The organism is Pseudomonas thermotolerans DSM 14292 (assembly GCF_000364625.1).
Classification (GTDB): domain Bacteria; phylum Pseudomonadota; class Gammaproteobacteria; order Pseudomonadales; family Pseudomonadaceae; genus Aquipseudomonas; species Aquipseudomonas thermotolerans.
On the sequence record NZ_KB822601.1, the window covers coordinates 1 to 110,502 of the forward strand.

A 110,502-nucleotide genomic window follows, 5' to 3' on the forward strand; every position below is an offset into this window, starting at 1 on the left:
GCGATCAGCTCCCAAGCTGCATCCGGGAGTTCGTAACGCTTTGCCATGCGGGCCTCCAGCCTGTCATGGCGCCGATTCTACCCGTTTGGACTTTTCGTACAGAACCTAACACACATGAGCGCGGTCTTTCGAGCCAAGCCAAGGACCGTCCGACTGTGCCAGCGAAAATCGCCACAAGTGTCGCTTACCCCCGGGCCGCGCTCCCGTCTAGGATGGAACATCCCCGCCCGGAGCGCCGCCATGTACATTCCCTCCGCCTTTCGCCAGGACGACCTTGCCGAACTGCACCGGCAGATCCGCGCCAGCCGGCTGGCCACGCTGGTCAGCCAGAGCGCGGAGGGGCTGCAGGCCAGCCACCTGCCCCTGCTGCTGGAGCCCGAGGAGGGCGAGTTCGGCACCCTCTACGGGCATATCGCCCGCGGCAACCCGCACTGGCGGGCGCTGGCCGCGGACGGCGAGGCGCTGGTGATCTTCAACGGCCCGGACGCCTACATCACCCCGGCCTGGTATCCGGCCAAGGCCGAGCATGGCAAGGTGGTGCCGACCTGGAACTACATCGCCGTGCATGCCTACGGCCGCGCCGAGATCTTCGAGGATGCCGAGCGCCTGCTACAGGTGGTCAGCCGCCTCAGCGACCGGCACGAGGCCGGTCGCCCCACGCCCTGGTCGGTGGCCGATGCACCGCGCGAGTACATCGACACCATGCTGCGCGCCATCGTCGGCTTCGCCCTGCCGATCCGTCATCTGGAAGGCAAGTGGAAGCTCGGCCAGAACCGCAGTGCCGCTGACTTCCAGTGCGTGCGCGAGGGGCTGGCCGCCAGCCCGGATGCCCGCGACCGCGAGCTGGCCGCCCGTATGAACGACCTGTAAGGAAGGAACCCCATGAGCATCGAGATCCGCCCGGTCGAAGCCAACCACCATGCCGCCTGGCTGCCCCTCTGGCAGGGCTACCAGCGCTTCTACGCCACCGAGATCCCCGCGGCCACCAGCGCGCTCACCTGGCAGCGCTTCCTCGACCCGAACGAGCCCATGCACGCCGCTCTGGCCTGGCAGGACGGCCGCGCCGTGGCCCTGGTGCACTGGATCTTCCACCGCTCCTGCTGGACCAGCGGCGACTACTGCTACCTGCAGGATCTGTACGTCGCCGAGGACTGCCGCGGGAACGGCATCGGCCGTCAACTGATCGAACATGTCTATGCCGAGGCCCGCGCCGCCGGGGCCAGCCGCGTGCACTGGCTGACCCAGGAGAGCAACTACCGCGGCCGCCAGCTGTACGACCAGGTCGCCGAACGCCCCGGCTTCATCCAGTACCGCAAGCTGCTGTGAGAGAGGCACCACGCAGCCAGGCGCGGCGTCCCCGGAGGTCGCTTAGAGGGGTTCTTCGGAGGCGCGCGCCTTGCCGCGCCGGCGGAATTCCACCGGGGTCTCGCCAACCCAGCGCTTGAAGGCCCGGTAGAAGGTACTCGGCTCGGAGAAGCCGGTGCGCTCGACGATCACCTCGATGCGCTCGTCGGTATTCAGCAGCAGCTCCTTGGCCAGCCGGCAGCGGTAGTCGGTAATCAGATCGTTGAAACGCACCCCGGCCATGGCCAGGCGCTCGCGCAGGCGGCGCGGCGGCATGCCGAGGCGTCCGGCGACCTGCTCGAGAGTCACCCCGCCGTTGACCAGCAGCTCGGCGATCAGCTCGCGGACCTGGCGCACCAGGTCCAGGCGTTCCACCTCGGCCAGCTGGCGGCGGGCCAGGGACTCATGGATGCGCAGCAGCTCCGGCGCGGCATGCCGCGACGGCTTGGCCAGCACCGCGGCGTCGAAGCTCAGCGCGTAGCGCTCGGCGCCCAGCTCGGCCGGACAACCGTAGACCTCCAGGTAGCGCTCCGGCGGCGCCCCCTCCTCGTGCATCAGCTGCACCCGCAGCGGCCGGAACTCCTGGTCGGTGAGCGCGCCGAACAGGCGGATCACCGCGCCGGCGAGCATCTCCGGGAAATGCCGGCTGCTGCCCTGCTCCATGCCGAGGGACAGCACCGCCACCGCGCCATTGACCTCCAGGCGCGCGCTCAGGGTGTCGGAGAGCAGGCGTGCATAGCGCAGCGCGTGGCGCAGACCGTCGCCGAAGGTTTCGCTGGAGAGGAACAGGTATTCGAGCAGCAGGCCGTGGAATGCCGGCAGGTGGGCGGCCAGGTAGAGACCGACATGTTCTTCGCCGCATTCCTCGGCGGCCGCCTTCCAGAACTGCGCCTGGGCAGTATGGGGAAAACGCCCGGATGGCAGCTCTCCCGGCGCCAGGCCGAGGCGCGCCAGAACACGGTCCGGGTCGGCGCCGCTGGCACGCAAGGCGTCGATCACCGGGCGCATCAGCGCTACATCGTCGGTCAGATCACGCATCATGGTCGCAGAGGTTCTTATTGTCCGTTTGGCGCGGCCATCTTAGGCAGTTTTACCCCCCGGACTCAACCGGGATTGACCGCCTCGCCGGCGTCTACCGCCGGGCTGCCAATGCATGCGCGGCGCAGCTGGCTAAGCTGCCGCGATCTGCATCGAGGAGACTTGTCCATGGCCATCGACTGGCACGAGCTGCCCACTCCCCCCGCCCTGCCCGGTCTGTTCCTCAAGGCCGCGCTGCGTCGCAAGGTGACCGGCCGGACGCTGCCGGACTTCGGCCTGCGCAGCCAGGTCAGCGTCGATCCCCGCCACCTGGCCCGCTACCGGCAACTCTGCGCGGTTGCCGACGACGGCTGCCTGCCGCCGGCCTACCCGCATCTGCTGGCCTTCCCCCTGCAGATGCAGCTGCTCACCGATCCGCGCTTCCCCTTCCCGCTACTCGGTCTGGTCCACCTGGAGAACCGCGTGCGCGTACTGCGTCCGCTCGGTGGGCTGGGGCCCTTCCGGGTCGGCGTGCGTCTGGCGGACCTGCAGCCCCATGCCAAGGGCGCAGTGTTCAGCCTGATCACCAGCCTGGAGGACCAGCTCGGCCTGCTCTGGGAAGGCGACAGCCGCCTGCTGTGCCGCGCCGTGCGCCTGGACGGCAGCCCGGCGGAAGCGCCTCAGGAAGAGGCACTGCCTCTGACGCCCCTGGCCGACTGGTCGGTGCCAGCGAACATCGGCCGGCGCTATGCGCGGGTTTCCGGCGACTTCAACCCGATCCATCTGAGCCCCCTGTCCGCCCGCCTGTTCGGCTTTCCGCGCGCCATCGCCCACGGTCTGTGGAGCAAGGGCCGCGCCCTGGGCGCCCTGGCCGGCCATCTGCCGCGCACCGGCTACGAGGTGGCGGTGCGCTTCCAGAAGCCGGTGCTGCTGCCCGCCCATGTCGGCCTGCTGGCCAGCGCGCCGGGCGAGCGCGGCCAGTTCCGCCTGGAAGGCGGCCAGGACATCGTGCACATGAGCGGTAGCTGGCAGCCTCTCGCCCAGATCTGATAGCCCAGCCCCGACCACCGCTGCCCGCCCCCGGGCAGCGGTGCTTGCCTGCCGGGCTCCGGGCGCCGAAGCTATGCGGCTTGCAAGGAGAAAGCCGCATGAACCTCGACGAACTGACCCGGCGCCTGCACGCCATCCGCGACCGCAACCAGTGGCAGCGCTTCCACAGCCCGAAGAACCTGGCCATGGCCGCCAGCGTAGAGATGGCCGAGCTGGTGGAGATCTTCCAGTGGCTGAGCGAGGACGAGTCGCGTCGCCTGTCTCCCGAACAGCTCGAACACGCCGGCCAGGAAGTGGGCGACATCGTCCTCTACCTGCTTCTGCTCTGCGCCGAGCTGGGCATCGACATGGACCAGGCGGTGCGCGCCAAGCTGGCCGACAGCGAACGGCGGTTCGCCTGATGAACGACCGCCACTTCGACGAACTAGCCACCCGCTTCGCCGAGAAGATCTACGGCGGCGCCAAGGGCGCCATCCGCCTCGCGGTGCTCCAGGCCGATCTCGCCGAGGTCCTGCCGGAACGCCCGCTGCGCGTGCTGGACGTCGGCGCCGGGCTCGGTCACATGGGCCTGTGGCTGGCCGAACGCGGTCACCGGGTGACTCTCGCCGAGCCGGCCGCCCCCATGCTCGCCGCGGCCCGCGAGCGCTTCGCCGCCGCCGGGCGCGAGGCCACCTTCCTCCAGGCGCCCTGGCAGGAGCTGCCTGGGCAGCTCGCCGAGCCCTTCGACCTGGTGCTCTGCCACGCGGTGCTGGAATGGCTGGCCGAGCCCCACGCCATCCTGCCGGTGCTGCACCGCCTCACCACTCCCGGCGGCTGGCTGTCGCTGGCCTTCTACAACAAGGATGCCTTGATCTACCGCAACCTCCTCAAGGGCCACTTCCGTAAACTGCGCAGGCAGCGCTTCGCCGGTGAGAAGCACAGCCTGACTCCGCAGCAACCCCTCGATCCACGCGAGCTGGCCGCGCAACTCGACGGGATCTGGCGGGTCGAATGCACAAGCGGAGTACGGGTGTTCCACGACTACATGCCGGCCGAGTTCCAGGCCAAGGCGGACCTTTCCGCCCTGCTGGAGATGGAACTGGCCTACCGTCGCCACCCAGCCTTCGCCGGCCTCGGCCGTTACCTGCACTGGATCTGCCGACCGCTGTAGGAGGTCGCCATGCAACGCCCAATGCTCGTCCTGCCACTCTGCCTGGGCCTTTGCGCCTGCCAGAGCGAGAACCCCTACCGGGCCGAGTCCGTGCCGCTGCCGCCTGCCCCGGCGCAGGCGGACCATACCCTGGACCTCAGCGCCTATCCGCCGGCACCGCTGGACTTCGCCCGCTACCGCACCTGGAGCTGGCTGGCCCCGCCGACCGGAACCGGCGAGCTGAGCGCCGAGCAGGTCCTGCAGATCCTCGGCAGCGGTCTGGAACAGCGCGGCTTGCGTCAGGCCCGGCCCGGCCAGGCGGCGGACCTGCAGGCGCGCGCCGAGCTGCGCGTCGAGCAGCGCCTGTACCAGAGCTACGACGACTACGGTGGCTGGTACGGCTACGGCCACCACCACTGGCACGACCACTACGGGCTGTACGGCCAGGTGCCGGTGGTGCGCACCTATCGGCGCCCGGTGCTGGTGCTGCGCCTCGACCTGATCGATGCCGGCAGCGGCCAGCAGGTGTGGAGCGGCGTCGGCGAGGCTGGCGGCTACGCCGATAGGAGCACCGAGGCGCTGCGCCAGGCGACCCGCAATGCCCTCGAGCGCTTCCCGCCCAACTGATCGGCTTGTCGCCGGCGGGCGCCTGGGCTTGGCTAGAAGAAGGGCCGGCGCACGGAGTGCCTCGTCGGCCCCGTCTCGAGAGGATGCATCATGTCGTACCGCTACCTGTTGATCCCCGCGCTGCTGCTCGCCGCCTGCCAGAGCATCGAGCTGAGCCGCGACTACGACCGCAGCCGCGATTTCGCCAGCTACCGGACCTGGAGCTGGAAACAGCCGCCCCTGCTCTACGCCCCGGACGACCCACGCCTGAAGAGCGATCTCACCGAGCTGCGCATCCGCGAAGCGGTCGACCAGCAGCTAGAACAGCGCGGCCTGCGTCCCGCGCCGGCGGGTAGCCAGGGCGACCTGCAGGTCCAGGCCGCGCTGATCGTCGAACAGCAGCAGAGCCAGTACACCACCAGCTACGGCAACCACTGGGCCGGTTACTGGGGAGGCTACTGGGGCGGTCCGGTGGTCACCGAGGTGCGCAACGTCAGCTACAAGGTCGCCACTCTGCAGATCGACCTCTACGACAGCCGCGACGGCAAGCTGGTCTGGCGCGGCAGCGGCGAGCAGATCATGCGCAGCGCGCCACCCAGCCCGCAGGAACGCGAAGCGGCGATCCGTGAGACGGTAGGCAAAGTGCTATCACAATATCCGCCACACTGAGGCTCCGTTTCAGGAGCAGGAATCCCCCGAGCATGACAGCTGCGTCCCTCACCCACCGCCCGGCCAGCGCCGGCGACCTCGGCGAAGTCATCACCTTCGTGGAGAACCCCGACGAACTCTTCTTCGCCTATCCCAAGGCCGCCTGGCCGCTGACCGTCGGCCAGCTCGCCGCGGTGATGGCCGAGCGCCGCGACAGCACGGTGGCGCTGCTCGACGAGAGGGTCGCCGGCTTCGCCAACTTCTACCAGTGGCAGCACGGCGAGAGCTGCACCCTGGGCAACCTGATGGTGGCGCCCTGGGCCCGCGCCCGGGGCGTGGCCCGCTACCTGGTCGGAGTCATGGAGCAGCTCGCCCGCCACCACTACAAGGCCCACAGCCTGCGCATCTCCTGCTTCAATGCCAATACCGCCGGCCTGCTGCTCTACACCACCCTCGGCTACCGACCGCAGGCCATCGTCGAGCGCCGCGACCCACGCGGCCTGCGAGTCGCCCTGGTGCAACTGGAGAAAGCCCTTGAGTGAAGTGCAGCGCGTCCTGATCCTGGTCAACAGCGGGCCGAGTACTCCGGCGCGCTGTGCCGCGCCCTTCTACACCGCCACCCTGCTGGCCTGCATGGACGCCGAGGTGACCCTGTTCCTGAGCGGCGAAGGCACCCAGCTCGCCCGCCGTACGGTGGCCGAGAGCCTGCGCGCCGCCGAAGACGGCGAGCCGTTGCTGCACTTCATCCGCCAGGCCAAGCTGGCCGGGGCGCGCCTGCTGATGTGCCGCGCCCCGGGCGTGGAGATCGACGAGACGACGCTGATAGACGAGCTCGACGAGATCAGCAGCGGCGGCGAACTGGCCCAGATGATCCTTGAATACGACCGGGTACTGACGTTATGAACCTGCACGGCCTGGAATTCCCCGACCATCTGCTCTACGCCCCGAACTACAACCTCTGGCTGCGCGAGGACGGTGACGCCCTGGTGCTCGGCCTGACCACCTACGGCTGCGCCCTCTACGGGCAGATCTTCGCCTTCACCCCCAAGCGCGACGGCTGGCACATCGACAAGGATCGCGGCTTCGGCGTGGTGGAGTTCGCCAAGGCCGCCGCTGCGGCGCGCAGTCCGCTGGCCGGCACCCTGCTGGCCAGCAACCAAGCCGTAGTAGAGCGCCCGGGGCTGATCAATCGGGACTGCTACGGCGAGGGCTGGATGATCCGCCTGAAGCCCGACGACTGGCCGGCGGTGCGCGGCGAGTTCCTGAGCGATGAAGCGGCGCTGGAAGCCTTCGCCGCACGCATGCGTGAGGACGGCTTCGACCCGCAGGCCGACGGCGTGCAGGCCCTGCGCAGCTCCTAGCGCGAAGCGGGAGGGAACATGACCGGCCGCTCCGCCCGCCCCGTCCTGCCCTGCTGCTGGCCGGTTGCGCGAGCCAGCCGCGCGCGGGCGGCGCCTGCGGCAAGGCAGGATGCATGCCAGCCCCCGGAAACCCCGAAAAATCCCTTTGATGACAAGGACTTGCGCGACATCTTCGAGTCTCCCGCCAGACGCTCTGCCTCACAGGCCGCCCTACGCCCCGGGATAGGCAGGCCATTTCTGGCCCATGCGACGCCAAGACCCTGATTTACAAAGGAAAATTCCCAGGCCATTTTTGGCCCGGGCGGGTCAGGAATGACCCGGTCGCTCCCGCGCGACCTGCCGACTGGTCGAACGACCGCACCCGGGAAGCTCCCGAGCGTGGTGGCTGGAAGCCGGCTTGCTTGCCAGCGGTCAGCTGGGTGTGACTGGTGATCGGATTACGGTAGCCGGGGGCGTGGTCGGACAGCAGCATGGCCAGTCCCTCGATATCGTTGCGCCGGTCGCGGCGCTGCCTCTTGCCCTCGGTGCGCCAACTGCTGGACTTCCTCGCCGAGGAGTTCGCCAGAAGCGACGTGGCCTGACGAATTCGACCGCAAGAGGCGGAGTGCACCGCCGCAGGCGCGGGCTTAACCTGAACCCAGCATCGAGCGGAGGACGTACCATGAACGCGAACGAGCGAGGCCAGGCCATCGAACGCGATCCGCGCTGGGCGGCCGTGCTGGCCCGAGACCCGGCGGCTGACGGACAGTTCGTCTATGCGGTGAGAACCACCGGGGTGTACTGCCCGCCGAGCAGCCCGGCGCGCCTGCCGCGTCCGGAGAACGTGGAATTCTTCGCCAGCGCCGCGGAAGCCGAGGCCGCCGGCTACCGGCCGAGCCGCCGGGCTCGCGAGCAGACCCGCCATGCGGCGCTGGTGGCCGCCGCCTGCCGGCGCATCGAGAGCGCCGAGCAGCCACCCAGCCTCAAGGAGCTGGCCACCGAGGCCGGGCTCAGCGCCCATCACTTCCACCGCCTGTTCAAGGCACACACCGGGCTGACGCCCCGGGCCTACGCCCTGGCCCGCCGCGGCCGCCTGGTGCGCGAACGCCTCGGCCTCGGCGAGCAGGTCACCGAAGCCCTCTACGCCGCCGGCTTCGGCGCCAGCAGCCGCTTCTACGCACAGGCCGACCGGCTGCTCGGCATGAAGCCCAGCGCCTACCGCAACGGCGGCGCTGCCACCCGCATCCGCTTCGCCCTCGGCCAGTGTTCGCTGGGCGCCATCCTGGTGGCACAGAGCGAGCGCGGGGTCTGTGCGATCCTCCTGGGCGACGATCCGGAAGCGCTGCTGCGCGACCTGCAGGACCAGTTCCCGCGCGCCGAGCTGATCGGCGGCGACAGGGACTTCGAACGACTGGTCGCCCGGGTGGTGGGCTTCATCGAGGCTCCGGGGATCGGCCTCGACCTGCCGCTGGACGTGCGCGGCACCGCCTTCCAGCAGCGTGTCTGGGAAGCGCTGCGGGAGATTCCACCGGGCACGACCGCCAGCTATGCGGAGATCGCCCGGCGCATCGGCCGGCCCCAGTCGGTGCGCGCGGTGGCCAGAGCCTGCGCCAGCAACCGTCTGGCAGTGGCCATCCCCTGTCACCGGGTGGTGCGCAGCGACGGCGGCCTGTCCGGCTATCGCTGGGGCGTGGCCCGCAAGCAGGCGCTGCTGGAGCGCGAGGCACGGGAGGCGCAGGCCACCACACCCGGCGAGGCAGACGCCCCGCCGCCCGCCTGCTGAATCAGCGCGCCTGCTGCCACTCCTCCACCAGCAGGCGCAGCAGCTCGGCGGCCGGCAGCGCCCGGGCCAGGGGGGCGCCCTGCCCGGCCCAGTACGCGGCGAAGTCCTCACAGCCCCGCGCACTGGCCGCGGCGTGCAGCGCCTTGCCGGCCGCGTAGGCGATCGGGTAGTCGGGGCGCGGCACGCCCGGCACGTCCACCTCCAGGTGCATGCGGTTGACCAGCCCTCGGGCCGGGCGTCCGGAGATCGCCGCGGTGATCGCCGTGTGCTCGGCCTGGGGGCTCTGCAGCGCGGCCCGGTAGGCGGCGTTGGCGGAGGATTCGGGGCAGAGGATGAAGGCGGTGCCCAGCTGCGCGGCGCCGGCCCCCAGGGCCAGCACCGCAGCGATCCCTGCGCCGTCCATGATGCCGCCGGCGGCGATCACCGGCAGGCGGACGTGATGCACCAGCAGACGCACCAAGGCCAGGGTACCGAGCCCCACATCGCCCTGCTCGGGGGCGAACACCCCGCGGTGGCCGCCGGCCTCGATGCCCTGGGCGATCACTCCGTCGAGGCCGGCGGCCTGCACCTGGAGGGCCTCGTCCAGGCTGGTGGCGCTGGCCAGCAGGACGATGCCGGCAGCCTTGAGGGCGCGGATCGTCGCGGCATCCGGCAGGCCAAAGTGGAAGCTGACTACCGCAGGGCGTTCGGCGAGCAGCAGCTCGAGCATGGCCGGATCGGCGAGGAAGCTCGGGTAGGGCTCGGCCAGGGCCGCCGGCGGGCGGGCTCCGAACTCGGCGAAGAATGGCTCGAGATGCGCCAGCCAGGCCGCCTCGCGGGTCGCATCGGGCTGCGCCGGACGGTGGCAGAACAGGTTGAGGTTGAACGGCCGGTCGGTGAGCGCGCGGGTCGCCGCGATCAGCTCGCGCACCTGGGCCGGGGTGCTGGCGCCGACGCCCAGGGAGCCCAGCCCGCCGGCATTGCTGACCGCCGCAGCGAGCTGCGGGGTGGACACCCCAGCCATGGGCGCCTGGATGATCGGGTACTGGATACCGAGTAGTTGGCAGAGCGGTTGGCGCATGGCGGACTCCTCCGGTCAGGGAGTCGGCACTATGGCAGAGGCGCCCGGGGCTAGCCAGAGGCCACGGCAGAAAGCTGTCCAGCCGCTCAGGATGCGTTTTTCCGACGGGAAAAACACGCGCACAAAGACTTAAGGGCTTCGGCTAGAATCCGCCGCGATTCGCCGTGCGCCTGGCTCCGAGCTCGCTCTCCCCCCGGAAGGCCCGACCGTCCAGACAGGTTCGAATCCCAGAAGAACAGACACACCATTAGGAGCCAATCACGATGAACCGCGCAGTCAAATCCCTCGCGCTGGCTGGCGGCCTGCTTGCCGCCAGCCAGGCCACCGCCGGCGACCTGCTGCAATGGCAGGACAACAGCCTGACCTTCCTGTGGGGCAAGGATTTCCAGGTGAACCCGCCGGTCCAGCAGACCTGGACCTTCGAGCACGCCAGCGGCTGGAGCTGGGGCGACCTGTTCATCTTCATCGACCAGATCAACTACCAGGGAGCACCGGACGGCCAGGCCGGCAAGGACACCTACTACGGCGAGATTTCCCCGCGTCTGTCGTTCGGCAAGATCAGCGGCGCCGACCTGTCCTTCGGGCCGATCAAGGACGTGCTGCTCGCCGCCACCTACGAGCGTGGCGAAAACAGCAACCAAGTCTATCTGCTCGGCCCGGGTTTCGACCTGAATATCCCCGGCTTCGACTACTTCCAGCTGAACTTCTACTACCGCAAGCCGGACGGCATCAGCGGCCAGCCCAAGGGCCAGTGGCAGGTTACCCCGGCATGGTCCTACACCCTCCCAGTGGGCAACTCCGACCTGGTGATCGACGGCTACATCGACTACGTGTGGAACAACAAGGACGGCTCGTCCAACCGACCGACCGACATGCACGCCAACCTGCACGTCAACCCGCAGATCAAGTACGACCTGGGCAAGGCCCTGAGCTGGACCGCGGTGAAGAAGTTCTACGTGGGCGTGGAATACGACTACTGGTCGGACAAGTACGCCATCGAGGACAGCCAGGCCTTCCGCACCGACCAGAGCGCCCTGAGCTTCCTGGCCAAGGTGCACTTCTGATCTGACTCCCTCTCCCTGCGCCTTGCGCGGAGGCCAGAACGCCGGACCGCCCTCCCAGTGTCGGCCCGGCGTTTTGCCATCAGGCCCGCACGGTCTCGGCGGCGCCGGCCTCCTCCTGACGGCGGCCGAACCACTGCGGCAGCAGCGAACCGACCAGCATCCCCGCCACGCTCAACAGCAGGCCGGCCAGCTGCGGCGGCCAGAAGGCCTCCTCGCTGCTGGTGAACTCCAGGTACAGCCAGGAAGTCAGGCCGCAGGCGATGGCCAGCAGCGCGCCCTGGGTACTGGCGCGCCTCCAGAACAGCCCGGCGAACAGCGGCACCACGGCGGCCACCAGGGTCACCTTGTAGGCGTTGCCGACCATCTCGTAGATGGAGGCATCGGAATACAGCGCGAAGACCAGGGTGGCGAGGGCGCAGCCGAACACCGTGACGCGCATGGCGAGCAGGAACTGGCGGTCATCCAGCGCCGGCAGGAAACGCTTGAGGATGTTCTCTGTGAAGGTCACCGAGGGCGCCAACAGGGTGCCCGAGGCAGTGGACATGATCGCCGATAGCAGGGCGCCGAAGAACAGGATCTGCGCGAACAGCGGGGTGCGCTCCAGAATCAGGTGCGGGAGGATCATCTGCGCGTCCTCGGCCAGCCAGCGCTGCACCATCGCCGGGTCGATCATCGACGCCGCGTAGGTGAGGAAGATCGGCAGCATGCAGAAGCCCAGGTAGAAGCAGGCGCCGGCCATGGAGGCGCGCGCGGCGATGGTCTCGGTCTTCGCCGACATCACCCGGGCGTAGACGTCCTGCTGGGGGATGGAGCCGAGCATCATGGTCACCGCGGCGCCGAGGAAGGCCACCAGATCGCGCGGCTCGAAGGAATGGATGAAGGTGAACTTGCCCTCGTTGGCCGCTTGGGCGATCACCGCCTCGGGGCCGCCGGCCATGTCGCCGATCAGCCAGGTCAGGTAGAGCAGACCGACCACGATGATCAGCATCTGCATGAAGTCGGTCAGCGCCACCGACCACATGCCGCCGAACAGGGTATAGAGCAGCACGATCAGGGTGCCCAGCAACATGCCCTGGGTGGTGCTGATGGCGCCCTCGGAAATCACGTTGAAGACCACCCCCAGGGCAGTCAGCTGGGCAGCGATCCAGCCCAGGTAGGAGGCGATGATCACCAGACTGAGGATCAGCTCCACGTTGGGCCCGAAGCGCTTGCGGAAGTAGTCGCCGATGGTCAGCAGGTTCATTCGGTACAGCGGTCGGGCGATGATCAGGCCGACCAGCATCAGGCAGCCGAAGGAGCCGAAGGGATCCTCGACGATGCCGGCGAAGCCTTCCTCGATGAAGGTGGCGGGGATGCCCAGCACCGCCTCGGAGCCGAACCAGGTGGCGAACACCATGGCGGCGACCAGGGGAAAGGACATGCTGCGCCCGCCGGCGGCGAAGTCCTTGGCGTTCTTGACGCGGGTGGAGGCGTAGAAGCCCACGCCGACGGTTACCAGCAGGTAGGCAGCGACAAACCAGATCAGCATTGGTTGTTGTTTCCTGAGCTCGCTCGCCGGCAACGGGAAGCGCACGACGAGTCGCGCAGGGCACCGCGGCAGACGAAGTTCTTGTTATCGGAGGCAGCGCGGGGGCGGCCCCTGCCTGAAGCGGGGCAGTCTGCCAAAGGCGTAAAATATGTCAAACGATCGAGCGAGAACTGAACAGAAAAAATGACAGCCTGCCGGCCGGCAGCCGCGAGGGAGCGAAACGATAAATTCTCGCGCCGCCCAAGGGTATGCGCGAAGCAGTAGGAACCGACCAATGGCAGCGCATCCCCGCCTGATCCCCGGGGATCGCCGCCTGGCCAGGGCGTCCGGCGCCTGCCAAGCCGAGACCAGAGAAGGAAAACCGCCATGCCCAGCCCAGCACTCATCCGGCAACGCCTGCAAGCCCTGCACGAGGACGGCTATGTGCTCATCCCCGGCGTGCTCGACGCCCGGCAGATCGCCGAGCTGCGCCAGGCCATCGACGCCCTGCGGTCCATCCACTGGGACTACCAGGGCCTGGTGGTGGACCACTACAAATGCGTGTTCAACCGCGACCCGCTGTGGCTGCCCTACCTGGACCTACCGGGGGTCATCGAGCTGGCCGAGGCGGCTCTGGGTAGCGACTGTCACGTGATCGGCCAGACCGCCTGGCGCTGCCATCCCGGCTTCATCGGCGCCGACCTGCATCTGGACTACCTGGTGATGGAGCTGCCGGAAAGCCTGCTGGCCGATCCGCAGTTCCGCCTGCCCATGCAGATCTGCACCGCGCATATCTACCTGGACGACATCGACGCCGACCTCTGCCCGACCCTGGTGATCCCCGGCAGCCACCGCGCCGGCCGCGCGCCGCGTCCCGGCGAGACCACGTGGCACGGCCGCGCCGCCGAGCCGGTGCTGTGCCGGGCCGGCGACGTGCTGGTGTTCCGCAGCGAGCTGTGGCATGCCGGCAGCCGCAACCGCAGCAGGGAGCGCATCCGCTACCTGCTGCAGGTGCACTACGGGCGGCGCATGGTGGCGCAGAAGTTCTCACCCTACCTGGAATTCCACTTCACCCCCGAGGTGCTGGCCGCCTGCACGCCGCGCCAGCGCCGCCTGCTCGGCGACCACCAGGCCGCCGAGTACGATTGATGGCAGCGGCAGGGAACCCGCGACTACCCTGTTGTCCAATGAGCACCCTTCCCTCACGGAGCCCGTTCCATGCCCCGCCTGCTCGTCACCCTACTGTCCATCCTCGTCCTTGCCGGCTGCGCCAGCCTGGGTCAGCAAGAGCCGCTGCGCGTCGACCTGGCTGGCCTCGACCCCATGCCGAGCGAGGGTATGGAGATGCGCTTCGCGGTCAAGCTACGGGTGCTGAACCCCAACGACCGGGCAGTGGGCTACGACGGCGTGGCCCTGAACCTGGAGGTCAACGGCCAGCCCCTGGCCTATGGCGTGAGCGATGAACGCGGCGAGGTGCCACGCTTCGGCGAGACGGTGATCAGCGTGCCGGTGACCATCTCGGCCTTCTCCATGTTCCGCCAGGCCTGGGGGCTGAGCAGCAAGGCGCCACGGCAGAGCCTGCCCTACCGGCTGAGCGGCAAGCTGGGCGGCGGGCCCTTCGGCGTCGAACGCTTCAACGCCGAGGGCGAGCTGAGCCTGCCACCGCTCGTGCGCTGACCGCCCGGCCGGTGGCAAGCATCCACCGACCGCCTCCCCCCTGGACGGCAAAACCCTATACACTATGCGGCCTTTTGACTTCACGACGAGGCCAAGCCCATGAGCACCCTGCCGCCCTGCCCCAAGTGCAATTCCGAATACACCTATGAGGACGGCAGCCTGCTGGTCTGCCCGGAATGCGCCCACGAGTGGTCCGCCGAAGCCGCCGCGGAAGGCGCCGGCGAAGACACCCGGGTGATCAAGGACTCGGTGGGCAACGTCCTGCAGGACGGCGATACCGTTACCGTGATCAAGGACCTCAAGGTCAAGGGCTCGTCCCTGGTAGTCAAGGTCGGCACCAAGGTGAAGAACATCCGCCTGGTGGATGGCGATCACGACATCGACTGCAAGATCGACGGCATCGGCGCCATGAAGCTGAAGTCGGAGTTCGTCAAGAAGGCCTGACGCAGGGCGCCGGGCCCACGCCCCGGCGCCTCCCCCCTTTTCAGGGCCTGGCGACGCTGGCCAGGCGCCGCGCAGACGACAGGCAGCGCGCCCCGTGATCCGGGCGCGGCCAGAGGGTAATCGACGGATGCCTGAATGCGCCGCCGGCGCCGCGCCCGACGGTCAGGCCTACACGCTGGCGAGCCGCGGCCTGGGCACGGCGATGATCCGCCAGTCGTCGCCCACCGCGCGGATGTCGCGGATTTCCAGGTCCTGCGCCTCGACCATGCGCGCCAGCGGCAGCTCGAGCAGCGGCCGTGCGCTGGAGCCGAGGAACTTGGGCGCGACGAACAGCTGGTACTCGTCCACCAGCCCCTGGCGGGCGAAGGCCCCAGCCAGGCGCGGGCCGGCCTCCACCAGCACCTCGTTGGCGCCGCGCGCGGCCAGCTCGACGAGCAGCTTGCGCAGGTCTACGTGACCGTTGCTGCCGGGTACCGCCAGTAGTTCGTGGCCCTCGGCGAGGAAGCGGTCACGCGCCGCGGCCGCCGCGCAGGTCGCCACCAGGGCCGCGCCGGCCTGGTAGAAGGGCGCGTCCAGCGGTACCCGCAGGCGACCGTCGACCAGCACGCGCAGCGGCGGGCGGGTCAGCGCCAGGGCGGTCTGCTCGGCGCTCAGGCCCAGCTCCTCGGCGCGCACGGTAAGCCGCGCCCGGTCGGTGAGCACGGTGTCGGCGCCGCTCAGCACCACGCTGGAGCGGGCGCGCAGGCGCTGCACCTCGCCGCGCGCCGCCGGGCCGGTGATCCACTGACTCTCGCCACTGGCCATGGCGGTGCGGCCGTCCAGGCTCATCGCCAGCTTGACCCGCACGTAGGGCAGACCGGTTTCCATGCGCTTGATGAAACCGAGGTTGAGATCCCGCGCCTCCCGCTCCAGCACCCCGCTGTGCACCGCGATGCCGGCCTCGGCGAGGCGCAGCAGGCCGCGCCCGGAGACCTGCGGGTTGGGATCCTGCATGGCCGCCACCACCCTGGCCACGCCGGCGTCGACCAGCGCCTCGGCGCACGGCGGAGTGCGGCCGTGGTGGCTGCACGGCTCCAGAGTCACGTAGGCGGTGGCGCCGCGGGCCCGGTCGCCAGCCTGGCGCAGGGCGTGCACCTCGGCGTGCGGTTCGCCGGCGCGGACGTGCCAGCCCTCGCCGACCACCTGGCCGTCGCGCACCAGCACGCAGCCAACGCGCGGGTTGGGGTGAGTGGAATACAGGCCCCTGCGCGCCAGTTCGAGGGCGCGGGCCATGTAGCGGGCGTCGAGGGAATCCTGCTGGATAGCGGTCATTCTTTGGCCGGTTCACGGGCGAGGCGGTCGATCTCCTCGCGGAACTCGTTGAGATCCTGGAAGCGCCGGTACACCGAGGCGAAGCGGATGTAGGCGACTTCGTCGAGCTTCTGCAGCTCGGCCATCACCAGTTCGCCGACCACCCGGGACTTGACCTCCCGTTCGCCGGTGGCGCGCAGCTGGTGCTTGATGTGGCCGATCGCCGCCTCCAGCCGCTCCAGGCTCACCGGACGCTTCTCCAGGGCGCGCTGCATGCCGGCACGCAGCTTTTCCTCGTCGAACGGCTGGCGGCTGCCATCCTGCTTGATCAACCGGGGCATCACCAGTTCGGCGGTCTCGAAGGTGGTGAAGCGTTCGCCGCAAGCCACGCACTCGCGGCGGCGGCGGACCTGTTCGCCCTCGGCGACCAGACGGGAGTCGATCACCTTGGTGTCATTGGCGGCGCAGAAGGGGCAATGCATAGAAGGATGGCGCGGTGCGGAAGTGGAGCGGTCATGGTAGCGCATCGCGACGCCGAGACAAATGCGCCGCTTGCCGCACCCCGAGGGCCTGGCGCCGGCGCTCGCGACGGAGCGCCGGCGGGGCGTCTCCCCTTTAGTTGAAGGGAGTGGGAATCGGGGTCTGCGCGGTGGACGGCGGCAGGATCGGCAGGGCGAAGGACGGCTGCTCGCCGGTCAGGGTCTTGAGGAAGGCAGTGATCTTGCCGATCTCATCCTCGCTCAGCTTGCGGCCCAGCTGCAGGCGCGCCATCACGTCCACGGCCTCCTCGAGCTTCCAGTAGGCGCCGTCGTGGAAGTACGGGTAGGTCAGTTCCACGTTGCGCAGGGTCGGCACCTTGAACTTGAAGCGGTCGACGTCCTTGCCGGTCAGGCCGGCGACGCCCTCGGCGGGGTTGTCGGTCTTGTAGGGCTCGACCAGCCCCATCTTCTGGAAGGAGTTGCCACCCAGCGCCGGGCCGTTGTGACAGGCCACGCAGCCGATCGACTTGAACAGCCGGTAGCCCTCCAGCTCGGTCTGGCTGATGGCCTTTTCGTCCCCCTTGAGCCAGCGGTCGAAGCGCGAGTCGGGGGTCACCAGGGTCTTCTCGAACTCGGCGATGGCGTCGGTCACCTCGTCGATGGTGATCTCGTCGACCTTGTAGACCTTGCGGAACGCCTCCTGGTACTGCGGGATGGAACGCAGCACGTCCACCGCCAGCACGTGGTTGGAGGCCATCTCCTTCTGGTTGGCGATGGGCCCGCCGGCCTGCTCCTTGAGGTCGGCGGCGCGGCCGTCCCAGAACTGCGCCAGGTTCAGGCTGGAGTTCAGCACGGTGGGGGCGTTGATCGGGCCCTTCTGCCAGTTATGGCCGATGGACGTGGGGAGGTTGTCGCTGCCGCCCATGCTCAGGTTGTGGCAGGAGTTGCAGGAAATGAAGCCAGACTTCGACAGGCGCGGATCGAAGAACAGCTGCTTGCCGAGCTCGACCTTCTCCGGATTGGTGACTTGCGCCGGGGCGATGGGCTGAACCGGCTCGTTGGCATCGGGAAGCGCCGCCCAGGCATTCAGGCTCATGCAGAGCCCCGCCGACAACAGGGACAGGATGCGCATTGGTGACCACTCCTCATCAGTTTTTGCTTTGCGATCAGTGTCTTACAGCCCCATGCAGGGCGTGTTGACGCAGATCAAGCAACATGATGTCAACTTGCCATATGAGGTCGCTGGACAGGAACGGACGGCTTTCCTAGAGTGCGCAGTTCAGTCCACGACAGGAGTCCGCCATGAGCCTGGAATCGGTCCGCGCCTTCCTCGCCGCCAAGGCCCCGGATATCGAGATCATCGAGCTGGAGACCAGCACCGCCACCGTCGCCCTGGCCGCCGAGGCCCACGGCGTGGAGCCCGGGCGGATCGCCAAGACCCTGTCCCTGCGCGTCGGCGAACGCACCCTGCTGGTGGTAGCACGCGGCGACGCCCGCCTGGACAACCGCAAGCTCAAGGAAACCTTCGGCGCCAAGGCCAAGATGCTGGATGCCGAGAGCGTCGAGGCGCTCACCGGCCACCCGGTCGGCGGCGTCTGCCCGTTCGGCCTGGCCACCCCACTGCCGGTGTTCTGCGACGTTTCCCTGCGCGCCTTCGACGAGGTGATCCCCGCCGCCGGCGCCCGTCACAGCGCGGTGCGCCTCTCTCCGCAGCGCCTCGCCGAACTGGTGGACGCCGAATGGGTGGACGTCTGCCAGGAACTGGTGCCCGCCTGATTCGCCCTCCGGCAAACGCTTGACGAGCCGCGCCGGCTTTGCGCCGGCCGTTCGGCGGAGTAAGGTCGCAAGGTCAGCCATCAAGGAAGAGTGCCATGGCCAGCAACAAAGCCAGTTCCCCGCGCCAACAGAAGCACCTCGCGGTGCTGATCGATGCCGACAACGCCCCGGCCGCCATCGTCGAGGGGCTGTTCGAGGAAATCGCCAAGTACGGCATCGCCAGCGTCAAGCGCATCTACGGCGACTGGACCAGCCCACAGCTGGGCAAGTGGAAGCAGGTGCTGCTCGACCACTCCATCCAGCCGATCCAGCAGTTCGCCTACACCCGGGGCAAGAACGCCACCGACAGCGCGCTGATCATCGACGCCATGGACCTGCTCTACACCCGGCGCTTCGACGGCTTCTGCCTGGTCTCCAGCGACAGCGACTTCACCCGCCTGGCGGCGCGGCTGCGCGAGGAAGGCCTGACCGTCTACGGTTTCGGCGAAAGCAAGACGCCCGATCCCTTCGTGCGCGCCTGCGACAAGTTCATCTACACGGAAATCCTCCGCGCCAGCCGGGAACCCGCCGCCGAGTCCGACCAGGACAAGGAGCGCGGCGAGACGCCCGCCGAACCGGCCAAGGACTCCGCCAAACCGAAAGCCCAGAAGGTGCCGGTGGAGTTCATCGCCAAAGTGCTCGACGACATCGCCGACGACGAGGACGACTGGGTACAACTCGGCGCCCTCGGCCAGAACATCGACAAGCTGCGCCCGGACTTCGACCCCCGGCTGTACGGCTACAAGAAGCTCAGCGAGCTGATCAAGGCGCAACCCAGGCACTTCGAGCTGGTCACCCGGGAAAGCGGCTCGGGCAACAAGGTGCTGTACGTGCGCAATCGGCGTCCGGCGGCCAAGTAGCGCCGATCGCAAGCCCCCTTAGCGGAGCCCCCACGACCTGAAAAAAGAGTGTCAAGGAGATCCAGATGCCAGGTTGTCTGAATTCCGAGCCTCTGCTCGTTGCTGCCCGTCGCAAGCATCTTTCTCTATCATGCCTGCAACCCCGGGACCGCAACTGGACGAGTCCATACGCATAGCGACCGCGCTCAGGGATCTGGCCGTGCGCCCGGCCAAGGGCGGCAGCAAATGACCCAGTGAAAACCGGGCCGGAACCTTCCCGGCCTTCTCCATCCCCCGGATGCCCTGCAGGTCATCCCTAAACCCGACAGGAAAGGAATCCCCATGATCAGTCTCGAATTTCTCCTCACCTCCCTGGTAGTCGTCCTGATCCCCGGCACCGGCGTGATCTACACCATCTCCATCGGGCTGACCCGCGGGCGGATGGCGAGCGTCTATGCGAGCCTCGGCTGCACGGCTGGGATAGTGCCGCACCTGCTGGCTACCATCCTCGGCCTGGCGGCGGTGCTGCACACCAGCGCGCTGGCCTTCCAGGTGCTCAAGTACGCCGGGGTCGCCTACCTGCTGTACATCGCCTACGCCACCTGGCGGGACCGGTCGGCCTTCGCGGTGGACGGCTCGGCGGCCCAGGGCGGCGCCATGCGGATCATGGTCAAGGCGTTCCTGCTGAACATCCTCAATCCCAAGCTGACCATCTTCTTCCTGGCCTTCCTGCCGCAGTTCGTGGACCCGGCCAGCCCCCGGCCGCTGCTGCAGCTGCTGACCCTGAGCGGCATCTTCATGGCTCTGACCTTCGCGGTCTTCGTCCTCTACGGCCTGGTGGCCCATGCCTTCCGCCGCCTGGTGATCGAATCCGCGGCGGTGCAGCGCTGGCTGCGCTACGGCTTCGCCGCGGCCTTCGCCGGGCTCGGCGCCAAACTGGCAGTAAGCGAGCGCTGATCCGTCGCCGCCGGGCGGACAACGAAAAAGCCGGTCACATGACCGGCTTTTTCGTTTCGCTCAGGCTGTCTCAGCCGTTGCTGGGGAAGGCGAACTGCGCCGCCTCGTGGCTGGCACGCTGCGGCCAGCGCTGGGTGATGGCCTTCTTGCGGGTGTAGAAGCGCACGCCGTCCGGGCCGTAGGCGTGCAGGTCGCCGAACAGCGAGCGCTTCCAGCCGCCGAAGCTGTGATAGGCCACCGGCACCGGCAGCGGCACGTTGACGCCGACCATGCCCACCTCGATCTCGTCGCAGAACAGCCGGGCGGCCTCGCCGTCGCGGGTGAACAGGCAGGTGCCGTTGCCGTACTCGTGCTCGTTGATCAGCTGCATGGCCTCTTCCAGGCTGCCGACGCGGACCACGCAGAGCACCGGGCCGAAGATCTCTTCCTTGTAGATGCGCATGTCCGGGGTGACGCGGTCGAACAGACAGCCGCCGAGGAAGAAGCCGTCCTCGTGGCCTTCCACCTTGAGGTTGCGGCCGTCCACCACCAGCTTGGCGCCGGCGCGCACGCCGTCTTCCACGTAGCCGACCACCTTGTCGCGATGCGCGCCGGTGACCAGCGGGCCCATGTCCAGGCCACAGGAGGTGCCGGGACCGACCTTCAGGGCCTGGATCTGCGGCACCAGCTTCTCGATCAGCGCGTCGGCCACCTGGTCGCCGACCGCCACCACCACGGAGATGGCCATGCAGCGCTCGCCGCAGGAGCCGTAGGCGGCGCCCATCAGGGCGTTGACGGCGTTGTCCAGATCCGCGTCGGGGAGCACCACGGCGTGGTTCTTCGCGCCACCCAGGGCCTGCACGCGTTTGCCACGCTTGGCGCCCTCGCTGTAGATGTACTCGGCGATCGGGGTCGAGCCAACGAAGCTGATGGCCTTGACTTCCGGCGCCTCGATCAGCGCGTCCACGGCTTCCTTGTCGCCGTTGACCACGTTGAGCACGCCCTTCGGCAGGCCGGCCTGGTGGAACAGCTCGGCGACGTACAGGGCGGAGCTCGGATCGCGCTCGGAGGGCTTGAGGACGAAGGTGTTGCCGCAGGCGATGGCCAGGGGATACATCCACAGCGGCACCATGGCCGGGAAGTTGAACGGGGTGATGCCGGCCACCACGCCGAGCGGCTGCAGGTCGCTCCAGGCGTCGATGTTCGGGCCGACGTTGCGGGTGTACTCGCCCTTCAGGTGCTCGGGGGCGCCGCAGGCGAACTCGACGTTCTCGATGCCGCGCTTCAGCTCGCCGAGGGCGTCTTCGATGGTCTTGCCGTGCTCCTGGCTGATCAGCCGGGCGATGTTGTCCTGGTTCTCCTCGAGCAGCTGCTTGAAGCGGAACAGCACCTGGGCGCGCTTGGCCGGCGGGGTGTTGCGCCAGGCCGGGAAGGCAGCCTTGGCGGCGTCGATGGCCTGCTGCACGGTGGCTCGGCTGGCCAGTTCGACCTGGGCGCTGACCTGGCCCAGAGAGGGGTTGTAGACGTCGGCACGGCGCTCGCCGGCGGTGACCCGTTCGCCATTGATCAGGTGCGGGATGATGCTCATGGGAAACTCCAATGTCGAAAGTCGGAAACGTGGTCCGGGCGGCACCCTCGGCCGCCCGGCGATGATCGCTGGCCCGCCGGCGCGGGCGGCACGTCAGGCGGTCTGGTTGAGGGCCTCGCCGACCGCGTCGAACAGCCGGTCGAGCTCTTCCGGGCTGCTGGTGAAGGTCGGCCCGAACTGCAGGCAATCGCCGCCGAAGCGCACGTAGAAGCCGGCCTTCCAGAGCTGCATGGCCGCCTCGAAGGGGCGCACGATGGCGTCGCCGTCGCGCGGGGCGATCTGGATGGCGCCGGCCAGACCGCAGTTACGGATGTCCACCACGTTCCTTGCGCCCTTCAGGCCGTGGATGGCCTTCTCGAAGTGCGGCGCCAGCTCGGCGGCACGCTGCACCAGGTTCTCCTTCTCCAGCAGGTCCAGGGCGGCCAGGCCGGCGGCGCAGGCCACCGGGTGCGCGGAGTAGGTGTAGCCGTGGGTGAACTCCACCGCGTATTCCGGGGTGGCCTGGTTCATGAAGGTCTCGTAGATCTCCCGCGAGGCGATCACCGCGCCCATGGGGATGGCGCCGTTGGTCACCTGCTTGGCGACGTTCATGATGTCCGGAGTGACGCCGAAGTATTCCGCGCCGGTCCAGGCGCCCATGCGCCCGAAGCCGGTGATCACCTCGTCGAAGATCAGCAGGATGTTGTGCTGGTCGCAGATCTCCCGCAGACGCTGCAGGTAGCCCTTGGGCGGCACGATGACGCCGGCGGAGCCGGACATGGGCTCGACGATCACCGCGGCGATGTTGGAGGCGTCGTGCAGCTCGATCAGCTTGAGCAGCTCGTTGGCCAGCGCCAGGCCGCCGGTCTCCGCCTGGCCGCGGGTGAAGGCGCAGTCGGCCTGCAGGGTGTGCGGCAGGTGGTCGGCATCCATCAGTTGGCCGTACAGCTTGCGGTTGCCGCCGATGCCGCCGAGGCTGGTGCCGGCGATGTTCACGCCGTGGTAGCCGCGGGCCCGGCCGATCAGCTTGGTCTTGGTCGGCTGGCCCTTCAGGCGCCAGTAGGCGCGGGCCATCTTCACCGCGGTGTCGGCGCATTCCGAGCCGGAGTTGGTGTAGAAGACGTGGTTCAGTTCGCCGGGGGTCAGGGAGGCGATCTTCTCGGCCAGCTGGAAGGACAGCGGGTGGCCGAACTGGAACGCCGGGGCGTAATCCAGGGTACCCAGCTGGCGGGCCACCGCGTCCTGGATCTCCTTGCGCGAGTGGCCGGCACCGCAGGTCCACAGGCCGGAGAGGCTGTCGAAGACCCTGCGGCCCTGCTCGTCGATCAGCCAGTTGCCTTCGGCGGCGACGATGATCCGCGGATCCTTCTGGAAGTTGCGGTTGGCGGTGAAGGGCATCCAGTGAGCGTCCAGCTTGAGCTGGCTGGAGACAGACGGGGTAGCGGTCTGCGGCATGTTCATGGCGGGCCTCGCAGGCGGTTCGGGTTCTTGTTGGGAGTAGCATGGCTCCCGGCTTGTTGCCAGCAAGATCGCACGGGCCTAAAGTCAGGAAAATTCAAATTTTCCAATCTTCAGATTAGCGATCACTAAACAAATGAGTAGCCACAGGCCCACCCCGCTGACCCAGGTCAGCGATTTCGATATCCGTCTGCTCCGCCTGTTCCGCAGCGTGGTGGAATGCGGCGGCTTCTCCGCCGCGGAAGGCACCCTGGGCATCAGCCGCTCGGCGATCAGCCAGCAGATGAGCGACCTGGAACAGCGCCTCGGCCTGCGCCTCTGCCAGCGCGGCCGCGCCGGCTTCGCCCTGACCGAGGAGGGCCGCGAGGTCTACAACTCGGCGCTGCAGCTGCTCAGCGCACTGGAGAGCTTCCGTACCGAGGTCAACGGCCTGCACCGCCATCTGCGCGGCGAGCTGAACATCGGTCTCACCGACAACCTGGTGACCCTGCCGCACATGCGCATCACCCATGCCCTGGCGCGCCTCAAGGAGCGCGGTCCGGACGTGCGCATCAACATCCGCATGGTCCCGCCCAGCGAGGTGGAGCGCGGCGTGCTCGACGGCCACCTGCACGTCGGCGTGGTACCGCAGAGCGGCGCGCTGTCCGGCCTGGAGTACCAGCCGCTGTACGAGGAACGCTCGCTGCTCTACTGCGCGGTGGGCCACCCGCTGTTCTACGTGGACGACGCCAAGCTGGACGACGCCCGCCTCAACGCCCAGGAGGCCATCGCCCCCACCTTCCGCCTGCCCGGCGAGATCCTCGCCCACTACCAGGCGCTGAACTGCACCGCCAGCGCTTCGGACCGCGAGGGCATGGCCTTCCTGATCCTCACCGGGCGCTACATCGGTTACCTGCCCGACCACTACGCCAACGTCTGGGTCCAGCAGGGCCGCCTGCGCGCCCTCAAGCCGGCGACTCGCTTCTACGACCTCAGCCTGGCCTCGGTGACCCGCAAGGGCCGCCGCCCCCACCTGGTGCTGGAGACCTTCCTCGAAGTGCTGGCGGCGACGGTCTGATTCCCCCGCGGCGCCCCCGACGGCACTCGCCCACCGCCACTGCGCCAGCGGGGTCTATCCTCGAACGATGCGCCCGCCGGGCGTCTGCCCCTTCACCGAGTGCCACCACGGAGGCCATCCATGCCCAGCCGTCGTCACTTTCTCCAGGGCGGCATCAGTCTCGCCGCCCTCGCTGCCCTGTCCCCCTGGCTGTCGACCGGCGCCCTGTCCGCCGGCGCGCCTCTGCTGCAGCGCACCATTCCGCGCAGCGGCGAGATGCTGCCGGTGATCGGCCTGGGCACCTCGCAGACCTTCAACGTCCGCCTCGACGACGCCAGCCTGGCGCCGCTGCAGCAGGTGATCGAGACCTTCTTCGCTGGCGGCGCCAGGGTGATCGACACCGCGCCCAGCTACGGCGCCGCCGAGCAGGTCACCGGCGAGCTGCTCAAGCGAACCAGCAACCAGGACAGGGCCTTCCTCGCCACCAAGCTGTCCTCCACCGGCCGGGCCCGCGGCCAGGCGCAGTTCGAGATCAGCCAGGAGGCGCTGCAGCGCAGGAACATCGACCTGGTGCAGGTGCACAATCTGCAGGACACCAGCACCCAGCTGGGCCTGCTGCGCGAGCTGAAGCAGCAGGGGTTGGTCCGCTACATCGGCATCACCCATTACGTGGAGTCCGCCCACGACGAGCTGATCGCCGTGCTGCAGCGGGAGAAGGACATCGACTTCGTGCAGTTCAACTACTCGGTGGGCGAGCGCGGCGCCGAGCAGCGCCTGCTGCCTTACTGCGCCGATCACGGCCTGGCCACCCTGATCAACCGGCCGTTCCAGCGCGCCGCCCTGCTCAGCCGGGTGAAGGACCGGCCGCTGCCGGACTGGGCCGCCGAGCTCCAGGCCACCTCCTGGGCGCAGCTGCTGCTGAAGTTCATCCTCGCCCAGCCGGCGGTGACCGTGGTGATCCCGGCCACCTCCAATCCGCGCTACATGGCCGACAACCTGGCCGCCGGCCGCGAGCCCCTGCCGGATGCGGCGCTGCTGAAGAAGATCGTCGAGGCCTTTGCCTGATACCCAGATGAGCCCCAGCCAGCGCCTTGCCAGCGCCATCAACGCCCGGCCCGGCGAACTCGCAGCCGCGCTGTGCGGCTGCGCGCTGTTCTTCTGCCTGTTCGCCGGCTACTTCATGCTGCGGCCGATCCGCGAGGCCATGGGCATCCTCGGCGGGGTGGAGAACCTGCAGTGGCTGTTCAGTGCCACCTTCCTGGCCATGCTGGTGACCGTGCCGCTGTTCGCCTGGGTCAATTCGCGAGTACCAAGGCGCCGCTACCTGGACTGGGTGTACGGCTTCTTCGCCCTCAACCTGGTCGGCTTCGCCGCGCTGTTCCAGGCCGGCGAATCGGTGTGGGGCGGGCGTGTGTTCTACGTGTGGATCTCGGTCTACAACCTGTTCGTGGTCTCGGTGGCCTGGAGCCTGATGGCCGACGTGTTCGACACCCTGCAGGCGCGCCGGCTATTTCCCTTCATCGCCGCCGGGGCGAGCTGCGGTGGACTGGCCGGGCCGGCCCTCGGCGCCCTGCTGGTCACCCCCCTCGGCCAGGGCGGCCTGACCCTGCTGGCCGCCGGGCTGCTGGCCGTCACCCTGCTCGCCAAGCACTATCTGATGGCCTGGCGGGAAACCCGCGGCGCCGGACGCCCCGGCGCGCCGCCCAGCGAAAGCCCGGCGCGGCCGGTGCTCGGCAATCCGTTCAGTGGCATCCTCCTGGTGCTGCGCTCGCCCTATCTGCTGGCGGTCGGCGCTTTCGTCATCCTCCTGGCCACCGCCAGCACCTTCCTGTACTTCGAGCAGGCCCGCCTGGTGGCCGCCAGCTTCCCGGAGCGCGCCGCGCAGATCCGCGTGTTCAGCCTGCTGGACTTCGCCGTGCAGGCCCTGTCCCTGGCCGCCCAGCTATTCATCGCCGGGCGCCTGGCCGAGCGCCACGGCCCGCGCGTCCTGCTCGCCGGGGTGCCGGCGCTGGTCTGCCTGGGCTTCCTGGCCCTGGCCCTGGCGCCGACCTTCACGGTGCTGGCGGTGGTCATGGTGCTGCGCCGGGTCGGAGAGTACGCCTTCGTGCGCCCCGGCCGGGAGATGCTCTTCGCGCCCCTGGCCGCGCACAGCAAGTACAAGGCGAAGAACTTCATCGACACCGTGGTGTACCGCGCTGGCGACGCCCTGAGCGCCTGGGCCAAGGCCCTGCTCGACGGTCTCGGCGCCGGGGTGCTGCTCGCCGCCCTGGCCGGCGCCGGCTGCGCGGCCCTGTGGGGCGCCCTGGGCTGGTACCTGGGCGGCCGCCAGCCGACCAGGCCGGCCGCGGATGCGCCCCGGGCCTAGCGGATTCCCGCCGTGCGGCTTGTCGGGAGCCGGGCAACTGGGGTATCTGTGCACCCAGCCACACCGACCTGGAACCCCCTATGACCTCCCTGGTGCCCGCGCACAATCCCAACACCACCGGCAAGCCCGCCGGCCGCATCCGCCAGAAGAACGAAGAAGTCATCATCGCCGCTGCCGAGCAGGAGTTCGCCCGGCACGGCTTCAAGGGCACCAGCATGAACGCCATCGCCCTGCGTGCCGGACTGCCCAAGGCCAACCTGCACTACTACTTCAGCAACAAGCTGGGGCTGTACGTCGCGGTGCTGAGCAACATCCTCGACCTCTGGGACAGCGCCTTCAACGCCCTGACCGTGGACGACGACCCGGCCGAGGCGCTGGCCCGCTACATCCGCGCCAAGCTGGAATTCTCGCGGCGCCAGCCGCTGGCCTCGCGGATCTTCGCCATGGAGGTGATCAGCGGCGGCCAGTACCTGGAGAAGCACTTCAACCAGGACTACCGCACCTGGTTCCGCAGCCGCGCCGCGGTGTTCGAGGCCTGGATCGCCGCCGGCAAGATGGACCCGGTGGACCCGATGCACCTGATCTTCCTGCTGTGGAGCAGCACCCAGCACTATGCCGACTTCAGCACCCAGATCTGCAAGGTCACCCAGAGCAAGCGGCTGACCAAGGATGACTTCGAGGTCGCCGCGCGCACCCTCACCCACGTCATCCTCAAGGGTTGCGGCCTGACGCCCCCGGCGGAGGCCTGATGCCCGTCACCCTGAGCGCGCCCTGCCAGTACCGCGAGGAAATCCGCAAGAGCCGCTTTCTCGCCCTCGCGGCCCCGGTCGCCGACGCCGCCGAGGCCCAGGCCTTCATCGCCGCCCACAGCGATCCGGGCGCCTCGCACAACTGCTGGGCCTGGAAGCTCGGCGGCCAGTACCGCTTCAGCGACGACGGCGAACCCGGCGGCACCGCTGGGCGGCCGATCCTCGCCGCCATCGAGGGCCAGGACTGCGACCGCGTGGCGGTGCTGGTGATTCGCTGGTACGGCGGCATCCAGCTCGGCACCGGCGGCCTGGCCCGCGCCTACGGCGGCTGCGCGGCCAAGTGCCTGCAGAACGGCGAGCGCGTCCCGCTGCTCGACCTGAAGCGCTTCGCCTGCCACCTGGAGTTCGCCGAGCTGGCGCTGTTCAAGTCGCGCCTGGGCGAATTCGCCGCGCGGCTGGAGGACGAGGCCTACGACGCCACCGGCGCCCGTCTCACCCTCGCCCTGCCGGCCGAGCAGGCCGAGGCGCTGCAGCGCCTGCTCGCCGACCTCAGCCGCGGGCGCAGCCGGCTGCAGGCCCTGGAGCCGGCATGAGCCACAAGCCACGCATCCACGCGCCGGCCATCCACTACTTCGACGTGGTGCGCCGCTGCCACTCGATCCGCGAGGCGGCGCGACGCCTCAACGTGGCCTCCTCGGCGGTCAACCGGCAGATCCTCAAGCTCGAGGACGAACTGGGCGCGCCGCTGTTCGACCGCCTGCCCGGCGGCCTGCGCCTGACCCCGGCCGGGGAGATCCTCGCCCGCCACGTCACCGTGGTGCTCCAGGACCTCGACCGGGTGCGCTCCGAGCTGGACGCCATGCAGGGCCTGCGCACCGGCCACGTGGAGATCGCCACCGTGGAAGGGGTCACCGCCGACCTACTGCCCTGCGTGCTGAAGAACCTCCGCGAGCGCTACCCGCAGGTCAGCGTCGGCGTCACCCTGCTCGGCTCCCAGGCGATCCCCGAGGCGGTGCTCAACGGCGACGCCGACCTCGGCCTGGCCTTCGCCCTGCCCCGCTGCGAGGAGCTGCAGCAGCTCTGCGTCGGGCACTTCCGCCTGGGCGCCATAGTCGCGCCCGAGCACCCGCTGGCGGCGCACCACGAGGTGAGCTTCGCCAGCTGCGCCGAGCACGGGCTGATCCTCGCCAAGAGCGAGCTGTCCATCTTCCACCTGCTCGCCCCGCTGCGCCGCCGGCTGCGCCAAGAGGTCCGCCCGGCGCTGGAGAGCGGCTCGGTGGAGCTGGCCCACCAGCTGGCCAGGCGCGGCATCGGCGTGGCCTTCCAGACCCGCATCGGCATCGAGGCGGAACTGGCCCGCGGCGAGCTGCAGTACCTCCCGCTGAGCGACAACGGCGGGGTGTACAGCGACCTCGGCCTCTACGTACGCGCCGGCCGCTACCTGCCGGTGGCGGTGGACGCCTTCGCCCGCCAGCTGGAGGCCGAGATCCGCCTCCGCGAGCAGCAGGAGCGGGCGCTCTTCGCCAGCCGATAGGCGCTTCGCCGGAGCCGTTCCATCGTGCCGCGCCCCAGCCGCGCGCTCCGCCCCGCAGGCCAGACGAGTCCCTGAACTCATTGACTTTCGGGTCAATCAGGCGCTGCCGAAACGGCATCGGCATGCTCGATATTCTGTTCTTTGGTGTTCAGCGGATTGTGCCGATACTGCCCTCGTTCGCCGTTTGCACCACCCATAACAAGAGAGCAACGCCGCATGAAGAACCCCCTGAAAGGCAGCGTCCTGCTGCTCGCCCTGCTCGGCACCGGTCCAGCCTCGGCCCTGGAGTGGATGAACAACAGCCTCGGCTTCCGCTACGGCGAAGGTTTCACCACCCCCAACAACCCGCACCGCATCGCCAAGCGCATCTACAGCGTCACTCACGCCAGCGGCTACCGCTACGGCAGCAACTACTTCCACCTCGACGTGCTGCTCTCCGACAGCGATGACCCGCGCAAGGGCACCGACCACGGCAGCAGCGAGGTCTACGCGGTTTACCGCCACCAGTTGTTCGCCTCCCGGGTGTTCGACCGCGACTTCGGCAACGGCCTGGTCCGCGACTACGCCCTCACCCTGGGTTTCGACGCCAGCCGCAACAACAACCTGGCCTCGGCGAAGAAGCGCGCCCTGGTCTTCGGCCCGACCCTGAAGTTCGACACCCCCGGCTTCCTCGACCTGAGCCTGCTCTACTACCAGGAGCGGAACCATTCCGGCATCCCCGGCGTGCGCCATCCCAACCACGACTTCGACGCCACCTACATGCTCAGCCTGACCTGGCTGCGGCCCTTCCAGATCGGCGAACACGACGCCAAGTTCCAGGGCTTCCTCAACCATACCGGCGAAAAGGGCGGCGACTACAACGACCGCGACACCGCCCCGGAGACCCTGATGCGCGCCGCCCTGATGGTGGCCGCACGACCGGGCAGCAAGGTCAGGCCAAACCTCTACCTGGGGGTCGGCTACGAGTACTGGCACAACAAGTTCGGTGTGGACGGCGGCCGCGGCAGCCGCACCTCGACGCCGACCCTGAACCTCGAGCTGAGCTTCTAGGCTCTGCTCGGGCGCCCCGCTCCCCGGTGACAAGGAACCAGGTTCGGCCGCGCCATCCCCGTCCGCGGCAGTCGGCCGCTATGCTGTAGAGCCTTTCCCCACGACGAGGAAACACCACCATGGCCAAATCCATCCTGCTCATCGGCGCCTCCCGGGGCCTCGGCCTGGGGCTGGCGCAGCAGCTGCACGCGGGCGGCTGGCAGGTCACCGCCACGGTGCGCGACCCGCAGCACGCCGAGGCCCTGCGCGCCCTGCCCGGGGTACGCATCGAGAGCCTCGACATCGACGACGCCAAGGCCCTGGAGAACCTGCACCAGCGCCTGCGCGGCGAGCTGTTCGACGTGCTCTACGTGAACGCCGGGATTTCCGGGCCGCAGCACCAGTCCCCGGCGATGGCCACCCAGGCCGAGCTGGGCCAGCTATTCATGACCAACGCGGTGGCGCCGCTGCGCCTCGCCGAACGCTTCGCCGCGCAGGTCCGCGAAGGCGGCACCGTGGCCTTCATGAGCTCGATCCTCGGCAGCATCGCCCTCAACGACAGCAGCCACCTGGCCCTCTACAAGGCCAGCAAGGCGGCCCTGAACTGCCTGAGCCGCGGCTTCCATGCCGAGCAGAGCGCGCGCCACCTGACCGTACTGTGCCTGCACCCCGGCTGGGTGCGCACCGAGATGGGCGGCCCGGATGCGCCGCTGGACGTGGCCACCAGCTGCGCCGGACTGGTCCGCCAGCTCGACGCACAGGCAGGCAGCGGCCAGCACCTGTTCCTCGACTACGCCGGCCAGCACCTGCCTTGGTAACGGCCGCGGAGCCCGACGCCAGCGCCGGGCCCCGCTACACTCCCCAATGACGAATCCGCTGACCGGAGCGCCCATGTACCACTGGCTCAATGCCCTGCCCAAGGCCGAACTGCACATCCACCTGGAAGGCGCCCTGGAGCCGGAGCTGCTGTTCCGCCTCGCCGAGCGCAACGGCATCGCCCTGCCCTGGGCTGACGTGGAGAGCCTGCGCGCCGCCTACGCCTTCGGCAATCTCCAGGAGTTCCTCGACCTCTACTACCAGGGTGCCGAGGTGCTGCGCACCGCCCAGGATTTCTACGACCTGACCTGGGCCTACCTGGAGAAGTGCAAGGAGCAGAACGTGGTGCACACCGAGCCCTTCTTCGACCCGCAGACCCACACCGAGCGCGGCATTGCCTTCGAGGCCGTGCTGGAGGGCATCAGCCAGGCGCTCAGGGACGGCCGCGAGCGGCTCGGCATCAGCAGCGGGCTGATCCTCAGCTTCCTCCGCCACCTGCCCGAGGAGGCGGCGTTCCGCACCCTGGAGCAAGCCCTGCCGTATCGCGACGCCTTCATCGCCGTGGGCCTGGACAGCTCGGAGAGGGGCTTTCCGCCGCGGTTGTTCGAGCGGGTGTTCGCCAAGGCGCGCAGCGAGGGCCTGCCGGCGGTGGCCCATGCCGGCGAGGAGGGCCCGCCGGAGTACGTCTGGGAGGCGCTGGACCTGCTCAAGGTCAGGCGCATCGACCACGGCGTGCGCGCCGCCGAGGATCCGCGGCTGATCCAGCGGCTGATAGACGAGCAGATCCCGCTCACCGTCTGCCCGCTGTCCAACGTCAAACTCTGCGTGTTCCGCCAGATGAGCGAGCACAACATCCTCGAGCTGCTGGAGGCCGGTCTGAAGGTCACGGTGAACTCCGACGACCCGGCCTACTTCGGCGGCTACGTCACCGAAAACTTCGCCGCCCTGCACGAGCATCTGGGGATGACCGAGGATCAAGCTCGGCGCCTGGCACAGAACAGCTTGGACGCCCGGCTGGTGCACTAGGCCCTAGGGTTTCTTCCTGCGCGGCCCGCTGGCGAAGCCGGGCATCTGCCGCACCGCCCTGACCTGCGGGCGGCTCGGCGCGGCCTCCTTCGGCGCTCCGGACTTCGCCGGGCGGGCAGGCTTCTGGACCTGAGCGGCCAGCCGGCTGCCAGGACCGCTGGCCGGAACCCGATGCTCCGGCTCGAAGCCCGGCTCCTCCTCACGTCGCAGGCTCTGGCGGATCAGGGTTTCTATGGCCGTCAGCCGTGCCACCTCGTCGGCGCACACCAGCGACAGCGCCTGGCCCCGTGCCCCGGCCCGCCCGGTGCGGCCGATGCGGTGCACATAGTCCTCGGCCTGGTTGGGCAGGTCGAGGTTGACCACCAGCGGCAGGTCGTCGATGTCCAGCCCGCGCGCCGCCACGTCGGTGGCCACCAGCACCTGCACGGCGCCTGCCCTGAAACGCTCCAGGGCGCGCAGACGGGCCGGCTGCGGACGGTCTCCGTGAATCCCCGCGGCGCTCACCCCCGCCGCCTCGAGCTGAGCGCAGAGCTGGTCGACGCCCTTGCGGGTCCTGGCGAACACCAGCACCTGCCCCCAGCGCCGCTCCTTCAGCAGGTGCAGGAACAGCTCGGCCTTGCGTCGCTTGTCCACCGCGATCAGCCACTGGCTGACGCTGGCCGCGGTGACGTTGCGCGGGCCGATCTCGATGCGCAGCGGCTCCTCCAGCAACTGACCGGCCAGCTCGCGCAGCGGCGCCGCGAAGGTCGCCGAGAACAGCAGGGTCTGCCGGCGCTTCGGCAGCAGGGCAAGGAGCTCGCGCAGCTCGGCGGCGAAGCCGAGGTCGAGCATGCGGTCGGCCTCGTCGAGCACCAGCACCTGCAGCTGGCGGAAGTGCAGAGCATTCTGCCGGTGCAGATCGAGCAGCCGCCCCGGGGTGGCGACCAGCGCATCGACGCCCTGGCGCAGCTGCAGCACCTGCGGGTTGATGCTCACCCCGCCGTAGGCCACCGCGCTGCGCAGCGGCAGGAACCGCCCGTAGCGGCGCAGGCTGGCGTGCACCTGCTCGGCCAGCTCGCGGGTCGGCACCAGCACCAGAGCGCGCACCGAGTTGGCAGCCATCCGCGGGCCCTGCCGGACCAGCAACTGCAGCAGCGGCAGGGCAAAGCCGGCGGTCTTGCCGGTACCGGTCTGCGCTGTGGCGAGCAGGTCGCGGCCGGCCAGTACGGCGGGGATCGCCTGCTGCTGGATGGCGGTGGGGGTCTGGTAGCCGAGCCCGGCGAGGGCGCGCTGCAGGGGCTCGATCATGCCGAGGGCGGCGAAGGTCATGGCGGGACAACCGGAGGGAATGGCCGAGCAGTCTACCCGAAGGGCACAACGGGCGCTCGCCCCGCGGACCGGCGCCTCAGTGACGCAGCAGTAGTTCGCCCTCGATGGGCACGAAGCGGTCGGCGGCGCGCACCAGCGCCTGGGCGGTGAGCTCGGCGACGCCGTACACCGTGGTAGCGACGCCGAAGCTGTCGCGCACCTTGTCGAGGAGGATGGCGAAGTCGCCGTCGCCGGAAGCCAGCACCACCTCGTCGACCCGCAGCGCGGCGTCCAGCACGTCGATGGTGATACCCACGTCCCAGTCGCCCTTGGCCGAGCCGTCGGCGCGCAGGATGAAGGGCTTGAGCTTCACGTCGAAGCCCAGGTTGCGGAGGATCTGCTGGAACTGCTGCTGCCTGGGATCGCCACGCTCGATGGCGTAGGCGTAGGCCTCGACGATCTGCCCGCGGCGGGCGACGTCCGCCCACAGGGCGGCATAGTCCAGGTGGCAGCCGTGCACCTGGCGCACCGTGTAGTAGAGGTTCTGCACATCGGCGAATAGGGCGACTCTTTTCACCGGCTGTCCTCAGGGCTTGGAAACCGGCAGGGTATCATTGTCGCCCGGTCCTTTGCCCGCCTGCTTGTCCATGTCCCTCTACGAACGCAACCTCGCCCTGCTGGAGCGCCATGCCATCCCCTACCGCCAGGTGGAGCACGAACCGGTGCTCGACTACCCCACCGCCCATGCCGTGCGCGAGCGCTTCGGGCTGCGCGGGGCGGAGAGCAAGAGCCTGTTCCTGCGCCTCAGGGACGGCCGCTACGCCATGCTGGTGACCCTGGAGAACGCCCGCGCCGACTGGGCGCAGCTCAAGGCCCTGCTCGGCGCCCGGCCGAGCATCGCCAGCGACGCCGAGCTGATCGCGCGCACCGGCTGCGTGCCGCAGTGCGCCTGCCCGTTCGGCCACGCCGCGGAGATCGCCCTGGTGCTCGACGAGGCGCTGTTCGCGCACAGCCACCTGCTCTACTCGCCCGGCCCGCCGACCCTGACCCTGGAGGTGGCCACCGCCGACCTGCGCCGGCTGGTCGAGCACCTGGCCAACCCGCTGTACCGCTACCGCTCCACCTGAACGCGCCGCGGGTTTGGAGGCGGCGCGGGCCTTCGGCTAAAGTGGCGGGCCCATTCACCTGCCATCCACCGCCGATGAATCCACTGCCGATCCTCCGCGACTCCTGGTACTTCTTCCGCCGCCACCTGCCGGCCATCGCCCGCCTGTGCCTGCCGCTGGTGGCCCTCGAATGCCTGGCCCGCTACTGGCTGGTGGTCAGCCTGGGCGACGGCGCGCCACCCTACGCCGACCTGCTGATAGGCCTGCTGTTCTACCCGGTGTACACCGCCGCGCTGATCCTCTTCCTCGACGCCCGCAGCCGCGGTGTCGAGCCCCGCAACCGCGAGCTGCTGGCCAGCGCCCTCGCCCTCTGGCCGCGCCTGGCGCTGCTCACCGCCCTCAGCAGCCTGCTGATCATGCTCGGTGCCTCTCTGTTCCTGCTGCCGGGGCTGTGGGCGATGATCAAGCTGTGCTTCGCCGAGTACCTGCTGGTGCTCGACCGGCAGACGCCGCTGGGCGCCCTGCAGGACAGCTTCCGCCTCACCAGCGGGCGCTTCTGGCTGATCCTGTTCAGCGTGCTGGCGGTGATGGTGCCGCTGTGGGCCTTCGACTGGCGAGTGTTCCCGCTGCTCGGCACGCCGGACGAAAGCCTGCTGCCGCTACTGGTGGACTGCCTACGCAGCTTCCTGCAACTGTTCGCCAGCGTGGTGGTATTCCGCCTCTACATGCTTGCCCGACCGGACGCCTACGTCATGCGCCCGGCGGAATGAGCCGGCCTAGCGCGACGGCCTGAGGCCAGAGATGCGCGGCAGCAGGATCCGCTCGAACAGCCGCGGGAAGTATCGGGCCAGAAGCCGCGCCCGCCAGTCCACGTTGGACAGCACCAGCAGCCGGCGGCGGCGCAGCGCCCCCTGGTAGATGGCCTCGGCGACGTCCTGGGGCGCCGCCACCTTGCCGATCGCCAAAGGCGGATGGCGAGTCACCGAGCCGTCGCCGACCAGGGCGTTCTTGCGCAGGTCGGTGGCGGTGAAGCCGGGGCAGACCAGCATCACGTTCACCCCGGAGCCCTTGATCTCGTGGCGCAGGGTGTCGAACAGCCCGTGCAGGGCGTGCTTGCTGGCGTTGTAGGCGCTGCGGTAGAGCAGCGGGGTGAAGCCGGACAGCGAGCTCAGCACGATGATCTGCCCCTGGCGCTCCAGCAGGCTGGGCAGCGCCGCCTTGGTGCAGTGCAGGGCGCCGAAGAAGTTCACCGCCATGACCCGCTGGAAGACCCGCAGGTCGGTTTCCGCGAAGGTGCTGCGGTGGGTGATGCCGGCGTTGTTGATCAGCACATCGATGCCGCCGAAGCGCTCCAGCACCTGCTCGATGGCGCGGCTCACCTGCTCCGCCTCGGCCACATCGCAGGGCAAGCCGATGGCCTCGGCATTGAGGTGGTCGGCCAGGTGGCGCACCAGGCTGTCCAGCGCCGCCGGGTCGAGGTCGAGGATCGCCAGCCGCGCCCCGGCCCGGGCCATGCGCAGCACCAGCGCGCGACCGATCCCCGAGCAGCCGCCAGTGACCACCACCACCTTGCGCTGGAACACCTTGCTGGCGAACACCTTGCGGTACATGGCGACGCCTAGAGGCCGTTGTGGGTACCGTCGCAAAACGGCGGGCTTTTGGTGCGCTTGCAGCCGCAGAAGAACAGTGCGTCGTCCGCCTCGGCCTCGAAGCGCAGCGGGGTGAGCCCCGTACCCTTGTGCGAACCGTCGCAGAATGGCTGGCTGGCGCTGCGCCCGCAGCGGCACCAGAAATACACCTGCCCGGCCGTCACCTCCACCCGATAAGGGCCACGCTGGGCGATCACAGGCTCGCTCATGGACACATGCCTCCACAGGCTCAGGTATGCTCTGTCGTCCTCAGGATAGTCCAAGCTCCCTGGAAGCCCATGCCGCGCCTTGTCCGACCTATCCTCCTCAGCCTGCTGGCGGTCGCCGGCAGCCTGGCGGCCATCGTCTACGCCCTGACCTGGCACCCGGCCGAGCGCGAGGCGCTGGCGGTGAGCTGCCACGCCCAGGCACCGGAGCTGCAGCCCGGCCAGGCGCTCAAGGTGATGACCTGGAACCTGCAGTTCCTAGCCGGCAAGCGCTACCTGTTCTGGCACGACCTGCCCGACGGCAGCGGCCCGGACCTGCGCCCCACCGCCGCGGACCTGGCCTTCACCCTCGACGAGGTGGTGCGGGTGATCCGTGCCGAGGCGCCGGACCTGGTGCTGCTCCAGGAGCTGCACGACGGCGCCCGGGCCACCGACTACCAGGACCAGCTGGCCCTGCTCCGCGAACGGCTCAGCGACCTCTACCCGTGCAGCAGCCAGGCCTTCTACTGGAAGGCCGCCTTCGTGCCGCACCCGAAGATCCTCGGCAGCGTCGGCATGAAGCTGGCCACCCTGAGCCGCTTCCGCATCGAGCGCGGCGAGCGCCTGCAGCTGCCGCTCGCCCCGGCCGATCCGCTGCGCCGTCAGTTCGACCTCCGGCATGCCCTGCAGACCAGCGTGCTGCCGCTGCGCGGCGGCGGCCGGCTGGTGGCGGTCAACACCCAGCTGGACGGCTTCGCCGGCGGCGATACCCTGCGCCGCCAGCTGCAGGCCAGCCGCGCGCTGCTCGACCGGCTGCAGGCGGACGGCAGCCTCTGGCTGTTCGGCGGCGACCTCGGCCTGCTGCCGCCCGGCCAACAGCGCCGACTGGCCGCCCAAGGACTGGCCGAGCCAGCGACCGCAGACGCCTGGGAACTGCTCGCCGGCTACCCGCTGATCCCCAGCCTGGCGGAAGCCGACGGCCGCAACCAGGCCGCTTGGTACAGCCACTTCCCCAACGACCCGCGAGTCCGCGCCCCGGACCGCACCCTCGACTACCTGCTGCACAGCCCGGCCCTGGTGCGCCTGGACGCCGGGGTACGCCGCGCCGACACCCTGCAGATATCCGACCACCTGCCGCTGATCGCCCGCTTCCTGCTGCCGGCCCCCGAGGCCACTCCGGTCGAAGGGCAGGGGGAAACCGCCAGTCCTAACCTCTGATGGGCTGGCAAATAGCAGTGCATCGGGCACACTACCGTGCCTCGAAAACGATAAGACGGCTGTATGCCGCGAACCCCAGATGCTGAAAACCGCCCGCCTGCTGCTGGCTTTGCTACTCGTTCCCTGCCTGCCCTGCCTGGCCGCGCCGCCGGTCAAGGTCGGCTTCTACGATTTTCCACCGTCCATCTACACCGACGCCGACGGCTTCCCCCAGGGACCGATGGTCGAGGTGGTGCGCAAGGTCTTCGCCCGCGCCGGCTACCGCCTGGAAACCCGCTCGCTGCCCAGCGCGCGCATCTACGCCGGGCTGCAGAACGGCAGCGTGCAGGTCTGGCTGGGCCCGGCCAAGGAGCAGCTCAGCGAACACGTGCTGGTCGGCCGCAACCGCCTGGCGGAGATCGTCCTCAACCTCTACTACCGGCCGGACACCCCCGAGCCCAGGCTGCCGGACGACCTCAAGGGCCGCGCGCTGGTGATGCTCAGCGGCTACAACTTCGTCCCCGACATCTCCCGCTACCTCGAGGCCCCCGAGCTGGGCATCGTCCAGCACCGCACCAGCACCCACCGCGCGGCCCTGGAGATGCTCCTGCGCCAGCGCGGCGACTACCTGCTCGACTACGCCATGACCGTGGACAGCGCCGCCCGGGAGCTGGGCGTGCCGGTGCCGCCGCACGTCGAGCTGCTGCGCCTGCCGGTGTACTTCCTGGTCTCCCGCCACCAGCCGGACGCCGAGCGCCTGCTGGAGGCCCTGGATAGCGCCTACGAGGCGCTGCGCGCCGAAGGCGAAGACCTCGTCGTCACGCCCTGAGTCAGCGCCGCGGCTTGGCCCGCGCGGTGGGCTCGGCGATCAGCGGATCGTCCGGCCAGTAGTGCTTGGGATAGCGGCCCTTGAGATCCTTCTTCACCTCGGCGTAGGTGTTGGCCCAGAAGCTCGCCAGGTCCTGGGTGACTTGCACCGGGCGGTGCGCCGGCGACAGCAGGTGCAGCTTGACGATCTGCCGGCCGCCGCCGATGCGCGGCGTCTCGGCCAGGCCGAACAGTTCCTGTAGGCGCACCGCGAGCACTGGCGGATCCTCGGCGTAGTCGATGGCGATCCGCGAGCCGGAGGGCACCGTCAGGTGGGTGGGCGCCAGCTCGTCGAGGCGCTGCGGCAGCGGCCAGGGCAGCAACCCGGCGAGGATCCCGGGCAGATCCAAGGCGGCGAAGTGGCTGATCCGGCTGACCCGGTCCAGCCAGGGCAGCAGCCAATCCTCCAGGCTCGCCAGCAGGGCCGCGTCGGAGACGTCCGGCCAGTCGCTGGCGCCCTTCTCCGCCAGATCCAGGCGGCGCAGCAGGAGGATGCGCGCCTGCCACTGGCGCAGCTGCGGAGTCCAGGGCAGCAGCTCCAGGCCCTTGCGCCGCACCAGGCCAAGCAGCGCCCGGCCGCGCGCCGCGGCGTCCAGCTCCGGCAGCGGTTCGCGGGCCAGCACCAGCTCGCCGACCCGACGCTGGCGCTCGGCGCGCAGCACGCCCTCGCGCTCGTCCCAGTCCAGTTCGTCGAGCAGCGTCACCTGCTCGGCGAGTACCGAGTCGAACAGCGCCGGATCCAGATCGGCGGCCAGGTAGATGCGCTCCTCGCGCTGCCCCTGGCGGCTGCCCAGGTCGGCGATCACCAGCCATTCGTGCTTCATCAGCGCGTCGCTTTCCGCGAACTGCGCGGCGCGACCGTTGGCCAGCCGGTAGTCGGCGCCGCCGGCGCGGCGCTGGCGGGCCACTCGATCGGGATAGGCGAAGGCCAGCAGGGCGCCGAGCCAGCGCGGATGCTCGGGATCGACCACCGCCTCGGCGCCGCTCCTGGGCAGCAGGACGCGCAGCTGACGGGCCACCTGGCGGACGCGCTGCACGCCGCCCGCGCCACGCCCGCCGCGCAGCAACTCCAGGCGGCCGTGCAGGTCGGCGCCGCCGCCGCGCTGGAGGTCGCGCTCGCCAAGCAGCGCGGCGAGGTCGCAGGCCAGCTCGCCGAGGCCCAGGGCCTGACCGCGCAGCAACAGGTGGGCGATGCGCGGGTGGGTCGGCAGGCGGCTCATCGCCAGGCCGTGAGGGGTCAGCGCGCCGCGTTCGTCGAGGGCGCCAAGGCGCTGCAGCAGGTCGCGGGCCTGTGCCTGGGCGGCGGCGGGCGGCACGTCCAGCCAACGCAGTTCCTCGGCGGCCACGCCCCAGCGGGCCAGTTGCAGCACCAGCCCGGCCAGGTCGGCCTGGAGGATTTCCGCGCTGTCGTAGGCCGGCAGTTGCTCGTGCTGGGCCTGCGACCACAGCCGGTAGCAGACGCCCGGCTCCAGGCGCCCGGCACGGCCGGCGCGCTGGGTGGCGCTGGCCCGAGAGATGCGCTGGGTGGCCAGGCGGGTCATGCCGCTGCCCGGGTCGAAGCGCGGCACCCGCGCCAGGCCGGCGTCGATCACCACCCGTACGCCGTCGATGGTCAGGCTGGTCTCGGCGATGTTGGTGGCCAGCACCACTTTGCGTTTTCCCGCCGGCGCCGGCTCGATGGCGGCGCGCTGGGCAGCCAGATCCAGCTCGCCGTGCAGCGGGCAGATCAGGAGGTCGGCTCGCTCGCCCAGCTGTTCGGCCAGCCGCTCGGCGACGCGGCGGATCTCTGCCTGGCCGGGGAGGAACACCAGCAGGCTGCCGCGCTGCTCGGCGAGAGCCTGCAGCACCGTCTGCACCACCCGCGGCTCGCAGGCCTCGCCGGGCTGGAAGGGCGCGCCCCAGACGATCTCCACCGGGAACATGCGGCCCTCGCTGCGCACCACCGGGGCGTCGTCGAGCAGCGCCGCGAGCCGCTCGCCCTCCAGTGTGGCAGACATCAGTAGTACCCTGAGCGGGCTGTCACGCAGCAGCTCGCGGCCGTTGAGGGTCAGCGCCAGGGCCAGGTCGGCGTCCAGGCTACGTTCGTGGAACTCGTCGAAGATCACCAGGCCGACGCCGTCCAGCGCCGGGTCCTCCTGCAGGCGGCGAGCGAGGATGCCCTCGGTGACCACCTCGATGCGGGTGCGCGGGCCGACCCTGCTGTCCAAGCGGATGCGGTAGCCGACGGTCTCGCCGACCTGCTCGCCCAGCTCGCCGGCCAGCCGCTCGGCGGCGGCGCGGGCGGCCAGCCTCCGGGGTTCGAGCATGAGGATCGACTGCCCGGCCAGCCAGGGCTCGTCGAGCAGGGCGAGCGGCACCCGGGTGGTCTTGCCGGCGCCGGGCGGGGCCTCCAGCACCACTTCGTCGCGCGCGGCCAGGGCAGCGCGCAGATCGGTCAAGACGGCATCGATGGGCAGGGCAATCATGGTCACTCCAGCGGCAGAGGCGGCGATTATAGCGGTGAAGCGCCGACCACCTCGCATCCGGCCAGGCAACCGCGCCGGGCCCCTTGCGCCAGGACGGTGCGGACGCACCAGCGACGAGCGGTGCCGGTACCGAAATAGGCCGACGGGCTTCGACCAGCGCCCCACCGGCCGCGGCCGATCTGCCCGTCGCGTGGGAAATCCCCCGCCTGGCCAGCATCTTGCAGTGGAGGCCCCAACTCCACGACTTCCCTATTCCGGGTCGCCGTCCGTCCTGATCCCCCCGGAGGTGTCACCTTGGCTTCCTATACCTTGCGTCAGCTCAAATACTTCGTCACCGCCGTCGATTGCGGCAGCATCGCCGAGGCCTCGCGCAAGCTCTACATCACCCAGCCCTCCATCTCCAGTGCCATCAAGGGGCTGGAAGACAGCTTCGGAGTGCAACTGCTGATCCGCCACCATGCCCAGGGCGTGTCCCTAACCCCCGGCGGCTCCCAGTTCTACCGCAAGGCGCAGGAACTGCTGCGCTTCGCCCATGAGTTCGAACAGAATGCCCTGGCCGACAACGACATGGTCGGCGGGCAGATCGACATCGGCTGCTTCGAGGCGGTGGCGCCGCTGCACCTGCCGCGGCTGATCGCCGGCTTCAACCGGAAGTACCCCGGCGTGAAGATCCGCGTCCACGACGGCGAGCAGCAGGAACTGGTGCAGGGTCTGACCGGCGGCCGCTTCGACCTGGCGATCCTCTACGAGCACGATCTGGACGCCACCATCGAGACCGAGCCGTTGATGCCGCCGCAGCAGCCCTACGCACTGGTCCCCGAGGGACACCGCTTCGCCGCCCAGAAGCGCGTGTCGCTGCGTGATCTGGTGCTGGAGCCGATGATCCTCCTCGACGTGCTGCCCAGCCGTACCTACTTCATCAGCATCTTCGAGGAACTGGGCCTGCAGCCGAACATCGTGTTCAGCTCGCCGTCCATCGAGATGGTGCGCGGCATGGTCGGTCAGGGCTTCGGCTTTTCCGTGCTGGTCACCCACCCCAAGTCCGACGTCACCTACGACGGCCAGCAGGTGGTCTGCGTGGACCTCACCGAGCAGGTCACCGGCTCCGGGCTGGTGGCCGCCTGGCTGAAGCGCGCGCACCTGACCAAGCCGGCCCAGCTGTTCGTGGATTACTGCAAGACGCAGCTGGGGCACAGCGAAGAGCTGCGCCTGGCAGCAGCCTGAACGCCCGCCCCTGGGGGAGCCGCCGGGCTCCCCACCCCTCCCGCCTCGGGCCAGGCGAACCGGCACGCTGAACCTCTGCCCCGCCGCGCATTCCAATGGGCATGGACCCGCCGTCCGTCGGGCCGCTCCCGCGGCCAACTTGGTATAGTTGACGGATTTCGAGGAGGAGATGCCTATGCGCTTGCAGTCCCGACTGATCGGTGGCGTCGTGGCCACCGCCCTGCTCACCCAGCTCGCCGCCTGCGGCACCCTGTTCTACCCCGACCGCCGCGGGCAGATCGAAGGTCGCATCGACCCGGTGATCGTCGCCCTGGACGCCATCGGCCTGCTGTTCTACGTGATCCCCGGACTGATCGCCTTCGGCATCGACTTCGCCACCGGCGCCATCTACCTGCCTGACGGGCAGACCGCCCAGGTGGATCCGCAGCATCTCCGAGAGGCCATCGGCGCCGACGGGCGTATCGATCGCACGCAACTCAAGGCGCTGATCCTCCGCGAGACCGGCCGCGCGCTGCCGCTCGACGACCCGCGCCTGCTGGAGCGCAGCGGCAGCCTGCAGCAGCTCGCCGCCTACGGCCTCGAGCCGCGGGCCTGAACGGAACCGGCCGTCTATGGCAGTGACCAGCCAGCAGCACGCCCGCCTGCTGCGCCAGGCCACCCTCGCCTCGCTGGCGGTGGCCTCCGTGCTGATCCTCGCCAAGGGCCTGGCCTGGTGGCTGAGCGGCGCGGTCAGCCTGCTCGCCGGGCTCACCGACTCGCTGCTGGACGCCGTCGCCTCCTTCATCAACCTGCTGGCGGTGCGCTACGCCCTGCGCCCGGCCGACGACGACCACCGCTACGGTCACGGCAAAGCCGAGGCCCTGGCCGGCATCGCCCAGGCCCTATTCATCGGCGGCAGCGCGGTGCTGATCGGCATCCAGGCGGTGGAACGCCTGCAGCAACCGCAGCCACTCGCCGCCACCGGGCTGGGCGTGGCGGTGATGCTGCTGTCCCTGTTGCTCACCGTCGCCCTGCTGCTGTTCCAGCGCCACGTGATCCGCCAGACCGGCTCCACGGCGATCCGCGCCGACGCCCTGCACTACCGCTCCGACCTGCTGCTCAACTCCAGCATCCTCCTCGCCCTGCTGCTCAGCGCCCTCGGCATCGTCCGCGCCGACGCGCTGTTCGGCCTGGGCATCGCCGTCTACATCCTGTGGAGCGCGCTGCGCATCGCCCGCGAAGCCACCGCGGTGCTGATGGACGAGGAGCTGCCCGCTGAGCTGGGCTGCCGCATGCTCGAGCTGGCCCGCGCGGTGCCCGGGGTGCTCGGCGTGCACGACCTGCGCACCAGGGTCTCCGGCAACCGCTGGTTCGTGCAGATCCATGTCGAGTTGCCCGGCGAGATGAGCCTCGACGAAGCGCACCGTCTCGGCCAGCAGGCCGCCGAAGCGATCCGCCAGGCCTATCCGCGCGCCGAGGTGATGGTGCATACCGACCCGAGTCGCCCCACTGGCCCGGCCGATTCCCAGACGAGTGGGTGACCGGGCGCTCCCCTGACCTGTCGCGCGCTTTTCCCGGTGGACGGGAATCCTGCGCCCGGAAGATTGTCTCAGGCTAGGCGCAGCCATCGACAACGGAGCATCGCCGGCAACCGGTTCCAGGGCACACGGCCAACGACCTCGCCGCCCCGCTGGAACAGGCCGCAGCCGGTCGCCAGGCGGCCCCCGGGCACGAAAAAAGGGCCCCGCGGGGCCCTTTCTCGTGCAGCGCTGCCGTCGTCAGACGCCGGAGGCTTCCGCCGCCGCCACGTCCTTCATGGACAGCTTGATGCGGCCGCGGTTGTCCACGTCCAGCACCACCACCTTGACCTCCTGACCTTCCTTGAGGACGTCGGTGACCTTCTCGATGCGCTGGTCGCTGATCATCGAGATGTGCACCAGGCCATCCTTGCCGGGCAGGATGTTGACGAAGGCACCGAAGTCGACGATGCGCTCGACACGGCCGGTGTAGACCTTGCCGATCTCCGCCTCGGCGGTGATCGCCAGGACGCGCTGCTTGGCGGCCTCGGCGGCCTCCTTGGTCTCGCCGAAGATCTTCACGGTACCGTCGTCCTCGATATCGATCGAGGCCTTGGTTTCGTCGCAGATGGCGCGGATGGTGGCGCCGCCCTTGCCGATCACGTCGCGGATCTTGTCCGGATCGATCTTCATGGCCAGCATGGCCGGGGCGTTGGCCGAGAGCTCCTTGCGGGACTCGGAGATCACCTGGTTCATCTGGTTGAGGATGTGCAGACGAGCTTCCAGAGCCTGCTGCAGGGCGATTTCCATGATCTCTTCGGTGATGCCCTGGATCTTGATGTCCATCTGCAGCGCGGTGACGCCCTTGGCGGTACCGGCCACCTTGAAGTCCATGTCGCCCAGGTGGTCCTCGTCACCGAGGATGTCGGTCAGCACGGCAAACTTGTCGCCTTCCTTGACCAGCCCCATGGCGATGCCGGCCACCGGGGCCTTCATCGGCACGCCGGCGTCCATCAGCGCCAGGGAGGCGCCGCACACCGAGGCCATCGAGGAGGAACCGTTGGATTCAGTGATCTCGGACACCACGCGGATGGTATAGGGGAACTCGTCTTCCTTCGGCAGCATCGCCTGCACGCCGCGGCGGGCCAGACGGCCGTGACCGATCTCGCGGCGACCCGCGCTGCCCATGCGGCCACACTCGCCCACCGAGAACGGCGGGAAGTTGTAGTGCAGCATGAAGCTGTCCTTGCGCTCGCCTTCCAGGGTGTCGAGGATCTGCGCGTCGCGGGCGGTGCCCAGGGTGGCGACCACCAGGGCCTGGGTCTCGCCGCGGGTGAACAGCGCCGAGCCGTGGGTCTTGTCGAGTACGCCGACTTCGATCTTCAGCGGACGCACGGTGCGGTTGTCGCGGCCGTCGATGCGCGGCTTGCCGTCGACGATGTTCTGGCGCACGGTGCGGTACTCGATCAAACCGAAGGCGTCCTTGACCTCAGCGGCGGACGGCTTGCCCTCTTCCTCGCCGGCGAAGGCCGCCACGGCCTGCTCGCGCAGCTCGTCGAGACGGTTGTAGCGGTCCTGCTTGACGGTGATGGTGTAGGCCTGGGAAATGGCCGCGCCGAACTCGGCCTTGATGGCTTCCAGCAGGGCGGTGTTCTCCGCCGGCGGAGTCCAGTCCCAGGCCGGCTTGCCGGCTTCCGCGGCGAATTCCTTGATGGCCTGGATGACCGCCTGGAATTCCTGGTGGGCGAACAGCACGGCGCCGAGCATCTGGTCTTCGGTCAGCTCCTGGGCTTCCGATTCCACCATCAGCACGGCTTCCTCGGTACCGGCCACCACCATGTCTAGACTGGAGGCCTTCAGCTGCTCGTAGGTGGGGTTCAGCAGGTAGCCGGTTTCCGGATGGAAAGCCACGCGGGCGGCGCCCACCGGGCCGTTGAAGGGAATCCCGGAGATCGCCAGAGCGGCGGAGGTGCCGATCATGGAGGCGATGTCCGGATCGGTCTTCTTGCTGGTGGACAGCACGGTGCAGATCACCTGCACCTCGTTCATGAAACCTTCGGGGAACAGCGGGCGGATCGGCCGGTCGATCAGGCGCGAGGTCAGGGTTTCCTTCTCGGAGGGACGCCCTTCACGCTTGAAGAAGCCCCCAGGGATCTTGCCGGCGGCGTAGGTCTTTTCCTGGTAGTGCACGGACAGCGGGAAGAAGCCCTTGCTCGGATCGGCCTGCTTGGCGGCGACCACGGTGACCAGCACGGTCACGTCATTGTCGATGGTGACCAGCACGGCGCCGGTGGCCTGGCGGGCGATGCGCCCCGTCTCGAGGGTCACGGTCGACTGGCCGAACTGGAATTTCTTGATTACCGGATTCACGGTGTTTTCCTTCTCTTCATTGCCTTGGGGGAAATCGCTGGAAGTGCCGGGAGTCGGACCCGGAACAGTCCCAGAAAAGCTCGAAGCTGGAAGCGAAAAGCTGGAAGCGAGCGCGAGGTCTCACTTCCAGCTTCCAACTTCCAGCTTCCAGCCCACCGCGTCTTAGCGACGCAGACCCAGACGACCGATCAGGGCGCTGTAACGAGTGGTGTCCTTGCTCTTCAGGTAGTCCAGCAGCTTGCGACGCTGGTTGACCATGCGGATCAGACCGCGACGGCTGTGGTGGTCCTTGGCGTTGGCCTTGAAGTGCTCCTGCAGCTTGTTGATGTTGGCCGACAGCAGTGCGATCTGCACTTCCGGCGAGCCGGTATCGTTTTCAGACTGCTTGTACTCGTTAACGATCTGGGCTTTTTCTTCGACGCTCAGTGCCATTTTTGGGCTCCTCGAGTGAACAGGCCGGGAGAGACTCCCGTGTTTAAAGAAGAGGTATGACCGTGCCTGTTGACAGCCACCCTCGCTCGGTCACGCGGACCGAATCAGTCGACGCGGCGCGATCCGCCCGTCTTCGCTCACCTCACCGATGCCGATGAAGCGGCCAGTATGATCCTGTACCCGGACCATGCCGTACTTCGGCGCTTCCGGAGCGCGCACCGGCTGCCCATGCAGCCAGTAGTACGCACTGTGCTCGGAGAACTGCAGTAGCGGCCAGTGGGTCAGCCCACTGTCGCAGGGCAGCAGGAAGCGGTCCAGGGCCTCGCAGCCATCAGCTTCCTGCACACGGATCAGCTCGTCGAGGCTGACCGCCTGCTCCAAGCGGAAGGGGCCGGCCTGGGTGCGGCGCAGCTCGGCGACATGGGCGCCGCAACCGAGCAACTGGCCGATGTCCTCGACCAGGGTGCGAACGTAGGTGCCCTTGCTGCAGGCCACCGCCAGGCGGGCCTGGGTCCCTTCGAAGGACAGCAATTCCAAGCGATTAATAGTAACAGAACGCGCCTCGCGCTCCACTACCTCGCCGGCCCGCGCCAGCTTGTAGAGCGGCTGGCCGTCGCGCTTGAGAGCCGAATACATCGGCGGTATCTGCTTGATTTCCCCGCGGAATTTCTCCAGGGCCGCCTCCAGCTCAGGGCGACCAACGGTCACTTCGCGGCGCTCGACGACCTCACCCTCGGCATCCCCAGTGGTGGTGGTCACCCCCAGCTGCACCAGGGTCTCGTAACCCTTGTCGGCGTCCAGCAGGTACTGGGAGAACTTGGTCGCCTCGCCGAAGCAAAGCGGCAGGACGCCGGTGGCCAACGGATCGAGGCTGCCGGTGTGCCCGGCCTTCTCGGCATTCAACAGCCAGCGGACCTTCTGCAGCGCGGCGTTGGAGGTGAATCCCCGGGGCTTGTCGAGGACGATGATGCCGCTGACATTGCGGCGGATACGTTTGACCTGCGCCACGCTCAGTTATCCCGATGCTTGTTGTCTTCCGCCACGGCGCGATCGATCAGCGCCGACAGGTGGGCGCCGCGGGCGATGCTTTCGTCATAGTGGAAATGCAGCTGGGGCACGCTGCGCACCTTCATCACCTTGCCCAGGAGCATGCGCAGGTAGCCGGCGGCATCCCGGAGGATCTCCAGGTTGCGCTCGACCACCTCGCCGCCATCGGCGCCCATCACGGTGATGAACACCTTGGCGTGGCCCAGGTCGCGGGTCACCTCGACCCCGGTGATGGTGATCATGCCCAGGCGCGGATCCTTGACCTCGCGGCGGATCAGCTCGGAGAGCTCTCGCTGCATCTGGTCGCCGAGCCGCTGGGTACGACTGTAGTCTTTGGCCATAACTCTGCCTCGAGCCGCACGGGGCAGCTCAGAAAATCATCAAACTGCAAAACCAAACGGCAAGCCCAGTCGATGGCCAGGCCATCCCATGGAGCTTGCCGCTTGCTGTCTGCCTCCAGGCGTCAGAGCGAACGCGCGACCTGAACCTTCTCGTAGACCTCAATCTTGTCGCCGACCTGGACGTCGTTGTAGCTCTTCACGCCGATGCCGCACTCCATGCCGCTACGCACTTCGGCGACGTCGTCCTTGAATCGGCGCAGTGACTCCAGCTCGCCCTCGAAGATCACCACGTCGTCGCGCAGCACGCGGATCGGGCGATTGCGGTAGACGGTACCCTCGATCACCATGCAGCCGGCGATAGCGCCGAACTTCGGCGAACGGAACACGTCGCGCACCTCGGCGACGCCGAGAATGTTCTCGCGCACATCGCTGCCCAGCATGCCGGTCAACGCTTTCTTGACGTCATCGATGATGTCGTAGATCACGTTGTAGTAGCGCATGTCGAGGCCTTCCTGCTCGACGATCTTCCGGGCGCCGGCATCCGCACGCACGTTGAAGCCGAACAGCACGGCGTTGGAAGCCAGTGCCAGGTTGGCATCGCTCTCGGTGATGCCGCCGACGCCGCCGCCGATCACCCGTACCTGCACCTCGTCGTTGCCGAGGGTGGCCAGGGAGCTCTGCAGCGCCTCCAGGGTACCGCGCACGTCGGTCTTGAGGACGATGTTGAGGGTCTTCTTCTCGTCCTGCCCCATGCTTTCGAAGATGTTCTCCAGCTTGGCGGACTGCTGGCGGGCCAGCTTGACCTCGCGGTACTTGCCCTGGCGGAACAGCGCCACTTCGCGAGCCTTGCGCTCGTCGGCGACCACGGTCAGCTCGTCGCCGGCATCCGGGGTGCCGTCCAGGCCGAGGATCTCCACCGGGATGGACGGACCGGCTTCCTTGATCTGCTTGCCGTTCTCGTCGAGCATGGCGCGGATGCGCCCGTAGTTGGAACCGACCAGGGCCATGTCGCCCTGACGCAGGGTGCCGTCCTGGACCAGCACGGTTGCCACCGGACCACGGCCCTTATCCAGGCGCGACTCGATCACCACGCCGCGGCCCGGGGCGCTCGGAGTGGCCTTCAGCTCCAGCACCTCGGCCTGCAGCAGCACGGCTTCGAGCAGCTCGTCGATGCCGGTACCGACCTTGGCCGACACATGCACGAACTGGGTGTCGCCGCCCCACTCCTCGGGAATCACATCCAGCGCGGCCAGGCCGTTTTTGATGTTGTCCGGGTTGGCTTCCGGCTTGTCGATCTTGTTCACCGCGACCACGATGGGCACGCCGGCCGCCTTGGCGTGCTGCACGGCTTCCTCGGTCTGCGGCATCACGCCGTCATCGGCCGCCACCACCAGGATGACGATGTCGGTGGCCTTGGCACCACGGGCACGCATGGCGGTGAACGCGGCGTGACCGGGGGTGTCGAGGAAGGTCACCATGCCGCGATCGGTTTCCACGTGGTAGGCGCCGATGTGCTGGGTGATGCCACCGGCCTCGCCAGCGGCCACCTTGGTGCGGCGGATGTAGTCGAGCAGCGAGGTCTTGCCGTGGTCGACGTGGCCCATCACGGTCACCACCGGGGCGCGCGGCACGGTCTCGCCACCTTCGAACTTCAGGGACTCGGCCAGTTGCTCCTCGAGAGCGTTCTCGCTGATCAGCTTGACCTTGTGGCCGAATTCCTCGGCGACCAGCTGGGCGGTTTCCTGGTCGAGCACCTGGTTGATGGTCACCGGGCTGCCCAGCTTGAACATGAACTTGACCACGTCTGCGGCCTTGACCGCCATCTGCTGGGCCAGTTCGGCTACGGTGATGGTCTCGCCGATGCTTACTTCGCGCACAATGGGTCCTGTCGGGTTCTGGAACCCGTGCTGGTTACGTTTCTTCAGCTTCGGCTTGCCACGACCGCCGCCGCGCCGGAAGCCCTCGGCATCCTCGTCGACGTTGCGCACCGAGACGCGCGGGGCCGGATTCTTGTCCTTGAGGCTGCTCCGATGAGCGGAATTCTTGCGGTCGACGCGGCGCTCGTCCTCGACGCCCCGGGCACGTTCGGGGCGCCGCGGCTCTTCCTTCTTGCGCTCGGCGACCGGAGCAGCGGCCGGGGCCTCGACCACCGGAGCAGGCTCATCAGCGGCCTGGGCCTGCTGGGCTGCCTGTGCCGCAGCCGCGGCGGCCTCGGCAGCCGCCTTGCGGGCAGCCTCCTCTTCCGCCGCCTTGCGGGCGGCCTCTTCCTCAGCGGCCTTGCGGGCAGCCTCTTCGGCGGCGCGCTGCTGCTCCTCCAGCTCGCGGCGACGCTCGGCCTCGAGCTCCTCGGCACTGCGCTTGACGAATGTCTTCTTCTTGCGCACTTCGACGCTGATGGTCTTGCTGCCACCCAGCTTCAGGGTGCTGGTGGTCTTGCGCTGCAGGGTGATCTTGCGCGGCTCCTCGAGCTTGTCGCCGTGGCTGCGCTTGAGATAGGTCAGCAGCGCCTGCTTCTCGCTATCGGTAACGACCTGGTCGGCGGCGGTGTGCGGCAGACCCGCCTCGCGCATCTGCTGCAGCAGGCGTTCTACTGGTGTGTCGACCACTTGGGCCAGTTCTTTCACCGTGACTTGCGTCATGCACTTCTCTCCTCAGACCGCAACTTACTCGAACCAGTGGGCTCGGGCGGCCATGATCAACTTGCCGGCGCGTTCCGCGTCGATACCCTCGATTTCCAGCAGGTCGTCGATCGACTGCTCGGCCAGGTCTTCGCGGTTCAGTACGCCCCGCACGGCCAGTTCGTGCGCAAGCGCCTTGTCCATGCCCTCCAGGGAGAGCAGGTCTTCGGCCGGCTGGGCATCAGCCAGCTTCTCCTCGTTGGCGATGGCCTTGGTGAGCAGGCGATCCTTGGCCCGCGAGCGCAGCTCGTTGACGATATCCTCGTCGAAACCGTCGATGCTGAGCATCTCTTCCATCGGCACGTAGGCGATCTCTTCCAGGGTGGTGAAGCCTTCCTCCACCAGCACCTGAGCCAGCTCCTCGTCGACCCCCAACTCGTCGATGAACGACCGCATGATGTCGCCGGTCTCGGCCTGCTGCTTGGCCTGGATGTCGGCCTCGGTCATCACGTTGAGGGTCCAGCCGGTCAGCTGGCTGGCCAGGCGGACGTTCTGGCCGCCGCGACCGATGGCCTGGGCCAGATTGTCCTCGGCGACGGCGATGTCCATGGCGTGGGCGTCCTCGTCGACGATGATCGCCGCCACTTCCGCCGGCGCCATGGCGTTGATCACGAACTGCGCCGGGTTCTCGTCCCACAACACGATGTCCACGCGCTCACCGCCCAGTTCACCGGATACCGCCTGGACACGCGAGCCGCGCATGCCGATGCAGGCGCCCTGCGGGTCGATGCGCTTGTCCTTGGAACGCACGGCGATCTTGGCGCGGGAACCCGGGTCGCGGGCAGCGCCCATCACCTCGATGAGCTCCTCGGCGATTTCCGGCACTTCAATGCGGAACAGCTCGATCAGCATCTCCGGCGCGGTGCGCGAGAGGATCAACTGCGGGCCGCGGTTCTCGGTGCGGATTTCCTTGAGCAGGGCACGCACGCGGGCGCCGACGCGGAAGGTCTCACGCGGAATGATGTCCTCACGGGCCAACAGCGCCTCGGCGTTGTTGCCGAGGTCGACGATCACGTTGTCACGGGTCACCTTCTTCACGGTGCCGGAGATGATCTCGCCCAGGCGCTCGCGGTAGGCCTCGACCACCTGCGCGCGCTCGGCTTCGCGGACCTTCTGGACGATGACCTGCTTGGCGGTCTGCGCGGCGATGCGGCCGAACTCGATGGACTCGATCTTCTCCTCAAGCACGTCGCCGGGCTTGGCTTCCGGCTGGCGTTCCTGGGCCTGGGCCTGGGTCAGCTCGGCGGCCGGATTCTCCAGCTGGTCGTCTTCGACCACCGTCCAGCGGCGGAAGGTGTCATAGCTGCCGGTCTGGCGGTTGATCGCCACCCGCAGATCGACTTCCTCGTCGAAACGTTTCTTGGTCGCCGTGGCCAGGGCCAGCTCCAGCGCTTCGAAAATCACGCCGGGCGGCACGCCCTTCTCGTTGGAAACCGATTCAACAACCAGCAGTACTTCTTTGCTCATCGTACGCCTCGCCTTTCGCAATCCATTGGATCCGCGCCATCCGCGTACCCGCGCGGAATCGCGGCTCAATCAAACCTGGGAACAATGTTGGCCTTGTCGATCGAATCGATCGGCAGCAGGTACTCGTGGTCATCCACCAGAACCACCACGTCCTGCTCCTCCACACCACGGAGGAGGCCCTGGAAGTTGCGCCGTCCCTCAAAGGGGATGCGCAACCGGATCTTCACCTGCTCACCGGCATGCCGGGCGAACTGTTCGAGCTTGAACAGCGGCCTGTCCATGCCTGGCGAGGAAACCTCGAGGGTGTATTCGCTGCTGATCGGATCCTCGACGTCGAGGACGCCACTGATCTGGCGGCTGACCACTTCGCAGTCGTCCACCAGGATGCCGTCTGGCTTATCTATATAGACGCGCAGCAACGAATGACGCCCTTGCGAGAGGAACTCGATGCCCCAGCACTCATAGCCGAGGGCCTCGACCACCGGGGCCAACAAGCCCTGCAAATCCTCTAGCTTGCTCGACACCTGAAGCCTCACCTGCGTGCATTCAATACAAATAAAAAATGGGCGAAACGCCCATCCCTTCACACCGCCGCGACGCGCGGGGATCACTGATGTCCAGCTAGCAAAAAGCCCCTGAAAAGGGGCTTCGCTACTACTGGTTGCGGGGGCTGGATTTGAACCAACGACCTTCGGGTTATGAGCCCGACGAGCTACCAGACTGCTCCACCCCGCGTCAAAGCTGGTGGCAAAGTATAAGGCTAGACCCGCCTGTGGGTCAATCCGGACTCCGCCAGCGACTAGGCCCGCGACTGCGGGCCTAGCTTGAATTGGTACCGAGGAGGGGACTCGAACCCCTACAGCCTATGGCCACTACCACCTCAAGGTAGCGTGTCTACCAATTCCACCACCTCGGCAAAACGGTTTACTTCTCTTCCGGCGCCTCCGGCACATCGTCCGCAGGCTGGCTTGCCGGTTGTTCCTCGAGGACCGGCACGTCATCCGCCGCCGGGCGCTGCTGGGGAACCTCAAGCACGGCCGGGTCAGGCAACCCCGCACGGCTCAGCTGATCAGCCTTTTCCTTAGCAAAGTAGGCTAAGCCCAAGCTGCTAATAAAAAAAGCGGCAGCAAGTATAGCAGTAACTCGACTCAAAAAGGTAGCGGAACCTTGGCTTCCGAATACGGTGGCGGAGGCACCCGCACCGAAGGAAGCACCCGCATCCGCTCCCTTGCCCTGCTGGAGCAGAACCAGGACGACGAGGCACAGCGCCGCCAGCAGGTGCAATACAACAACGACAGTTTCCAGCATTTCTCAGCTTCCCGCGGCGCGACAGATCGCACCGAACTCGTCCGCATTCAGGGAGGCCCCGCCAATGAGACCTCCATCGATGTCCGGCATGCGGAACAGTTCGGCCGCATTGGCCGCCTTCACGCTACCGCCGTACAAAATCCTTACCTTGCGAGCCACTTCGCCATTCTCAGCGGCCAGCTGCGCGCGAATCGCGGCATGCACTTCCTGAGCCTGTTCCGGCGTGGCAGTCAGCCCTGTACCTATGGCCCAGACCGGCTCGTACGCCACTATCGCCGAGGCGAACGCCCCGACACCCAAATCCTCGATGACGGTGCCGAGCTGTCGCCCGACCACCTCGATCGTCTTGCCGGCCTCGCGCTGCTCGAGGGTCTCACCCACGCACAGCACCGGCACCAGTCCACAGGACTGCGCGGCAGCGAACTTGCGACTGATCATTTCGTCGCGCTCGCCCATGATCTGGCGGCGTTCCGAGTGTCCGACCAGCACCATCCTGCAACCCGCATCGGCCAGCTGACTGGGAGCGACCTCCCCGGTCAGGGCACCCTGCATCGGCTCCACTGCGCAGTTCTGCGCACCAACCGCCATCGCCTTGCCTTCCAGCCCGGCAATCACCTGAGCGATATGCAGACAGGACGGAAAAACCGCGACATCGATACCAGCCGGCAACGCCAGATGGCGAAGACCTTTGATCAGCTCAGCGACGCTGGCGCGGGTACCGTGCATTTTCCAATTACCGGCAACCAGAGGGCGGCGCATGCTCTACCTCGCGATCAAAGTGGGCGCAGATCTTACCCAAGTGCCTGCACAGTCGCAAGCGAATCAAACACATAAGCCTCGACAGGGCTAGGCGCAGACCTCTGCCACTACTTTAGCCAATTCGTCGGCATAGCCACGGACCTGCGTCTCATCGTCGCCTTCGACCATCACCCGCACCAGCGGCTCGGTCCCCGACTTGCGCAACAGCACGCGACCGCGCCCCTGCATGCGCTCAGTGACCCGCGCGCAGGCGTCCTTGACGGTCGGGTGCGATACCGGGTCGGCGCCACCGGAGAAGCGTACGTTGACCAGCACTTGGGGGAACTTGCGCATCCCCTGGCGAGCCTCGGCCAGGGTCTGCCCACGCCCTTTCAGAGCCATCAACACCTGCAGGGCGGAGATGATGGCATCCCCGGTGGTGGTGTGGTGCAGGCAGACGATGTGCCCGGAGTTCTCCCCACCTACCTGCCAGCCGCGCTCCAGCAGCTCGGACAGCACGTAGCGGTCGCCCACCTTGGCACGCACGAAGGGAATGCCCAGCTCGCCGAGGGCCAGCTCCAGGCCCAGATTGCTCATCAGGGTGCCCACCACGCCGCCGCTCAGCCGGCCGCGTTCATGGAGATCGCGAGCGATGATGAACATCAGCTCGTCACCATCCACCAGAGCACCGGTATGATCCACCATCAGCACGCGGTCGGCGTCGCCGTCGAAGGCGATGCCCAGGTCGGCACGCTGCGCCAGCACTTCCGCCTGCAATGCCTCGATGTGGGTGGAGCCATAGCCGGCGTTGATGTTCAGGCCGTCCGGCTGGGCGCCGATGGTGCTCACCGTGGCGCCCAGCTCGCGGAACACGCTGGGTGCCACCTTGTAGGCGGCACCGTGGGCGCAGTCGAGGACGATCTTCAGGCCAGTGAAGCTGGTGCCGCTGGGCACGCTGCTCTTGCAGAACTCGATGTAACGCCCGGAGGCGTCGTTGATCCGCGAGGCCTTGCCGATGGCCGCCGACTCCACCACGGTCATCGGCTGGTCGATCAGTTCCTCGATCATCTGCTCGACCTCGTCGGGCAGCTTGGTGCCCTGGCCGGAGAAGAACTTGATGCCGTTATCGTCGTGGGGGTTGTGCGAGGCACTGATGACGATGCCGGCATCGGCCTGGAAGGTGCGGGTCAGGTAGGCGATCGCCGGGGTCGGCATGGGGCCGAGCAGCTGCACGTCGGCACCGGCAGCGGCCAGCCCGGCCTCCAGGGCCGATTCGAACATGTAGCCGGATATCCGCGTGTCCTTGCCAATCAGGATGCGGCACTTGCCCTGCTTGCGGAAGGCCGTGCCGGCCGCCCAGCCCAGCTTGAGGACGAAATCGGGGGTGATGGGGTATTCGCCGACGCGACCGCGAATGCCGTCGGTGCCGAAATATTTTCTGCTCATGAGAATTCCATCCTCTAGTTGTTCAGTCCGCGGCCTGCACAGCAGCGACCATCCTTACCACATCCACGGTTTCGGCCACGTCGTGGACCCGCAGAATGCTTGCCCCCTTGGCCACTGCCAGGGCGGCCAGCGCCAGGCTGCCGTACAGCCGCTCGTGGACCTCGCGGCCCAAGGTGTGGCCGATCATGCTCTTGCGCGACACCCCGACCAGCAGCGGACAACCCAGCTCGTGCAGGATGTCCATATGTTTGAACAGGCTCAGGTTGTGCGCCAGGGTCTTGGCGAAGCCGAAGCCCGGGTCAAGCACCAGACGCTCACGGGGAATGCCAGCGGCAGCACAGGCCTGCATGCGCTCGACGAGGAATTGCCTGACCTCGCCGAGCAGGTCGGCGTACTGCGGATTCTCCTGCATGGTGGCCGGCTCGCCGCGCATGTGCATCAGGCACACCGGCAGGCCGCTGGCTGCCGCCGCATCCAGGGCGCCGTCGCGCTGCAGGGAGCGCACGTCGTTGATCAGCCCCGCGCCTAGGCGGGCCACCTCGCGCATCACCGCCGGGGTCGAGGTGTCCACCGAGATGATCACATCCAGGCGCCTAGCGATGGCCTCGACTACCGGGGCGACGCGCTCCAGTTCCTCGAGCGGCGACACCGGGCGGGCGCCCGGGCGGGTTGACTCGCCGCCAACGTCGATCAGCGTGGCGCCGGCCTCGACCATCGCCTCGGCGTGGCGCAGGGCCTGGTCCAGCTGGTTGTAGCGGCCACCGTCGGAAAAGGAGTCCGGGGTGACGTTGAGGATGCCCATCACGTGCGGGCGGCTCAAATCAAGAAACCGGCTGCCACAGGGCAGCCGGTCCAGTTGGTGCATCGAAGTCATGGGATTCTTAGTGTTCGGCGGCGGGTCCGCCAATGGGCTTCTCGGAAATGTCGCTGCCTTCGCTGTCGGCAACCGGCTTGCCGGCGTCATCACCACCCCAGTCGCGCGGCTCGCGCGGCGGACGACCGGCCATGATGTCGTCGATCTGCTCGGCGTCGATGGTCTCGTACTTCATCAGCGCCTCGGCCATGGCGTCCAGCTTGTCGCGATTCTCCTCAAGGATCCGCTTGGCGGTGGCATAGCACTCGTCGATGATGCGCCGCACCTCCTCGTCGATCAGCCGGGCGGTCTCGGCCGACACGTTGGTGTGGTGGGCACCCATGCTGCGACCGAGGAAAACCTCACCCTCCTCCTCGGCGTACATCAGCGGGCCGAGCTTCTCGGACAGTCCCCATTTGGTGACCATATTACGGGCGATCTGGGTGGCGCGCATGATGTCATTGGAAGCGCCGGTGGTCACCCCGTCGAAGCCCAGAGTCATCTCCTCGGCGATACGTCCACCAAACAGCGAGCAGATCTGACTGATCAGCGCGCGCTTGCTCAGGCTGTAACGATCCTCCTCGGGAAGGAACATGGTCACCCCGAGGGCGCGGCCGCGCGGAATGATAGTCACCTTGTAGACCGGATCGTGCTCCGGCATCAGGCGCCCGATGATAGCGTGACCAGCCTCGTGGTAGGCGGTGTTGAGCTTCTCCTTCTCAGACATGACCATGGTCTTGCGCTCGGCGCCCATCATGATCTTGTCCTTGGCCAGCTCGAATTCCTTCATTTCCACCAGGCGCTTGCCGGCACGGGCAGCGAACAGCGCCGCCTCGTTGACCAGGTTGGCCAGGTCGGCGCCGGAAAAGCCGGGCGTGCCGCGGGCGATGACCGCCGGCTTGACGTCCTCGCCGACCGGCACCTTGCGCATGTGCACTTTGAGGATCTGCTCGCGGCCGCGGATGTCCGGCAGGCCGACCACCACCTGGCGGTCGAAACGACCGGGACGCAGCAACGCCGGATCGAGTACGTCGGGGCGGTTGGTGGCGGCGATGACGATGATGCCGTCGTTCATCTCGAAGCCGTCCATCTCCACCAGCAACTGGTTGAGGGTCTGCTCGCGCTCGTCGTGACCACCGCCCATGCCGGCGCCACGGTGCCGGCCGACCGCGTCGATCTCGTCGATGAAGATGATGCAGGGCGCATGCTTCTTGGCCTGGTCGAACATGTCACGGACGCGGCTGGCACCCACACCGACGAACATCTCGACGAAGTCCGAACCGGAGATAGTGAAGAACGGCACCTTGGCCTCGCCGGCGATGGCCTTGGCCAGCAGGGTCTTACCGGTACCGGGCGGGCCGACCATCAGCACGCCGCGGGGAATGCGTCCGCCCAGGCGCTGGAACTTGCCGGGATCACGAAGGAACTCCACCAGCTCGCCGACCTCTTCCTTGGCCTCGTCGCAGCCGGCGACGTCGGCCAGGGTGGTCTTCACCTGGTCCTCGGAGAGCAACCGCGCCTTGGACTTGCCGAAGCTCATGGGCCCGCCCTTGCCACCGGCGCCGCCCTGCATCTGGCGCATGAAGAACATGAACACGGCGATGATCACCAGGATCGGGAAGCTGGCCACCAGCAGCTGGGTCCAGATGCTCTGCTGCTCGGGTTTCTTGCCCTCGATCACCACGTTGTTGTTGATCAGGTCACCGATCAGGCCCGGGTCCTCGATCATCGGCCGCACCGTGGTGAACGGCTTGCCATCGGTGCCGACGCCGCTGATGGTGTAGCCCTCGATGGTCACCCGCTGCACGGCGCCGTCCTTGACCTGCTCGATGAACTGCGAATAGTTCAGCGTCTGCGGCTCATTGGGGCTGGAGAAGTTGTTCATCACCGTCACCAGTACGGCTGCGATGATCAGCCACAGGATCAGGTTCTTTGCCATGTCGTTCAATTAGCTACCCTCTGAAGCAAGCCGTCCTGGAACGCGCCTCGCATGATGGCTGGTGGTTCACCCGCCTAACTTACTACACAACGCCTGCCCCTCGCAGGCACCGTCTGTAACCCTTTATGAGACCCTCCGGGGCGCGGCCCCGTTCACTGCAGTCTAGTCCAGGCCACGGAAGCCCCGCGCCAGCAGGTACTGCTCGCGGGAGCGGTCGCGCGAGGACATCGGCTTGCGCATCTGCACCTTGTCGAACAGCTCGCGTGTCTGCTTGTGGTACTGGTCGAAGCCCTCGCCTTGGAAGACCTTGATCAGGAAGTCGCCGCCCGGGCGCAGCACACGCGCCGCCAGGTCCAGGGCCAGCTCGCACAGGTACATGGCGCGCGGCTGATCGGCGGCCTTCACTCCACTCATATTGGGGGCCATGTCGGAAATCACAAGGTCCACCGGACGGTCGCCGACCGCCTCGAGGATGCGCTCGAACACCGCATCGTCGGTGAAGTCGCCCTGAATGAAGGAGACGTCGGGAATGGCGTCCATTTCCAGGATGTCGGAGGCGATCAGGGTGCCCTTGTCACCGATCACCCGGCTGGTCACCTGGGACCAGCCGCCGGGCGCGGCGCCCAGATCGATCACCGTCATCCCGGGGCGCAGGATGCGGTCCTTCTCCTGGATCTCGAGAAGCTTGTAGCTGGCACGGGAACGGTAGCCGTCCTTCTGCGCCATTTTGACGTAAGGGTCGTCGAAGTGCTCTTTCAGCCAGCGGGCGCTGGTTTTCGAACGGGCCAAGGGGTACCTCGTCATTAGCTGGGCGGCGTCCGGATCACTCGGGTAAAATGGCCGCCGTTTTCGTACAGGACCAGACGCAGAGGTCGAATTATGCCGCTCACTCAGGAGCAGAAGAAGCAATACAAATCTATCGGTCACCACCTGAAACCGGTATTGATGGTCGCCGAACAGGGACTGACCGAAGGTGTGCTGGCCGAGCTGGAGCGGGCGCTCAACGACCACGAACTGATCAAGGTGCAACTGCGCTTGTCCGAACGCGAGGACCGTCAGGCGCTGATCGGCGAACTCTGCAAGGCCAGCGGCGCCGAACTGGTGCAGAGCATCGGCAAGATGGCCCTGCTGTACCGCAAGAATCCCAAGCCGAACCGCAACCTGTCGAACATCAGCCGCTACCAGGGCTGAGCCGGCCCGCCTTCAGCTCCGCCGCTGTACCCCGGGCACCGGCTGCAACACCAACAGGATGCCGCACAGCGCCACCACCAGGTAGTTGAACAGCAGCCAGCGCTCCGCCCCGGGGGCCAAGGCGTTGACCGCCAGATACACCAAGGCCATGACCAGCACCGCCAGCAGCAGCTGACCGCGACTGTCGCGCCAGAGCGCCGGCAGGCGTTCGGCCTGGCCGAGCACCAGCAGCTGCAGCACCGCGCAGAAGGCGGCGAAGCCGACCAACAGCGGCCGCAACAGGCTGGCGATCTCCTCGATCAGCAGCGGCGCCAGACCGATCTTGGTCAGCGCCGGCAGCACCACGAACTGCACCAGCCAGAGGCCGCCGACCCAGAAGGTCTGGGCCAGCTGCCAGCTGTAGGCCGCCGCACGCATGGTCACCTCAGATGTGGCGGACTTCGACGATCTCGTACTCGATCAGACCGCCGGGGGTCTGCACCGTCACCACGTCACCCTCTTCCTTGCCGATCAGGGCGCGGGCGATGGGCGAGCTGACCGACAGCTTGCCCTTCTTGATGTCGGCCTCGTCGTCACCGACGATCTGGTAGGTCACGCTCTCGTCGGTGTCGACGTTGACGATCTCCACCGTGGTGCCAAAGATCACCTTGCCGGTGTGGGGGATGGCGGTGACATCGATGATCTGCGCGTTCTGCAGGCGCCCCTCGATGTCGCGGATGCGCGCCTCGACCATGCCCTGCTGTTCGCGGGCGGCATGGTACTCGGCGTTCTCCTTGAGATCTCCCAGCTCACGCGCCTCGGCGATCGCTTGGGTGATCTGCGGACGCAGCACGGTCTTCAGGTGCTTCAGTTCCTCTTCCAGGGCACGGGCGCCCTGTACGGTCATGGGGAATTTGCTCATGCCTTGATTCCTGCATGGAGATCCTGCAGCCGGCGCACGGTTTTCTCGGGACCGAACTTGAGCGCCTCACAGATCGCCTGCCCCGCCGCGATGGTGGTGGTGCAGTAGATCTTGTGCTGCAGGGCGTTACGACGAATGGAATAGGAGTCGGCGATCGACTGGCGCCCCTCGGTGGTGTTGATGATCAGCGATACCTCGTCGTTCTTGATCATGTCGACCACGTGCGGGCGGCCCTCGGTCACCTTGTTCACCCGGCGCACCGGCAGCCCGGCGGCCTCGATCTCCCGGGCGGTACCGGAGGTGGCGACGATCTCGAAGCCCAGGTCGATCAGGTCACGGGCGACCTGGGCGACCAGGGGTTTGTCGTCCTCGCGAACGCTGATGAATACGGTACCGCCGGTGGGCAGGATCTCGCCGGCACCCAGCTGGGCCTTGGCGAAGGCCTCGCCGAAGCTGTCGCCGACGCCCATCACCTCGCCGGTGGACTTCATTTCCGGGCCAAGGATCGGGTCGACCCCGGGGAACTTGGCGAACGGGAACACCGCTTCCTTGACGCTGAAGTATGGCGGAATGATTTCCTCGGTGTAACCGATTTCCTTGAGGGTCTTGCCGGCCATCACCCGAGCGGCCACCTTGGCCAGGGACTCGCCGATGCACTTGGAGACGAACGGCACGGTACGGGAGGCGCGCGGGTTCACCTCGATGACGTAGATGTCCTCGCCCTGCACCGCCATCTGCACGTTCATCAGGCCGACCACGCCGAGCTCCAGGGCCATCTTCTTGACCTGCTCGCGGATCTCGTCCTGGATGTGCTGGGGCAGCGAATAGGGCGGCAGAGAGCAGGCTGAGTCACCGGAGTGCACCCCGGCCTGCTCGATGTGCTGCATGATGGCGCCGATCACCACGGTTTCGCCATCGCACACCGCATCCACGTCCACCTCGATGGCGCAGTTGAGGAAGTGGTCGAGGAGCACCGGGCTGTCGTTGGAAACCTTCACCGCCTCGCGCATGTAGCGCTTGAGCTCTTCTTCCTGGTAGACGATTTCCATGGCCCGACCGCCCAGCACGTAGGACGGGCGCACCACCAGCGGGAAGCCGATGGCCTTGGCGTGGGCCAGGGCCTCCTCCTCGCTGCGCGCGGTGGCGTTGGCCGGCTGGCGCAGGTTGAGGCGCTGGACCATCTGCTGGAAGCGCTCGCGGTCCTCGGCGCGGTCGATGGCGTCCGGACTGGTGCCGATGATCGGCACGCCCGCCTCTTCCAGGGCGCGGCACAGCTTCAGTGGGGTCTGCCCGCCGTACTGCACGATGACGCCCTTGGGCTGCTCGACGCGGACGATCTCCAGCACGTCCTCCAGGGTCACCGGCTCGAAGTACAGACGGTCGGAGGTGTCGTAGTCGGTAGACACGGTCTCCGGGTTGCAGTTGACCATGATGGTCTCGTAGCCGTCCTCACGCATGGCCAGCGCGGCATGTACGCAGCAGTAGTCGAACTCGATGCCCTGGCCGATGCGGTTCGGGCCGCCGCCGAGGATCATGATCTTGTCGCGGCTGGACGGATTGGCCTCGCACTCCTCCTCGTAGGTCGAGTACATGTAGGCGGTGTCGGTGGCGAACTCGGCGGCGCAGGTGTCGACCCGCTTGTAGACCGGCAGCACCTTGAGCTTGTGGCGGTGGGCGCGCAGGTTCTTCTCGGTGACGCCGAGCAGCTTGGCCAGACGCGCGTCGGAAAAGCCCTTGCGCTTCAGGCGGAACATCAGATCGCGGTCGATGCTGGCGAGGCCCAGGGTCTTGACCCGCTCCTCTTCCTTGACCAGATCCTCGATCTGCACCAGGAACCAGGGGTCGATCCTGGTCAGCTCGAACACCTGCTCAACGCTCTTGCCGGCGCGGAAGGCGTCAGCCACGTACCAGATGCGCTCGGCGCCCGGCACGGTCAGCTCGCGCTTGAGAATGCCGTCGGCCTCGGGGTCGTTGAGATCCAGCTTGGGATCGAAGCCGGTAGCGCCCACTTCCAGGCCACGCAGGGCCTTCTGCACGGACTCCTGGAAGGTGCGGCCAATAGCCATCACCTCGCCCACGGACTTCATCTGGGTGGTCAGGCGAGCGTCGGCCTTGGGGAACTTCTCGAAGGCGAAACGCGGCACCTTGGTGACCACGTAGTCGATGGACGGCTCGAAGGACGCCGGGGTGCGGCCGCCGGTGATGTCGTTCTGCAGCTCGTCGAGGGTGTAGCCGACCGCCAGCTTGGCGGCGATCTTGGCGATCGGGAAGCCGGTGGCCTTGGAGGCCAGCGCCGAGGAACGCGACACGCGCGGGTTCATCTCGATCACCACCATGCGGCCGTTGTTCGGGTTGATGCCGAACTGCACGTTGGAACCGCCGGTCTCCACGCCGATCTCGCGCAGCACCGCCAGGGAGGCGTTGCGCATGATCTGGTATTCCTTGTCGGTAAGGGTCTGCGCCGGCGCCACGGTGATCGAGTCGCCGGTGTGCACGCCCATGGGGTCGAAGTTCTCGATGGAGCAGACGATGATGCAGTTGTCCTTCTTGTCGCGGACCACCTCCATCTCGTATTCCTTCCAGCCGATCAGCGACTCGTCGATCAGGAGCTCCTTGGTCGGCGACAGGTCCAGGCCACGGGCGCAGATCTCCTCGAACTCCTCGCGGTTGTAGGCGATGCCGCCGCCGGTACCGCCCATGGTGAAGGACGGGCGAATGATGCACGGGAAGCCGACCTTCTCGAGTACCGCGTAGGCCTCTTCCATGCTGTGGGCGATGCCGGAGCGCGGGCACTCCAGACCGATGGCGCGCATCGCCTTGTCGAAGCGCGAGCGGTCCTCGGCCTTGTCGATGGTGTCAGCGTTGGCACCGATCATTTCGACGCCGAACTTGGCCAGCACGCCGTGGCGCTCCAGGTCCAGGGCGCAGTTCAGCGCGGTCTGCCCGCCCATGGTCGGCAGCAGGGCGTCCGGGCGCTCCTTCTCGATGATCTTGGCGACGGTCTGCCACTTGATCGGCTCGATGTAGGTGGCGTCGGCCATGGCCGGGTCGGTCATGATGGTGGCCGGGTTGGAGTTCACTAGGATGACGCGGAAGCCTTCTTCCTTCAGGGCCTTGCAGGCCTGGGCGCCGGAGTAGTCGAACTCGCAGGCCTGGCCGATGACGATCGGGCCGGCGCCGAGGATCAGGATGCTTTGGATGTCTGTACGTTTAGGCATGTTTTCTCACTCGAATCCGTAGGTCAGTCGTCTGGCGTGCTTAGCGGCGCTTGGCCATGGCTTCGATGAAGCGATCGAACAGCGGCGCCACGTCGTGCGGGCCGGGACTGGCCTCGGGGTGGCCCTGGAAGCTGAAGGCGACCTTGTCGGTCCGCTCGATGCCCTGCAGGGTGCCGTCGAACAGCGACTTGTGGGTGGCGCGCAGGTTGCCCGGCAGACTGGCCTCGTCCACGGCGAAGCCGTGGTTCTGGCTGGTGATCATCACCACGCCGCTGTCCAGGTCCTGCACCGGGTGGTTGGCACCGTGATGGCCGTGGCCCATCTTCACGGTCCTGGCGCCGGAGGCCAGGGCCAGCAGCTGGTGACCGAGGCAGATGCCGAACACCGGGATGTCGGTTTCGAGGATGTCCTGGATGGCCTTGATCGCGTAGTCGCAAGGTTCCGGGTCGCCGGGACCGTTGGAGAGGAACACGCCGTCCGGATTCAGGGCCAGCACCTCGCTGGCCGGGGTCTGCGCCGGCACCACGGTGATCCGGCAGCCGCGCGCCACCAGCATGCGCAGGATGTTCAGCTTGACCCCGTAGTCGTAGGCGACCACGTGGTAGGGCAGCTCATCAGCGGGAATTTCCGGGTGGCTGTCGGTCTTCAGATCCCAGACGCTGGAGCGCCACTCGTAGGGCTGCTTGACGCTGACCACCTTGGCCAGGTCCATGCCCTTCAGACCCGGGAAGCTGCGCGCCAGCTCCAGCGCCTTCTCTGCGGAGGCGTCCTCGCCGGCGAGGATGCAGCCGTTCTGCGAGCCCTTTTCGCGGAGGATGCGGGTCAACCGGCGGGTATCGATGCCGGCGATGGCCACGGTGCCGTTGGCCTTCAGGTAGTCCGGCAGCGACTGCTTGTTGCGCCAGTTGCTGGCCAGCAGCGGCAAGTCGCGGATGATCAGGCCGGCGGCCCAGACCTGGCGGGCCTCGGCATCCTCAGGGGTGGTGCCGGTGTTGCCGATGTGCGGGTAGGTCAGGGTGACGATCTGCTGGGCATAGGACGGATCGGTGAGAATTTCCTGATAGCCGGTCATGGCGGTGTTGAACACCACTTCGCCGATCGTCTGGCCATCGGCGCCGATGGACTCGCCACGAAAGATACTGCCGTCGGCAAGGGCGAGAATGGCTGGCTTAGTCAAGAAGACCTCCCGTTGATCAAGGCTCTGGGCAAACGCAGGTTGTAAAAAAGCGGGATGACGTAAGAATCCGTCACCCCGCTTTTTGTATTTGGACCATGCTGCGTATGCGAAATTTTAGTGGACACACTAAAGCAGGCAGCATACAGGAAAAGCCTCGCCCGGTCCACCCGAATGGACGATGAAAAAAGGTCGCTCCGACGAGAAACGCCCTACTCCCTCGCCCGGCGCAGACATACGGGCTTACTTGAGGCCCAGCACGTCCTGCATGTCGTACAGTCCCGCGGCGCGGCCGTCCAGCCAGAGCGCGGCGCGTACCGCGCCCTTGGCGAAGGTCATGCGACTGGAGGCCTTGTGGGTGATCTCCACCCGCTCACCGTCGGCGGCGAACAGCACGGTGTGGTCGCCCACCACGTCGCCGGCGCGCACCGTGGCGAAACCGATGGTCTCACGGACGCGGGCGCCGGTCTGGCCTTCGCGGCCGTACACCGCGACCTTCTGCAGGTCACGACCCAGGGCATTGGCCACCACCTCGCCCATACGTAGGGCGGTGCCGGAGGGAGCGTCCACCTTGTGACGGTGGTGGGCCTCGATGATCTCGATGTCCACGTCGTCGCCCAGCACCCGCGCCGCGGTATCCAGCAGCTTGAGGCAAAGGTTGACGCCGACGCTGAAGTTGGCGGCGAAGACGATGGGGATTTCCCGGGCCACCTCGGCCAGTTGCTGCTTCTCCTCCACCGAGAAACCGGTGGTGCCGATCACCATGGCCTTGCCGGCGGCGCGGCAGATCGCCAGGTTCTTCAGGGTCACCGTGGGGTGGGTGAAATCGATCAGCACGTCGAAGGCATCGAGCACCTGACTCAGCTCGGCGGACAGGGCCACGCCGATGCGCCCGATGCCGGCCAGCTCGCCGGCGTCGGCACCGATCAGGCTGCTGTCCGGGCGATCGATGGCTGCGCTCAGCACGGCCCCCGGGGCGTGCTGGATCGCCTCGACCAGGGTCTTGCCCATGCGCCCCGCGGCGCCCATCACTGCAATACGTCGCATAACTCAGCTCCAGGCTGCGGACGTCGGACCCAGCCGTACCGGGGCCCGACGCCGGGTTCAAACATCACCGAAAAAGCGTTTCACGCCCTCGAACCAGCCACTGGCCTTGGGCGAGTGGGCGGAGTCACCCTGCAGCGTACTGCGGAACTCCTCGAGCAGCTCGCGCTGGCGCTTGGTCAGGTTGACCGGGGTTTCTACCGCGATGCGGCACAGCAGGTCGCCAGGCACACCGCCGCGCACCGGGGTCACGCCCTTGCCGCGCAGGCGGAACAGCTTGCCGGTCTGGGTTCCCTCGGGGATCTTCAACTTGACCCGGCCGTCCAGGGTCGGCACCTCCAGCTCGCCACCCAGAGCGGCATCGGCGAAGCTGATCGGCACCTCGCAGTAGAGATGCTTGCCGTCGCGCTGGAAGATCGGGTGCTCGCGCACGTTGACCACCACGTAGAGATCGCCGGCCGGGCCGCCATGGACACCTGCCTCGCCCTCGCCGGCCAGACGGATGCGGTCGCCGGTATCCACCCCGGCCGGCACCTTGACCGATAGGGTCTTGTGCTCTTCCACCCGGCCGTGGCCATGGCAGCTGCCGCAGGGGTCGGTGATCATCTTGCCGCTGCCGTGGCAGCGCGGGCAGGTCTGCTGCACCGAAAAGAAGCCCTGCTGCATGCGCACCTGACCGATGCCGCCACAGGTGGTACAGGTCACCGGACTGGTGCCCTTCTTGGCACCGGAGCCATCGCAGGCCTTGCAGGCGACCAGGGTCGGCACGCGGATGGTCACCGTGGTGCCGCGCACCGCGTCCTCAAGGTCCAGCTCCAGAGTGTAGCGCAGGTCGCTGCCGCGCTGCGCGCCACCACGCGAACTGGAACGGCCGCCGCCGAAGAAGTCGCTGAACACATCGCCGAAGATGTCGGAGAAGTTGGCGCCACCGAAGCCGCCACCGCCTCCCATGTTGGGATCGACCCCGGCGTGGCCATACTGGTCGTAGGCCGCACGCTTGCTGGGGTCGGACAGCACCTCATAGGCTTCGTTGGCCTCCTTGAATTTCTCCTCCGAGGCCTTGTCGCCGGGGTTGCGGTCCGGGTGGTACTTCATGGCCAAGCGGCGGTAGGCCTTCTTCAGCTCCGCCTCGCTGGCCCCGCGCTCGACCCCGAGCACTTCGTAGTAGTCACGTTTAGCCATTGATTGCTGCACTCTCGAACGAATTTCGCTTCATCCAGATACGCCGACGCGGGAGAGGACTCCCGCGCGGCGAATCGAGCCCGCCATCAGGCGGCGGGCAGCGGAAGCGTGACCTCCGTTACTTGTTGTCCTTGACCTCTTCGAATTCGGCGTCGACCACGTCGTCGGCGCCGCCCTTGGGCTCTTCCGCGCCCTGGGCCGCGGCCCCCGGCTGCGACTGCTCGGCGTACATCTTCTGGGCCAGCGGGGTAGTGGCCTCGGACAGCGCCGCCATCTTGGCCTCGATGGTGGCCTTGTCGTCGCCCTTCACCGCGGCTTCCAGCTCGCCCAGGGCCTTCTCAATGGCCGCCTTCTCGTCGGCGGTCGCCTTGTCGCCGGCCTCGTTGAGCATCTTGCGGGTCGCGTGGACCAGCGCATCGCCCTGGTTTCGAGCCGCGGCCAGCTCCTCGAACTTGCGGTCCTCCTCGGCGTTGGCCTCGGCGTCGCGGATCATCTTCTCGATTTCCTCATCGGACAGACCGGAGTTGGCCTTGATCACAATGGACTGATGCTTGCCGGTGGCCTTGTCCTTGGCGGACACATGCAGGATGCCGTTGGCGTCGATGTCGAAGGTCACCTCGATCTGCGGCACGCCGCGCGGCGCCGGCGGAATGTCGGTGAGGTCGAACTTGCCCAGCGACTTGTTCTGCGCGGCCTGCTTGCGCTCGCCCTGCAGCACGTGGATGGTCACAGCCGACTGGTTGTCCTCGGCAGTGGAGAACACCTGGGACTTCTTGGTCGGGATGGTCGTGTTCTTCTCGATCAGCGGCGTCATCACCCCACCCATGGTCTCGATGCCCAGGGTCAGGGGGGTCACGTCGAGCAGCAGCACGTCCTTGACGTCACCGGCCAGCACGGCGCCCTGAATGGCGGCGCCCATGGCCACGGCTTCGTCCGGGTTGACGTCCTTGCGCGGCTCGCGGCCGAAGAATTCGGCAACCTTCTGCTGCACCAGCGGCATACGGGTCTGGCCACCGACCAGGATCACGTCGTTGATGCTGCCGACGTCCAGGCCGGCGTCCTTGAGGGCCACGCGGCAGGGCTCCAGGGTGCGGGCCACCAGATCCTCGACCAGGGCTTCCAGCTTGGCGCGGGAAATCTTCACGTTGAGGTGCTTCGGACCGGTCTGGTCGGCGGTGATGTACGGCAGGTTGACGTCGGTCTGCTGGCTGGAGGACAGCTCGATCTTGGCCTTCTCGGCGGCCTCCTTCAGACGCTGCATGGCCAGCGGGTCGCCCTTCAGATCGATGCCGGACTCCTTCTTGAACTCGTCGACGAGGTAGTCGATCAGGCGCAGGTCGAAGTCCTCGCCCCCCAGGAAGGTGTCGCCATTGGTGGCCAGCACCTCGAACTGGTGTTCGCCGTCAACTTCGGCGATCTCGATCACCGACACGTCGAAGGTACCGCCACCCAGGTCGTAGACCACCACGGTGCGGTCACCCTTGGCCTTGTCCATGCCGTAGGCCAGCGCCGCGGCGGTCGGCTCGTTGATGATGCGCTTGACGTCCAGACCGGCGATACGGCCGGCGTCCTTGGTGGCCTGGCGCTGGCTGTCGTTGAAATAGGCCGGAACGGTGATCACCGCCTCGGTGACCGGCTCGCCGAGGTAGTCCTCGGCGGTCTTCTTCATTTTCTTCAGCACTTCGGCGGAGATTTGCGGCGGGGCCATCTTCTGGCCCTTGACTTCCACCCAGGCGTCACCGTTGTCGGCCTTGACGATCTTGTAGGGCACCAGCTTGATGTCCTTCTGCACCACGTCCTCGTCGAAGCGGCGGCCGATCAGGCGCTTCACCGCGTAGAGGGTGTTGTGCGGGTTGGTCACCGCCTGGCGTTTGGCGGACTGGCCGACCAGGGTCTCGCCGTCGTTGGTGTAGGCGATGATCGACGGCGTGGTGCGCGCGCCTTCGGCGTTCTCGATCACCTTGACGTTGCCGTTCTCCAGGATGGCGACGCAGGAGTTGGTGGTCCCCAGGTCGATACCGATGATTTTGCCCATGCTTGTCTCCTGAAACTTGGTTTTGACCGGGGCCTCACTCACAGACACCGGCAGCTGAAAATGACTTGGTTACACAGATGGGGTTGCCTTGGCGGTTTTCAAGCCTTCTCGTCGATACTCGGCGGCACCTCGGCGGGCGCCTTGCTGACCACCACCATGGCCGGGCGGATCAGCCGGCCGTTGAGCAGATAGCCCTTCTGGAAGACCTTGAGCACGGTGTTCGGCTCGACGTTGGCACTCTCCTCCATGGCCATCGCCTGGTGACGCTCGGGATCGAAGGGCTCGCCGTGCGGATCGAGCTGCTCCACCTGGTAGCGCTTGAGGGTGTCGAGCATCAGCTTGAGGGTCAGCTCCAGCCCCTCGCGCATCGCCTTGACCTTGTCGTCGTCGGGACTGGACAGCTCGAGGCCGCGCTCCAGGCTGTCGACCACCGCCAGCAAGTCGCCGGTGAACTTCTCCAGGGCGAACTTGTGCGCCTTCTCCACATCCTGCTCGGCTCGGCGCCGCACGTTCTGCATCTCGGCGGCAACACGCAGCGCCTGATCCTGGGCGGCAGCCAGCTGTTCCTCGAGCGCCTGCACACGCGTTGCCAGATCAACTTCGGCGGCCGTTTCCGGCGCCTGGGTCTCTTCGCCAACCGGCGTATCCAGGTTCTGTTCGTCTGCCATCGGGTCCTCCTAAAGGGAATGCAGTGACGGGCGGCGCCCGCGCTTCTGCCGGCCTATATGGGGACCGGCCACAGACTTTCAAGGGTTATTGTCGAGCGGAAGCAAACTACTGTATAAACGAACAGTCATCGACTCCCAGGGAGCGCTCCCCATGCTGGTGCACCTGTCCGTCCGCAACTACGCCATCGTCGAACACCTGGACCTCGAGCTGGAAGGCGGTATGACCGTGATCACCGGCGAGACCGGCGCTGGCAAGTCGATCATGCTCGACGCCCTCGGCCTGGCCCTCGGCGACCGCGCCGACAGCGACGCGGTACGCCCCGGCGCCGACAAGGCGGACATCCTGGCCAGCTTCGACCTCGCCGAGATCCCCGAAGCCCGCGCCTGGCTCGCCGAGCGCGACCTGGACGGCGACGGTCCGTGCATCCTGCGCCGGGTGATCACCGCCGAGGGCCGCTCGCGCGGCTACATCAACGGCACCCCCTGCCCCTTGAGCGACCTCAAGGCCCTCGGCGAGCTGCTGATCGACATCCACAGCCAGCACGAGCACCAGTCGCTGCTCAAGCCGGACACCCACCGCCGCCTGCTCGACGAGTATGCCGGCTGCCATGAGCTGGCTCGCCAGGTGCAGTTGGCCGCCCAGCGCTGGCAACAGACCCGCCAGGAGCTGGAGCGCCTGTCGCGCAGCAGCGACGAGCAGCGCGCCCGCCACCAGTTGCTCAGCTACCAGATAGAGGAGCTGGACAACCTGGCCCTAGGCGAGCACGAGCTGGAGCAGCTGGAGCAGGAACACAAGGCCCTGGCCAACGCCGGCAACCTGATCGCCGCTTGCCAGCAAGTGCTCGATCTGTGCAGCGAGAGCGATGCCGGCAACGTACTGTCAGCGCTAACCAGCAGCCTGAATCGCCTGACCGCCCTCCCCAACAGTGGCGGCGCCCTCGGCGAAGCCATCAACCTGCTGGCCAGCGCACAGATTCAGGTTGAAGAAGCCGTCGGCGAGCTGAACCGCTTCATCGACACCTTCGATGCCGACCCGCTGCGCCTGCAGCAGCTCGAGGAACGCCTGGACGCCATCTACACCCTGGCCCGCAAGCACCGCGTGCAGCCCGCAGAGCTGCACGAGCTGCAGCAGCGCCTGCTCGACGAACTAGAAGGTCTGAACGCCGACGACCAGGCCGTGGAACGCCTCGGCGAGGAATTGGCCGCCTACGCCCGCCACTACCAGGAGAAGGCCCGGGAGCTCAGCGTGCGGCGCGGCGAGGCCGCCGCCAGCCTGGCTGCCGCGGTCGAGCAGGAGATGCAGCGCCTGGGCATGCCCGGCGGGCGCTTCGCCATCGAGCTGCACCCACGCGAGCAGGCCGAGCCCCATGCCGCCGGCCTGGAGCAGGTGGAGTTCCAGGTCAGCGCCAACCCCGGCCAACCCCTCAAGCCGCTGGCCAAGGTGGCCTCCGGTGGCGAACTGTCGCGCATCAGCCTGGCCATCCAGGTGATCACCGCGCAGACCTCGCGGGTCCCGACCCTGGTATTCGACGAAGTGGACGTGGGCATCGGCGGCCCCACCGCCGAGGTGGTCGGCCAGCTGCTGCGGCGCCTCGGCGAGCGCGGCCAGGTGCTCACCGTCACCCACCTGCCGCAGGTCGCCGCCCAAGGCCATCACCACCTGTTCGTGCACAAGGCGCGCGACCAGGGCAGCACCCAGACCGCCGTCGCCAGGCTGGGCAAGGACGGGCGCATCGAGGAAATCGCACGGATGCTCGGCGGCGTCGACCTGACCAAGGAGTCCCTGGCCCACGCGCGCAAGATGGTGAGCAGCGCCAGAAGCTGAGCACCCCACCCTGCAGCCCCGGTCTACCCATACTCAAAGCCCCAGCTGACGGGAGAGCCACCATGCGCCGCCTCAGCCTGCTGCTCGCCACCCTGCCGTTCAGTGCCCCGCCGTGGGTCATGCATTGACCGCAGAACATGGCCCAGATCGATCAGCCGCTGCAGAGCAACCCGCCCAGCGTCCCCATCGTGCTGGCCAAGGTGAAGGAACCCCGCGCCGAGGGCGAGGAGCTGCACAAGGCCGGCAAGCACGGCGAGTCGGCGAGAGCCCTCGGCGAGGGCCTGGGCCCACTCAGGGCCAGCGAATGAGCTGGCGGCTGGCGCCGTTCAGAACGCCAGCAGCCCCAGCAGCGACATGGCCAAGCGGCGCACCTGCTGCAGGTCCACCGGCTTGGCCAGGCAGCCCTGGGCGCCACGCCTGCGCGCCTCGGCGAAGGTCGGCTCGTCCGCCGCCGCGCTGACCACCAGCACCGGCACATCGCTCAGCCGTGGCGTGCGGCGCATGTAGTCGAGCACCTCCAGACCATTGCCGTCCGGCAGGTCGAGGTCGAGCAGAACCAACGCCGGCATCGCCGCCTCCAGCTCGGCGCAGGCGCGCCGTATCGAGCCCGCGCCGCGTACCACGGCGAAGTCGCGCAGACCTTCCTGGAGGATCTTGAGGCAGCTCGCGTGATCCTCGATGCAGAGCACCTCGACCCGGGTCGCGGCGTCCGCCTGCGGGTCATCGGCCTGTACCGCCTCCAGCTCCGGGGGTGTGGCGGCACTCGGCAGGTCGATCCAGAAGCGGCTGCCCTCCCCCGGCACGCTGGAAAGGCCGATCTCGCCATTCATCAGCTCAGCCAGCTCGCGGCAGAGCACCAGCCCGATGCCGGCGCCAGGGATGCTGGAATTCTCCCAGCCGAGGCGCTGGAACGGCTGGAACAGCAGCGCCTGCTGTTCCTCGCTGAGTCCCGGGCCGCTGTCCTCGACCCACAGCCGCACGCAGTTCGGGCGCAGCTCGTAGCCAAGGCTGACCAGGCCCTGCGGGCCGTTGTACTTGATGGCGTTGGACAGCAGGTTGAGCAGAACCTGGCGCAGCCGGCGCACGTCGCCCAACACGTGGAGCGGCGGCTCGACGCGCATCACCTGCAACTGCTGCTGGCGCTGCTGTATCTCCGGCTGGATCAGCTCGGCGCAGCTGTTGAGCAGGGCGCCCACCTCGATCGGCTTGAACTGCAGCTGCTGGCGGCGGCTCTCGATACTCGACAGGTCGAGGATGTCGTCCACCAGGGAGGTCAGGTGGCGGCTGGCGTTGACGATCTCCCGTGCGTAGCCGAGCACCGGCTGGCTGTCGCCCTGCTCCTCGGCCTCCAGGACGATCAACTGACCGAAGCCGTGGATGGCATTCAGAGGCGTGCGCAGCTCGTGGCTCATGCTGGACAGGAAGCGGCTCTTCGCCTGACTGGCCTCCAGGGCCTCCTGGCTGGCGCGGCGCAGATCCTCCTGGACCTCCTTGAGGCGGGTGATGTCCACGTGGGTGCCGGCCACCCGGGTGACGATGCCGTGGGCGTCGCGCTCGAGCACCTGGCCGCGGCTGAGGAGCCAGGCGTAGCGTCCCTCGGCATCGGCGAAGCGGTATTCGGCGTCGAAGATGTCCATGCCGTCCCGGCAGCGCAGGCGCAGGCGGCGGACCCGTTCCAGGTCATCGGGGTGGATGCGCTGGTTGTATTCGCGCAGGGTCAGTTGGTCGTGGGCCAGGCCGAAGCGGCGGATGAAGCGCTCACCCAGACGAATGGTCAAATCTTCGGCATTCACCTCCCAGAGACTTTCCGTGGTGCTTTCCAGCACCATCTCCAGCTTGCGCCGGGTGCGCTTGCGCTCCATCTCGCTCTGCTCCAGCTGGACTCCGGCCTGGCGGACCGCCTCGCCCATGCCGGCCAGCTCCTCGATGGCACTGTCCGGGGCCGGCGGACTGTAGTCGCCCTGACCGAGCCGGCGCAGCATCCCGGCCACGCCCTGCAGCGGCTCGGCCAATTCGTCGCTGAGACGCCGCGAGCGCCGCCACATCCAGGCGAAGAACAGCGCATAGAAGGACACCAGGCCTAGGATCAGCAGGTAGCCGATCTGCCGGTAATGCGTCGCCAGGCGGTTGGTTTCCCGGAAGATGTCCGCCTCGTCCACCACCAGCAGCAGCCGCCAGCCGGTCTGCGGGATCTCGCTCCAGGCCACCAGCTGGCGGCGCCCGCCGAGCAGCACCTCGCGCACATCGCTGGAACTGGCCTCCATGGCCGCCAGCAGCGGCTGCAGGTCGGGATTGCGGGCCAGGTTGAAGTCCTCGGGCCTGAGGGTCTCCTGCTGCACCGCCTCGTGGTAGGTGTACTGGGTCAGCTCGCTGACCCCGAAGTCGCGCTCCCCGGCCTTGGGCAGCGCCATGATGTTGTTGTCGCGGCTGACCAGCATCGCATAACCCTGCCAGGGCACCTGCAGGTTGCCGATCTCGGTGAGCATGCCGTTGATGGTGATGTCCAGGCCGACTACGCCCTCCAGGAAATCCCCGCGATAGACCGGCGCCACACCGGACATCATCCAGCCCAGCCCGGCCGGGTCGAGGTAGACGTCGGTCCAGACCACCTTGCGCTCCGGGTTGTGCCGGGCATCGGCCAGGTAATAGAAGTTGTAGTTGGGGATCAACATATCGTGCGGATAGCGATCCGGGGTCATGAAGAAGGGATAGATGCGGTTGTAGCTATCCCAGCTGTTGAAGTAGACCGCCGCCACCAGGGGGTTGGCGTCGCGGATCGCCCGCATCAGCGGGTCGACGTGCATCAGGCGCAGGGCCTTGGCATGGTCCTGGCGCTCGAGGGGCGTGCTGTTGGCATAGAAGGAGGCCGCCCGGCCCGCATCGCGGGTGGTGTAGAACACCCCGTCGGCAGTCAGCGCATGACGCTGGCGCTCCAGTTCGTCCGGCTGCAGAGTGCTGTCGAGCAGCACCCGGGCGACCTCGTCGCGGAAGATGCGCACCTGAGTCTCGATGGCCTGCAGGCGGCTGTCGATCACCCGCCCCTCGCGACGCACCGCAGCGGCCAGGTCCTGCACCGCGCTCTCCTGCAGATGGTCAAGCTGCGCGTCGCGGACCGCGACGTTGCTCAGCAGGTACACCGCGATCAGCACCGACTCCACCAGGATCAGCGGAATCAGTGCGCTCTGAACGAAGGCTCGCCAGATCCACTGGCGCAGGGGGAGACGGGATGATCGCGGCATGGACGGCCCTGGTGAGACGAACTAGACTCGCATGATAACGACTGTCGCCCCAGAACAGGGCATACGATGGTCGACTATGCGGAACCTTTCCCGTACACTGCTGTCTCAGTAGTAACCCACCAAGGTTTCTGGGGCCGATCAGGATTCGACGCCGGTAACGAAACTTGAGGGGCATGCCGAGTAGGTGACAGTTCTCGTAAATCCGCTGCCACAACTTAATAGTTGCCAACGACGACAACTACGCTCTGGCTGCTTAATGCGCCAGCAGACTCCAGGGGATGCCTGTAAACCCGAAGAGTCTGTCAGATAGAACAGGATCGCCGCCAAGTTCGCTGTAGACGTAACGGCTAAAACTCATACAGCTCGCTCCAAGCACCCTGCCACTCGGGCGGCGCGGAGTTAACGCAGTAGAGATGGCTAAGCATGTAGAACCGATAGCAGAGTCCTGGCGGACGGGGGTTCAAATCCCCCCGGCTCCACCAATAACGAAACCCCAACCGTTCTCGGTTGGGGTTTTTTCTTGCCCGATCGCACCGGTTCCCGCGTGTTCTTGGGGGTTCCTGCGGAAGCCTGCGGACTTCGCCGGTCAGCCCATGGCCCCGTCCAGGGCCACCTTCCTCTCTCTCCCGGCCGTTTTTCTCTCCGGCCTCGCTCCGGGAAACTGGCCCGAAGTCCGCAAATGCCTCAATCGCCACGCATACAAATCAACGAGTTACGCGCGGACGAATCAAGCGGTTGGATCGAAGCATCGCCCGACCAAAGGAAACCACACCGTTCATGCCGACGCCGGGGCGGTTTGAAAGATGTCAGAAACAGCTATATACTTCTGACAAACGGAGACCACCCCATGAGCCACCTCAGCGAAGCCATTCTGTCCGCCGCCCAGGCCCTCCCGGAGGGAGGCTTGATATCACCCAAGGAATTCCTGCATCTGGCGTCCAGGGCGGCGGTGGATCAGGCGCTGGCCCGACTGGCACGCGAGGGGAAGTTGCTGCGCGTCGGACGGGGGGCCTACGCCCTGCCGGTGGCCAGCCGCTTCGGTTCCCGCCCGCCCTCGACCGAGGCGGTCGTCGAAGCCATCGCGTCCACCCACGGTGAAGTCGTCGTGCCCAACGGCGCGGCGGAAGCCAATGCGCTGGGGCTGACCACGCAGGTGCCGACCCGGGAGATCTTTCTGACGTCGGGGCCCACGCGCAAACTGCGCCTGGGCAACCGCACCGTCGAGCTCAAGCACGGCAGCCGCTGGCAGCTTGCGCTCGGCAAACGCGCAGCCGGCAAGGCCATTCGCGCTCTGTCCTGGCTGGGGCCCGAGCAGGCGCCCACCGCCCTGCACATCCTCCACACCAAGCTGCCCGCCGAAGAATGGGCCGCCCTGCAGGCCGCGCGGGCGGCCCTGCCCGGCTGGATGGCGCGCGCGGTCAGCGAGGCGAATGCACGTGGCTGATTCCTGGTTCGCGCTCAGCCAGGCCGATCGGGTCGAGGCTCTGGAATACGCGGCGGCCCAGAGCGGCCGCCCGGCACACCTGCTGGAAAAGGACATCTGGGTGGTGTGGACGCTCGCGGCGATCTATGGATCTCCGATCGCCGATGTGTTGACGTTCAAGGGTGGGACCTCGCTTTCCAAGGTCTACAAGGTCATCGACCGCTTCTCGGAAGACATCGATCTGACTTACGACATCCGCGCCCTGGTGCCGGATCTGCTGCGCGAAGGCAATCCGATTCCGGCGTCTGCGAGTCAGGAAAAGAAGATCACCCGCGCAGTGCGTGCACTGCTTCCCGAGTGGATCGAGCAGACTGTGCGCCCCGTCATCGATGACGCCTTGGCCGCGAGCGGCTTGCAGGCCGACTTGAGTCTCGCCGGCCAGGACCGCGACAAACTGATCATCGCCTACCCTGCCGTCAAGAGCGGCACGGGCTATGTCTCCGCGACGGTTCAACTGGAGTTCGGGGCGCGCGCCACCGGTGAGCCGCACCACTTTCATGAAGTCGCCTGCGACATCGCGCCGTGGATCGAGGACGTGACCTTCCCGACGGCACGGCCCTTGGTCATGGCCGCCGAACGCACGTTCTGGGAGAAGGCCACGGCCGCGCACGTCTATTGCCGCCAGGAACGCCTGCGCGGCGAACGCTATTCACGTCATTGGTACGATTTGGCGGCGTTGGCGCGAACCGAGCATTTCGACAAAGCGGCCGCCGATCGGCAACTGGCGCATCAGGTGGCCGAGCACAAGTCGATGTTCTTTGCCGAGAAGGATGCCAACGGCGGCAAGATCGACTACGTCGAGGCTGTGAGCGGCTCGCTCAAGCTGGTACCGGAAGGCGCATCACGCACGGCGTTGGCGCAGGATTTTGCGGCGATGCGCGAGGACGGCCTGCTGCTGTCGGATCAGCCGGCGTTCGATGCGATTCTGGAAACCTGCGCCGCCATCCAGGACAAGGTCAATCGGCTGGCTTGAGGTCGGCCGTTTCAAAGCCCAATCCGCGCGCGCTGCTCATCCCACGACGCCGGAGGGTCCACCGCCAAGTCGAACAGGGTGACATGGTTCGGCAGCGTATCATCCAGGATCGCGGCCACGATGTCCGGCGCCAGCGTGGTCAGGTTGACCATCCGACTCACGTAGCTGTTGTCGATCCCCTCCCGCGCGGCGATCTCCTTCAGTGACTTCGCTTCCCCCGACTCCAGCATGGCCAGCCAGCGGTGCCCCCTGGCCAGCGCCAACTGGAGCGGCGTCGGTGTCATATCCCACGGCCTTACGGGAGCGGTTTCGCCGTTCGGCAGCGTGACCAGCTTGCGCCCGCTGCGCCGCTTGATCTGGATCGGCACCGACAGGGTCAGCCTACCGTCGCTGGTCTGGAGAATGTCCGGCTCGCCGGTCTTCTGGATGCGGATGTCACTCATGCCAGCGCCTCCTCCGTCTGCTCGACGGGCTCGGGACGCAGTTCCAGCACCAGACGCTCGATGCCGTTGGCGCGCAGTCGCATCTCGAGGTCATTGGGCGACACGATCACCTTCTCCACCAGCAGCTTGACGATCCGTGTCTGCTCCTCTGGGAACAGTTGATCCCAAATCGCGTCGAGTCGGGTCATGGCCACGGTGATCTTGGCCTCGTCCAGCATTGGGTCGAGCTTGATTGCTTGCGGCAGCATGTCGCCGAGCAGATTCGGCGCACGCAGGATGGCGCGCAGTTGGTCGAATACCGCCGATTCGAGTTCTGCGGCAGGCAGTCGCGGCAGGCCTGAGGCGCCCGCATGTTCCTTGGCATCACGCTGTGGCACGTAGTAGCGGTAGCGCCGGCCGTTCTTCTTGGTGGTGTGCCACGGCGACAGTGCCCGGCCGTCGTTGCCGAACACGATGCCCTTGAGCAGATAGGGAACCTTGGCCCGCGTCGTGTTGCCTCGCACCCGGCCATTCGTCTCCAGGATCGCGTGGACGCTGTCCCACAGTTCGCGGCTGATGATGGGCGGATGCTCGGCCTGGTACCACTGGTCCTTGTGCCGCAACTCGCCAAGGTAGGTCCGGTTGCTCAGGAGCTTGTAGATGTGGCCCTTGTCGATCGGCCTGCCATCGCGAGTTTTGCCGTCTTGCGCGGTCCACGCCTTCGACGTCACGCCATCCAGTTTCAGCTCCTTGATCAGTGCGGTACTGGAGCCGAGTTCGACGAAGCGTTGGAAGATGTGCCGGATCAGCTTGGCCTCGCGCTCGTTGGGCACCAGTCGGCGGTTCTCGACGTCGTAACCCAGCGGCGGCACGCCACCCATCCACATGCCCTTGCGCTTGCTGGCCGCGATCTTGTCGCGGATGCGCTCGCCAGTGCCCCCGCGCTCGAACTGGGCGAAAGACAGCAGGATGTTCAGCATCAACCTGCCCATGGAGGTCGTCGTATTGAACTGCTGGGTGACCGACACAAACGACACGCCGTAGCGCTCGAACACCTCGAGCATCTTGGAGAAGTCCGCTAGGTTCTGTACGAAAAGTTCTGCCGTAGGCACCGCAGCGTGCAAGCCAGCGTGACCATTGCGGCAAAACTTCTTGCCAACTTGTCGTAGCGAGTGCCGATCCTGCGGCTCTCCTTCAGCCAGCCGAACATCCGCTCGATATCGAATTGGCGCCGCAAGCTGCTCCGCCCCCAAGGCGGGCGTTGCCGCCAAGCCTGTCCGCCGATCCATGAGCGGCGGATTCGCCTGGTGCGTGAGCGCGATTTGACCAGCACGTCCTGCGACAACTGCCGGTGCATCACGTCGACTGCCTGAGTTGCGAGCGGGCAACCGAGCGGATTGACTGGCTGGTGGTCATGGCTACTGCTGCGCAATCGCGAAAACCCGAAGGACGGGCAAGCCGTGCGATTGCAGAAACTGCTCGCGGCCAACCAGCCGCTGGCCATGGTCTATCCGCTCAAGGATGCCCTGAAGGAAGTCTGGTACGCCCCAGCGGGAAGGCTGGCAGCGCTGGCGATGCTGGCCGCGGCATGCCTGGGACAGAGGTCTCGCGCCGCTGCAGCGTTCGCCCGCAACCTGCGTGAATCGGCCTGGAGCATTCTCGCCAGTGCTTGCTTCGCTGGGAAAGCGCGATAAAACAAAAGGGCGCTCCAAGGAGACGCCCTTCGCTGTAGTCGTCCAGTCCCGGCAATCGTGTCGCCGTTTTCCTCGCCCGCCTGGTTGGGCGGTGCGGACCCGGGGGCCTGAGCGGTCCTGTGGGACCGTCGGCGCCGGTCTGCCTGATTGGGCGGGCCGGGTGGACGGGGTGGCCGGGTCGTGAAACTGGAGAAAAGCTTATCCTCGAACGCGGGGCAGAGGATTGCGAAGATTGCGCTTATTATCGCCATTTTCGCAATCTTTCACTAGAATCACTTCAAATCACACAATCCAAATCAAAAAGCGCTCAAACCATGGAAAAGCTCGACCGCTACGACCTGAAAATCCTCACCGAACTGCAGCGCGATGCGCGCATCTCCAACCAGGAACTGGCCGAGCGCATCGGCCTATCGCCCTCGCCCTGCTCGCGGCGGGTCAAGCAGCTGGAGGACGACGGCTACATCCTCCGCCAGGTGGCGCTGCTCGATCGCAAGAAGCTCGGCCTGTCGCTCACCGCCTTCGTGCTGATCGGCATGGACCGCCACACCCCGGAACGCTTCGCGCATTTCCAGGAGGAGATCCGCCAATGTCCGGAGGTGCTGGAGTGCAGCCTGGTGACCGGGATGGATGCCGACTACCAGCTGAAGGTGGTGGTGCCGGACATGGATCACTACCAGCGGCTGCTGCTCGGCACCCTCACTCGCATCGAAGGGGTGTCCAGCGTGCGTTCCAGCTTCGTGCTCGACCAGGTGATCTCCACCACCGAGCTACCGCTGCAACATCTGCGCAGCTGAGGGGCCCGGGCGTATAATGCCCGACTTTGTTGCTCGTTCAGCCGAGAGGTCGCCATGGAAACCGAACAGTTCGAAGCCCTGATGATGTACGTCCTGGTCGGGGGCCTGATCTGTTTCATGATCTTCATCATCTGGGACCTGGCGAAGAAGTCCAAGGCCGGCCGCCTGGGCACCGCGATCCTGTTCCTCGGCCTCGGCCTGTGCCTGTTCGCCTTCATGGCCAAGCCGGTGATCGGCTACCTGATCGAAGTTTTCCGCGGCATCCCGCACTGAGCCGCGCCCCCTTCACTCCAACCGCGCTGGCACCTCGCGCCACTGCCCCGGGGCCAGGCCGTCCAGGCTCCAGGGACCGATGCGCACCCGCACCAGGCGCAGGGTGGGCAGGCCCACCGCCGCGGTCATCCGCCGCACCTGACGGTTGCGCCCCTCACGGATGCAGAGCTCCAGCCAAGCGGTAGGCACGCTCTTGCGAAAGCGCACCGGCGGATGGCGCTCCCACAGTTCCGGCTCGGGAATCTGCCGCACCTCGGCCGGCAGGGTCAGGCCGTCGTTCAGCTCCACCCCGTCGCGCAGGCGCTGCAGCTGCGCCTCGCTCGGCACGCCCTCCACCTGTACCCAATAGGTCTTGGCCAGCTTGTGCTTCGGATCGGCGATGCGCGCCTGCAGGCGACCGTCGTTGGTCAAGAGCAGCAGGCCCTCGCTGTCGCGGTCCAGACGCCCGGCTGGGTAGACACCGGGGACCGGAACGAAGTCCTTGAGGGTGGCGCGGCCCTGGTCGTCGCGGAACTGGGTGAGCACGTCGAACGGCTTGTTGAGGAGGATCAGCCGCGGTCTGGCCGGCGGCGCCTTGGCCACGCGGCGCGGTGCCGGACGGGCGGGACGGGGGCGTGAACGCGGCATGGAGGATCCAGGCAGGGAAAACCGGCAGGCATGCTAAGGCGCCGGCCGGGCCACGGGCAAGCGCTGCGGCCCGGTGGGTTATCCCAAGGCCTTGCCCTACCCGGAAGCCGCCATGCCTATTCGCATCGACACCCCTTCCACCAGCGAACGCCCGCGCTAGGGAGCGCAGCACCGGCCCTAGCGGAACGGCGGCTCGTCGAAGCTGCGCAGCTTGCGCGAGTGCAGGGAATCGAGCTGGCCGCGCAGCAGGTCGAGGGCGGCCAGGCCGATGTGCAGGTGCTGGGCCACTGCCCGCTCGTAGAAGGCGCCGGCCGCGCCGGGCAGCTTGATCTCGCTGTGCAGCGGCTTGTCGGAGACGCACAGCAAGGTTCCGTAGGGCACCCGCAGGCGATAGCCCTGGGCGGCCACGGTGCCGCTCTCCATGTCCACCGCCACCGCCCGCGACAGGTTGATCAGCGGCCGTTCCTGGGCCCAGCGCAGCTCCCAGTTGCGGTCATCGTAGGTGAGCACGGTGCCGGTGCGCAGGCGTCGTTTGAGCGCCTCGCCGCGCTCGCCGGTGACCTGCGCGGCGGCCTCCTGCAGGGCCTGCTGCACCTCGGCGAGGGCCGGCAGCGGGATGTGCGGCGGCAGCACCCGGTCGAGGATGCCGTCGCGGCGCATGTAGGCGTGGGCCAGCACGTAGTCGCCGATGGTCTGCGACTGCCGCAGACCGCCGCAGTGGCCGATCATCAGCCAGCAGTGCGGGCGCAGTACGGCCAGGTGGTCGGTGATGTTCTTGGCGTTGGACGGGCCGACGCCGATGTTGATCAGGGTCACCCCGTGGCCGTCGGCGGCCACCAGGTGATAGGCGGGCATCTGGTAGCGGTGCCAGACCACCGCATCGGCCACCGCCTGGGCGTCCTCCTCGGAGGTGCCGCGCTCGATGATCACGTTGCCGGGCAGCACCATGCGCACGAAGCGCGGGTCGTCGCGCAACTGGGTGAGGCCGTGGCGGATGAACTGGTCGACGTAGCGGTGGTAGTTGGTCAGCAGGATCCACGGCTGCACGTGGCGCCAGTCGCTGCCGGTATAGTGCTGCAGGCGCTTGAGGGAGAAGTCCACCCGCGCCGCGTCGAACAGCGCCAGGGGCATGGGCCCGCCGTTCTCCCAGTCGTGCAGGCCGTCGGCCACGCTGTCGGTGGCGGCGGACAGGTCGGTGCTGGGGAACACCCGGGCCAGTTCGGCGGCGGTCACCCCGCTGCCGGCCAGCTCATCGCCCTGCTCCACCACGTAGGGGTAGGGGATGTTCTGCTGGCCGAGCCCCACCTCCACGGTCACCGTGAAGTCTGCCATCAGCGGGCGCAGCTGGGACAGCAGGTAGCCGCGGAAGGCATCCGGCTGGGTGATGGTCACCGCGTAGGTGCCCGGCACCTGGACCTTGGCATAGGCCCGGGTGGTGCTCGGCACCTCGCCCTGGCAGTGGTAGGTCAGCCGCAGCTCGGGGTAGCGGAACAGCGCGCGCTCCTCCGCGCTGGGCGCGGCACGCTCCCGGATGTAGCGCTTGAGGGCGCGGCGCAGGGCCTCCGTGGCCTCCCGGTGCAGGGCCGCAAGACGGTCGACCGCCTCTTCGGGGCTGCGGGCAACGACGAATTCATCGGTTCTGGCGTTCACTGCGGATCTTCCTTGCTGGATGTTCAGGGCTATCTTGCCTGCTTCCGCCGGCGATGACACGACACGGGCGACGCCGTTCGCCGGCGCGGAGCAGGTCGTCGTCCGCGGCTTGACCCGCGCCACGGCGCTCCCTAGACTCCGCCGCCTTCGTTCCGTCCCCTCTTCCCCACGAGATGCCGCTGCCCACTCCCCTGTCGCGTTCCACTCAGCCCGAGATGGCGCTGCTGACGCGTACCTGGCCGCGCGACGCCCTGCTGCGTCGCCGTCGCGGAGTGCTGTTCGCCTTCACCTTCTCGCCGCCCGCCGCCTGAGTCGCTCGTCTGTCGCGACCCGAGCCTTCTGCCGCAGCTGTCGGACAGCGCATCGCGCCTGTCCCCGTTCTCATTTTTGGCCCTTTGCGGGCGGGAATCGAAAAGTGAATCGCTGGTTGTTGTCCATCCTGATCTTCGCCGTCTCCGTGGTGGGCCTGAGCATGGGCGCCACCCTGCCGCTGGTCTCCCTGCGCCTGCACGAGGCAGGCACCTCCTCGCTGCTGATCGGGGCGATCAGCGCCATGCCGGCTGCCGGGATGATCCTCGCCGCACTGGCCACCAACCGCCTGTGTGGGCGCTTCTCGGGACGCAGCCTGTACCTGGCCTGCTTCGCGCTCTGCGCACTGAGCGCCAGCAGCCTGCAGTGGCTGCCCGACGCCCTGCCCCTGCTGGCCCTGGCGCGCCTGACCCTGGGGATCGGCATGGGCGTGGCGGTGATCCTCGGCGAATCCTGGGTCAACGAGCTGTGCAACGACGCCCGCCGCGGCCAGGTGGTGGCCCTCTACGCGGCCTGCTTTACCGGCTGCCAGCTGGCCGGCCCCGCGCTGATCAGCCTGCTCGGCGAACAGAGTCCCTGGCCGGTGGGCATCGTCACCCTCGGCAACCTGTTGGCCCTGGCGGCGGTCTGGCGCTACCTGCCCGGCGACTGGGGGCAAAGTCCCGAGGAAGAGACACCGCGCAGCTTCTCCCTGACTGGCTTCCTGCGCGTCGCCCCGGCGCTGTGCATCGGCGTGGTGTTCTTCGCCTTCTTCGATGCCGTGGTGCTCTCGCTGTTTCCCCTGTACGCCAGCCTCCACGGCTATGCCCTGCCGCTGGCCGCGCTGATGGCCAGCGTCATCCTCGCCGGCGACATGCTCTTCCAGGTGCCGCTGGGCTGGCTTTCGGACCGCTTCGACCGGCGCGCCATGCACCTGGGATGCGGCCTGATGACCCTCGGTCTGGGCCTGACCCTGCCCTGGCTGATCGGCGTGCCCGGCCTGCTCTGGCCGGCGCTGGCGCTGCTCGGTGCGGCGGCCGGAGGCATCTATACCCTGGCCCTGGTGCTAATCGGCCAGGACTTCCGCGGCGCCGACCTGGTCACCGCGAACGCCTGCGTCGGCATGCTCTGGGGTGTCGGCAGCCTGCACGGCCCGCTGCTCAGCGGCGCGCTGATGAGCCTTCGGCCCGCAGGGCCTGCCGCTGGCCCTCAACCTGGCCGCGGGGGTGTTCACCGGCGCGGCGTTCCTCGCTCTACGCCTGCAACGCCGCGCCCTCGCCAGCTGATCCGGCCCCGTGCCGGCCGCCGAGCCATACTGGGTTCGGCTCAGATCAGGTGCGGGGTAGCGCGTGCCACAAGGGCCTCGACGTCGACGCCGCGCGGCAGGGTGCCGTAGACCCGCCCGCCGCCGGCCAGGCGGCTGGCGATGAAGGCGTCGCTCACCGTGTTGTTGCCGGCCTCGAGGAGCAGCTTGGCCTGCAGCGCCAGGGCTACGTCCTCGGTGAGCTGGCGGGCACGGTACTGGATGTCGTCGGTGTCGGCGAAGCCGGCCTTGATGCGCTGGATGAAGGCCGCCAGGCGGGCGTCGCCGTGACCGTCGCCCAGCTCGGCGAACAGCGCGTCCAGCACCCCGGGCTCCTTGGATAGGGCGCGCAGCACGTCCAGGCACTGCACGTTGCCGGAGCCTTCCCAGATGGAGTTGACCGGCGCCTCGCGGTACAGCCGCGGGAGGATGGTCTCCTCCACGTAGCCGGCGCCGCCCAGGCATTCGCTGGCCTCGGCGATCATTTCCGGGGCGCGCTTGCAGATCCAGTACTTGCCCACCGCGGTGACCAGGCGGGCGAACCTGTCTTCCTGCTCGTCGTGCAGGTTGTCCAGAGCGCGGCCCATGCGCATGCTCAGGGCCAGGGCCGCCTCGCTCTCCAGGGCCAGGTCGGCCAGCACGTTCTGCATCAGCGGCTGCTCGGCCAGCACCCGGCCGCCTACCTTGCGGTGCGCGCAGTGATGGGCGGCCTGGGTCAGCGCCTGGCGCATCAGGCTGCTGGAGCCGACCATGCAGTCGAAGCGGGTGAGCGCCACCATCTCGATGATGGTCGGCACGCCACGCCCCGCCTCACCGACCATCCAGGCCAGGGCGCCACGGTATTCCACCTCGCTGGAGGCATTCGCCCAGTTGCCCAGCTTGTTCTTCAGACGCTGCACGTAGAACTGGTTCCGGGTGCCGTCCGGGCGGTGGCGCGGCAGCAGGAAGCAAGACAGTCCCTTGTCGGTGTAAGCCAGGGTCAGGAAGGCGTCGCACATGGGCGCCGAGCAGAACCACTTGTGGCCGACCAGCTCATAGGCCTGGCCGGGACCGGGGATTCCCACCGGATAGGCGCGGGTGGTGTTGGCACGCACGTCGGTGCCGCCCTGCTTCTCGGTCATCGCCATGCCGATGGTCACGCCGGACTTCTGCTCCATGGGCACGTTGCGAGGGTCGTAGCTGGTGGCGAGGACCTTCGGCAGCCAGCGCTCGGCGATCTCCGGCTGCAGCCGGAGGGCCGGCACGCAGGCGAAGGTCATGGTCAGCGGACAGCCGCTGCCGGCCTCGGCCTGGCTGTGCAGATAGGTCAAGGCCGCGCGGGCCACGTTGGCGCCGGGGCGCGGATCGCTCCAGGGCAGCGAGGGCAGGCCGTGCTCGATGGCCGTGCGCATCAGCTCGTGATAGGCCGGATGGAACTCCACCAGGTCGATGCGATGCCCGTAGCGGTCATGACTCTTGAACACCGGCCTGTTCTCGTTGGCCAGGAAGCCAGCCTGCATCAACGGGCCGCCGGCCAGCGCGCCATAGGCGTCGATGCGCGCCTCGGCCCAGTCACCGCCGAAACGCCGCAGCCATTCCTGCAACGGCAGGTCGATCCGGTAGAGGTTGACGCCGTCCAGGGGCGGCACCTGGTTGAACACCTCGTGGGTTTCCGCGTACTCGTGGCTCAGGCTCATGATTGCTCCTCCTCGGCTGGCAGGCTGGCGCCGACGGCGCGTAGACAGAAGGTGACCAGGGAACGGCTGACCTCGGCCAGGTCGGGACCGCCACCGCCCTGCTCGCGCGCGGCGCGGGCCTGAGGCGAGAGCGGGCCGATCAGGGCCTCGGCGATGGCGCCGACCAGGCAGGCGGCGCACAGGGGGATCCGTTCGATGCGGAAGACGCCGTGGCGCACGCCCTCCTCCAGAAGCTCGACGAACAGCCCGGCGTAAGCCTCGCGGTAGCGCAGGCGCTGGGCGTCCACCTCGGGGTCCACCGGCTCGGCGATCAGCGCGAAGGCCAGCCGGCGGCTGTGCCAGGCGCGCGCGGCGAAGCGTTCCAGACCGGCAGCCAGACGTCTGGCGGGCGGCCCGGGGGCGCGCAGCACATCGGCCAGGGCCTCCACCTCGTGCTGGCTGGCACGGGCGAACACCTCGGCGGCCAGCTCGCCCTTGCCTCGGAAATGCCGGTACAGGCTGCCGGTGGCAATGCCCACGTCATCGGCCAGGGCCTGCATGGTCAGGGCCGCGAAGCCGCCCTCGGCGACCCGCGCCAGGGCGCAGTCGAGGATCCGCTGGCGCAGCTCCAGGTCACGGTCCAGGCGGGCTTCGGTGATGCGGTAGGCCATGAAATGAATCCGGATTCACTTTTTCTTCAGTGAATCAGGATTCAGAGCTTGCCGAAAGCGGGATTTCCGCCAAAGGCGAGAGCAGATGGGCCACGGGCACGACCTCGGACGGCAGCTCCGACACCGCATGCCAGGGTATCAGGGCGGAAGGATCAGGCCCGCACGCTCTCCGTGCGACAGAGCAGCCAGTCGTGCAGCAGGACACGCAGCTCGTCGAACTTCACCGGTTTGGCCAGGTAATCGCTCATTCCGGCGGCCAGGCAGCGCTCGCGGTCGCCGCTGTGGCTGTGCGCGGTGATCGCCAGCACCGGCAGCTCGGCGCAGCCTGGCAGAGCGCGCAGAGCGCGGCAGGTGGCGAAGCCGTCCATCACCGGCATCTGACAGTCCAGCAGCACCCCGTCCACCGACTCACGGCGCAGGATCTCCAGGGCCTCGGCGCCGTTGTCGGCGTAACGCACCCGGTAGCCGAGCTTGAGCAGCATGCCGCGGGTCACCAGCTGGTTGATGGGGTCGTCTTCCACCACCAGCACGGTGCATTCCTCCGGACGGCGCACGGCGGTGCCCTGCGGCCGCTCGCTGGCGGCGCGCGGCAGCTGCGGCGGCAGGGCGAGCGGCACGCAGAGACGGAAGCAGCTGCCGTGCCCGGGCCGCGACTCGTGGGACAGCGTGCCGCCGAGCAGGCCGACTAGTTGCCAGCAGATCGCCAGGCCGATGCCCAGGCCGCCGTACTCGCGGGTCATGGAGCTGTCCAGCTGGTGGAAATGCCCATACAGCCGGTCGCCATCCAGGCCGGCGGAGAAGCCGATGCCACTGTCGATCACCTCCGCGCACAGCGACAGCTGGCCCGGCGCCGGGCCGCTCTGCGCCTCGGCAGAGCGCACGCGGACCCGCACCTGACCGCGGGCGGTGAACTTCACCGCATTGTCGAGCAGGTAGCCCAGGCACTGGCCGAGCCTGGCGCCGTCGCCCTCGAGGATGTCCGGCAGGCTGTCGTCCAGCTGCAGCTCGAAGGCCAGGCCCTTCTCCACGGCGCGCGGCGCGTACTGGGCAGCGAGCCCCTCGAACAGGGCACGCAGGCTGAAGATCTCGCGGCGCGGGTAGAGCTTGTCGGCCTGCAGCTCGGTGAGCACCAGGATGTCGTCGACCATGCGCAGCATGTCGCGGGCCGAGCTGCTGGCGGTCCGATGATACTGCTCCTGCTCGCCCTCCAGGGGCAGGGTCTGCATCAGCTCCAGGGAGCCGATCACCCCGTTCATCGGCGTGCGCAGCTCGTGGGTCACGGTGGCGAGGAACTCGTCCTTCAGGCGGTTGCTGTTGGCCAGTTCCTGGTTCAGGGCCTCCAGCTTGCGCCCGGACTCCTCGAGGATGCGCGCCCGCTCCTCCTTCATGGCATTGATGCGGTCGGCCAGGGCCAGGGACAGCAGGGCGACCTCGATGGCCGAGCCGATCTGGCTGGAATACATGGTGAAGAAGGTGTTCGGCAGATAGCCGAGGACCATCAGGGTGTTGATGATCCCGCCGAGCAAGAAGGCGCTCCAGGCGATGATGAAGTAGCGCGCCACGCGCATGCCACGCAACCAGGCGGTGATCCCCGCGGTGAAGATCACGATGGTGAACAGCAGCGCCACCGTGGTGGTCCAGCGCAGCGCCAGGTCGTAGCCGGCCAGCAGCGCCAGCAGCATGCCCACCGCTCCGGCGCCCATCATCAGCAGCAGGCCGCGGTCGATCCACGGGCTGTGCTCGGCGGTGTGCAGGAAACTTCGTGCGAACTGGCTGCCAAACAGCGCCGCCGAGCCGATCAGGAAGGGCGTTGCGGCGTTCGCCCACCAGGGGCTGTCCGGCCAGAAGTACTGGATCCCCGCACCGTTCACCGACACCTGATAGAGGCCGAAGGAGGCGATGTAGAGGATGTAATAGAGGTAGCTGATGTCGCGCACGCTCAGGTAGATGAACATGTTGTAGATCAGCATCACCAGGAGCACGCCGTAGATGATGCCGAGCACGTAGATGCGCGACGGCTGGGCTTCCAGGTAGGCGGTCGGCGACCACAGCGCCAGCGGGGCCTGGATCGACCCCTGGCTCTGCAGGCGCAGATAGACGCGCTTGGTCTCCCCGGGCTGCATCTCCAGCTCGAACAGGTAGTTGTTCTGGCGCAACTCGCGGCTGGAGAAGGGCAGCGCATCGCCGGTGCGCCGGGCCAGACGGAAGCCGCCCGCGCCGTCCGGCAGGTAGAGGTCGACATGATCCAGCGGCGGATAGGCCAGCTCCAGCAGCCAGGCCTGTTGGCCGCGGGCCTGCCTGGGCCGGTAGCTGAGGTCGAGGCGCAGCCAGAACACCGAGCGCGAATAGCCGGCGTTCAGCACCTCGCGGTCCAGCGCGCGGAAGCTGCCCTGCAGCGCCGGGGAGAGGATTTCCTCGAGACTGGTCTGGCCACGCACGTCCTCGAAGACGTAAATGTGCCGGCCAAGCGGCAGGTGCCGGGTGTGCTCGTCGAACTCGACCGCGCCGGCCAGACTCGCCAGCAGGGTCAGAAGGAGAAACAGGCCGTAGCGCATGGTGCCCCGCAAAGCCCCGGCGGACCGCGCCGGAGAGCCCCACACTCCCCACCCTGGCCGATCACGCGAGACGATTGTTGGAAGGCGTCCACTCTAGCACAGCGAGGCCGCGCCGGACGCGCCCCTGCGGTCGAAAGCACGCCGCGAAGGTGCTAAGCTCGCGCACCATGAATACCTACAACTCCCGTCCCGTCGTTCTCTGCCTGTCCGGCCACGATCCGAGCGGTGGCGCCGGCCTGCAGGCAGACATCGAGGCCCTGCTCGCCCAGGGCTGCCACGCGGCGCCCACCGTCACCGCCCTGACCGTCCAGGACACCGTCAACGTCTCCGATTTCCACGTCCTCGACCGTGACTGGGTGCTCGCCCAGGCCCGCGCGGTGATCGCCGACATGCCGGTGGCCGCGGTCAAGCTGGGCATGCTCGGCTCCACCGAGATGGTCGATACCGTGCTCGAACTGATGCAGGCGCTGCCCGGCGTGCCGCTGGTCTGCGACCCGGTGCTGCGCGCCGGCGGCGGCGGCGCCCTGGGCAAGGACGAGGTGGGCTACGCGATCCGCGAGCGGCTGTTCCCGGTCGCCGCCATCGCCACCCCCAATCTGCCGGAGGCACGGATCCTCGCCGAGCTGCCGGAAGGCAGCGCCGATGAATGCGCCGAGCGACTGCTGCCGCACATCGAACATCTGCTGATCACCGGTGGCCACGGCGACGAGGCCGACGTGCACAACCGCCTGTACAACCGCGACGGCAGCCGCCACACCTTCCCCTGCCCGCGCCTGCCCGGCAGCTACCACGGCTCCGGCTGCACCCTGGCCAGCGCCCTGGCCGGCCGCCTGGCCCTCGGCGAGAGCCTGGTCAGTGCGGTGGAGTCAGCCCTGGCCTACACCTGGCGCACCCTACGCGACGCCGAGCGCCCCGGCCAGGGCCAGTACGTGCCGCGCCGCCTGCCGCTGGACTTCTGCTCGTGAGCCAACTGCGCGGCCTCTACGCGATCACCGACAGCCAGCTGCTCGCCGGCGAGCGCCTGCTGCCCTACGTGGAGGCTGCCCTGCGCGGCGGCGCCCGGCTGCTGCAGTACCGCGACAAGTCCGCCGACCAGGAGCGCCGCTACGCGGAAGCCGCGGCCCTGGCCGAGCTCTGCGCCCGCCACGGTGCCAGCCTGATCATCAACGACGACCTGGCCCTCGCCGAACGCCTCGGCGTCGGCCTGCACCTCGGCCAGGATGACGGCTCACTCGCCGAAGCGCGCTGCCGCCTCGGCCCGGATGCGCTGCTCGGCGCCACCTGTCATGCCCGGCTGGACCTGGCCGAGCGGGCCGTCACCGAGGGCGCCAGCTACCTCGCCTTCGGGCGCTTCTTCAACTCCAACACCAAGCCCGGCGCGCCGGCCGCCACGCCGCAGCTGCTGGACGAGGCCGCTCGGCGCTTCGCCCTGCCGGTCGTCGCCATCGGCGGCGTCACTCTGGACAACGCCCCGGGCCTGATTGCCCGCGGCGCCAGCCTGGTGGCGGTGGTGCATGCCCTGTTCGCCGCCGACTCGGCCGCCGAGGTGGAACGCCGCGCCCGCGCCTTCGCCGCCCTGTTCTAAGGAGAGAGCAGAAAGCCAATGGCCAACAAGTACGCCATGATCGACCTGGAAAATGTTCAACCCGCCTCGTTGCAGAAACTTAGAAACGAGGGCTATCAGCTGAGGATCTTCGTCGGTGCCCATCAGCCGAAGATCAGCGTGGATCTCGCCGGTGAGATTCAGGAGTTCGGCGAGCGGGCCAAGTACATCCGAATGCAGAACAGCGGCAAGAACGCGCTGGACTTCCTGATTGCCTTCTACATGGGACAGATTTCCAGCAGCGAGCCTGACAGCGAGTTCGTGGTCATATCGAAGGACACCGGCTACGACCCGCTACTCAAGCACATGCGCAGCCTGGGGCTCAAAGCAAACCGCAGTGCGGCGGTGGTAAGTGCAGCCCCGGCTCCGAAGCCTGCTGCGCCGAGTAGTCAGAAGAAGTCGCCGGCCCAGATGAGCGCGGCGGAGCGTGTGACGTTTGCCATTCAGTACTTAAAAAAGGCGGGCAAGGCCAAGCCAGCCACTCGCAAGACGTTGGGCACAGCGCTGGACTCTGCCTTCCAGAGGAAACTGGGTCCGCTCGTCATCAATGACCTGATCAATGAACTCACCAAACAAGGGGTGGTGATCGACAAGCAAGGGTCGCTCATCTACCAGCTCAACTCCTGAAGGAATCCCCCTCATGTCCCGTTCCGAAACCCTCTTCGCCAACGCCCAGAAACACATCCCCGGCGGCGTCAACTCGCCGGTCCGCGCGTTCAAGAGCGTCGGCGGCACCCCGCTGTTCCTCAAGCACGCCGAAGGCGCCTACGTGATCGACGAGGACGACAAGCGCTACGTGGACTACGTCGGCTCCTGGGGACCGATGATCCTCGGCCACAGCCACCCGGCGGTGCTCGACGCGGTGCGCCGCCAGCTGGAGCACGGCCTGTCCTACGGCGCGCCGACCGCTCTGGAAGTGGAGATGGCCGAGCTGGTCTGCTCGCTGGTGCCGTCCATGGACATGGTGCGCATGGTCAGCTCCGGCACCGAGGCAACCATGAGCGCGATCCGCCTGGCCCGCGGCTACACCGGCCGCGACAGCATCATCAAGTTCGAGGGCTGCTACCACGGCCACTCCGACAGCCTGCTGGTCAAGGCCGGCTCCGGCGCCCTGACCTTCGGCGTGCCCAACTCCCCCGGCGTACCGGCGGCCTTCGCCAAGCACACCCTGACCCTGCCGTTCAACGACCTGGCCGCAGTGGAGAAGACCCTGGCGGAAGTCGGCAAGGAAGTGGCCTGCATCATCGTCGAGCCGGTGGCCGGCAACATGAACTGCGTGCCGCCGGCGCCGGGCTTCCTGCAAGGCCTGCGCACGCTGTGCGACCAGCACGGCGTGGTGCTGATCTTCGACGAGGTGATGACCGGCTTCCGCGTCGCCCTCGGCGGCGCCCAGGCGCTCTACGGGGTAACCCCGGACCTGTCCACCTTCGGCAAGATCATCGGCGGCGGCATGCCGGTGGGCGCCTTCGGCGGCAAGCGCGAGATCATGGAGAAGATCTCCCCCCTCGGCCCGGTCTACCAGGCCGGCACCCTGTCCGGCAACCCGCTGGCCATGGCCGCCGGTCTGACCACCCTGAAGCTGATCAGCCGTCCGGGCTTCCACGACGAGCTGACCGCCTACACCAGCCGCATGCTGCAGGGGCTGCAGGAGCGTGCCGATGCCGCCGGCATCCCCTTCGTCACCACCCAGGCCGGCGGCATGTTCGGTCTGTACTTCAGCGGTGCCGACGACATCGTCACCTTCGCCGACGTGATGGCCAGCGACGCCGAGCGCTTCAAGCGCTTCTTCCACCTGATGCTGGAAGGCGGCGTGTACTTGGCGCCCTCCGCCTACGAGGCGGGCTTCACCTCCATCGCCCACGGCGAGACCGAACTGAAGATCACGCTGGACGCCGCCGAGCGCGCCTTCGCCGCGCTCAGGTAAGCCCCGCGGCGGCGCCCAGCGCGCCGCCGTCCCTCCCGGGCGTTGCCAGGGCACAAAGACCTTTGTAAGTCGAAGCCGGCTTATCCCATAATGTGACCGCCGACGCGTTTCGTCGGTGGGCACACCGCTCGCACGGTTGTTTGAGGCGCCTGGATTTTCATGAACCGCACCGGTCGCAGCCTGTTCATGGGCTGCCTGCTGCTCGTTTCCCCCTTGCTGGCGAACGCGGGCGGCAATTCCCTGCTGATCCCCGCCACCGGGCGCTGCACGCTGAACGCCGCGCCCGAGGACCTGCCCCAGGCCCTGGCCGAATGCCAGCAGACCGCCCAGACCGGCGACCCCCAGGCCCAGTACGAGCTGGGCGAGTTCTACTACGACGGCAAGCGCACCCCCCGCGACCTCGACAAAGCGCTCAAGTGGTTCGAGCAGGCCTCCCTGCAGGGCCATGCCCTAGCCCAGGAGCGGCTGGGGATGATGTTCTTCCGCGGCGAGGGGGTGAAGGCCAATAACGTGCAGGCCTACATCGTGCTGAAGATGGCCGCGGTGAACGGCGCCGACGAGGCCATGGACAGCGCCGACCTGGTGGCCGCACAGATGCGTGCCGACGAACTGGAGATCGCCACCCGAGTGCTCGGGCAGATCTTCCGCAACTATCTGCAGGAGCTGCAGGCCGCCGAGGGCACCACCCCCTTCGCCCCGCTACCCTAGTGGCGCCGCGTCCGATCAGCCCTTGCGATCGGGCATCGGCATGGGGAAGGGCATCACGTTACCGCCCTTGGCCTCGCTGATCTTCGCCGTGCCCAGACGCTCCACCTCGTCGATGCGGATGATCGAGTGCATCGGCAGGAAGCTGCGAATCACCCCCTCGAACTGCGCCTTGAGCTTCTCCTCGCTGGGATCGACGACCACCTGGGTGCGCTCACCGAAGACGAACTCCTCCACCTCCAGGAAGCCCCAGATCTCGCTCTGGAAGATCTGCCTGGCATACACCTCGTAGACCTGGCCCTGGTTGAAGAAGATGACCTTGTAGATGGGATCGCTCTTGCTCATGGATCGGGAAGGGGGACGACTGGAACAGGGCCGCGAATCATAGCACAGCCTTCCGGCAGGCAACCCTAGGAAGGGCGCCGCCCCGGCACTATAATGCGCGGTCCTGCGAATCCAGCCGACACACGCGCATGACCAAGAAGCTTTACATCGAGACCCACGGTTGCCAGATGAACGAGTACGACAGCTCGCGCATGGCCGACCTGCTGGGCGAACACCAGGCCCTGGAAGTCACGGAGGACCCGGCGGAAGCCGACGTAATCCTGCTGAACACCTGCTCGATTCGCGAGAAGGCCCAGGAAAAGGTGTTCTCGCAATTGGGTCGCTGGCGCGAACTCAAGAAGGTCAACCCGGACCTAGTGATCGGTGTCGGCGGCTGCGTGGCCAGTCAGGAGGGCGCGGCGATCCGCGAGCGCGCCCCTTACGTGGACGTAGTGTTCGGTCCCCAGACCCTGCACCGCCTGCCCGAGATGATCGACGCCGCGCGCAGCACCCGCACGCCGCAGGTAGACGTGTCCTTTCCGGAGATCGAAAAGTTCGACCGCCTGCCCGAACCGCGGGTCGACGGTCCCAGCGCCTTCGTCTCGGTGATGGAAGGCTGCAGCAAGTACTGCACCTTCTGCGTGGTGCCCTACACCCGCGGCGAGGAAGTCAGCCGGCCGCTCGACGACGTGCTCGCGGAGATCGTCCACCTGGCCGAGAACGGCGTGCGCGAGGTGACCCTGCTGGGCCAGAACGTCAACGGCTACCGCGGCCCCACGGCCGACGGTCGCATCTGCGACTTCGCCGAACTGATCCGCATCGTCGCGGAAATCGACGGCATCGAACGGATTCGCTACACCACCAGCCACCCCCTGGAATTCTCCGACGCACTGATCGCCGCTCACGCCGAGGTGCCGCAGCTGGTCAAGTACGTGCACCTGCCGGTGCAGGCCGGCTCCGATCGCGTGCTCGCTGCCATGAAGCGCAACCACACCGCCCTGGAATACAAGTCGCGGGTCCGCAAGCTGAAGGCCGCGGTGCCGGACATCTGCATCAGCTCGGACTTCATCGTCGGCTTCCCGGGGGAAACCGACAAGGACTTCGAGCAGACCATGAAGCTGATCGAGGAGGTGGGCTTCGACTTCTCCTACTCCTTCATCTACAGCCCGCGCCCCGGCACCCCGGCCGCCGACCTGCCCGACGACACCCCGGAAGAGGTCAAGAAGCAGCGCCTGCACATCCTCCAGCAGCGCATCAACCAGCAGGGCTTCGAGATCAGCCGACGGATGGTCGGCAGCGTCCAGCGCATCCTGGTCAGCGACTACTCCAAACGCGACCCGGGGATGCTCACCGGGCGCACCGAGAACAACCGCATCGTCAACTTCCGCTGCGACAATCCGCGGCTGATCGGCCAGTTCGTCGACGTGCGCATCGACGAGGCGCTACCCCACTCGCTGCGCGGTACCTTGCTGAACGACGGCAACCTGCACTGAACGACCCAGAAAAGAGACGCCGGCGCCCCGACTTTTCCACGGGGGCGCCCGGGTTTATGCTTCGACTCATCTCCCCTGCCGACTGGCGGCACACACGACCTTGAACGCATCCACTGAACCGCTCCGCTTTCTCCTCGAACCCTTCGAGTCCCGCCGCTTCGCCAATCTCTGCGGACAATTCGACGAACACCTGCGCCTGATCGAACAGCGCCTGGGCATCGAGATCCGCAATCGTGGCAACCAGTTCGAACTGGTCGGCGGCGACGCCAAGAAAACCAAGGCCGCCGCCCAGCTGCTCAAGCACCTGTATCGCGAGGCCGAAGCCACCGAGCTGTCGCCCGACCTGGTGCATCTGTTCCTCCAGGAATCCGGGGTCGAGGAGCTGGTCAACCCCAGCGCGGACACCAGCGGCATCACCCTGCGCACCCGCAAGGGCGTGATCCGCCCGCGCGGCGCCAACCAGCAACGCTACGTCAAGGCGATCCTCGAGCACGACATCAACTTCGGCATCGGCCCGGCCGGCACCGGCAAGACCTACCTGGCGGTGGCCTGCGCGGTGGACGCCCTGGAGCGCGAGCGGGTGCGGCGCATCCTGCTGGTGCGCCCGGCGGTGGAGGCCGGCGAGAAGCTCGGCTTCCTGCCCGGCGATCTGACCCAGAAGATCGACCCCTACCTGCGCCCGCTCTACGACGCGCTCTACGAGATGCTCGGCTTCGACCAGGTAGCCAAGCTGATCGAGAAGCAGGTGATCGAGGTGGCGCCGCTCGCCTACATGCGCGGCCGCACCCTGAACAACTGCTTCATCATCCTCGATGAAAGCCAGAACACCACCATGGAACAGATGAAGATGTTCCTCACCCGCATCGGCTTCGGCTCCACCGCGGTGATCACCGGCGACATCACCCAGGTCGACCTACCGCGTGGCACCCGCTCGGGTCTGACCCACGTGATCGACGTGCTGCACAAGGTTCCGGGCATCTCCTTCACTCACTTCAAGCCCAAGGATGTGGTCCGCCATCCGCTGGTGCAGCGTATCGTCGAGGCCTACGAGCGCCACGACAACCGCCAGCACGGCAAGGTGGACGACGAGGCGGAACGCCACGATGGTTGAGCTGGACCTGCAGATCGCCACCAGCGCGTCGGTGCCGACCCTCGAACAGTTCCGCCGCTGGTGCGAACTGGCCCTGCGCCAGCGCCAGGGCGACTCGGAACTGACCATCCGCCTCGCCGACGAGCCCGAGGCCCGCGAGTTGAACCGCACCTACCGGCACAAGGACTACGCCACCAACGTGCTGTCCTTCCCCGCCGAGGTTCCCGACGAACTGCTCGACATCCCGCTGCTGGGCGACCTGGTGATCTGCCCGGCGGTGGTCGAGCGCGAGGCCGCCGAGCAGGGCAAGTCGCTGGAGGCCCACTGGGCGCACCTGGTGATCCACGGCTGTCTGCATCTGCTCGGCTACGACCACATCGAGGACGCCGAAGCCGAGGAAATGGAAGCCCTGGAACGGGAATTGCTGGCTGAACTTGGCCATCCCGATCCCTATCGCGATGACGAATGAGAAGCCACTGAGCACGGATATATGAGCGAAGATCGATTGAGCAACGGGCACAGGTCCTGGCTGGAACGCATCGTCCAGGCCTTTGCCCACGAACCCAAGAGCCGTCAGGAGCTGCTCGAGCTGCTCCGCGAAGCCCACCAGAACAAACTGCTCGACAGCGAGGCGCTGTCGATCGTCGAAGGCGCCATCCAGGTCGCCGACCTGCAGGTCCGCGACATCATGGTGCCGCGCTCGCAGATGGTGATCATCAAGGCCTGCCAGACGCCCCGAGAATTCCTCCCGGCGATCATCGAATCCGCCCACTCGCGCTTCCCGGTCATCGGCGACGGTCCCGACGACGTGATCGGCATCCTGCTGGCCAAGGATCTGCTGCCGCTGATCCTCGAGGACAACCACGACAGCTTCAACATCAAGGACCTGCTGCGCCCGGCCACCTTCGTGCCGGAGTCCAAGCGGCTCAACGTGCTGCTGCGCGAGTTCCGCGCCAACCACAACCACATGGCGGTGGTCATCGACGAATACGGCGGCGTCGCCGGCCTGGTGACCATCGAGGACGTGCTCGAACAGATCGTCGGCGACATCGAGGACGAGCACGACGTCGAGGAGGACAGCTACATCAAGCCGCTGCCCTCCGGCGACTTCCTGCTCAAGGCGCTGACCCCCATCGAGAACTTCAACGAGGCCTTCGATAGCGACTTCAGCGACGAGGAGTTCGACACCATCGGTGGCCTGGTGATGCACGCCTTCGGCCACCTGCCGAAGCGCAACGAGATCACCGAGGTGGGCAACTTCCGCTTCCGCGTGCTCAGCGCCGACAGCCGGCGCATCCACCTGCTGCGCCTGACCCCGCTGGAGCGCTAGGCCCCCAAGCCGCCCTCTCCCCCGGGAGAGGGCCGGGGCGAGGAGCGGCGAAACCTTCCGGACCGGACTGTCTTCCGGCTTTCTCCCCGGCCGCGCCATCCAGTACCCTTGCCCGCCTAGCCATCCCTCCAAGGACCCACGATGCGTTGGATCTCTTACCCCGGCTGGCCGGGCAACCTGCTGGCCGCAGCCGCCGGCGCCCTGACTACCCTGGCCCTGGCCCCCTTCGACTACTGGCCGCTGGCCCTGCTATCCCTCGCCCTCTACTACCTGGGCCTCCGCGAGCTGAGCCCGATGCAGGCGCTGGGCCGCGGCTGGTGCTACGGCCTAGGCCTGTTCCTCGCCGGCACCAGCTGGGTCTACGTCAGCATCCACGACTATGGAGCCGCCTCGCCGGCGCTGGCTGGCTTCCTGACCATCGGTTTCTGCGCCGGGATGGCGCTGTTCTTAGCCCTGCCCGCCTGGTTGTGGGCGCGCTGGCTGCGCCGCAACGAGGCGCTGCTGGCCGACGCCCTGGCCTTCGCCGCCCTGTGGCTGGCCCAGGAGGCCTTCCGCGGCTGGTTCCTCACCGGCTTTCCCTGGCTGTACGCCGGCTACAGCCAGCTGGACGGCCCGCTGGCCGGCCTGGCCCCCGTCGGCGGCGTCTGGCTGATCTCCTTCGTGCTGGCGCTGAGCGCCGCGCTGCTGGTCAACCTGGCACGGCTGCGCGCCCGTCCGGCGTTCCTCGGCGCCGGCTTGGTGCTTCTGGCCACCCCCTGGCTGCTCGGCTTCCTGCTCAAGGGGCACGCCTGGACACAGCCGGCCGGCGCGCCACTGCGGGTCGCCGCCCTGCAGGGCAACGTGCCGCAGCAGCTGAAGTGGGACCCGGCGCAGTTGGAGGCGCAGCTCGCCCTGTACCGCGACCTGAGCTTCGGCAGCCGCCCGGCAGACCTGATCGTCTGGCCGGAGACCGCGGTGCCGGTGCTCAAGGAGTTCGCCGACGGCTACCTGGGGGTCATGGACCGCTTCGCCCGCGAACGCCAGTCCGCGCTGATCACCGGCGTGCCGATCCGTCAGCTCAACGAACGCGGCGAGAAGCGCTACTACAACGGCATCACGGTGATCGGCGAGGGCCGGGGCACCTACCTCAAGCAGAAGCTGGTGCCCTTCGGCGAGTACGTGCCGCTGCAGGAGTTGCTGCGCGGACTGATTGCCTTCTTCGACCTGCCCATGTCCGACTTCGCCCGCGGCCCGGCCGGCCAGCCGCCGCTCAAGGCACGCGGCTACGCGGTGGCGCCCTACATCTGCTACGAGGTGGTCTACCCGGAATTCGCCGCCGAGCTGGCCGCGCAGAGCCAGCTGCTGCTCACGGTGAGCAACGACACCTGGTTCGGCACCTCCATCGGCCCCCTGCAGCATCTGCAGATGGCCCAGATGCGCGCCCTGGAGGCCGGCCGCTGGATGATCCGCGGCACCAACAACGGGGTCACCGCACTGATCGACCCCTTCGGACGCATCGCCGCACAGATTCCGCAGTTCGAGCGCGGCGTGCTCTACGGCGAGGTGGTGCCCATGCAGGCGCTGACGCCTTATCTGAAGTGGCGCGCTTGGCCGCTGGCGATCCTCTGCGCACTGATCTTCGCCTGGGCGCTGCTGGCCAGCCGTATGGCCAAGACCCTCTGAGCCCGCCGCCGACTAGGGCGCAGGACTGCGGTAGGCCAGCGGATAGAGCAGCCGCCCGGCCACCTCGTTGAGCAGCAGGCTGCTCTGCCAGAACGCCCGGCTCTCCGGCAGCCAGCCGCCGCCGGGGCGGGCGTTGGGGGTCCCCATGAAGCCCATGGGCGCAGCGATCACCTCCAGGCCCTGCCGTTCGAAGCACCAGCGCGCCCGCGGCATGTGGTAGGCCTGGGTGACCAGCACCACGCGGCGCACCCCGGCCGCCTTCAGGATCGCCGCGCTCTCCACGGCATTCTCCCAGGTGGTGCGACTGGACTCCTCACGCCAGCGCACCGCCACGCCGAAGTCCGCGGCCAGGCCCTCGGCCATCAACGCCGCCTCGCTGGGCGGCAGCACGCCGAAGTGCAGGCCGCCGCTGGTCAGTACCGGCAGGCCGCTGGCCCCGGCCAGGCGCGCCGCATAGCGCATCCGCTCGACGGCCAGCAGGCTCGGCTGGTCGCCGCCCCAGCCCGGATCGGCCACGTCACGCCCGGCGCCGAGCACCACGATGGCCTCGGCCCGGCCGGCCAGCGCCGGCCACTCGGTCTGGGCCAGCGGGGCCTCACGCTCCAGCAGGCGCGCAGCCCACTCCACCGCCAACGGCATGCTCATCACCCAAAGGCCGGCGAAGCCGAGCAGGAAACAGCCCGCGGCCAGGCGCGGGAAACGCCGGCGCAGCCACCAGCCGGCCAGCAGCAGGAGCAGCAGGCCGCCCGGTGGCAGGATCAGTTGCTTGACGAAATAACGCAGGAACATCGGACACCTCCAGAGGTGCCCGAGTATAGGGGCAGGCGGGATGCCGGTCGCGGCGCTAGCGCAGCGACTGGGCGCGGAACAGCTGCGAGCCGCAGGTCTCGCAGCCCTGGATGCCGACGCCCGGCTGCCAGTTCACCGGGGTTCCGCAGAGGGCGCAGCACAGCTGGCGGCGGCGTTTCTGCGGCGCGGACTTGCCACTCAGCGGGCGCAGGGTGCCGGGACGCGCCGCGTTGCGCGCCGGGCGCAGCGGCCGCAGGGCGCGGTGCTCGATCAGCGCCAGCTCCTCGGCGGCGGCGTGCCAGCCGCTCAGCCAACTGACGTCATGCTGCAGATAGGCATTGATCAGCGCCAGCTCGGCCGAGCTCAGTCCCCGCAGTTCCAGCTCCCCCGGCCGTTCGTCGCCCAGCTTCTGGGCCGCCTCGGCCTCCTCCAGCGCCAGCGCGAGCCGCTGTAACAAGCGCTCGTACAGACCGCCTCCCACTACCACTCGCCGCAACTCGCCCATCCACGCACCTCGCTGGGGCCGATCCCGCCGTCCCTGTGGAAAAGCTTAGCGTCCGCCCCGCATCCGACCATGCGCAGCGACCAACGGCGGCGCGCCTGGCAGCGATCAAGGTTTCCCTAGGACGAGGGGGGTCATGTATGCTACGGCGTTTCCTGCAGTCCCTCGGCGGGTCCCGGCCCGCCCTGGCACTAACCTTCTTTCCTATGCGCCACTAGAGCCATGCACGAACAGTATCAGCCCCGCGAAATCGAAGCCGCTGCCCAGGCCCACTGGGAACGTGAGCAATCCTTTGTCGTCCGCGAAGAGCCCGGCAAGGACACCTTCTACTGCCTGTCCATGTTCCCCTACCCCAGCGGCAAGCTGCACATGGGGCACGTGCGCAACTACACCATCGGCGACGTGATCGCCCGCTACCAGCGCATGCTCGGCAAGAACGTCCTGCAGCCGATGGGCTGGGACGCCTTCGGCATGCCGGCTGAGAACGCCGCCATGAAGCACCAGGTGGCACCGGCCAAGTGGACCTACGAGAACATCGCCTACATGAAGTCCCAGCTGAAGAGCCTGGGCCTGGGCATCGACTGGACCCGCGAGGTCACCACCTGCAAGCCCGAGTACTACCGCTGGGAGCAGTGGCTGTTCACCAGGCTGTTCAAGAAGGGCGTGATCTACCGCAAGAACGGCACCGTGAACTGGGACCCGGTGGACCAGACCGTGCTGGCCAACGAGCAGGTCATCGACGGCCGCGGCTGGCGTTCCGGCGCGCTCATCGAGAAGCGCGAGATCCCCATGTACTACTTCAAGATCACCGCCTACGCGGATGAGCTCCTGAACAGCCTGGACGAGCTGGACGGCTGGCCGGAACAGGTCAAAACCATGCAGCGCAACTGGATCGGCAAATCCCGCGGCATGGAGGTCAGCTTCCCCTACGACGTCGCCAGCATCGGCCAGGAAGGCGTCCTCAAGGTGTTCACCACCCGTCCGGACACCCTGATGGGCGCCACCTACGTGGCCGTGGCCGCCGAGCACCCGCTGGCCGCCATCGCCCTGAGCAAGCTGCCGCCCGAGCAGGCCGCCGAGCTGCAAGCCTTCATCGACGAGTGCAAGCGTGGCGGCGTGGCCGAGGCGGACATCGCCACCCAGGAGAAGAAGGGCCTGCCCACCCCGCTGTTCGTCGAGCACCCGCTGACCGGCGAGAAGCTGCCGGTATGGATCGCCAACTACGTGCTGATGCACTACGGCGAAGGCGCGGTGATGGCCGTGCCGGCCCACGACCAGCGTGACTTCGAGTTCGCCAGCAAGTACGGCCTGCCTATCAAGCCGGTGATTCGCACCAGCGCCGGCGAGCAGACCCCGGCGCCCTGGCAGGACGCCTACGCCGAGCACGGCACCCTGATCAACTCCGGCGAGTTCGACGGCCTGGACTTCGATGGTGCCTTCGACGCCATCGAGGTGGCCCTGCGCAAGAAGGGCCTGGGCCAGGCGCGCACCCAGTTCCGCCTGCGCGACTGGGGCATCAGCCGCCAGCGCTACTGGGGCTGCCCGATCCCCATCATCCACTGCGACAGCTGCGGCGACGTGCCGGTGCCGGAAGACCAGCTGCCGGTGGTGCTGCCCGAAGACGTGGTGCCCGACGGTGCCGGCAGCCCGCTGGCGAAGATGCCCGAGTTCTACGAATGCACCTGCCCGCAGTGCGGCAAGCCGGCCAAGCGCGAGACCGACACCATGGACACCTTCGTGGAGTCGTCCTGGTACTTCGCCCGCTACGCCAGCCCCAGCTACGACCAGGGCATGGTCGACCCGGCCGCGGCCAACCACTGGCTGCCGGTGGACCAGTACATCGGCGGCATCGAGCACGCCATCCTGCACCTGCTCTACGCGCGCTTCTTCCACAAGCTGATGCGTGACGAGGGCCTGGTGTCCTCCGACGAGCCGTTCAAGAACCTGCTGACCCAGGGCATGGTGGTGGCCGAGACCTACTACCGCAACCTGCCGAACGGCGGCAAGGACTGGTTCAACCCGGCCGACGTGGAGGTCGAGCGCGACAGCAAGGGCAAGATCATCAGCGCCCGCCTGAAGAGCGACGGCCAGCCGGTGGAGATCGGCGGTACCGAGAAGATGTCCAAGTCGAAGAACAACGGCGTGGACCCGCAGGCGATGATCGACGCCTACGGCGCCGACACCTGCCGCCTGTTCATGATGTTCGCCTCGCCGCCGGACATGAGCCTGGAATGGTCCGACTCCGGCGTGGAAGGCGCCAACCGCTTCCTGCGCCGCGTCTGGCGCCTGGCCTACAACCACGTCAGCGCCGGTCTGCCCGGCGCCCTGGACAAGACCGCGCTGAATGACGGGCAGAAGGCCATCCGCCGCGCCATCCACGCGGCGATCAAGCAGGCCAGCACCGACATTGGCCAGTTCCACAAATTCAACACTGCCATCGCCCAGGTGATGGCCCTGATGAACGTGCTGGAGAAGGCCCCGACCGCCAGCGAGCAGGACCGCGCCCTGCTCCAGGAAGGTCTGGAAACCGTGGTGCTGCTCCTCGCGCCGATCACCCCGCACATCTGCCACGAGCTCTGGCAGCGCCTCGGCAAGTCCGGCGCGGTCATCGACGCGCCCTGGCCGCAGGTCGACGAAAACGCCCTGGTGCAGGACAGCCTGCAGCTGGTGGTGCAGGTCAACGGCAAGCTGCGCGGGCACATCGAGGTGCCGGCCAGCGCCAGCCGCGAGGAGATCGAAGCGGCGGCACGCCAGAACGAGAACGTGCTGCGCTTCACCGAGGGCCTGACCATCCGCAAGGTCATCGTGGTCCCCGGCAAGCTGGTCAACATCGTCGCCAACTGAGGTCGCGTCGGGGCCTCGCGGGGCTCCGGCGCACGGTTCTTAAGGGGAACAACAACGATGCTCAAACGGAATCTGATGGTTATCGGTCTGGCCGCACTACTCTCCGCCTGCGGCTTCCAGCTGCGCGGCACCGGCACCACCGAGTTCGCCCTCAAGGAGCTCAACCTCAGCGCCCGCAACGCCTACGGCGACACCGTCAAGGAAGTCCGCGAGGTGCTGCTGGACAACCACGTCAAGGTCTACCCAGGCGCGCCATACACCCTAGTGCTGGCCCGCGAAGTGCAGTCCCAGCGCACCCTCAGCTACACCGGCAGTGCCCGCGGCGCCGAGTACGAGCTGACCCTTGGCCTGGAGTACGAGCTGCGCGGCGCCAACAACCTGCTGCTGGCCAACGACAAGCTGGAGGTCAGCAAGGTCTTCGTGCAAGACAGCAACAACCTGATCGGTTCCGGCCAGGAAGCCGAGCAGTTGCGCGGCGAGATCCGCCGCGAGCTGATCCAGCAGTTGGCCACCCGCCTGAGCCTGATCACCCCGGCCCAGCTCGACGGCCTACAGCAGCAGGCCGAGGCCCGCGCCCGGGCCGAAGCCGAGGCCGATCAGCGCGCCCGCGCCACCCGGCCGCAGCACTCGCCGCTGCAGCTGCCCATCCAGTAAGCGTCTGGGGAGTCCGCTCGCGGGCTCCCGCCGCCTGCCATGAAGCTCAGCCCAGCCCAGCTCGGCAAGCACCTGCAAGGCACCCTGGCGCCGGTCTACGCGATCAGCGGCGACGAGCCGCTGCTCTGCCAGGAGGCCGCCGACGCCATCCGTAGCGCCTGTCGCGAGCAGGGCTACGGCGAGCGCCAGGTGTTCAACGCCGAAGCCAACTTCGACTGGGGCCAGCTCTACGAGGCCGGCGCCAGCCTCTCGCTGTTCGCCGCCCGGCGCCTGCTGGAGCTGCGCATCCCCAACGGCAAGCCCGGCGACAAGGGCGCCGCCGCCCTGCTCGAATACCTGGAGCGACCGCCGGAAGACACCGTGCTGCTGATCAGCCTGCCCAAGCTGGACGGCAGTACCCAGAAAACCAAGTGGGCCAAAGCGCTGATCGACGGGCCGCACGCCTTGTTCGTGCAGATCTGGCCGGTGGAAGTCGCCCAGCTTCCGCAATGGATCCGCCAGCGCCTGGCCCAGGCTGGGCTGGTCGCCACCCCGGAGGCGGTGGACCTGATCGCCGCGCGGGTGGAGGGTAACCTGCTGGCCGCCGCCCAGGAGATCGAAAAGCTCAAGCTGCTCGCCGAGAGCGGCCAGGTGGACGCCGCCACCGTGCAGGCCGCGGTAGCCGACAGCGCACGCTTCGACGTCTTCGGGCTGATCGACGCCGCGCTCAACGGCGAGGCCTCCCACGCCCTCCGCACCCTCGAGGGGCTGCGCGGCGAAGGGGTGGAAAGCGCCGTGGTGCTCTGGGCCCTGGCCCGCGAGCTGCGCCAGCTGGCCGGCATTGCCCACCAGCATGCCCAGGGCGTGCCCCTCGACAAAGCCTTCGCCGCCTGCCGCCCGCCGATCTGGGAGAAGCGCCGCCCGCTGCTCGGCCGCGCCCTCCAGCGCCACCCGGTGGCCCGCTGGGGACAGCTGCTGCAGGCCGCTCAACTGATCGACGCGCAGATCAAGGGCCAGGCCCCCGGCGACCCCTGGAGCAGCCTCGCCAACCTGACCCTCGCCCTGGCCGGCAAGCGCCTGCCCTTCTAGTCCATAGCGGGCGGTCCGGCCCTGGCGCCTTCTTTCCTTGGGCGCCGCGCTCCCAGAGGCCGGGGCAGTGGCTCCCGAGGCCCCGGAAAAGAGCCAGCAATCCGAAAGCCCCGCTCCGCGGCAACCAGCAAGCCGACCAGGCGTGATAAGGTGGCGCCTGGCAACACCGCAACGAGATTTCCCATGCCGATACAGCTCCTGCGTCCCCTGGCCTGCGCCACCCTGACACTGCATCTGGGCCTGCTCAGCGCCTGCGCCAGCGACCATGCCGATACCCCGCCGAGCGCCGCTTCCGACACGCCGCAGGAGCCTCCCCGGCAGGTCGCCGTGGCCACCCCGAACACGACACCGGCCAGCCCCGTCCAGTCGTCCGCCCCGCAGCTCGGCTTCGCCGAATGGCGCGACCAACTGCGCCGCGAGGCGCTGGCCGCGGGCATCGACGCCAGGCTGTTCGATCGCGCCTTCGCCGGCATCAGCCCGGACCCCCGGGTGATCGCCGCCGACCGCAGCCAGCCTGAGTTCACCCGGCCGGTCTGGGAATACCTAGACAGCGCCGTATCGCCCAGCCGGATCAGCCGCGGCCGGACGATGCTCGCCCAGCACGGCACGACCCTGACGGCCATCCAGCAGCGCTTCGGCGTGGACCGCGAGGTGCTGGTGGCGATCTGGGGCATGGAAAGCGCCTTCGGCCAGAACATCGGCAGCTACAACGTGATCCGCTCGCTCGCCACCCTGGCCTACGAAGGCCGCCGCCAGGCGTTCTGGCGCGAGCAGTTGCTGGCGGCCCTGAAGATCCTCCAGCACGGCGACATCAGCCCGGAACGCCTGATCGGCTCCTGGGCCGGGGCCATGGGCCAGACCCAGTTCATCCCCACCACCTACAACCAGCACGCCGTGGATTTCGACGGCGACGGCCGTCGCGACGTCTGGAACTCCGCCAGCGACGCACTGGCCTCGGCCGCCCACTACCTCGGCAACTCCGGCTGGCGGCCGGGCCAGCCCTGGGGCTTCGAGGTGCGCCTGCCACAGGGTTTCGACTACGCCCTGGCCGACCCCGAGGAGCGCCGCAGCCTGGCCCAGTGGCGCGCCCTGGGCGTGCAGCCGGTGAAGGCCCCGAACGTCGCCGAGGAGGCCAGCGCCACCCTGCTGCTGCCGGCCGGACATCGCGGGCCGGCCTTTCTGGTGCTGAACAACTTCCGCAGCATCCTGCGCTACAACAACTCCACCGCCTACGCCCTGGCCGTCGGCCTGCTCTCCGACGCGCTGAAGACCGGCCGCAGCCAGCTGCAGGCCAGCTGGCCACGCGACGACCGCCAGTTGAGCCGCAGCGAACGCATCGAGCTGCAGGAACGCCTGGCCCGGCTCGGCTTCGACCCCGGCGCGCCGGACGGCATCATCGGCGCCAACACCCGCAAGGCGATCCGCGGCTTCCAGCAACTGCTCGGCTGGCCGGCCGACGGCCACCCCACCGCGGAGCTGCTGGCCCGCCTGCGCACCCAACCCTGACCGCGGCGGCGGACGGCCCTGGCGACCGTCCCCTGCAGCAGTCCAGGCCAGATCCCGGGCAAAGAAAAACCGCATCCCGGCCAGGCCGGCGACGCGGTCTTTCCGCAGACGCGCGGATCAGTCGTGCTTGATGCCGTGAGCCTGCTGGTCAGCGTGGTAGGAAGAGCGCACCAGCGGGCCGGAAGCGACGTTCTTGAAGCCCATCTCGGCGCCCTTCTCGGCGAACCAGGCGAAGGTGTCCGGGTGCACGAAACGCTGTACCGGCAGGTGGTTGCGCGACGGCTGCAGGTACTGGCCGAGGGTCAGCATGTCGATGTCGTGCTCGCGCATGCGCGCCATCACCTCGAGCACCTCCTCGTCGGTCTCGCCGAGACCGAGCATCAGCCCGGACTTGGTCGGCACATGCGGGACCATCTGCTTGAAGCGCTGCAGCAGGTCCAGCGACCACTCGAAGTCCGAGCCCGGCCGGGAGGCCCGGTACAGACGCGGTACCGTCTCCAGATTGTGGTTGAACACGTCCGGCGGCTCCTGGGCGGTGATCTCCAGGGCGATGTCCATGCGCCCGCGGTAGTCGGGCACCAGGGTCTCCAGCTGGATGCCGGGGGACAGCTTGCGGATCTCCCGCAGGCAGTCGGCGAAGTGCTGGGCGCCGCCGTCGCGCAGGTCGTCGCGGTCCACCGAGGTGATCACCACGTACTTGAGGCCTAGGTCGGCGATGGCGATCGCCAGGTTCTTCGGCTCCTCGGGATCCAGCGGCTTCGGCCGGCCGTGGCCGACGTCGCAGAAGGGGCAGCGCCGGGTGCAGATGTCGCCCATGATCATGAAGGTCGCGGTACCGCCGCTGAAGCACTCACCAAGGTTCGGGCAGGAGGCCTCCTCGCAGACGCTGTGCAGGCGGTGCTTGCGCAGCAGCTGCTTGATGCGCTCCACCTCGGGCGACACTGGGATGCGCACGCGGATCCAGTCCGGTTTCTTCGGCAGTTCCTCGGTGGGAATGATCTTCACCGGGATGCGCGCGACCTTCTCGGCGCCACGCAGTTTCACGCCGGGTTCCACTTTCGCAGGGGCCTTCTTGCCCGCGTCTACTGTGCTCATAACGATTCGATTCCGCCCGTCAGGGTCGTCTGTTCAGCGTAGCCGAGGTGTTGGACGAGCTGCGCGCGCAGCCGGGCACAAACCTCGGTGAAATCCAGCGGCCCGACCAGGTCGCGCAGCTGGGTCATGGCCAGGCCTGCGTAGCCGCAGGGGTTGATGCGCCGGAAAGGCTCCAGGTCCATGTCGACGTTCAGCGCCAGGCCGTGGAAGGAGCAGCCGTTGCGGATGCGCAGGCCGAGGGAGGCGATCTTCGCGCCGTCGACGTAGACCCCCGGGGCGCCGGGACGCAACTCGGCCCGCACGCCGTACTCGCCGAGCAGGTCGATCAGGCTCTGCTCGATGCGTTGCACCAGCTCGCGCACCCCCAGCCCCGAGCGGCGCACGTCGAGCAGCAGGTAGGCGACCAGCTGCCCCGGCCCGTGGTAGGTGACCTGGCCACCGCGATCGACCTTGACCACCGGGATCTCCCCAGGGAACAGCAGGTGCTCGTCCTTGCCGGCCTGGCCGAGGGTGAACACCGGCGGGTGCTGGAGCAGCCAGACCTCATCGCCGCTCTGCGGGGTACGCGCGGCGGTGAAGCGCTGCATGGCATGCCAGGTGGGCTCGTAGGGCACCAGACCAAGGTCGCGGAAGCCGAGGACTGCGGGTGCTGGCATCAGAGCACCATGTGCACGCGGCCAGTGGCGCGCAGCTCGACGTGCAGGGCCTGGAGCTGCTCGACGCTGGTGGCGGTGATCAGCAGCTGCACGGTCTGGAAGCGGCCGTTGCGGCTGTCGCGCAGCACCAGGGTGCCGCGGTCGAGCCCTGGCGCATGGCGTTCGAGGATCTCGATGACCAGCTCGACGAAGCCGTCGCCGGCGTCACCGATCACCTTGATCGGATAGTTCTCGCAGGGGAACTCGATTTTTACGTTGGGAGTGTCGGTCATGGCGGCGAACTCGTGGTTCACAGGGCGCCGCGGGCAGGCCCGGAGCCGGCTTGGGATGCGGCGCTAATGCCTATGCCCGCCGGCCTCTCGTGGAGGCTGGCGGGCCCTGGGCGGATCAGTTGAACAGGCTGTAGAAGAACAGACGGATGCTATCCCACAGACGACGGAACAGGCCACCCTCCTCGACGGATTCGAGAGCGATCAGGTCGGCGCTCTTGACCACCTGGTCGCCCAGCTTGACCTCTACCTTGCCGATCACCTGGCCCTGCTGGATGGGGGCGATCAGCTGCGGCTCGAGGCTCATGCTGGCCTGCAGGTCCTTCAATTGGCCCTTGGCCATGCTCAGGGTCAGGTCCTCGGCCAGGCCCGCGCGCACCTGGCGCTCGGCGCCCTTCCAGACCGCCGCCTTGGCCAGCTCGGCGCCCTTCTGGTAGAAGGTGCGGGTCTCGAAGAAGCGGAAGCCGTAGGTCAGCAGCTTCTGAGTCTCGGCGGCACGGGCCTGCTCGCTGTTGGTGCCGAACACCACGGCGATCAGGCGCATGTTGTCACGCACCGCGGAGGCCACCAGGCAGTAGCCGGCTTCCTCGGTGTGGCCGGTCTTCAGGCCGTCGACGGTCTTGTCGCGCCACAGCAGCAGATTGCGGTTGGGCTGCTTGATGTTGTTCCAGAGGAACTCCTTCTGCGCGTAGATGGCGTAGTGGGCCGGGTCCTCGTAGATGATCGCGCGGGCCAGGATGGCCATGTCGTGGGCCGAGGAGTAGTGATCCGGGTCCGGCAGGCCGGTGGCGTTCATGAAGTGGGTGTTGCGCATACCCAAACGCTCGGCGGTGGCGTTCATCATGTCGACGAAGGCCTCCTCGCTGCCGGCGATATGCTCGGCAATGGCCACGCTGGCGTCGTTGCCGGACTGGATGATGATGCCATGCAGCAGGTCGCCGACGCTGACCTGGCTGCCGACCTGGATGAACATCCGCGAACCGCCGGTGCGCCAGGCCTTCTCGCTGACGGTGACCAGGTCGCTTTCCTTGATCTGCCCGCGGTTGATCTCCAGGGTCGCCAGGTAGGCGGTCATCAGCTTGGTCAGGCTGGCCGGCGGCAGGCGCTCGTCACCGTTGCTCTCCACCAGCACGTTGCCACTGGCGGCATCCATCAGCAGGTAGGATTTGGCGGCCAGCTGCGGCGGTGCCGGGATCACCTGGTCGGCGGCGCCGGCCAGCGGCGCGATGAGTAGCAGGAGAGGCAGCAGCAAGCGTTTGGCAAGAGAGGAGATGTTCATCGTTCTTCAGAAGGTTTCTCAGGCAAGAATGAAAAAGCGCGCCCTGGCGGGCGAAGTGCGGTCAGGCATCAGTCGGGCCTGACCAGGGTCGGCTGGCCGAGGTTGGCCAGCCGCACACTGTCCTGCAGCTGCAGGGCCTCATCCCGAGTGCCGATGGGCCCCAGGCGTACCCGGTGGAGAATCTGCTGGTTGCGCACCACCGAGCTGATAAACACCGGGGCATTGACCGTCTCGCTCAGCTTGGCCTTGAGCAGCTCGGCAGCGTCCGGATTGGCGAAGGCTGCCACTTGGAGATACAGGCCAGAGACTCCGGGTGAAGCGTTTTTTTTTGCGTCGACCTGCACCGGCAGCACCGCCGCGGCGTGCTGCTGCGGCGGCGGCACGTACTCCTCGACCAGAGGCTTGGCGGCCGGCTGCGGCTGGGCTTGGGTGGCCTGCGGCTGGGCCATCTTCGGCTGGGCGAGGACCATGGGCACCGGGCGGCCCTGCTGGGCCCACCACTCGTGGGGATCGATGCCTTCCACCTTGACCTGCGCGGTGCCCTTCTCGGCGTAGCCGAGCTTCTTCGCCGCGGCGAAGGACAGGTCGATGATCCGGTCGGAGTAGAACGGCCCGCGGTCGTTGACGCGGAGGATCACGCTCTTGCCGTTCTCCAGGTTGGTGACCCGCACGTAGCTGGGCAGCGGCAGGGTCTTGTGCGCGGCGGTCATGCCGTAGAGGTCGTAGGCCTCGCCGTTGGCGGTGGCCTGGCCGTGGAACTTGGTGCCGTACCAGGAGGCGGTGCCCACAGCCTTGTAGTTGCGCGCGTCCTGCAGCGGGTAGTAGGTCTTGCCGAACACCGTGTAGGGGTTGGCCTTGTAGCTGCCGTAATGAGGCATGGGCACCGCGTCGGGAATCTTCGAGACGTCCACGTCCCACCAGGGAGCGCCGTCGCGGTGCGGCCGGGCATAGTCGCTCGGCCCGGAGATGCTGCCGACGTTGCGTGAGGGGGGCTGGCTGGTCGAGCAGCTGGCCACCAACAGGGCCAAGACGGCAAAGGTCAACAGTCGCGTGGGCTGTACTCGTCTCACTTGGCGCTCCGTGCTTTCACCAGTGCCTCGGACAGTTGATAGACCGCCATGGCGTACATAGCGCTGCGATT

Annotated in this window: 108 protein-coding genes, 2 tRNA genes, 1 other RNA gene and 2 pseudogenes (1 of these 113 only partly in view); 59 read left to right on the top strand and 54 right to left on the bottom strand. The window is 67.8% G+C overall.

Annotated elements, in window-relative coordinates; all coding sequences use genetic code 11:
- The first annotated feature begins 240 nt into the window (after nt 1–240).
- Together H165_RS0102895 and H165_RS0102900 are read left to right on the top strand one after the other, a co-directional pair.
- Nucleotides 241–870 (top strand): FMN-binding negative transcriptional regulator, encoded by a 630-nt coding sequence (locus H165_RS0102895; protein WP_017937405.1) that lies wholly within the window; start codon nt 241–243, stop codon nt 868–870.
- Between the two features lie 12 nt (nt 871–882).
- A complete protein-coding gene (locus tag H165_RS0102900; protein ID WP_017937406.1) occupies nt 883–1,326 on the top strand; it encodes a GNAT family N-acetyltransferase in 444 nt (147 codons plus the stop codon).
- 42 nt (nt 1,327–1,368) lie between these two features.
- Here H165_RS0102900 and H165_RS0102905 read toward each other — a convergent pair whose 3' ends face one another.
- The gene (locus tag H165_RS0102905; protein WP_026146316.1) at nt 1,369–2,382 is read right to left on the bottom strand and encodes an AraC family transcriptional regulator; all 1,014 of its coding nucleotides are present in this window, start codon (nt 2,380–2,382) and stop codon (nt 1,369–1,371) included.
- Between the two features lie 168 nt (nt 2,383–2,550).
- Between H165_RS0102905 and H165_RS0102910 the strand changes: the two genes are divergently transcribed.
- The 9 genes from H165_RS0102910 (at nt 2,551) to ada (ending at nt 8,917) form a co-directional block, all read left to right on the top strand.
- The gene (locus H165_RS0102910; protein WP_017937408.1) at nt 2,551–3,411 is read left to right on the top strand and encodes a MaoC family dehydratase; all 861 of its coding nucleotides are present in this window, start codon (nt 2,551–2,553) and stop codon (nt 3,409–3,411) included.
- Between the two features lie 98 nt (nt 3,412–3,509).
- Nucleotides 3,510–3,812, top strand: coding sequence for a nucleotide pyrophosphohydrolase (locus H165_RS0102915; RefSeq protein WP_017937409.1), 303 nt, complete (start codon nt 3,510–3,512; stop codon nt 3,810–3,812).
- Nucleotides 3,812–4,561 (top strand): methyltransferase domain-containing protein, encoded by a 750-nt coding sequence (locus tag H165_RS0102920; RefSeq protein WP_017937410.1) that lies wholly within the window; start codon nt 3,812–3,814, stop codon nt 4,559–4,561. The genes H165_RS0102915 and H165_RS0102920 overlap by 1 nt, the downstream gene beginning before the upstream one ends.
- A 9-nt stretch (nt 4,562–4,570) precedes the next feature.
- Nucleotides 4,571–5,167, top strand: coding sequence for a DUF4136 domain-containing protein (locus H165_RS0102925; RefSeq protein WP_026146317.1), 597 nt, complete (start codon nt 4,571–4,573; stop codon nt 5,165–5,167).
- 90 nt (nt 5,168–5,257) lie between these two features.
- Nucleotides 5,258–5,815: a DUF4136 domain-containing protein gene (locus tag H165_RS0102930; RefSeq protein WP_017937412.1), complete on the top strand. Its 558-nt coding sequence runs from the start codon at nt 5,258–5,260 to the stop codon at nt 5,813–5,815.
- A gap of 32 nt (nt 5,816–5,847) precedes the next feature.
- On the top strand, nt 5,848–6,336 hold the full coding sequence (locus tag H165_RS0102935; protein ID WP_017937413.1) for a GNAT family N-acetyltransferase: 489 nt from the start codon (nt 5,848–5,850) through the stop codon (nt 6,334–6,336).
- Nucleotides 6,329–6,697, top strand: coding sequence for a DsrE family protein (locus H165_RS0102940; protein WP_017937414.1), 369 nt, complete (start codon nt 6,329–6,331; stop codon nt 6,695–6,697). The genes H165_RS0102935 and H165_RS0102940 overlap by 8 nt, the downstream gene beginning before the upstream one ends.
- Nucleotides 6,694–7,155, top strand: coding sequence for a glycine cleavage system protein H (locus H165_RS0102945; RefSeq protein WP_017937415.1), 462 nt, complete (start codon nt 6,694–6,696; stop codon nt 7,153–7,155). Before H165_RS0102940 ends, H165_RS0102945 begins: the two co-directional genes overlap by 4 nt.
- 661 nt (nt 7,156–7,816) lie before the next feature.
- Nucleotides 7,817–8,917, top strand: coding sequence for a bifunctional DNA-binding transcriptional regulator/O6-methylguanine-DNA methyltransferase Ada (gene ada / locus H165_RS18305; RefSeq protein ID WP_017937416.1), 1,101 nt, complete (start codon nt 7,817–7,819; stop codon nt 8,915–8,917).
- Nucleotide 8,918: 1 nt separating this feature from the next.
- Here the strand turns inward: ada and H165_RS0102960 are convergent, their stop codons facing one another.
- Complete coding sequence (locus H165_RS0102960; RefSeq protein ID WP_017937417.1) at nt 8,919–9,977, bottom strand: NAD(P)H-dependent flavin oxidoreductase; 1,059 nt, start codon at nt 9,975–9,977, stop codon at nt 8,919–8,921.
- Nucleotides 9,978–10,240: 263 nt separating this feature from the next.
- Between H165_RS0102960 and H165_RS0102965 the strand changes: the two genes are divergently transcribed.
- Nucleotides 10,241–11,041 carry an outer membrane protein OmpK gene (locus H165_RS0102965; RefSeq protein ID WP_017937418.1) on the top strand — a complete coding sequence of 267 codons (801 nt, stop codon included), beginning with the start codon at nt 10,241–10,243 and terminating at the stop codon, nt 11,039–11,041.
- A gap of 79 nt (nt 11,042–11,120) precedes the next feature.
- Here H165_RS0102965 and H165_RS0102970 read toward each other — a convergent pair whose 3' ends face one another.
- Nucleotides 11,121–12,569, bottom strand: a complete 1,449-nt coding sequence (locus tag H165_RS0102970; protein ID WP_017937419.1) for a high affinity choline transporter 1 — start codon at nt 12,567–12,569, stop codon at nt 11,121–11,123.
- Between the two features lie 366 nt (nt 12,570–12,935).
- Here H165_RS0102970 and H165_RS0102975 point away from each other — a divergent pair, with 366 nt between their 5' ends.
- From H165_RS0102975 to H165_RS0102985, 3 genes are all read left to right on the top strand, one after another.
- A complete protein-coding gene (locus H165_RS0102975) occupies nt 12,936–13,697 on the top strand; it encodes a phytanoyl-CoA dioxygenase family protein (protein ID WP_017937420.1) in 762 nt (253 codons plus the stop codon).
- Between the two features lie 69 nt (nt 13,698–13,766).
- Entirely contained in the window at nt 13,767–14,225 is a 459-nt protein-coding gene (locus H165_RS0102980) for an LEA/WHy family protein (protein WP_017937421.1), read from the top strand.
- 99 nt (nt 14,226–14,324) lie between these two features.
- Nucleotides 14,325–14,669 carry a zinc ribbon domain-containing protein YjdM gene (locus H165_RS0102985; protein ID WP_017937422.1) on the top strand — a complete coding sequence of 115 codons (345 nt, stop codon included), beginning with the start codon at nt 14,325–14,327 and terminating at the stop codon, nt 14,667–14,669.
- Nucleotides 14,670–14,837: 168 nt separating this feature from the next.
- On the opposite strand, the gene ribD is transcribed toward H165_RS0102985, so the two are convergent.
- From ribD to H165_RS0103000, 3 genes are all read right to left on the bottom strand, one after another.
- Nucleotides 14,838–15,980 (bottom strand): bifunctional diaminohydroxyphosphoribosylaminopyrimidine deaminase/5-amino-6-(5-phosphoribosylamino)uracil reductase RibD, encoded by a 1,143-nt coding sequence (gene ribD / locus H165_RS0102990; RefSeq protein WP_017937423.1) that lies wholly within the window; start codon nt 15,978–15,980, stop codon nt 14,838–14,840.
- Complete coding sequence (gene nrdR / locus H165_RS0102995) at nt 15,977–16,441, bottom strand: transcriptional regulator NrdR (protein WP_017937424.1); 465 nt, start codon at nt 16,439–16,441, stop codon at nt 15,977–15,979. Before nrdR ends, ribD begins: the two co-directional genes overlap by 4 nt.
- Nucleotides 16,442–16,574: 133 nt before the next feature.
- Entirely contained in the window at nt 16,575–17,570 is a 996-nt protein-coding gene (locus H165_RS0103000; protein WP_017937425.1) for a cytochrome-c peroxidase, read from the bottom strand.
- A 170-nt stretch (nt 17,571–17,740) separates the two neighbouring features.
- Here H165_RS0103000 and H165_RS0103005 point away from each other — a divergent pair, with 170 nt between their 5' ends.
- The 3 genes from H165_RS0103005 (at nt 17,741) to H165_RS0103015 (ending at nt 20,049) form a co-directional block, all read left to right on the top strand.
- Nucleotides 17,741–18,214, top strand: a complete 474-nt coding sequence (locus H165_RS0103005; protein WP_017937426.1) for a YbaK/EbsC family protein — start codon at nt 17,741–17,743, stop codon at nt 18,212–18,214.
- Between the two features lie 95 nt (nt 18,215–18,309).
- A complete protein-coding gene (locus H165_RS0103010; RefSeq protein ID WP_017937427.1) occupies nt 18,310–19,113 on the top strand; it encodes an NYN domain-containing protein in 804 nt (267 codons plus the stop codon).
- A gap of 321 nt (nt 19,114–19,434) precedes the next feature.
- A complete protein-coding gene (locus H165_RS0103015; protein WP_017937428.1) occupies nt 19,435–20,049 on the top strand; it encodes a LysE family translocator in 615 nt (204 codons plus the stop codon).
- A 70-nt stretch (nt 20,050–20,119) separates the two neighbouring features.
- On the opposite strand, the gene H165_RS0103020 is transcribed toward H165_RS0103015, so the two are convergent.
- Both H165_RS0103020 and aptA read right to left on the bottom strand, forming a co-directional pair.
- On the bottom strand, nt 20,120–21,616 hold the full coding sequence (locus H165_RS0103020; protein ID WP_017937429.1) for a CoA-acylating methylmalonate-semialdehyde dehydrogenase: 1,497 nt from the start codon (nt 21,614–21,616) through the stop codon (nt 20,120–20,122).
- Between the two features lie 93 nt (nt 21,617–21,709).
- Complete coding sequence (gene aptA, locus H165_RS0103025; RefSeq protein ID WP_017937430.1) at nt 21,710–23,056, bottom strand: omega-aminotransferase AptA; 1,347 nt, start codon at nt 23,054–23,056, stop codon at nt 21,710–21,712.
- Between the two features lie 133 nt (nt 23,057–23,189).
- On the opposite strand from aptA, the gene H165_RS0103030 reads away from it, so the two are divergent.
- The 9 genes from H165_RS0103030 (at nt 23,190) to H165_RS0103070 (ending at nt 31,608) form a co-directional block, all read left to right on the top strand.
- The gene (locus H165_RS0103030) at nt 23,190–24,110 is read left to right on the top strand and encodes a LysR family transcriptional regulator (protein WP_017937431.1); all 921 of its coding nucleotides are present in this window, start codon (nt 23,190–23,192) and stop codon (nt 24,108–24,110) included.
- Between the two features lie 120 nt (nt 24,111–24,230).
- Nucleotides 24,231–25,154, top strand: coding sequence for an aldo/keto reductase (locus H165_RS0103035; protein WP_017937432.1), 924 nt, complete (start codon nt 24,231–24,233; stop codon nt 25,152–25,154).
- Nucleotides 25,155–25,161: 7 nt separating this feature from the next.
- Nucleotides 25,162–26,454 carry an NTP/NDP exchange transporter gene (locus H165_RS18310; RefSeq protein WP_017937433.1) on the top strand — a complete coding sequence of 431 codons (1,293 nt, stop codon included), beginning with the start codon at nt 25,162–25,164 and terminating at the stop codon, nt 26,452–26,454.
- Between the two features lie 80 nt (nt 26,455–26,534).
- Nucleotides 26,535–27,203 carry a TetR/AcrR family transcriptional regulator gene (locus H165_RS0103045; RefSeq protein ID WP_017937434.1) on the top strand — a complete coding sequence of 223 codons (669 nt, stop codon included), beginning with the start codon at nt 26,535–26,537 and terminating at the stop codon, nt 27,201–27,203.
- Nucleotides 27,203–27,796 (top strand): IMPACT family protein, encoded by a 594-nt coding sequence (locus tag H165_RS0103050; RefSeq protein ID WP_017937435.1) that lies wholly within the window; start codon nt 27,203–27,205, stop codon nt 27,794–27,796. The genes H165_RS0103045 and H165_RS0103050 overlap by 1 nt, the downstream gene beginning before the upstream one ends.
- On the top strand, nt 27,793–28,737 hold the full coding sequence (locus H165_RS0103055; protein WP_017937436.1) for a LysR family transcriptional regulator: 945 nt from the start codon (nt 27,793–27,795) through the stop codon (nt 28,735–28,737). Before H165_RS0103050 ends, H165_RS0103055 begins: the two co-directional genes overlap by 4 nt.
- A gap of 216 nt (nt 28,738–28,953) precedes the next feature.
- Nucleotides 28,954–29,787 (top strand): hypothetical protein, encoded by an 834-nt coding sequence (locus H165_RS0103060; protein WP_017937437.1) that lies wholly within the window; start codon nt 28,954–28,956, stop codon nt 29,785–29,787.
- A 119-nt stretch (nt 29,788–29,906) separates the two neighbouring features.
- Nucleotides 29,907–30,584, top strand: a complete 678-nt coding sequence (locus H165_RS0103065; protein WP_017937438.1) for an SDR family oxidoreductase — start codon at nt 29,907–29,909, stop codon at nt 30,582–30,584.
- 73 nt (nt 30,585–30,657) lie between these two features.
- Complete coding sequence (locus H165_RS0103070; RefSeq protein WP_017937439.1) at nt 30,658–31,608, top strand: adenosine deaminase; 951 nt, start codon at nt 30,658–30,660, stop codon at nt 31,606–31,608.
- Between the two features lie 3 nt (nt 31,609–31,611).
- Here H165_RS0103070 and H165_RS0103075 read toward each other — a convergent pair whose 3' ends face one another.
- Nucleotides 31,612–32,916 carry a DEAD/DEAH box helicase gene (locus tag H165_RS0103075; protein WP_017937440.1) on the bottom strand — a complete coding sequence of 435 codons (1,305 nt, stop codon included), beginning with the start codon at nt 32,914–32,916 and terminating at the stop codon, nt 31,612–31,614.
- A 76-nt stretch (nt 32,917–32,992) separates the two neighbouring features.
- Nucleotides 32,993–33,472, bottom strand: a complete 480-nt coding sequence (locus H165_RS0103080; RefSeq protein WP_026146319.1) for a LabA-like NYN domain-containing protein — start codon at nt 33,470–33,472, stop codon at nt 32,993–32,995.
- Between the two features lie 70 nt (nt 33,473–33,542).
- Here H165_RS0103080 and H165_RS0103085 point away from each other — a divergent pair, with 70 nt between their 5' ends.
- Nucleotides 33,543–34,022, top strand: coding sequence for a YbaK/EbsC family protein (locus H165_RS0103085; RefSeq protein WP_040640576.1), 480 nt, complete (start codon nt 33,543–33,545; stop codon nt 34,020–34,022).
- Nucleotides 34,023–34,096: 74 nt separating this feature from the next.
- Complete coding sequence (locus H165_RS0103090; RefSeq protein ID WP_017937443.1) at nt 34,097–34,771, top strand: hypothetical protein; 675 nt, start codon at nt 34,097–34,099, stop codon at nt 34,769–34,771.
- Between the two features lie 6 nt (nt 34,772–34,777).
- On the opposite strand, the gene H165_RS0103095 is transcribed toward H165_RS0103090, so the two are convergent.
- Both H165_RS0103095 and H165_RS0103100 read right to left on the bottom strand, forming a co-directional pair.
- Nucleotides 34,778–35,611, bottom strand: a complete 834-nt coding sequence (locus H165_RS0103095) for an SDR family oxidoreductase (protein ID WP_017937444.1) — start codon at nt 35,609–35,611, stop codon at nt 34,778–34,780.
- Between the two features lie 8 nt (nt 35,612–35,619).
- A complete protein-coding gene (locus tag H165_RS0103100) occupies nt 35,620–35,859 on the bottom strand; it encodes a CDGSH iron-sulfur domain-containing protein (RefSeq protein WP_017937445.1) in 240 nt (79 codons plus the stop codon).
- A 69-nt stretch (nt 35,860–35,928) separates the two neighbouring features.
- Between H165_RS0103100 and H165_RS18315 the strand changes: the two genes are divergently transcribed.
- Together H165_RS18315 and H165_RS18320 are read left to right on the top strand one after the other, a co-directional pair.
- Nucleotides 35,929–37,053, top strand: coding sequence for an endonuclease/exonuclease/phosphatase family protein (locus H165_RS18315; protein WP_017937446.1), 1,125 nt, complete (start codon nt 35,929–35,931; stop codon nt 37,051–37,053).
- 79 nt (nt 37,054–37,132) lie between these two features.
- Nucleotides 37,133–37,861: a substrate-binding periplasmic protein gene (locus H165_RS18320; protein ID WP_017937447.1), complete on the top strand. Its 729-nt coding sequence runs from the start codon at nt 37,133–37,135 to the stop codon at nt 37,859–37,861.
- A gap of 1 nt (nt 37,862) precedes the next feature.
- Here the strand turns inward: H165_RS18320 and hrpB are convergent, their stop codons facing one another.
- Nucleotides 37,863–40,364, bottom strand: a complete 2,502-nt coding sequence (hrpB, locus tag H165_RS0103115) for an ATP-dependent helicase HrpB (RefSeq protein ID WP_017937448.1) — start codon at nt 40,362–40,364, stop codon at nt 37,863–37,865.
- Between the two features lie 294 nt (nt 40,365–40,658).
- Between hrpB and H165_RS0103120 the strand changes: the two genes are divergently transcribed.
- From H165_RS0103120 to H165_RS18325, 3 genes are all read left to right on the top strand, one after another.
- Nucleotides 40,659–41,588 (top strand): LysR family transcriptional regulator, encoded by a 930-nt coding sequence (locus H165_RS0103120; RefSeq protein WP_017937449.1) that lies wholly within the window; start codon nt 40,659–40,661, stop codon nt 41,586–41,588.
- Between the two features lie 175 nt (nt 41,589–41,763).
- Nucleotides 41,764–42,183 carry a hypothetical protein gene (locus H165_RS0103125; protein WP_017937450.1) on the top strand — a complete coding sequence of 140 codons (420 nt, stop codon included), beginning with the start codon at nt 41,764–41,766 and terminating at the stop codon, nt 42,181–42,183.
- A 16-nt stretch (nt 42,184–42,199) separates the two neighbouring features.
- Complete coding sequence (locus tag H165_RS18325; protein ID WP_017937451.1) at nt 42,200–43,108, top strand: cation diffusion facilitator family transporter; 909 nt, start codon at nt 42,200–42,202, stop codon at nt 43,106–43,108.
- Nucleotides 43,109–43,345: 237 nt separating this feature from the next.
- Here the strand turns inward: H165_RS18325 and pnp are convergent, their stop codons facing one another.
- From pnp to rlmE, 15 genes are all read right to left on the bottom strand, one after another.
- The gene (gene pnp / locus H165_RS0103135) at nt 43,346–45,454 is read right to left on the bottom strand and encodes a polyribonucleotide nucleotidyltransferase (RefSeq protein WP_017937452.1); all 2,109 of its coding nucleotides are present in this window, start codon (nt 45,452–45,454) and stop codon (nt 43,346–43,348) included.
- A gap of 162 nt (nt 45,455–45,616) precedes the next feature.
- The gene (rpsO, locus tag H165_RS0103140) at nt 45,617–45,886 is read right to left on the bottom strand and encodes a 30S ribosomal protein S15 (RefSeq protein ID WP_017937453.1); all 270 of its coding nucleotides are present in this window, start codon (nt 45,884–45,886) and stop codon (nt 45,617–45,619) included.
- A gap of 90 nt (nt 45,887–45,976) precedes the next feature.
- A complete protein-coding gene (truB, locus tag H165_RS0103145) occupies nt 45,977–46,894 on the bottom strand; it encodes a tRNA pseudouridine(55) synthase TruB (RefSeq protein ID WP_017937454.1) in 918 nt (305 codons plus the stop codon).
- Between the two features lie 2 nt (nt 46,895–46,896).
- On the bottom strand, nt 46,897–47,274 hold the full coding sequence (gene rbfA / locus H165_RS0103150; protein WP_017937455.1) for a 30S ribosome-binding factor RbfA: 378 nt from the start codon (nt 47,272–47,274) through the stop codon (nt 46,897–46,899).
- Between the two features lie 122 nt (nt 47,275–47,396).
- The gene (gene infB, locus H165_RS0103155) at nt 47,397–49,913 is read right to left on the bottom strand and encodes a translation initiation factor IF-2 (protein ID WP_017937456.1); all 2,517 of its coding nucleotides are present in this window, start codon (nt 49,911–49,913) and stop codon (nt 47,397–47,399) included.
- A gap of 24 nt (nt 49,914–49,937) precedes the next feature.
- Nucleotides 49,938–51,419: a transcription termination factor NusA gene (gene nusA / locus H165_RS0103160; protein WP_017937457.1), complete on the bottom strand. Its 1,482-nt coding sequence runs from the start codon at nt 51,417–51,419 to the stop codon at nt 49,938–49,940.
- Between the two features lie 65 nt (nt 51,420–51,484).
- Nucleotides 51,485–51,943: a ribosome maturation factor RimP gene (rimP, locus tag H165_RS0103165; protein WP_026146320.1), complete on the bottom strand. Its 459-nt coding sequence runs from the start codon at nt 51,941–51,943 to the stop codon at nt 51,485–51,487.
- Between the two features lie 134 nt (nt 51,944–52,077).
- A tRNA-Met gene (locus H165_RS0103170) sits at nt 52,078–52,154 on the bottom strand.
- A gap of 95 nt (nt 52,155–52,249) precedes the next feature.
- Nucleotides 52,250–52,335 (bottom strand) — tRNA-Leu (locus H165_RS0103175).
- 8 nt (nt 52,336–52,343) lie between these two features.
- A complete protein-coding gene (gene secG / locus H165_RS0103180; protein ID WP_017937459.1) occupies nt 52,344–52,727 on the bottom strand; it encodes a preprotein translocase subunit SecG in 384 nt (127 codons plus the stop codon).
- 3 nt (nt 52,728–52,730) lie between these two features.
- Complete coding sequence (gene tpiA, locus H165_RS0103185) at nt 52,731–53,486, bottom strand: triose-phosphate isomerase (RefSeq protein WP_026146321.1); 756 nt, start codon at nt 53,484–53,486, stop codon at nt 52,731–52,733.
- Between the two features lie 87 nt (nt 53,487–53,573).
- On the bottom strand, nt 53,574–54,911 hold the full coding sequence (gene glmM, locus H165_RS0103190; protein ID WP_017937461.1) for a phosphoglucosamine mutase: 1,338 nt from the start codon (nt 54,909–54,911) through the stop codon (nt 53,574–53,576).
- A gap of 22 nt (nt 54,912–54,933) precedes the next feature.
- Nucleotides 54,934–55,785 (bottom strand): dihydropteroate synthase, encoded by an 852-nt coding sequence (gene folP, locus H165_RS0103195; protein WP_026146322.1) that lies wholly within the window; start codon nt 55,783–55,785, stop codon nt 54,934–54,936.
- 7 nt (nt 55,786–55,792) lie between these two features.
- Nucleotides 55,793–57,703, bottom strand: a complete 1,911-nt coding sequence (gene ftsH / locus H165_RS0103200) for an ATP-dependent zinc metalloprotease FtsH (protein ID WP_017937463.1) — start codon at nt 57,701–57,703, stop codon at nt 55,793–55,795.
- 162 nt (nt 57,704–57,865) lie between these two features.
- The gene (gene rlmE / locus H165_RS0103205) at nt 57,866–58,492 is read right to left on the bottom strand and encodes a 23S rRNA (uridine(2552)-2'-O)-methyltransferase RlmE (RefSeq protein WP_017937464.1); all 627 of its coding nucleotides are present in this window, start codon (nt 58,490–58,492) and stop codon (nt 57,866–57,868) included.
- Between the two features lie 90 nt (nt 58,493–58,582).
- Between rlmE and yhbY the strand changes: the two genes are divergently transcribed.
- Nucleotides 58,583–58,894, top strand: a complete 312-nt coding sequence (gene yhbY / locus H165_RS0103210) for a ribosome assembly RNA-binding protein YhbY (RefSeq protein WP_017937465.1) — start codon at nt 58,583–58,585, stop codon at nt 58,892–58,894.
- A 12-nt stretch (nt 58,895–58,906) separates the two neighbouring features.
- Here the strand turns inward: yhbY and H165_RS0103215 are convergent, their stop codons facing one another.
- The 8 genes from H165_RS0103215 to grpE form a co-directional block, all read right to left on the bottom strand.
- Nucleotides 58,907–59,311 (bottom strand): DUF4149 domain-containing protein, encoded by a 405-nt coding sequence (locus tag H165_RS0103215; RefSeq protein ID WP_017937466.1) that lies wholly within the window; start codon nt 59,309–59,311, stop codon nt 58,907–58,909.
- A 7-nt stretch (nt 59,312–59,318) separates the two neighbouring features.
- Nucleotides 59,319–59,795, bottom strand: coding sequence for a transcription elongation factor GreA (gene greA / locus H165_RS0103220; protein ID WP_017937467.1), 477 nt, complete (start codon nt 59,793–59,795; stop codon nt 59,319–59,321).
- Entirely contained in the window at nt 59,792–63,013 is a 3,222-nt protein-coding gene (gene carB / locus H165_RS0103225; RefSeq protein ID WP_017937468.1) for a carbamoyl-phosphate synthase large subunit, read from the bottom strand. The genes greA and carB overlap by 4 nt, the downstream gene beginning before the upstream one ends.
- A 40-nt stretch (nt 63,014–63,053) precedes the next feature.
- Entirely contained in the window at nt 63,054–64,190 is a 1,137-nt protein-coding gene (carA, locus tag H165_RS0103230) for a glutamine-hydrolyzing carbamoyl-phosphate synthase small subunit (protein WP_017937469.1), read from the bottom strand.
- 240 nt (nt 64,191–64,430) lie between these two features.
- Nucleotides 64,431–65,234, bottom strand: a complete 804-nt coding sequence (gene dapB, locus H165_RS0103235; protein WP_026146323.1) for a 4-hydroxy-tetrahydrodipicolinate reductase — start codon at nt 65,232–65,234, stop codon at nt 64,431–64,433.
- Nucleotides 65,235–65,291: 57 nt separating this feature from the next.
- Complete coding sequence (gene dnaJ / locus H165_RS0103240; protein ID WP_017937471.1) at nt 65,292–66,413, bottom strand: molecular chaperone DnaJ; 1,122 nt, start codon at nt 66,411–66,413, stop codon at nt 65,292–65,294.
- Between the two features lie 118 nt (nt 66,414–66,531).
- Nucleotides 66,532–68,448 carry a molecular chaperone DnaK gene (gene dnaK / locus H165_RS0103245; protein ID WP_017937472.1) on the bottom strand — a complete coding sequence of 639 codons (1,917 nt, stop codon included), beginning with the start codon at nt 68,446–68,448 and terminating at the stop codon, nt 66,532–66,534.
- Between the two features lie 98 nt (nt 68,449–68,546).
- Nucleotides 68,547–69,116, bottom strand: coding sequence for a nucleotide exchange factor GrpE (gene grpE / locus H165_RS0103250; protein ID WP_017937473.1), 570 nt, complete (start codon nt 69,114–69,116; stop codon nt 68,547–68,549).
- Nucleotides 69,117–69,267: 151 nt separating this feature from the next.
- On the opposite strand from grpE, the gene recN reads away from it, so the two are divergent.
- Nucleotides 69,268–70,941 carry a DNA repair protein RecN gene (recN, locus tag H165_RS0103255; protein WP_017937474.1) on the top strand — a complete coding sequence of 558 codons (1,674 nt, stop codon included), beginning with the start codon at nt 69,268–69,270 and terminating at the stop codon, nt 70,939–70,941.
- Nucleotides 70,942–71,078: 137 nt separating this feature from the next.
- Nucleotides 71,079–71,249: a hypothetical protein gene (locus H165_RS18330; RefSeq protein ID WP_017937475.1), complete on the top strand. Its 171-nt coding sequence runs from the start codon at nt 71,079–71,081 to the stop codon at nt 71,247–71,249.
- A gap of 18 nt (nt 71,250–71,267) precedes the next feature.
- Here the strand turns inward: H165_RS18330 and H165_RS0103265 are convergent, their stop codons facing one another.
- Nucleotides 71,268–74,180 (bottom strand): ATP-binding protein, encoded by a 2,913-nt coding sequence (locus H165_RS0103265; protein ID WP_017937476.1) that lies wholly within the window; start codon nt 74,178–74,180, stop codon nt 71,268–71,270.
- 130 nt (nt 74,181–74,310) lie between these two features.
- On the opposite strand from H165_RS0103265, the gene ssrA reads away from it, so the two are divergent.
- The 3 genes from ssrA (at nt 74,311) to H165_RS0103275 (ending at nt 76,636) form a co-directional block, all read left to right on the top strand.
- Nucleotides 74,311–74,662, top strand: a transfer-messenger RNA (tmRNA) gene (gene ssrA / locus H165_RS19045).
- A gap of 365 nt (nt 74,663–75,027) precedes the next feature.
- Nucleotides 75,028–75,624 (top strand): DUF6088 family protein, encoded by a 597-nt coding sequence (locus tag H165_RS0103270; RefSeq protein ID WP_017937477.1) that lies wholly within the window; start codon nt 75,028–75,030, stop codon nt 75,622–75,624.
- On the top strand, nt 75,611–76,636 hold the full coding sequence (locus H165_RS0103275) for a nucleotidyl transferase AbiEii/AbiGii toxin family protein (RefSeq protein ID WP_017937478.1): 1,026 nt from the start codon (nt 75,611–75,613) through the stop codon (nt 76,634–76,636). Before H165_RS0103270 ends, H165_RS0103275 begins: the two co-directional genes overlap by 14 nt.
- Nucleotides 76,637–76,647: 11 nt before the next feature.
- Here the strand turns inward: H165_RS0103275 and H165_RS0103280 are convergent, their stop codons facing one another.
- The 3 genes and pseudogenes from H165_RS0103280 to H165_RS19050 all read right to left on the bottom strand — a co-directional run.
- Nucleotides 76,648–77,079 (bottom strand): hypothetical protein, encoded by a 432-nt coding sequence (locus tag H165_RS0103280; RefSeq protein WP_017937479.1) that lies wholly within the window; start codon nt 77,077–77,079, stop codon nt 76,648–76,650.
- Nucleotides 77,076–78,122: a recombinase family protein gene (locus H165_RS18335; protein WP_017937480.1), complete on the bottom strand. Its 1,047-nt coding sequence runs from the start codon at nt 78,120–78,122 to the stop codon at nt 77,076–77,078. The genes H165_RS0103280 and H165_RS18335 overlap by 4 nt, the downstream gene beginning before the upstream one ends.
- A 14-nt stretch (nt 78,123–78,136) precedes the next feature.
- A pseudogene (locus tag H165_RS19050) lies at nt 78,137–78,292 on the bottom strand (transposase); the annotation flags it as partial.
- A 163-nt stretch (nt 78,293–78,455) separates the two neighbouring features.
- On the opposite strand from H165_RS19050, the gene H165_RS18340 reads away from it, so the two are divergent.
- The 3 genes from H165_RS18340 (at nt 78,456) to H165_RS0103295 (ending at nt 79,819) form a co-directional block, all read left to right on the top strand.
- Nucleotides 78,456–78,752 carry a transposase gene (locus H165_RS18340; RefSeq protein WP_081609320.1) on the top strand — a complete coding sequence of 99 codons (297 nt, stop codon included), beginning with the start codon at nt 78,456–78,458 and terminating at the stop codon, nt 78,750–78,752.
- Nucleotides 78,753–79,066: 314 nt separating this feature from the next.
- A complete protein-coding gene (locus H165_RS0103290; protein ID WP_017937482.1) occupies nt 79,067–79,546 on the top strand; it encodes an Lrp/AsnC family transcriptional regulator in 480 nt (159 codons plus the stop codon).
- A 54-nt stretch (nt 79,547–79,600) separates the two neighbouring features.
- Nucleotides 79,601–79,819 (top strand): DUF2788 domain-containing protein, encoded by a 219-nt coding sequence (locus tag H165_RS0103295; RefSeq protein ID WP_017937483.1) that lies wholly within the window; start codon nt 79,601–79,603, stop codon nt 79,817–79,819.
- A 12-nt stretch (nt 79,820–79,831) separates the two neighbouring features.
- Here the strand turns inward: H165_RS0103295 and H165_RS0103300 are convergent, their stop codons facing one another.
- Nucleotides 79,832–80,446, bottom strand: a complete 615-nt coding sequence (locus H165_RS0103300) for a pseudouridine synthase (RefSeq protein WP_017937484.1) — start codon at nt 80,444–80,446, stop codon at nt 79,832–79,834.
- 177 nt (nt 80,447–80,623) lie between these two features.
- On the bottom strand, nt 80,624–82,096 hold the full coding sequence (amn, locus tag H165_RS0103305; protein ID WP_017937485.1) for an AMP nucleosidase: 1,473 nt from the start codon (nt 82,094–82,096) through the stop codon (nt 80,624–80,626).
- A gap of 173 nt (nt 82,097–82,269) precedes the next feature.
- Between amn and H165_RS19735 the strand changes: the two genes are divergently transcribed.
- Both H165_RS19735 and H165_RS18345 read left to right on the top strand, forming a co-directional pair.
- Complete coding sequence (locus H165_RS19735; RefSeq protein WP_017937486.1) at nt 82,270–82,407, top strand: hypothetical protein; 138 nt, start codon at nt 82,270–82,272, stop codon at nt 82,405–82,407.
- A gap of 104 nt (nt 82,408–82,511) precedes the next feature.
- A pseudogene (locus H165_RS18345) lies at nt 82,512–83,670 on the top strand (MFS transporter).
- 40 nt (nt 83,671–83,710) lie between these two features.
- Here H165_RS18345 and H165_RS0103320 read toward each other — a convergent pair.
- The 3 genes from H165_RS0103320 to H165_RS0103330 form a co-directional block, all read right to left on the bottom strand.
- The gene (locus tag H165_RS0103320) at nt 83,711–85,363 is read right to left on the bottom strand and encodes an acyl-CoA dehydrogenase family protein (protein ID WP_017937487.1); all 1,653 of its coding nucleotides are present in this window, start codon (nt 85,361–85,363) and stop codon (nt 83,711–83,713) included.
- Nucleotides 85,360–86,013 (bottom strand): TetR/AcrR family transcriptional regulator, encoded by a 654-nt coding sequence (locus H165_RS0103325; protein ID WP_017937488.1) that lies wholly within the window; start codon nt 86,011–86,013, stop codon nt 85,360–85,362. The genes H165_RS0103320 and H165_RS0103325 overlap by 4 nt, the downstream gene beginning before the upstream one ends.
- 152 nt (nt 86,014–86,165) lie before the next feature.
- Nucleotides 86,166–88,568, bottom strand: coding sequence for a hybrid sensor histidine kinase/response regulator (locus tag H165_RS0103330; protein WP_017937489.1), 2,403 nt, complete (start codon nt 88,566–88,568; stop codon nt 86,166–86,168).
- A gap of 167 nt (nt 88,569–88,735) precedes the next feature.
- Between H165_RS0103330 and H165_RS19915 the strand changes: the two genes are divergently transcribed.
- The 5 genes from H165_RS19915 to H165_RS0103355 all read left to right on the top strand — a co-directional run bounded on the left by H165_RS19915 (nt 88,736) and on the right by H165_RS0103355 (nt 92,803).
- Entirely contained in the window at nt 88,736–89,533 is a 798-nt protein-coding gene (locus tag H165_RS19915; RefSeq protein WP_017937490.1) for a hydroxymethylpyrimidine/phosphomethylpyrimidine kinase, read from the top strand.
- Nucleotides 89,530–90,153: a thiamine phosphate synthase gene (thiE, locus tag H165_RS0103340; protein WP_017937491.1), complete on the top strand. Its 624-nt coding sequence runs from the start codon at nt 89,530–89,532 to the stop codon at nt 90,151–90,153. The genes H165_RS19915 and thiE overlap by 4 nt, the downstream gene beginning before the upstream one ends.
- Before the next feature lie 18 nt (nt 90,154–90,171).
- Complete coding sequence (locus H165_RS0103345) at nt 90,172–90,798, top strand: PIN domain-containing protein (protein WP_017937492.1); 627 nt, start codon at nt 90,172–90,174, stop codon at nt 90,796–90,798.
- Between the two features lie 13 nt (nt 90,799–90,811).
- Entirely contained in the window at nt 90,812–92,095 is a 1,284-nt protein-coding gene (gene hemL, locus H165_RS0103350) for a glutamate-1-semialdehyde 2,1-aminomutase (RefSeq protein ID WP_017937493.1), read from the top strand.
- Between the two features lie 159 nt (nt 92,096–92,254).
- The gene (locus tag H165_RS0103355; protein WP_017937494.1) at nt 92,255–92,803 is read left to right on the top strand and encodes a tetratricopeptide repeat protein; all 549 of its coding nucleotides are present in this window, start codon (nt 92,255–92,257) and stop codon (nt 92,801–92,803) included.
- A 15-nt stretch (nt 92,804–92,818) separates the two neighbouring features.
- On the opposite strand, the gene H165_RS0103360 is transcribed toward H165_RS0103355, so the two are convergent.
- A complete protein-coding gene (locus tag H165_RS0103360; protein ID WP_017937495.1) occupies nt 92,819–93,145 on the bottom strand; it encodes a DUF1820 family protein in 327 nt (108 codons plus the stop codon).
- A gap of 128 nt (nt 93,146–93,273) precedes the next feature.
- On the opposite strand from H165_RS0103360, the gene miaB reads away from it, so the two are divergent.
- The 5 genes from miaB to lnt all read left to right on the top strand — a co-directional run bounded on the left by miaB (nt 93,274) and on the right by lnt (nt 98,699).
- Nucleotides 93,274–94,617 carry a tRNA (N6-isopentenyl adenosine(37)-C2)-methylthiotransferase MiaB gene (gene miaB / locus H165_RS0103365; protein ID WP_017937496.1) on the top strand — a complete coding sequence of 448 codons (1,344 nt, stop codon included), beginning with the start codon at nt 93,274–93,276 and terminating at the stop codon, nt 94,615–94,617.
- Between the two features lie 100 nt (nt 94,618–94,717).
- The gene (locus H165_RS0103370) at nt 94,718–95,728 is read left to right on the top strand and encodes a PhoH family protein (RefSeq protein WP_017937497.1); all 1,011 of its coding nucleotides are present in this window, start codon (nt 94,718–94,720) and stop codon (nt 95,726–95,728) included.
- Nucleotides 95,721–96,176, top strand: a complete 456-nt coding sequence (gene ybeY / locus H165_RS0103375) for an rRNA maturation RNase YbeY (protein WP_017937498.1) — start codon at nt 95,721–95,723, stop codon at nt 96,174–96,176. The genes H165_RS0103370 and ybeY overlap by 8 nt, the downstream gene beginning before the upstream one ends.
- A gap of 21 nt (nt 96,177–96,197) precedes the next feature.
- Nucleotides 96,198–97,037, top strand: coding sequence for an HlyC/CorC family transporter (locus tag H165_RS0103380; protein ID WP_026146325.1), 840 nt, complete (start codon nt 96,198–96,200; stop codon nt 97,035–97,037).
- Nucleotides 97,038–97,178: 141 nt separating this feature from the next.
- Nucleotides 97,179–98,699, top strand: coding sequence for an apolipoprotein N-acyltransferase (gene lnt / locus H165_RS0103385; protein ID WP_017937500.1), 1,521 nt, complete (start codon nt 97,179–97,181; stop codon nt 98,697–98,699).
- 12 nt (nt 98,700–98,711) lie between these two features.
- Here the strand turns inward: lnt and H165_RS0103390 are convergent, their stop codons facing one another.
- Together H165_RS0103390 and H165_RS0103395 are read right to left on the bottom strand one after the other, a co-directional pair.
- A complete protein-coding gene (locus H165_RS0103390) occupies nt 98,712–99,488 on the bottom strand; it encodes a YdcF family protein (RefSeq protein WP_017937501.1) in 777 nt (258 codons plus the stop codon).
- Nucleotides 99,489–99,543: 55 nt separating this feature from the next.
- Nucleotides 99,544–99,993 (bottom strand): hypothetical protein, encoded by a 450-nt coding sequence (locus H165_RS0103395; protein ID WP_017937502.1) that lies wholly within the window; start codon nt 99,991–99,993, stop codon nt 99,544–99,546.
- 219 nt (nt 99,994–100,212) lie between these two features.
- On the opposite strand from H165_RS0103395, the gene leuS reads away from it, so the two are divergent.
- The 4 genes from leuS (at nt 100,213) to H165_RS0103415 (ending at nt 106,062) form a co-directional block, all read left to right on the top strand.
- Nucleotides 100,213–102,834 (top strand): leucine--tRNA ligase, encoded by a 2,622-nt coding sequence (leuS, locus tag H165_RS0103400; protein WP_017937503.1) that lies wholly within the window; start codon nt 100,213–100,215, stop codon nt 102,832–102,834.
- 57 nt (nt 102,835–102,891) lie between these two features.
- Nucleotides 102,892–103,488, top strand: a complete 597-nt coding sequence (locus H165_RS0103405) for an LPS-assembly lipoprotein LptE (protein WP_017937504.1) — start codon at nt 102,892–102,894, stop codon at nt 103,486–103,488.
- Nucleotides 103,489–103,527: 39 nt separating this feature from the next.
- Nucleotides 103,528–104,556, top strand: a complete 1,029-nt coding sequence (gene holA / locus H165_RS0103410) for a DNA polymerase III subunit delta (RefSeq protein WP_017937505.1) — start codon at nt 103,528–103,530, stop codon at nt 104,554–104,556.
- A 183-nt stretch (nt 104,557–104,739) separates the two neighbouring features.
- Complete coding sequence (locus H165_RS0103415; RefSeq protein WP_017937506.1) at nt 104,740–106,062, top strand: lytic murein transglycosylase; 1,323 nt, start codon at nt 104,740–104,742, stop codon at nt 106,060–106,062.
- Between the two features lie 117 nt (nt 106,063–106,179).
- Here H165_RS0103415 and lipA read toward each other — a convergent pair whose 3' ends face one another.
- The 6 genes from lipA to mltB form a co-directional block, all read right to left on the bottom strand.
- Nucleotides 106,180–107,157 carry a lipoyl synthase gene (gene lipA / locus H165_RS0103420; RefSeq protein WP_026146326.1) on the bottom strand — a complete coding sequence of 326 codons (978 nt, stop codon included), beginning with the start codon at nt 107,155–107,157 and terminating at the stop codon, nt 106,180–106,182.
- Nucleotides 107,154–107,813, bottom strand: a complete 660-nt coding sequence (lipB, locus tag H165_RS0103425; RefSeq protein ID WP_017937508.1) for a lipoyl(octanoyl) transferase LipB — start codon at nt 107,811–107,813, stop codon at nt 107,154–107,156. Before lipB ends, lipA begins: the two co-directional genes overlap by 4 nt.
- Nucleotides 107,813–108,085 (bottom strand): DUF493 domain-containing protein, encoded by a 273-nt coding sequence (locus tag H165_RS0103430; protein WP_017937509.1) that lies wholly within the window; start codon nt 108,083–108,085, stop codon nt 107,813–107,815. The genes lipB and H165_RS0103430 overlap by 1 nt, the downstream gene beginning before the upstream one ends.
- 115 nt (nt 108,086–108,200) lie before the next feature.
- Nucleotides 108,201–109,361 (bottom strand): D-alanyl-D-alanine carboxypeptidase family protein, encoded by a 1,161-nt coding sequence (locus tag H165_RS0103435; RefSeq protein WP_017937510.1) that lies wholly within the window; start codon nt 109,359–109,361, stop codon nt 108,201–108,203.
- Nucleotides 109,362–109,429: 68 nt separating this feature from the next.
- Entirely contained in the window at nt 109,430–110,431 is a 1,002-nt protein-coding gene (locus H165_RS0103440; RefSeq protein WP_026146327.1) for a septal ring lytic transglycosylase RlpA family protein, read from the bottom strand.
- On the bottom strand, nt 110,428–110,502 hold the end of the coding sequence (gene mltB, locus H165_RS0103445; RefSeq protein ID WP_026146328.1) for a lytic murein transglycosylase B. Its footprint extends 936 nt past the window's final position; 75 of the gene's 1,011 nt are visible here — the last part of the coding sequence; the start codon falls outside the window, past its right edge — the gene reads right to left on this strand; the stop codon is at nt 110,428–110,430. Before mltB ends, H165_RS0103440 begins: the two co-directional genes overlap by 4 nt.

What these genes read in the sequence shown, in the direction of transcription:
- H165_RS0103355 (WP_017937494.1), top strand. Translation starts at nt 92,255, where the DNA reads ATGAACCGCACCGGTCGCAGCCTGTTCATGGGCTGCCTGCTGCTCGTT.
- yhbY (WP_017937465.1), top strand. Translation starts at nt 58,583, where the DNA reads ATGCCGCTCACTCAGGAGCAGAAGAAGCAATACAAATCTATCGGTCAC.
- H165_RS0103090 (WP_017937443.1), top strand. Translation starts at nt 34,097, where the DNA reads ATGAATCCACTGCCGATCCTCCGCGACTCCTGGTACTTCTTCCGCCGC.
- ada (WP_017937416.1), top strand. Translation starts at nt 7,817, where the DNA reads ATGAACGCGAACGAGCGAGGCCAGGCCATCGAACGCGATCCGCGCTGG.
- H165_RS0103095 (WP_017937444.1), bottom strand. Translation starts at nt 35,611, where the DNA reads ATGTACCGCAAGGTGTTCGCCAGCAAGGTGTTCCAGCGCAAGGTGGTG.
- H165_RS18310 (WP_017937433.1), top strand. Translation starts at nt 25,162, where the DNA reads ATGAGCCCCAGCCAGCGCCTTGCCAGCGCCATCAACGCCCGGCCCGGC.
- H165_RS0103050 (WP_017937435.1), top strand. Translation starts at nt 27,203, where the DNA reads ATGCCCGTCACCCTGAGCGCGCCCTGCCAGTACCGCGAGGAAATCCGC.
- H165_RS0103055 (WP_017937436.1), top strand. Translation starts at nt 27,793, where the DNA reads ATGAGCCACAAGCCACGCATCCACGCGCCGGCCATCCACTACTTCGAC.
- recN (WP_017937474.1), top strand. Translation starts at nt 69,268, where the DNA reads ATGCTGGTGCACCTGTCCGTCCGCAACTACGCCATCGTCGAACACCTG.
- H165_RS0103100 (WP_017937445.1), bottom strand. Translation starts at nt 35,859, where the DNA reads ATGAGCGAGCCTGTGATCGCCCAGCGTGGCCCTTATCGGGTGGAGGTG.
- H165_RS19735 (WP_017937486.1), top strand. Translation starts at nt 82,270, where the DNA reads ATGCCGCTGCCCACTCCCCTGTCGCGTTCCACTCAGCCCGAGATGGCG.
- H165_RS0102980 (WP_017937421.1), top strand. Translation starts at nt 13,767, where the DNA reads ATGCCCCGCCTGCTCGTCACCCTACTGTCCATCCTCGTCCTTGCCGGC.
- dnaJ (WP_017937471.1), bottom strand. Translation starts at nt 66,413, where the DNA reads ATGGCTAAACGTGACTACTACGAAGTGCTCGGGGTCGAGCGCGGGGCC.
- ybeY (WP_017937498.1), top strand. Translation starts at nt 95,721, where the DNA reads ATGGTTGAGCTGGACCTGCAGATCGCCACCAGCGCGTCGGTGCCGACC.
- H165_RS0103300 (WP_017937484.1), bottom strand. Translation starts at nt 80,446, where the DNA reads ATGCCGCGTTCACGCCCCCGTCCCGCCCGTCCGGCACCGCGCCGCGTG.
- H165_RS0103275 (WP_017937478.1), top strand. Translation starts at nt 75,611, where the DNA reads ATGCACGTGGCTGATTCCTGGTTCGCGCTCAGCCAGGCCGATCGGGTC.
- H165_RS0102920 (WP_017937410.1), top strand. Translation starts at nt 3,812, where the DNA reads ATGAACGACCGCCACTTCGACGAACTAGCCACCCGCTTCGCCGAGAAG.
- H165_RS0103045 (WP_017937434.1), top strand. Translation starts at nt 26,535, where the DNA reads ATGACCTCCCTGGTGCCCGCGCACAATCCCAACACCACCGGCAAGCCC.
- H165_RS0102945 (WP_017937415.1), top strand. Translation starts at nt 6,694, where the DNA reads ATGAACCTGCACGGCCTGGAATTCCCCGACCATCTGCTCTACGCCCCG.
- H165_RS0103005 (WP_017937426.1), top strand. Translation starts at nt 17,741, where the DNA reads ATGAGCCTGGAATCGGTCCGCGCCTTCCTCGCCGCCAAGGCCCCGGAT.
- H165_RS0102970 (WP_017937419.1), bottom strand. Translation starts at nt 12,569, where the DNA reads ATGCTGATCTGGTTTGTCGCTGCCTACCTGCTGGTAACCGTCGGCGTG.
- H165_RS0103265 (WP_017937476.1), bottom strand. Translation starts at nt 74,180, where the DNA reads ATGCCGCGATCATCCCGTCTCCCCCTGCGCCAGTGGATCTGGCGAGCC.
- H165_RS0102895 (WP_017937405.1), top strand. Translation starts at nt 241, where the DNA reads ATGTACATTCCCTCCGCCTTTCGCCAGGACGACCTTGCCGAACTGCAC.
- hrpB (WP_017937448.1), bottom strand. Translation starts at nt 40,364, where the DNA reads ATGATTGCCCTGCCCATCGATGCCGTCTTGACCGATCTGCGCGCTGCC.
- ftsH (WP_017937463.1), bottom strand. Translation starts at nt 57,703, where the DNA reads ATGGCAAAGAACCTGATCCTGTGGCTGATCATCGCAGCCGTACTGGTG.
- H165_RS18315 (WP_017937446.1), top strand. Translation starts at nt 35,929, where the DNA reads ATGCCGCGCCTTGTCCGACCTATCCTCCTCAGCCTGCTGGCGGTCGCC.
- H165_RS0103395 (WP_017937502.1), bottom strand. Translation starts at nt 99,993, where the DNA reads ATGGGCGAGTTGCGGCGAGTGGTAGTGGGAGGCGGTCTGTACGAGCGC.
- secG (WP_017937459.1), bottom strand. Translation starts at nt 52,727, where the DNA reads ATGCTGGAAACTGTCGTTGTTGTATTGCACCTGCTGGCGGCGCTGTGC.
- H165_RS0102930 (WP_017937412.1), top strand. Translation starts at nt 5,258, where the DNA reads ATGTCGTACCGCTACCTGTTGATCCCCGCGCTGCTGCTCGCCGCCTGC.
- glmM (WP_017937461.1), bottom strand. Translation starts at nt 54,911, where the DNA reads ATGAGCAGAAAATATTTCGGCACCGACGGCATTCGCGGTCGCGTCGGC.
- H165_RS18335 (WP_017937480.1), bottom strand. Translation starts at nt 78,122, where the DNA reads ATGCTCGAGGTGTTCGAGCGCTACGGCGTGTCGTTTGTGTCGGTCACC.
- H165_RS0103215 (WP_017937466.1), bottom strand. Translation starts at nt 59,311, where the DNA reads ATGCGTGCGGCGGCCTACAGCTGGCAGCTGGCCCAGACCTTCTGGGTC.
- ribD (WP_017937423.1), bottom strand. Translation starts at nt 15,980, where the DNA reads ATGACCGCTATCCAGCAGGATTCCCTCGACGCCCGCTACATGGCCCGC.
- H165_RS19915 (WP_017937490.1), top strand. Translation starts at nt 88,736, where the DNA reads ATGAATACCTACAACTCCCGTCCCGTCGTTCTCTGCCTGTCCGGCCAC.
- H165_RS18330 (WP_017937475.1), top strand. Translation starts at nt 71,079, where the DNA reads ATGGCCCAGATCGATCAGCCGCTGCAGAGCAACCCGCCCAGCGTCCCC.
- dapB (WP_026146323.1), bottom strand. Translation starts at nt 65,234, where the DNA reads ATGCGACGTATTGCAGTGATGGGCGCCGCGGGGCGCATGGGCAAGACC.
- H165_RS0103035 (WP_017937432.1), top strand. Translation starts at nt 24,231, where the DNA reads ATGCCCAGCCGTCGTCACTTTCTCCAGGGCGGCATCAGTCTCGCCGCC.
- H165_RS0103085 (WP_040640576.1), top strand. Translation starts at nt 33,543, where the DNA reads ATGTCCCTCTACGAACGCAACCTCGCCCTGCTGGAGCGCCATGCCATC.
- H165_RS0103280 (WP_017937479.1), bottom strand. Translation starts at nt 77,079, where the DNA reads ATGAGTGACATCCGCATCCAGAAGACCGGCGAGCCGGACATTCTCCAG.
- lnt (WP_017937500.1), top strand. Translation starts at nt 97,179, where the DNA reads ATGCGTTGGATCTCTTACCCCGGCTGGCCGGGCAACCTGCTGGCCGCA.
- H165_RS0103415 (WP_017937506.1), top strand. Translation starts at nt 104,740, where the DNA reads ATGCCGATACAGCTCCTGCGTCCCCTGGCCTGCGCCACCCTGACACTG.
- H165_RS0103290 (WP_017937482.1), top strand. Translation starts at nt 79,067, where the DNA reads ATGGAAAAGCTCGACCGCTACGACCTGAAAATCCTCACCGAACTGCAG.
- H165_RS0103020 (WP_017937429.1), bottom strand. Translation starts at nt 21,616, where the DNA reads ATGAGCATCATCCCGCACCTGATCAATGGCGAACGGGTCACCGCCGGC.
- hemL (WP_017937493.1), top strand. Translation starts at nt 90,812, where the DNA reads ATGTCCCGTTCCGAAACCCTCTTCGCCAACGCCCAGAAACACATCCCC.
- H165_RS0103435 (WP_017937510.1), bottom strand. Translation starts at nt 109,361, where the DNA reads ATGAACATCTCCTCTCTTGCCAAACGCTTGCTGCTGCCTCTCCTGCTA.
- H165_RS0103320 (WP_017937487.1), bottom strand. Translation starts at nt 85,363, where the DNA reads ATGAGCCTGAGCCACGAGTACGCGGAAACCCACGAGGTGTTCAACCAG.
- H165_RS0103010 (WP_017937427.1), top strand. Translation starts at nt 18,310, where the DNA reads ATGGCCAGCAACAAAGCCAGTTCCCCGCGCCAACAGAAGCACCTCGCG.
- lipB (WP_017937508.1), bottom strand. Translation starts at nt 107,813, where the DNA reads ATGCCAGCACCCGCAGTCCTCGGCTTCCGCGACCTTGGTCTGGTGCCC.
- H165_RS0102935 (WP_017937413.1), top strand. Translation starts at nt 5,848, where the DNA reads ATGACAGCTGCGTCCCTCACCCACCGCCCGGCCAGCGCCGGCGACCTC.
- H165_RS0103405 (WP_017937504.1), top strand. Translation starts at nt 102,892, where the DNA reads ATGCTCAAACGGAATCTGATGGTTATCGGTCTGGCCGCACTACTCTCC.
- H165_RS0102960 (WP_017937417.1), bottom strand. Translation starts at nt 9,977, where the DNA reads ATGCGCCAACCGCTCTGCCAACTACTCGGTATCCAGTACCCGATCATC.
- H165_RS0103270 (WP_017937477.1), top strand. Translation starts at nt 75,028, where the DNA reads ATGAGCCACCTCAGCGAAGCCATTCTGTCCGCCGCCCAGGCCCTCCCG.
- H165_RS0103295 (WP_017937483.1), top strand. Translation starts at nt 79,601, where the DNA reads ATGGAAACCGAACAGTTCGAAGCCCTGATGATGTACGTCCTGGTCGGG.
- H165_RS0103030 (WP_017937431.1), top strand. Translation starts at nt 23,190, where the DNA reads ATGAGTAGCCACAGGCCCACCCCGCTGACCCAGGTCAGCGATTTCGAT.
- H165_RS0102900 (WP_017937406.1), top strand. Translation starts at nt 883, where the DNA reads ATGAGCATCGAGATCCGCCCGGTCGAAGCCAACCACCATGCCGCCTGG.
- greA (WP_017937467.1), bottom strand. Translation starts at nt 59,795, where the DNA reads ATGAGCAAATTCCCCATGACCGTACAGGGCGCCCGTGCCCTGGAAGAG.
- dnaK (WP_017937472.1), bottom strand. Translation starts at nt 68,448, where the DNA reads ATGGGCAAAATCATCGGTATCGACCTGGGGACCACCAACTCCTGCGTC.
- H165_RS0102965 (WP_017937418.1), top strand. Translation starts at nt 10,241, where the DNA reads ATGAACCGCGCAGTCAAATCCCTCGCGCTGGCTGGCGGCCTGCTTGCC.
- H165_RS0102985 (WP_017937422.1), top strand. Translation starts at nt 14,325, where the DNA reads ATGAGCACCCTGCCGCCCTGCCCCAAGTGCAATTCCGAATACACCTAT.
- H165_RS0103065 (WP_017937438.1), top strand. Translation starts at nt 29,907, where the DNA reads ATGGCCAAATCCATCCTGCTCATCGGCGCCTCCCGGGGCCTCGGCCTG.
- H165_RS0103075 (WP_017937440.1), bottom strand. Translation starts at nt 32,916, where the DNA reads ATGACCTTCGCCGCCCTCGGCATGATCGAGCCCCTGCAGCGCGCCCTC.
- H165_RS18325 (WP_017937451.1), top strand. Translation starts at nt 42,200, where the DNA reads ATGGCAGTGACCAGCCAGCAGCACGCCCGCCTGCTGCGCCAGGCCACC.
- H165_RS0102915 (WP_017937409.1), top strand. Translation starts at nt 3,510, where the DNA reads ATGAACCTCGACGAACTGACCCGGCGCCTGCACGCCATCCGCGACCGC.
- nrdR (WP_017937424.1), bottom strand. Translation starts at nt 16,441, where the DNA reads ATGCATTGCCCCTTCTGCGCCGCCAATGACACCAAGGTGATCGACTCC.
- H165_RS0103380 (WP_026146325.1), top strand. Translation starts at nt 96,198, where the DNA reads ATGAGCGAAGATCGATTGAGCAACGGGCACAGGTCCTGGCTGGAACGC.
- rbfA (WP_017937455.1), bottom strand. Translation starts at nt 47,274, where the DNA reads ATGGCCAAAGACTACAGTCGTACCCAGCGGCTCGGCGACCAGATGCAG.
- H165_RS0103360 (WP_017937495.1), bottom strand. Translation starts at nt 93,145, where the DNA reads ATGAGCAAGAGCGATCCCATCTACAAGGTCATCTTCTTCAACCAGGGC.
- H165_RS0102925 (WP_026146317.1), top strand. Translation starts at nt 4,571, where the DNA reads ATGCAACGCCCAATGCTCGTCCTGCCACTCTGCCTGGGCCTTTGCGCC.
- rpsO (WP_017937453.1), bottom strand. Translation starts at nt 45,886, where the DNA reads ATGGCACTGAGCGTCGAAGAAAAAGCCCAGATCGTTAACGAGTACAAG.
- H165_RS0103070 (WP_017937439.1), top strand. Translation starts at nt 30,658, where the DNA reads ATGTACCACTGGCTCAATGCCCTGCCCAAGGCCGAACTGCACATCCAC.
- H165_RS0102910 (WP_017937408.1), top strand. Translation starts at nt 2,551, where the DNA reads ATGGCCATCGACTGGCACGAGCTGCCCACTCCCCCCGCCCTGCCCGGT.
- H165_RS0103125 (WP_017937450.1), top strand. Translation starts at nt 41,764, where the DNA reads ATGCGCTTGCAGTCCCGACTGATCGGTGGCGTCGTGGCCACCGCCCTG.
- leuS (WP_017937503.1), top strand. Translation starts at nt 100,213, where the DNA reads ATGCACGAACAGTATCAGCCCCGCGAAATCGAAGCCGCTGCCCAGGCC.
- H165_RS18320 (WP_017937447.1), top strand. Translation starts at nt 37,133, where the DNA reads ATGCTGAAAACCGCCCGCCTGCTGCTGGCTTTGCTACTCGTTCCCTGC.
- aptA (WP_017937430.1), bottom strand. Translation starts at nt 23,056, where the DNA reads ATGAACATGCCGCAGACCGCTACCCCGTCTGTCTCCAGCCAGCTCAAG.
- miaB (WP_017937496.1), top strand. Translation starts at nt 93,274, where the DNA reads ATGACCAAGAAGCTTTACATCGAGACCCACGGTTGCCAGATGAACGAG.
- H165_RS0103430 (WP_017937509.1), bottom strand. Translation starts at nt 108,085, where the DNA reads ATGACCGACACTCCCAACGTAAAAATCGAGTTCCCCTGCGAGAACTAT.
- H165_RS0103015 (WP_017937428.1), top strand. Translation starts at nt 19,435, where the DNA reads ATGATCAGTCTCGAATTTCTCCTCACCTCCCTGGTAGTCGTCCTGATC.
- tpiA (WP_026146321.1), bottom strand. Translation starts at nt 53,486, where the DNA reads ATGCGCCGCCCTCTGGTTGCCGGTAATTGGAAAATGCACGGTACCCGC.
- H165_RS0102905 (WP_026146316.1), bottom strand. Translation starts at nt 2,382, where the DNA reads ATGCGTGATCTGACCGACGATGTAGCGCTGATGCGCCCGGTGATCGAC.
- H165_RS0103325 (WP_017937488.1), bottom strand. Translation starts at nt 86,013, where the DNA reads ATGGCCTACCGCATCACCGAAGCCCGCCTGGACCGTGACCTGGAGCTG.
- holA (WP_017937505.1), top strand. Translation starts at nt 103,528, where the DNA reads ATGAAGCTCAGCCCAGCCCAGCTCGGCAAGCACCTGCAAGGCACCCTG.
- H165_RS0103330 (WP_017937489.1), bottom strand. Translation starts at nt 88,568, where the DNA reads ATGCGCTACGGCCTGTTTCTCCTTCTGACCCTGCTGGCGAGTCTGGCC.
- carB (WP_017937468.1), bottom strand. Translation starts at nt 63,013, where the DNA reads ATGCCTAAACGTACAGACATCCAAAGCATCCTGATCCTCGGCGCCGGC.
- infB (WP_017937456.1), bottom strand. Translation starts at nt 49,913, where the DNA reads ATGACGCAAGTCACGGTGAAAGAACTGGCCCAAGTGGTCGACACACCA.
- nusA (WP_017937457.1), bottom strand. Translation starts at nt 51,419, where the DNA reads ATGAGCAAAGAAGTACTGCTGGTTGTTGAATCGGTTTCCAACGAGAAG.
- grpE (WP_017937473.1), bottom strand. Translation starts at nt 69,116, where the DNA reads ATGGCAGACGAACAGAACCTGGATACGCCGGTTGGCGAAGAGACCCAG.
- lipA (WP_026146326.1), bottom strand. Translation starts at nt 107,157, where the DNA reads ATGAGCACAGTAGACGCGGGCAAGAAGGCCCCTGCGAAAGTGGAACCC.
- H165_RS0102975 (WP_017937420.1), top strand. Translation starts at nt 12,936, where the DNA reads ATGCCCAGCCCAGCACTCATCCGGCAACGCCTGCAAGCCCTGCACGAG.
- H165_RS0103390 (WP_017937501.1), bottom strand. Translation starts at nt 99,488, where the DNA reads ATGTTCCTGCGTTATTTCGTCAAGCAACTGATCCTGCCACCGGGCGGC.
- H165_RS0103060 (WP_017937437.1), top strand. Translation starts at nt 28,954, where the DNA reads ATGAAGAACCCCCTGAAAGGCAGCGTCCTGCTGCTCGCCCTGCTCGGC.
- H165_RS0103345 (WP_017937492.1), top strand. Translation starts at nt 90,172, where the DNA reads ATGGCCAACAAGTACGCCATGATCGACCTGGAAAATGTTCAACCCGCC.
- folP (WP_026146322.1), bottom strand. Translation starts at nt 55,785, where the DNA reads ATGACTTCGATGCACCAACTGGACCGGCTGCCCTGTGGCAGCCGGTTT.
- H165_RS0103000 (WP_017937425.1), bottom strand. Translation starts at nt 17,570, where the DNA reads ATGCGCATCCTGTCCCTGTTGTCGGCGGGGCTCTGCATGAGCCTGAAT.